The sequence below is a fragment of the Streptomyces sp. NPDC057136 genome (assembly GCF_042670885.1).
GTDB lineage: Bacteria > Actinomycetota > Actinomycetes > Streptomycetales > Streptomycetaceae > Streptomyces.
The window spans coordinates 170,846-286,188 of the sequence record NZ_JBHUUV010000006.1; the positions used below are offsets into that span (position 1 = coordinate 170,846).

The following is a 115,343-nucleotide window of genomic DNA, read 5'->3' on the forward strand; positions in this document are numbered from 1 at the left end:
GCGTACGCGTGGGCCAGCTCGTCGAGCTCGTCGAAATCGTACGGAATCTCCTCGTCCTCGTCCGTGAGGACCGTCAGCTTCTGCTCATCCACGTCGAGAGAGGTGACGACGCCGACCGTGCCGTTGAAGACGCCGTTCTCGCCCTTGTCGTAGTTGTTACGGATCTGGGTGACCTTGTCGCCGACCCGGAAGACCCGGCCGCCGAACCGCTTCTCGGGCAGGTCGGGGCGGCCCGGGGTGATGGCCTGCTGGAGCAGGCCGTTGAGATGGCCCGCACCCGCCGGGCCCCGGTGCATCGGGGCGAGAACCTGCACGTCACGGCGGGGATTCAGGCCGAACTTGGCGGGGATGCGCCGGGCCGCGACATCGACCGCGAGCACGCCGGCGTCCTCGGTCTCGTCCTCCACGAAGAGAAAGAAGTCGGACAGCCCCTGGGTCAGGGGCGGCAGCCCGGAGTTGATCCGGTGGGCGTTGGTGACGACTCCGGACTGCTGGGCCTGGCGGAAGATCGTGGTCAGCCGGACGGCGGGTACCGGGCTTCCCTCGGAGAGCAGATCGCGCAGCACCTCCCCCGCGCCGACGGAGGGAAGCTGGTCGACGTCGCCCACCAACAGGAGGTGGGCACCGGGTGCCACCGCCTTCACGAGCTTGTTGGCGAGCAGCAGATCGAGCATCGACGCCTCGTCGACGACGACCAGATCGGCGTCGAGCGGACGGTCCCTGTCGTACGCCGCGTCCCCGCCCGGCTTCAGTTCGAGCAGCCGGTGCACGGTGGACGCCTCGGCGCCGGTCAGCTCCGAGAGCCGTTTCGCCGCGCGCCCGGTGGGGGCCGCCAGCACCACCTTCGCCTTCCTGGCCCGGGCCAGCTCGACCACGGACCGGACGGTGAACGATTTGCCGCAGCCGGGGCCGCCGGTGAGGACCGCCACCTTGCGGCTGAGCGCCAGCCGGACCGCCGCCTCCTGCTCGGGCGCCAGAGTGGCCCCCGTCCGCTGCGCGAGCCAGGCCAGCGCCTTGTCCCAGTCCACGTCCTGGAAGGACGGCAGCCGGTCCTCCGGTGTCCGCAGCAGCCGCTGCACCTGGGCGGCGAGGGCGATCTCGGCGCGGTGGAAGGGCACCAGGTACACGGCGGTGACCGGTTGACCGTCCTCGGGCCCCGGCACCTTCTCCCGTACGACACCCTCCGGATCCTCGGCGAGCTCGGCGAGGCAGTCGATGACCAGTCCCGTGTCGACCTGGAGCAGCTTCACGGCGTCGGCGATGAGCCGCTCCTCGGGGAGGAAGCAGTGCCCCTGGTCGGTGGACTGCGACAGGGCGTACTGCAGGCCGGCCTTGACCCGCTCCGGGCTGTCGTGGGGTATGCCGACGGCCTGGGCGATCTTGTCGGCGGTGAGGAAGCCGATGCCCCAGACGTCGGCGGCCAGCCGGTAGGGCTGGTTCTTCACGACGGAGATCGAGGCGTCCTCGTACTTCTTGTAGATGCGGACGGCGATGGACGTCGAGACACCGACGGTCTGGAGGAAGACCATGACCTCCTTGATCGCCTTCTGTTCCTCCCAGGCCACGGCGATCATCTTCGTCCGCTTCGGGCCGAGCCCGGGGACCTCGACGAGCCGCTTCGGCTCCTGCTCGATGATGTCGAGGGTGTCGACGCCGAAGTGGGTGGTGATCCGGTCGGCCATGACGGGGCCGATGCCCTTGATCAGGCCGGAGCCGAGGTAGCGGCGGATGCCCTGGATGGTGGCGGGGAGGATCGTCGTGTAGTTCTCGACGGTGAACTGCTTGCCGAACTGCGGATGGGAGCCCCAACGGCCCTCCATCCGAAGGGACTCGCCGGGCTGCGCACCGAGCAGCGAGCCGACCACCGTGAGGAGATCGTTGGCGCCGCGCCCGGTGTCGACGCGGGCGACCGTGTACCCGTTCTCCTCGTTGGCGTACGTGATCCGCTCAAGCACGCCTTCGAGGACGGCCATGTTCGGCGTGGTGGACATGACCGTGACGCTACCGCTCGACGCTGACAACGCGAGCTCCGCGCCCACGAGCTTGCGCCGGCACGATGGGCGGAAGTCCGTACCGGAAAGCGGAATGGGGCCCGGCCTCTCGGCCGGACCCCCCTCGCTTTCCCCTCCCCGTCGGGAATTCCCGTCCCCCCGGACCCCTCCCCGGAAGTCCCGACGCTGAGTACGACCGGGCAAGGTACGTAAAGGTTGCACCCCTTGACGATCTCTTTACCTTTGATCGTTCCCAGGTCTCTCAGCAGGCATGTTCCAGGTACCGGGCGGCCACTTCGGCGAGGACCTCGGCGCCGTCGCGGGCCCATAGGGACTCGTTGAAGATCTCCACCTCGATCGGTCCGGCGAAGCCCGCCGCCTCGACCTGGTGCCTGAGTGCGCGGAAGTCCACGCTTCCCTCGCCCAGTTGGCCACGGCCCAGCAGGACACCCGCCGGAAGGGGAGTGATCCAGTCCGCGAGCTGGAAGGAATGGATGCGTCCGCCCGCACCGGCACGGGCGATCTGGGCGGGAGCCTGGTCGTCCCACCAGACGTGGTACGTGTCGACGACCACCCCGACCTGCTCGGCGGGGAAGCGTTCCGCGATGTCCAGGGCCTGGGACAGCGTGGAGACGACGCAGCGGTCCGATGCGAACATCGGGTGCAGCGGTTCGATGGCCAGGCGTACGCCGCGCTCGGCCGCGTACGGGGCCAGTTCGGCAAGGGCGTCCGCGATCCGCTCGCGGGCGCCGTACAGGTCGCGGCTGCCGGCCGGGAGCCCGCCGGAAACCAGGACCAGGGTGTCCGTGGACAAGCCGGCCGCCTCGTCCACCGCCGCCCGGTTGTCGTCCAGGGCGCGGGCCCGTTCGGCCGGGTCGAGTGCGGTGAAGAAGCCGCCGCGGCAGAGGCTGGTGACGGAGAGGCCCGCGTCGCCCAGCAGGCGGGCGGTGCGCTCGACTCCGTACTCCTGGACCGGCGCCCGCCACAGCCCGACCTTGTCGATGCCCGCCTTCACGCAGCCCTCGGCGAGCTCGGGCAGGGACCACTGCTTGATGGTCTCCTGGTTGATGCTCAGCCGTCCGAGATCGCTCATCGTGCTCCTCCGTGAACCGTCAGCAGCGCGCGCATCCGGGATTCGGCCAGCTCCGGATCGGGGAACAGACCCAGCCGGTCAGCGAGTTCGTACGCCTTCGCCAGATGCGGCAGCGAGCGTGCGGACTGCAGGCCGCCGACCATCGTGAAGTGCTCCTGGTGTCCGGCCAGCCAGGCCAGGAAGACGACACCCGTCTTGTAGAAGCGGGTGGGCGTCTGGAAGAGATGGCGGGACAACTCGACGGTGGGGTCGAGGAGCTCGCGGAAGCCCTTCGTGTCGCCCGTGTCCAGGACCCGTACCGCGTGCGCGGCCAGCGGGCCCAGGGGGTCGAAGATGCCGAGCAGCGCGTGACTGAAGCCCCGCTCGTCGCCCGCGATCAGTTCCGGGTAGTTGAAGTCGTCCCCGGTGTAGCAGCGCACCCCGCTGGGAAGACGGCGCCGGACATCGATCTCGCGCTCGGCGTCAAGGAGCGAGATCTTGATGCCGTCGACCTTGTCGGGGTGTTCCGCGATGACCTTCAGGAAGGTGTCGGTGGCGGCGTCGAGGTCCGTGCTGCCCCAGTAACCCTCCAGCGCGGGATCGAACATCGGGCCGAGCCAGTGCAGGACGACCGGTTCCGTGGCCTGCCGCAGGAGATGTGCGTACGTCTCCAGGTAGTCCTCCGGGCCCTTCGCCGCCGCGGCGAGCGCGCGGGAGGCCATCAGGATGGCCTGGGCGCCGCTCTCCTCGACGAGGGCGAGCTGCTCCTCGTACGCCGCGCGCACCTCGGAAAGGCTCGCGGGGCCGGTGAGCTGGTCGGTGCCCACGCCGCAGGCGATGCGGCCGCCGACCGCCTTCGCCTCGGCTGCCGAGCGGCGGATCAGCTCGGCCGCGCCCGCCCAGTCCAGGCCCATGCCGCGCTGCGCGGTGTCCATGGCCTCGGCGACTCCCAGGCCGTGCGACCAGAGGTGGCGGCGGAAGGCGAGGGTGGCGTCCCAGTCGACGGCCGCCGGGGCGTCCGGGCTGATGTCGGCGTACGGGTCGGCGACGACATGGGCGGCGGAGAAGACCGTACGGGAGGTGAGCGCGGCCTTGCCCGGCGCGAGGTCGAGCGGGGTGGCGCGGGGCTCGTACGGGCCCTGCGGAAGGTGGATCGTCACAGCGTCAGCTCCGGCACGTCGAAGCGCCGGCCCTCGGCGGAGGACTTCAGGCCGAGCTCGGCGAGCTGGACGCCGCGCGCACCGGCCATCAGGTCCCAGGCGTAGGGCTCGTCGAGCACGATGTGGCGCAGGAACAGCTCCCACTGGGCCTTGAAGCCGTTGTCGAAGACGGCGTTGTCGGGGACTTCCTGCCACTGGTCGCGGAACGACTCGGTGACCGGGAGGTCCGGGTTCCAGACCGGCTTGGGGGTGGCCGAGCGGTGCTGGACGCGGCAGTTGCGCAGTCCGGCGACGGCGGAGCCGTGGGTGCCGTCCACCTGGAACTCGACGAGCTCGTCGCGGTTGACGCGCACGGTCCAGGAGGAGTTGATCTGGGCGACCGCACCGCTCGCCAGCTGGAAGATGCCGTAGGCGGCGTCGTCGGCGGTGGCGGCGTACGGCTTGCCCTGCTCGTCCCAGCGCTGCGGGATGTGCGTGTGGACATGTGCCTGGACGGACTTGACCTGGCCGAACAGCTCGTGCAGGACGTACTCCCAGTGCGGGAACATGTCGACGACGATGCCGCCGCCGTCCTCGGCGCGGTAGTTCCAGGACGGGCGCTGGGCGTCCTGCCAGTCGCCTTCGAAGACCCAGTAGCCGAACTCGCCGCGTACGGACAGGATCTCGCCGAAGAAGCCGCCGTCGATGAGGCGCTTCAGCTTCAGCAGGCCCGGCAGGAAGATCTTGTCCTGGACCACGCCGTGCTTGATCCCGGCGTCACGGGCCAGCCGGGCCAGGTCAAGGGCGCCTTCGACGTCCGTGGCGGTGGGCTTCTCGGTGTAGATGTGCTTGCCGGCCGCGATGGCCTTCTTGATCGCTTCGACGCGGGCCGAGGTGACCTGGGCGTCGAAGTAGATGTCGATGCTGTCGTCGGCGAGCACCGCGTCCAGGTCGGTCGACCACTCGGTCAGACCGTGCTGTGCAGCCATCTCCTCCAGGGCGTGGGCCCGGCGGCCGACGAGCACCGGTTCGGGCCACAGCACCTCGCCACCGCCGAGGTCGAGGCCGCCCTGCTCGCGGATCGCGAGGATCGAGCGCACCAGGTGCTGCCGGTATCCCATGCGACCCGTGACGCCGTTCATGGCGATGCGCACTGTCCTGCGTGTCACGAAGTTTCCCTCCATACAGCCGTAGCAAGCGCTTTCTATACGGTATGACGCTAGCCTGCCGACAGCGACCCGGACAAGAGGGGGCGCCCTGATTACTCCTCGGAGGAAAGCGATGACAGTCACCCTGGCGGACGTGGCGGCTCGCGCCCGGGTGTCCCCGGCCACCGTCTCCCGTGTACTGAACGGCAACTACCCGGTCGCCGCTTCGACGCGCGAACGGGTCCTGCGCGCGGTGGACGACCTGGATTACGTGCTCAACGGGCCGGCCAGTTCGCTCGCCGCGGCCACATCGGACCTGGTGGGCATCCTGGTCAACGACATCGCCGACCCCTTCTTCGGGATCATGGCGGGGGCGGCCCAGTCCGAGATCGGCGGCCCGGGCGACGGTTCGGGCCGGGCGGGCGGCGAGAAGCTCGCCGTCGTCTGCAACACGGGCGGCTCCCCCGCACGCGAGCTGACCTATCTCACCCTGCTCCAGCGCCAGCGCGCGGCTGCCGTGGTCCTGACCGGCGGCGCGCTGGAGGACCCGGTCCACCAGGCCGCGATGTCCGCGAAGCTGGCCAAGCTCGCGGACGCGGGCACCCGGATCGTCTTCTGCGGGCGGCCCCCGCTCCCGGGCAACGACGCGGTCGCCGCCTCCCTGGCCTTCGACAACCGGGGCGGCGGCCGGCGCCTGACCGAACACCTCATCTCGCTCGGCCACCGGCGGATCGGTTACGTCGCCGGGCCCCGCGAGCGCACGACCACCCGCCACCGCCTGGAGGGCCACCGCGAGGCGATGCGGGCGGCGGGGCTGTACGGGGACGGGAGCGGCGCCGACAAGCACCCCGACATGGAGCGCCTCACCGTCCACGGTCCGTACGACCGCCGCTCCGGCTACGAGGCCACGCTCGAACTCCTGCGCCGGGAACCGGGTGTGACGGCGATCGTCGCCGCCAACGACACGGTGGCGCTGGGCGCCGGGGCCGCGATCCGTGACCAGGGGCTGCGCATTCCGCAGGACGTGTCGGTGGCCGGTTTCGACGATCTGCCGTTCTCGGTGGACGCGGTCCCCGCGCTGACGACCGTACGGCTGCCGCTGTTCGAGGCGGGGGCGCGGGCGGGCCGGCTCGCGATGGGCAAGGAGACTCCGCCGCCCGGTGGCATCGCGACGATCGCGGCCGAACTGATGGTGCGGGGCTCGACGGCGCCGCCTCGGGTGGGCTGAGGTCCGCCTCCGGCTCCCGCTGAGGTTTCCGCCTCCGGACGCCGGATACCCGTACACGCACCGACGGAAGGATCACGCACGTGAAGCTCGCTTTCTCGACCCTCGGAGTGCCGGGCATGCCCGTCGCCGACGTCGTCCGGCTCGCCGCCGACCAGGGCTACCAGGGGGTGGAGCTGCGCACCCACCCGGAGGAGCCCGTCCACCTGGGGCTCACGCCGGCCGAACGGGCCGAGGTCGTCGAGGAGTTCAGGCGGGGCGGCGTGGAGATCCTGACCCTCGCCGGCTACGTACGCGTGGCGGCCGATGGCCCCGACGAGCCGGCGATCGACGAGCTCGCCCACCTGGTCGAGCTGGCCCGGGATCTGGGCGCGCAGAACGTCCGGGTGTTCCCCGGCGGCGGCGACCAGGACCCCGCAACGGCCGACGCGACGGCCGCCCGCCGGCTCGGCGCCGCCGCTCCGCACGCCGCCGACATGGGCGTACGCATCCTGCTGGAGACCCATGACTCGCACCGGGCGGGTGTCGACACGGCCCGGGTGGTGGCGGCCGTCGGGCACAAGCACATCGGGGCGCTGTGGGACGTCATGCACACCTGGCTGGCGGGCGAGGACCCGGCCGCCAGCCACGCCGTCCTGGCCCCGCACCTGGGCTACGTACAGGTGAAGGACGTCGCATCGGCGGACGACATCGAGCCCCTGCCGCTGGGAGCGGGCGTGCTGCCGCTGGGCGCCTGCCTGGACACGCTGGACCCGGACAGCTGGGTCTGCTGGGAGTACGAGAAGCGCTGGCACCCCGAGGCGGCGGAGCTGCCGGGGCTGCTGGCCGAGGGGCGTGAGCACCTGCTGCGGCTGGGAGCGCCGAAGCAGTAAGTCAGAACAGTAGGTCGGAGCAGTAGGTCGGAGCAGTAGGTCGGAGCAGTAGGTCGGAGCAGTAGCTCAGACGCGCGCCACCGGTGTCTCCGACGGCACGGGCGGCGCCGTGCGGGCGCGGCGCACTCCCGCGAGGGAGGTCAGCGCCACCCCGCCGACCAGCAGCGCCGCCGCGCACCACCGCAGCGGGCTCACCGACTCGTCGAGCAGCAGCGCGGCCGACGACATCCCGAAGACCGGTACGAGCAGGGTGAACGGGGCGACGGACGAGGCCGGGTGGTGACGGAGCAGAAAGCCCCAGGCCCCGAAGCCGAAGACCGTCGAGATCCAGGCGACGTAGACGATGCTGCCGAAGCCGCTCCAGTCGAGGGCGGCCAGCGCCTCGGCGTCGCGGTCCCAGCCCTCGAAGAGCAGGGAGAGGCCCAGCAGCGGCAGTACGGGCACGGTCGAGACCCAGACCATGAAGTTGAGGGCGTCGGGCGGTGCGGCCTTGCGGGTCAGGACGTTCGACACGCCCCAGCAGGCCGCCGCCGCAACCACCAGGACGAACGCGAGCACGGGTCCGCCCGCCCCTTCGTCGACCGCGGCCACTCCGATACCGGCGAGTGCGACGGCCATGCCCAGCACCCGTACTCCGCCCGGCCGTTCGCCCAGCGCGAGGGCGGCGAAGAGCGCCGTGAAGACCGCCTGGACCTGGAGGACGAGGGAGGAGAGCCCGGCGGGCATCCCCTGGTCCATGCCGATGAAGAGCAGCCCGAACTTCGCCACCCCGAGGACCAGACCGACGCCGATGATCCACTTCCAGGCGACCTTGGGCCGTCCGACGAGGAACACGGCGGGCAGGGCCGCGACGAGGAAGCGCAGGGCGGAGAAGAGCAGCGGCGGGAAGTGGTCGAGACCGATCTCGATGACGACGAAGTTCACACCCCAGACGGCGGCGACCAGCGCGGCCAGGGCGATGTGGAGAGGACGCATGCACCGAGCATCACGTGCACGGACCATGTAGCACCAGCGCGGATTTCTTCATGATGCAATTGAGCGTTGCTAATGCTTTCCCTTCGGTCTGCGAGGTTCCGGTGCTCGATCTCTCCCGGCTGCGCGCCCTGCACGCGATCTCCGTCCACGGTTCCGTCGCGGGCGCCGCCGCCGCGCTCGGCTACACCCCGTCGGCCGTCTCGCAGCAGATCACCAAGTTGGAGCGGGAGACCCGCACGACACTGCTCGAACGGCGCGGGCGGGGCGTCGCACTGACCGAGGAGGCGCTCCATCTGGCCGCCACCGCCCAGCAGTTGCTGGCGATCGTGGAGCAGGCCGAGACGACACTGGAGGAGCGCAGGGGGCTGCCCACGGGGCGGCTGTCGATCGGGGCGTTCGCCTCGGCGGCGCGCGGCCTGCTGCCCGGCGTGCTGGCGGAACTGGACCGGGAGCATCCGGCGCTGGAGGCCCGGCTGACCGAGGTCGATCCGCATCTCTCGGTCGATCTGGTGGCCAGGGGTGTGATCGATCTGGCGGTCGCGCACGACTGGGACATCGCCCCGCTGCCCGCCCCTGAAGGGGTCGCGCAGGCCGTGATCGGGGACGACCAGTGCGATCTGCTGGTGCCGGAGGATCATCCGCTGGCCGGACGCGAGGCGGTGCGGCGCGCGGAGCTGGCCAAGGAGCGGTGGATCTGCCAGCCGCCGGGGACGGTCTGCCACGACTGGCTCGTACGGACGTTGCGCGCGGCGGGGTACGAGCCGGACATCAGGCACCAGGCCGAGGAGAACCACACCCAGCTGGCCCTGGTCGCCGCCGGGCTCGGGGTCGCGATGATCCCCCGGCTGGGACGGGGGCCGCTGCCGGCGGGCGTGGTGGCGGTGCGGCTCGATCCCGTACCGGTGCGGCGGCTGTACGCACTGTGGCGCACGGAGGCCGCGCGGCGGCCCGCGATCAGGGCGGCGGTGGACGCGTTGCGGGTGCGGGGCGCGGAGGTGGGGCTGGCCGGGTCCGGTTGCGTGGCCTCCGGCCACCCTGTGTCCTCAATCGCCGGACGGGCTTGATTTGCGGCCGTGCTCCTTATTCTGCGGCCATACCCTTGACTGGTAGTTACTTTCCCTATATCCGTACAGTCTTGGAAGTTTCTTTCAGTACCGGAAGGAGCTCACGTGCACCACCGCACCTCCCGACGCGCCCTCCTCACCGCCGCCGCGGTCACCGCCGCAGCAGCCGCGACAGGTGCCGTCGTCCCCGGCGCCGCAGCAGCCGAGGAGTCCGTCGGCGCCGCCACGCACGACCGCCTCAGACGGATCGTCTCCAGGATGAGTCTGGAGGAGAAAGTCGGCCAGCTCTTCGTGATGCGGGTGTACGGGCACTCCGCCACCGATCCCGACCAGGCCGACATCGACGCCAACCTCACCGAGATCGGGGTGCGCACGGCGGCCGAGCTGATCTCCACGTACCACGTCGGCGGGATCATCTACTTCACCTGGGCGCACAACACCCGCGACCCGCACCAGATCGCCGAGCTGTCCAACGGCATCCAGCGGGCCGGGCTCGCCGGCCGTACGCCCGTGCCGCTGCTCATCTCCACCGACCAGGAGCACGGCATCGTCTGCCGGGTCGGCGAACCCGCCACGCTGATGCCCGGCGCGATGGCGCTCGGTGCGGGCGGCTCGCTCTCGGACGCCCGGCTCGCGGGCCGGATCGCGGGCGCCGAACTGGCCGCCATCGGCATCCGGCAGAACTACGCGCCGGACGCCGACGTCAACGTCAACCCGGCCAACCCCGTGATCGGCGTACGCTCCTTCGGCTCCGACCCGCAGTCGGTGGCCGGCCTCGTCGCCGCCCAGGTGAAGGGGTATCAGAGCGGCGGAGTCGCGGCCACGGCCAAGCACTTCCCCGGCCACGGCGACACCAACACCGACAGCCACACCGGCATCCCGTACATCCACCACACCCGGGAGCAGTGGGCCGAGCTGGACGCCCCGCCGTTCCGGGCGGCGATCGCCGCGGGCATCGACTCGATCATGACCGCGCACATCGTGGTCCCCGCGCTCGACGCCTCGGAGGACCCGGCGACGCTCTCGCACCCGATCCTCACCGGGGTCCTGCGCGAGGAGCTGGGCTACGACGGTGTCGTGGTCACCGACGCGCTGAACATGGAGGGGGTGCGGACGAAGTACGGCGACGACCGCGTGCCCGTGCTCGCGCTCCAGGCGGGCGTCGACCAGCTGCTGAACCCGCCGAACCTCGCCGTCGCCTGGAATGCCGTCCTGGCGGCCGTGAAGAGCGGCGAGATCAGCGAGGCACGGATCGAGGAGTCGATCCTGCGCATCCTGCGGCTGAAGGCGAAACTCGGGCTGTTCCGCGACCCGTTCGTCAGCCGCCGGGGCGTGGACACGGTCGTCGGCATCCCGGCCCACCTCGCCGCCGCCGACCGGATCGCCGAGCACACCACCACGCTGCTCGCCAACTCCGGTTCACTGCTGCCCCTTTCGCGCCTCTCCCACAAGAACCTCCTCGTGGTCGGCGCCGATCCGGCCTCGCCGTCCGGCACGACGGGCCCGCCCACCGGCACGCTCACCGCGGCCTTCAACGAGCTCGGGTACTCGGCGACCGCCCTCTCCACCGGCACGGCCCCCACCCAGGCGAAGATCGCCGAGGCGGTGGCGGCGGCGCAGGGCAAGGACGCGGTGGTCGTGGGGACGTACAACGTCTCGATGACCAGCTCGCAGCGCACACTCGTCAGCGCGCTCGCGGCGACCGGCGTCCCGGTGATCGCCGTCGCCATCCGCAATCCGTACGACATCGCCAGGCTCGACGGGACCGGGTACGCGGCGAGCCTCGCCACGTACTCCTGGACCGATGTCGAACTACGGGCGGCGGTACGGGTCATCGCGGGCGTCGCCCGTCCCGAGGGCAAGCTGCCGGTGCCCGTCCAGCGCGCGGACGACCCCACCCAGGTGCTCCACCCGGTCGGCTACGGACTCTCGTACTAACCGGGACATACCGAGGGGCTGCGCCCGCCGAGTCCGAAATCCGGAACCCGGCGGGCGCAGCCCCCTTCGGTGTCAGGGCGTCACGGACGCAGCGTGCCCTGGCCCCGCTCGGTCTGCGCGTCCCGCTTGTCCAGGCGCGCGTCGTACGGTGCGAGCGGCTTCGCCTTCGCCGGGTCGGCCTGGACCGCCGCCGGGGCGACTCCGGCCCAGCGCAGGATGGCCGCGATGGCCTCGGCCTTCTCGTCGGCGACGAGACCGGACACCTTGGAGCCGTGGTTGCCGCCCGGCACGGTGTAGATGTGGCTGTCACGGGCGCCCACGCCGAGGCGGAAGGGCTCCGCACCCCACGGGTCGTTCTCGCCGTAGACATACATCATCCGGTTGGCGTTGTGCCGGACCCAGCTGTCCACGTCCCGCATCGCCGACGGCTGGAACGTCATCGGGATGTCCCTCGGCACGAAGTTGCGCGGCGGCTGGTAGCCGTACCGGCTCAGGTCGCCGAGCCACGGCTGCTTGATGTCCGGCGATCCGAGCTGCGTGCCCGCCTGGTAGTAGTACGGCGTGTAGGTGCCCAGACCCTGGTCGGCGTAGGCGGAGAAGCCGGAGATGCCGTCGATCGAGTCCCAGATCGCCTCGTCGGTGGCGTTGGCGGCGTCGGCCGGGATGGCCTCGCAGTCGGCGACGAGGCTGTACTGCCAGAACGCCCAGACGTAGTCCATGACCACGGCCTCGTACGCCTTGTCGAGCGAGCCGACGGTGTTGAAGGTGTAGCCGTTCTCGGCGGCGTACGCCTCGTACTTCTTCTCCAGCGGCTCGCGGCGGACGAGTGCCTCGCGCTGCACGCCGGTCAGCCGGTCGCGGCAGTCCTTGGTGCCGACGTTCTCGAAGAACCGGTCGTACGCCGAGTCCTCCTTGTTCACCACGTCGTTGGGCGCGACGTAGGCGACGACGCCGTCCATGTCCTTCGGGTAGAAGCGCTCGAAGTACGTGGCGGTCATGCCGCCCTTGGAGCCGCCCGTGGTCAGCCAGTTCTTGGTGTAGATCTTCTTCAGCGCCTTGAAGACCCGGTGCTGGTCGCTGGCGGCCTGCCAGATGTCCAGCTTGGACCAGTCGGCGGGCGCCGGGCGGGACGGGGTGAAGAAGCGGTACTCCAGCGAGACCTGGTTGCCGTCGATGATCTGCGTCGGCTCACTGCGGCTGGGGTTGGTGGAGACGTTGTAGCCACTGGTGAAGAAGACCGTCGGCCGGGTCGTGTCCTTGTGCAGCAGCGTGATGCGCTGCTGGAACGTGCCCTTGGACGGGTTCCGGTGATCCACCGGCTGGGTGTAGTTGAGGACGAAGTAGCGGTATCCCGTATACGGCTTCTCCTGGATCAGACTCATTCCCGGGATGGCCAGGATGCGGTCCTTGATGTCCTCGCTGCTTGCTTCGCTGCTGATCGTGCTGCTCTGCGTCGCGGTCGGTTCCGCGGCGGTGGCCGCACCGGCCGAGGCTCCCGTCGCACTGACAGTGCCTATGAGCACCGCGAGCGACAGAACCCCTCTGAGCGCCTTGCGCATGCACCCTCCCCTTGATTCACAACATTCGCCGTGAACCTAGCGGGGGCAACACGTGCCACGCCAGACCCGGTTGTCCGATCTTTCAACAGGGCATCAGCAGAGAATCCATCCGGTGGAGCCCGAACTGCCCGCGACGGCGCCCGTCGCGCGGACGCAGCGGTTGAGTGCGTAGACCGTGACCGGGCCCGCTCGCGTCGTGAATCGGCCCTTGTCGACGACCGGCCGGCCGCCGCGCGCCTGGAGCGAGACGCTCATCGCGCGGCGGGTGCCGGGCCTCTTGGCGACCGTGACCGCACAGACGTAGGCGCGGCTCTTGTAGACGCGCAACTCGCCCTTGGCGAAGGACACCGTCTTCGCCGGCCGTCCTGAGCAGGCGCCGGCGGCCTGGGCGGGTGTGCCGAGGGTGAGGGCTAGGGATGCCAGCAGCGGCAGGACGAGCAGATACGCCAGGGCGCGCTTGCCCTTGGGCCGCACAGAACCCACGGAGCCCACGACTCCTCCTGCTCCCTCTGCTCCCTCTGCTCCCGACGGTCTTGATGACCTCAGCGGTCTCACCATCCCCATCGAACACATTGGCCCTACCCGAGACATGCGCGTACATGCGTACGACGCGAGTGGCCGTCCGAAGGTTGCATGGAGATGGACCCAGTCCGCCTTACCGCCTCTTGTCCCCAATTGCCGGACGGGCTTGATTTTCTAGCCCGTCGAGGGGGTCCCCCATGCCTTAAGGCAATGGGGGAAGTTGAGGACAACGCGTCACACCGCCGCCGGTTCGTCCTCGCCGATGAACGTGCGCCATAGGCGAGCGTACGTCCCGCCCTCGGTCAGCAGTTCGTCATGGGTGCCGTCCTCGACGACCCGGCCGTGGGCCATCACGACGACCCGGTCGGCGCGGGCCGCCGTGGTCAGCCGGTGCGCCACGACCAGCGTGGTGCGGCGGCCTGTGAGCCGGTCGGTGGCCTGGTTGACCAGGGCCTCCGTGGCGAGGTCCAGGGAGGCGGTGGCCTCGTCGAGCAACAGGATGTCCGGGTCGACCAGTTCCGCGCGGGCGAGCGCGATCAGCTGGCGCTGGCCGGCCGAGAGGTTGCGGCCCCGCTCGGAGACCTCGTGCAGATAGCCGCCGTCCAGCGTGGCGATCATCTCGTGCGCGCCGACCGCCCGCGCCGCCGCTTCCACCTGCGCGTCGGTGGCGTCCGGCAGACCGTAGGCGATGGCGTCGCGGACCGTACCGGCGAAGAGGTACGCCTCCTGCGGTACGACTCCGAGCCGGTGCCGGTACGCGGTCATGTCGAGCTTTCGCAGATCGGTGCCGTCCGCCGTCACCCGGCCCGCCGTCGGGTCGTAGAACCGGGCTACGAGCTTGACGAGCGTGGACTTGCCCGCACCCGTCTCACCCACGAACGCCACCGTCTGACCCGCCGGAATGCGCAGGTCGATCCCGGTCAGCGCCTCTTCCTCTCCGTTGTACGCGAAGGACACGTCCTCGAAGGCGATCTCGCCGCGCAGCGACAGCACGTCCAGCGGCTCGTCGGGGTCGGACGTGGACGTCCGCTCCTGGAGGAGTTCCTGGATGCGGCCGAGCGAGACCGTGGCCTGCTGGTAGCCGTCGAAGACCTGGGAGAGCTGCTGCACGGGGGCGAAGAACAGCTCGATGTAGAGGAGGTAGGCGACCAGTGCACCGGTGGTCAGCGTCCCGTTGTCGACGCGGCCCGCACCGACGATCAGTACGGCGGCCGCGGCGACGGATGACAGGAGCTGGACGAACGGGAAGTACACCGAGATCAGCCACTGGCCGCGCACCCGGGCCTCGCGGTAGTGGTCGCTGCTCGCGGCGTACCGCTCGGAGCCGTCCCGCTCGCGGCGGAACGCCTGCACGATGCGCAGTCCGGAGACGGACTCCTGGAGGTCGGCGTTGACGGCGCTGATTCGCTCGCGGGCCAGCTCGTACGCCGCGACGCTCTTGCGGCGGAAGAAGAACGTCCCGATGACCAGGACGGGCAGGGTCGCGAAGACGACCAGTGCCAGCTCGACGTCGAGGACGAGCAGGGCGACCATGATGCCGAAGAAGGTGACGACGGAGACGAAGGCCGTGACCAGTCCGGTCTGGAGGAACGTGGACAGCGCGTCCACGTCCGTCGTCATCCGGGTCATGATCCGGCCGGTCAGCTCGCGCTCGTAGTAGTCGAGGCCGAGCCGCTGGAGCTGCGCGAAGATCTTGAGGCGGAGCGCGTACAGGACGCGCTCACCGGTGCGGCCCGTCATCCGGGTCTCGCCGATCTGCGCGAGCCACTGCACGAGCACGACGAACAGGGCGAGCCCGGAGGCGGCCCAGACCGCGCCGAGCGCCAGCTGGGTGACGCCCTCGTCGATGCCGTGCCTGATCAGTACGGGCAGGAGCAGGCCCATGCCCGCGTCAACGGCGACGAGTCCCAGGCTCACCAGCAGCGGCAGCCCGAAGCCGCGCAGCAGCCGGCGCAGGCCGTAGGACTCCTCGGCCCGTACGGCGCTCGCCTCGTCGATGTCCGGAGTGTCGGTGGCCGGCGGCAGCGCGTCGACCTGGGCCAGCAGCTCGGGGGTGGCGGGCATGCCGTCGGCCACCGGGCCGCGCGGCTCCTCCTTGCGGATCCACAGCTCGGGGGTGATGCCGTGCTCGGCGTCGAACTCGGCCTCCAGCTCCTCCTGGAGCGTCCGGTCGTCCTCGCGCACGTCCGCCCTGTCCGGCCGGTGGCCGGGCGAGGTGCCGCCCAGCTCGTCCGGGTCGGTGAGGAGACGGCGGTAGAGCGCGGAGCGCCGCTCCAGCTCCTCGTGCGTACCGATGTCGGCGAGCCGGCCCTTGTCGAGGACGGCGATCCGGTCGGCGAGGCCGAGCGTGGAGCGGCGGTGGGCGATCAGGAGCGTGGTGCGGCCCGCCATCACCTGCTTGAGCGCTTCGTGGATCTCGTGCTCGACGCGGGCGTCCACGGCGGAGGTGGCGTCGTCCAGGAGCAGCAGACGGGGGTCGGTGAGGATGGCGCGGGCGAGCGCGACGCGCTGGCGCTGGCCGCCGGAGAGGGTGAGCCCGTGCTCGCCGACCGTGGTGTCGTAACCCTTCGGCAGATCCGTGATGAAGCCGTGGGCCTGCGCGGAGCGGGCGGCTTCCTCGATCTGTTCCTTGGTGGCGTCCGGGAATCCGTACGCGATGTTTGCCCGGACGGTGTCGGAGAACAGGAAGCTGTCCTCCGGTACGAGCCCGATGGCGGCCCGCAGCGATTCCTGGGTGAGCTCGCGGACGTCGTGGCCGCCGACGAGGACGGCGCCGTGCGTCACGTCGTAGAAGCGGGGCAGCAGGAGCGAGACGGTGGACTTGCCGCTGCCGGACGCGCCGACGACGGCGACGGTCTCACCGGGCTCGATGGTGAGCGAGAACCCGTCGAGGACGGGTCTCCCCGAGGCTCCGCTTCCAAGGTCATCGTCTCGAGCGGAGGCGGAGCGAAGCGGAGCGTACCCGAACTGGACGTCGTCGAACTCGACCCTCGCCGGGGCGTCGGCCGGGAGTTCCTTCGTGCCGTCCTGCATGGTCGGCTCGGTGTCGATGAGCTCCAGGACGCGTTCCACACCGGCCCTGGCCTGCTGGCCGACGGTGAGGACCATGGCGAGCATCCGGACCGGGCCGACGAGCTGGGCGAGGTAGGTGGAGAAGGCGACGAACGTACCGAGAGTGATCTCCCCCCGGGTGGCGAGCCAGCCGCCGAGTGCCAGCATCGCGACCTGGCCGAGCGCGGGCACGGACTGGAGTGCGGGGGTGTAGCGCGAGTTCAGCTTGATGGTGCGCAGCCGGCCGGCGAAGAGCCTGCGTCCGACCTCGCGCAGTTTGCCGGTCTCCTGGTCCTCCTGCCCGAACCCCTTGACGACCCGGACGCCGGAGACGGCACCGTCGACGACTCCGGCGACGGCGGCGGCCTGGCTCTGGGCGTACCAGGTGGCGGGGAAGAGGCGCGTACGGGAGCGGCGGGCGATGAACCAGAGCGCGGGGGCCACGGCCAGGGCGACGAGGGTCAGGAGCGGCGAGAGCCACGCCATGATCACCAGAGAGATCACGAAGAGCAGGACGTTCCCGATGGTCATCGGGAGCATGAAGAGAAGCCCTTGGATCAGCTGGAGGTCGCTGGTGGCGCGCCCCACGACCTGCCCCGTGGACAGCTCGTCCTGCCGCTTCCCGTCGAGCCGGGTGATCGTCGTGTACATCTCGGTACGCAGGTCGTGCTGTACGTCGAGGGCGAGCCTGCCGCCGTAGTACCGCCTGATGTACGTGGCGATGTAGACGAGCACGGCCGCGACTACGAGCAGCCCGGTCCAGACGGCAAGAGAACGGGTGTGCCCGACGACCACGTCGTCGATGATCACCTTGGTGATCAGCGGGACGAGGGCCATCACGGCCATACCGGCGAGCGACGAACCCAGCGCCAGCACCACATTGCGCCGGTAGCGCCATGCGTATCCGGTCAGCCGCCGACCCCACCCCTGTTGCTCCGCGCCCTCCACCGATGCCTCCCGTTCGCCCCGCTGTCCATCTGAACTACCGGAAGTCACCAACGCGGCCGGCAGCGGATTTCATCCCGCCGCAACACAAACGGTCCCTTGGACCTAGGGCGGTCCTAGGACCGGGCAGGCCGGGACCGAGGCCGGAGAACGCCAGGTCTCTCACAGCGCCGTTTCTCTCACCGCGCAGGCGTTCACACGCGAGCCACGGGGTAGTCATGCTCAGCACCCCAGGATCGCGGAGGGAACATGTCGGGCGAACAACCGTCGGACGCCTATCGCAGCGGACAGCTCTACGCAGCGCTCGCGACGCTTCAGAAGCTCGGAGACATCGATTTCTGCGCACTGGGACGCCCGGAGTCACGGGCCAGGGCGGCGGCGAAGCCGCTCACCCATCTCCGCGAGCCCCTGTGGATGGTCGGCAAGTCCTACGACGCGGCCCGGCGGCGGGGGCGGGCCGCCGCCGCCGGCGCCGTGTTCCGGTCGATCCCGGACCTGATGCCCTCGGGGAGGGAACTGCCGGGCAGCCTCGGTCCCGAGCAGCAGCAGGAGTTCCTCCTCGGCTGGCAGGCCCAGGTGGACGCCATCGCCGAGGAGACCGGGTACCGCTGACCGCCTACAGGTGCGTCGGCTCGAACATCCTCAGCAGGGCCGGGAGCACCACCACGGAAGGTCCGGGTGCCGCCAGGGCCTTGGCGAGGTCGTCGGTGAGGGACTCCGGTGTCGTACGGACCGCGGGGACGCCGAAGGACTCGGCCAGGGCGACGAAGTCGGGGCGGGAGAGTTCCGTCCCGGTGGCCTCGCCGAAGGCGCCCGTCATGTATTCGCGCAGGATGCCGTAGCCGCCGTCGTCGACGATCAGCCAGGTGACGGGAAGGCCGTACTGCCTGGCCGTGGCCAGTTCCGCGATCGAGTACATCGCACCGCCGTCGCCGGAGACCGCGAGAACCGGCTTCGTGGGGTCGGCCGCCGCCGCGCCGATCGCCGCCGGGAAGCCGTAGCCGAGGCCGCCCGCACCCTGCGCCGAGTGCATCGTGTTCGGGTGGCGGGCGTCGAAGGCGGACCACGCCCAGTAGGCGAGGATCGTCATGTCCCAGAAGCTGGGCGCGGTGTCGGGCAGCGCCTCGCGCACCGAAGCGAGAACCTGCTGCTCCAGGGTGAGGTCCTGGGCGTCGATCCGGGCCCGTACCTTCTCCAGCACCGTACGCACCCGCTCGGCCGCGGTCTCGTCCTCGCGCGCCTCGACCGCGTCGAGGAGGTCGGCGAGTGCCTCGCGGGCGTCGGAGTGGATGCCGAGCGCGGGGTGGTTGGACTCCAGCTTCCCGGCGTCGGCCTCGATCTGGATGACCCGGCCGCGCGGACTGAACGTGTGGTAGTTCGAGGAGAGCTCGCCCAGGCCCGAGCCGACGACCAGCAGGACGTCCGCGGACTCCAGGAAGTCCGTGGTGTGCCGGTCCTCCAGCCAGGAACGCAGGGACAGCGGGTGCTCCCAGGGGAAGGCGCCCTTGCCGCCGAAGGTGGTGACGACCGGAGCGTTGATCTTCTCCGCGAGGGCGCGCAGCTTGCCCGTCGCGTCGGACCGTACGACTCCGCCGCCCGCGATGATCGCCGGCCGCTCGGCCTTCGACAGCAGATGGGCGGCCGCGACGGTCAGCTCGGGGCGCGGGTACAGCTCGCGCGGGGTGGCGTCCATCGCCGTGACGACCGGCAGGACGGTCTCCGCCAGGAGCACGTCCTGCGGGATCTCCACCCAGACCGGGCCGTGCGGAGCGGTGAGCGCGGACTCCCACGCGGCGGCGATCGCGGACGGGACCTGGGAAGCGGTACGCACGGTGTGCACCGACTTCACGATGTCGCGGAACGACGCCTTCTGGTCGCGGAGCTCGTGCAGATAGCCGTGCCGGCCACCGCCGAGACCCGCCGTCGGGATCTGGCTGGAGATCGCGAGCACCGGGGCGGAGGCGGCCGCCGCCTCCTGGAGCGCGGCGAGGGAGGTCAGCGCGCCCGGACCCGTGGAGAGCAGCAACGGGGCGACCTCACCGGTGATGCGGCCGTAGGCGTCGGCGGCGAAGCCCGCGTTGTTCTCGACGCGGAGGCCGATGTACGTGAGGGAGGAGCGGCGCAGCGCGTCGAACATGCCGAGCGCGTGCTGGCCGGGCAGCCCGAAGACGGTGGTGGCGCCGAGGCCCTGGAGCGTCTCGACGACGAGGTCGCCGCCGTTGCGGCCGGGCGGCAGGTTGAGAGCGGCCTCGGCCTGCGCGGGGGTGAGCTGCGGGCGGTCGTCGTGGTGGTCGTGGGTCACTTCGTACGCGCCTCTGCGATCTGGCGGGACATGATCGTGGTCAGTTCGTACGCCGCGTGGGAGGCGGCGACAGAGGTGATCTCCGCGTGGTCGTACGCGGGGGCGACCTCGACCAGGTCGGCGGAGACCAGGTTGCAGGAGGCGAGCCCGCGGAGGATCTCCAGCAGCTCGCGGGAAGTGAGACCGCCGGCCTCGGGGGTGCCGGTGCCGGGCGCGTGGGCCGGGTCCAGGACGTCGATGTCGATGGAGATGTAGAGCGGACGGTCACCGATCCGCTGACGCAGCTGGTCGGCGATCTCGTCCACGCCCCGGCGCATGACGTCGGCGGAGGTGACGATGCCGAAGCCCATCTTCGCGTCGTCGGTGAGGTCCTGCTTGCCGTACAGCGGGCCGCGCGTGCCGACGTGGGAAAGCGCCTCGGTGTCGAGGATGCCCTCCTCGACGGCCCGGCGGAACGGGGTGCCGTGGGTGTACGCGGCGCCGAAGTAGGTGTCCCAGGTGTCCAGGTGCGCGTCGAAGTGGAGCAGGGCGACGGGGCCGTGCTTCTTGGCGACGGAACGCAGCAGGGGCAGCGCGATGGTGTGGTCGCCGCCGAGCGTCATCAGCCGGGCACCGGTACCGAGCAGCTCGTCCGCCGCGGCCTCGACGGTCTCGACCGCCTCGTTGATGTTGAACGGGTTCGCGGCGATGTCACCGGCGTCGGCGACCTGCGCGAGCGCGAACGGGGAGGCGTCCTGGGCGGGGTTGTACGGGCGCAGGAGGCGGGAGGCCTCACGGATCGCGTTGCCGCCGAAGCGGGCGCCGGGGCGGTAGGAGACACCGCTGTCGAAGGGCACGCCGACGACTGCGACATCGGCGGTGCCGACCTCGTCGAGCCGGGGCAGCCGTGCGAAGGTCGCGGGTCCGGCGTACCGCGGGACACGGGACGAGTCGACGGGACCGCGCGGCGTTTCGTTGCTGCTCATGGGACGGAGTGCCTTTCCTTCGGGTTTCGTACGGTATTCAGTGTGCGGGATCCCCCGTGCGAGGGTTCCGTCCTCAACCGCCGGACGGGCTGGAACTGCCTGCCCCGGCCCGCAATACGAGCCGGGCAAAATCAAGCCCGTCCGGCGATTGAGGACGAAGGGTCAGGTGGTGACCGGCTCCCTCACGGGCTCACCGGCACCGGCCTCCACACCCCGCCCCGCCAGCCGCTCGCGCCAAGCGACAAGCACCGCCTCGTCCGTCGGCTTCGTGGCCAGCGACACGATCACGTACACCGCGAGCGAGGCCAGCAGACCGTAGTACACCGGCTCGTTGGCGAGGATTCCGTACGTCGCCATCAGGCCGATCACCGCGATGCCGCCGACCGACACCGCCGCCAGCGCCCCCGCCGCCGTCCCGCGGCGCCACAGCAGCCCGCCCAGGATCGGTACCAGCAGTCCGCCGACGAGCAGGTTGTACGCGACGGTCAGCGCCTCGACCACGTTGTTGAGCGCGATCGCGATGAGGATGACGGCGATGCCCATGATCAGGATGAAGATCCGGTTGCCCTTCACCTCGTCGCGTTCCTCGTCGCCGCCCCCGGCAACCGCCCCCCGCAGCTTCGACCAGATGTCGTTGTTGGCAACGGTGGCGCAGGCGATCAGCGCACCGGAGGACGTCGACATGACTGCGGCCAGCGCGGCGGCCAGCACAAGACCGCGCACGCCCACCGGCAGCTCGTCCTTGACGATGGTCGCGAACGCGGCGTCCGCGCTCGGCAGCGTCGGGTACATCACCTTGGCCGCCGTACCGATGACGGCTCCGGCGATGGCGTACACCAGACAGTACGTGCCGGCGACCGTGCCGCCCCAGCGTGCCGTCCGGTCGGTGCGCGCGGTGAACACGCGCTGCCAGATGTCCTGGCCGATCAGCATGCCGAAGGTGTAGATCAGGACGTACGTGAAGATCGTCTCGCCGCCGATGCCCAGCGGGTCGAAGTACTCGGTGGGCAGCTTGGCCTTCATCTCGCTGAAGCCACCGGCCTTGATGACCGCGATGGGGAGCAGGAGCAGCAGCACACCGATGGTCTTCACCACGAACTGCACCATGTCCGTGATCGTGATCGACCACATGCCGCCGAGCGTCGAGTACGCGACGACGATGGAGCCGCCGAGGATGATCGCGACGGTCCGGTTCATGTCGAAGAGGACGTCGAAGATGGTGGCGTACGCGATGGTCGAGGTGACCGCGAGCATCAGCGTGTAGGCCCACATGACGACACCGGAGATGAGTCCGGCCCGGCCGCCGTAGCGCAGGTCGAGCATTTCGGAGACGGTGTAGACCTTCAGCCGGGCGATGCGCGCCGAGAAGAAGACGGACAGGGCGAGCAGTCCGAGGCCGATGGCGAAGACCATCCACGCGCCGGAGAGTCCGTACTGGTAGCCGAGCCCGACGCCACCGATCGTGGAGGCGCCGCCGAGGACGATGGCGGCCATGGTGCCGGAGTACATCCAGGGGCCGAGCCGACGGCCCGCCACCAGGAACTCGCTCTTGGACTTGGCGCGGCGCATGCCCCACCAGCCCATGGCGAGCATGCCGGCCAGATAAACGACGATCACGGTGTAGTCGACAGCCATGGGCTTTCCCTCCGTCTCGCTCAACAGGTTGGTGAAGACGGTAGGTGGCCGATAAGCAACCATGAAGCGTACGTTTCATCCATCCTCCTCGCGCTGAATGGATGAACCGTCCATGCCGGACTCCCCCACCGCACCGCCCACCCCACCCGTCCCGCTGGCCGAGCTGCTGGCCAGGGAGGAGCTGGGGCTGCGCCGGATCGCCGGTCCCGACCACGCGAACCTGCTGTGGGTGCACACCTCGGAGATGGCCGACCCGTACCCGTACCTCCTCGGTGGTGAGCTGCTGCTGAGCGCCGGGGTGCTGCTCAAGGACCCGGACACCTATGTCGCCCGGCTCGTGGAGGCGGGGGCGGCCGCGCTCGGCTTCGGGGTGGCGCCGGTGCACGACACGGTGCCGCAGGCGCTGATCGAGGCGTGCGACCGGCATGGTCTGCCGCTCCTGGAGGTGCCGCCCGAGACCCCGTTCACCGCGATCGCGCGGGCGGTGTGGCGGCTGATGGCGGAGGCCAGGCACCGGGAGTTGCGCCGGGTGACCCGAGCCCAGCAGGCCCTGGCGTCGGCGGCGGCCAGGCCCGACCCGGTACCCGCGGTGCTGCACCAACTGGCCGTGCAACTGTCGGGGCGGGCGGCCCTGCTGACCGCCGAGGGCGAGGAGCTGCACGCGGCGGGCCGCCGCCCGGCCCCCGGGGCGCAGGAAGCCCTCGTCCGCCTGTCCCGGGTGGTCTCCCCCACCGCCCGACCCGACCCGGCCCCCGCATCCGCCACGGACACGGTCGGCGGCACCCAGCTGTCCGCGTACCCGCTCGGCGGCGGCCAGGGCCTGGTCCTCGCCCTGTCGGCGGACCGGCGCGAGCCGGGCGACCACACCGTGACCGGTATCGCGGTCGTCCTGCTGTCCCTGCTGACCGCCCCGCACCAGGGCGCCGACGCGGCGGGCCGTGCGGCGGCGCTCGTACGGATGCTGCTCGGCGCGGCCCCGGAGGACGTCACCCCGCTCCTGGGCTCCGCCGACCGGTGGACGCTGGTGCACGCGCGCCGCACCGGAGGCGCCCCCGCCGACCCCCTCACCGCCGGAGCGCTCGGTACGGCACTGGGCTCCGCCCTTGTCGACGCGGACCGCCACGCCGTACGCGTCCTGGTCACCGACACCGAGCGGATCACCCCGCAGCCAGGGTGGACGCTCGGCGTCTCGGCCCCCGCCCCGGTCGCGGCCCTGGCGGCGGCCGACGCCCAGGCGGCCCGGGCCCTGGGCCGTGCGGAGGCCACCCGCACCCCCCTCTCCGTACACCGCCCCACGACGGGCCTCGCGGAACTGATCCCCCGCGAACAGGCCGAAGCCCACGCCCGCGCCCTCCTCGCCCCGCTCACCGAACCGCTGGCCGAGACCCTGCGCTGCTGGCTGAGCCTGCACGGCAGCTGGGACCGCACGGCGGTCGCGCTCCAGGTCCACCGCAACACGGTCCGCCAGCGCATCGCCCGCTGCGCGACGCTGCTGGACGCGGACCTGGACGACATGGACGTACGCACGGAGCTGTGGTTCGCGCTGAGTCACTGCTGAACCGTGGCCCGAGCGGCGGGCGTGCCGAGCATCACCCTGGACAGGTGTGGTGACTGGCGGGTAACTTTTGACAAGGTCTGAGCAAGCGCTTAGACACCCCGCCGGAAGCTCACGCCGAGCTGACCGAAGCCGACAGAGGAGGCACCCCGTGCGCCGTACGGTATTCAACGAGGACCACGAGGCGTTCCGGGAGACCCTTCGCGCCTTCATCGAGGCCGAGGTCGTCCCCGTCTACGACGAGTGGTTCGCCGCAGGCCAGGCGCCGCGCGACTTCTATCACAAGCTCGGCGAGCTGGGTGTCTTCGGCATCTCGGTCGAGGAGGAGTTCGGCGGTGCGGGCGTCCACTCGCACAAGTACGAGGCCGTGCTCCAGGAGGAGTGCGCCCGTGCGGGCGTCTCCTTCGGCGGCTCCGGTGTGCACGTCCTGCTCGGCCTGCCGTACATCAAGATGCTCGCCACGGACGACCAGAAGAAGCGCTGGCTGCCGAAGTTCGTCAGCGGCGAGGAGATGTGGGCCCTCGCGATGACCGAGCCGGGCACCGGTTCCGACGTCGCGGGCATGAAGACCAACGCGAAGCTCTCCGAGGACGGCACGCACTACGTCCTCAACGGCTCGAAGACCTTCATCACCGGCGGTGTGCACGCCGACAAGGTGATCGTCTGCGCCCGTACCTCCGCCCCGCGCGAGGACGACCGCCGCTTCGGCATCTCGCTCTTCGCCGTCGACACGAAGTCCGAGGGCTACTCGATAGGCCGCAAGCTCGACAAGCTGGGCCTGAAGGTCTCCGACACCGCCGAGCTGGCGTTCGTCGACGTGAAGGTGCCGGTCGAGGACCTGCTCGGCGAGGAGAACAAGGGCTTCGGCTACCTGGGCACCAACCTGGCCTCCGAGCGCTGGGGCATCGCCTTCGGCGCGTACGCGCAGGCCGCCGCCGCCGTCCGCTTCGCGAAGGAGTACGTCCAGGACCGCACGGTCTTCGGCAAGACGGTCGCCTCCTTCCAGAACACCAAGTTCGAGCTGGCTGCCTGCCAGGCCGAGGTGGACGCGGCCCAGGCCGTCGCCGACCGCGCCCTGGAGGCACTGGACGCCGGTGAGCTGACCGCCGCCGAGGCCGCCTCCGCGAAGCTCTTCTGCACCGAGGTCGCGCACCGCGTCATCGACCGCTGCCTCCAGCTGCACGGCGGCTACGGCTTCATGAACGAGTACCCGATCGCCCGCCTCTACGCCGACAACCGGGTCAACCGGATCTACGGCGGCACCAGCGAAGTCATGAAGTCGATCATTGCCAAGTCGATGGGCCTGTAGAGCAGTTACGTTCTTCTCATGAGCGCAGCACTTGAATCCCTGCTCGATCTGCTCGACCTGGAGCAGATCGAGCGGGACATCTTCCGCGGCACGAGCCGTTCCGCGGTCGTGCCCCGGGTCTTCGGCGGCCAGGTCGCGGCCCAGGCGCTGGTCGCCGCGGGCCGGACCGTCCCCGCGGACCGGACAGCCCACTCCCTGCACTCCTACTTCCTGCGGATGGGCGATCCGGGCGCCCCGATCGTCTACACCGTCGACCGCATCCGCGACGGCCGGTCCTTCACCACCCGGCGGGTCGTCGCCGTCCAGCACGGGCAGCCGATCTTCCACCTCTCGGCGTCCTTCCAGACGCACGAGGAGGGGCTGGAGCACCAGGCGGCCATGCCGCACGCCCCGGACCCCGAGACGCTGCCCACCGCCGCGGAGATGCTGCCCGGGTACGCGGACCGGTTCATCGATCCGGGTGTCATGGACCGGCTCCTGGAGGCACGGGCTGCGGTCGACCTCCGGTACTGCGACGCCCCTCCGTTCGCCACGGTCGGCGATCCGCGCGAACCCCGCTCCCAGGTGTGGTTCCGGACGAACGGCAAGCTCGCGGACGACCCACTGCTCCATGTCTGCATGGCGACGTACGTCTCCGACATGACGCTGCTCGACTCGGTGCTGCTCGCCCACGGGCGCGGCGGCTGGGCGGTCGGTGACGTGGTGGGCGCGAGCCTGGACCACGCGATGTGGTTCCACCGGCCGTTCCGCGCGGACGAATGGCTGCTGTACGACCAGGAGTCACCGTCGGCGTCCGGTGGGCGCGGGCTCGGCCAGGCACGTATCTACACGCAGGACGGCCGGCTCGCGATCACGGTCATCCAGGAGGGCGTGATCCGCGCCCCGCGGAACTGAACGCCCACGGAACTGAACGCCCCGCGGGGCTGAACAGGCCACAGCCACCCGACTCGGACATACTCCCCACCATGGCCGATGCGAAAAGTGATGGTGGGGAGTCCACGTTCACCGTCGTCGTCGCGGCGACCGCCAATCTGGGCATCGCCGTGGCGAAGGCGGTCGCCGGACTGATCAGCGGATCGAGCGCGATGCTCTCGGAGGCCGCGCACTCGGTCGCCGACACCGTCACCGAGGTCATGCTCCTGACCGCGCTCAAGCGCAGCCAGAAGCCGGCCGACGAGGACCACCCGCTCGGCTACGGCCCCGAGCGCTACATCTGGGCGTTGCTCGCCTCCATCGCCACGTTCGTCGGCGGCGCCGTCTTCTCCGTCTACGACGGTGTCCACACCCTCGTCGCGGGCGAGGAGCTGGGCGATCCGCTCATCTCGTACCTCGTGCTGGGCGTCGCCTTCCTGCTGGAGGGCTACTCGCTGCGTACGGGCGTGAAACAGGTCCGCCGCGAGGCAGCCCGGCTGCACTCCCCCGCCGGTTACTACCTGCGCCACACCCCCGACACGGCCGTCAAGGCGGTCGTGATGGAGGACTCCGCCGCACTGATCGGGCTGCTGCTCGCCGCGGGCGGACTGCTCGGTGGCCAGCTCTCCGGCTCCGGCGTCTGGGACGGCGTCGCCTCGATCCTGATCGGCGTCCTGCTCGTGTACGTGGCCTGGGTGCTCGGCCGCTCCAACGCCCAGCTGCTGATCGGCCGTCCGCTGCCGAAGGCGATGCGCGACGGCGTGCGCGAGGAACTGCTCTCGGTCCCGCACATCACGGCCGTCCTGGAGCTCACCACGCTCATCCAGGGGCCGACGGAGTCCTGATCGCCGCGAAGATCGACTTCCGGGACGTGGCGAGCGCCGAGCAGATCGAGTGGGCCTGCGAGGAGGCGGAGGCGCAGCTGCGGGAACGCTTCCCGACGGTCCGCCGGGTCTATCTGGACCCCACACCGGGTCCGGGTCAGCGAAAGGACGGCCGGTCCGCGTCCAATCGTAGGTAATGCCGCCGAATTGTCGGGTCGGTACCCCGGAGCGTGAACCGCGGGAAATTAGGTTTCCCCTGAAACCATCCGGCTTCCCGGGAGATGCGCGCACATGCCGACGTTCGACAGCACACCGCAGTCACACCCGTCCGCCGGACCGGCGAGGAAGATCCCCCGCTGGGGTCTCTCCGCCGCCGCGCTGGCCTCCGTACTCGTCATGGGCACGGCGATGCAGAGCGCCGACGCGTTCTCACCGGACACGCTCGCTGTCGCGGACCACGCCGACGGCAGTGGCACCGGTACGAACATCCTGCTCATGGGCACGGACAGCCGGGACACGATCACCGAGCAGCAGAAGAAGAAATACCGGCTGGGCGGCCAGGGCTGCGACTGCTCGGACACGATGATGCTGGTCCACATCGCACAGGACCGTGAGCGGGTCAGTGTCGTCAGCATCCCGCGCGACTCGCTCGCCGAACTTCCCGCACACACCGACCGGCGTACGGGCGAGTCGCACGAAGCCCACCTCGCGAAGATCAACGCGGCGCACGCCGAGGGCGGCGGGGACCTCGCCATGCGTACGGTCGAGGCGAAGACCGGCCTGGACATCGACCGGTTCCTCGCAGTCGACTTCTCGCGCTTCATGAAGTCCGTCGACGAGCTCCGTGGGGTCGATGTCTGCACCGCGACCCCGCTCCGCGACCCGTCGACCGGCCTCGACCTGGCCGCGGGCACCCATCACCTGGGCGGCGGGGACTCCCTGCGCTACGCGAGGTCCCGCAAGGTCGACAACGCCGCCGACTTCGGCCGCATGCAGCGGCAGCAGAGATTCCTCGTCTCGTTCGTGAAGGAGATGCGGAACGACGGCACCCTGCACAGTGCGGCCCGGCTGAAGGAACTGGCCGGGGTCCTGCTGTCCGCCGACCGCACGGAGAAGGCGCTGACTCCGCTGGAACTGGTGTCGCTCGCCGGTGACCTGCGGCAGATCACGCTCTCGTCGCTCGAATTCGCCACGGTGCCCATCAGCGACTTCGACGCCGACGTCGAAGGGGTCGGATCGACACTCGTCTGGGACGAGACGAGGGCGGCGGTCGTCTTCGACACCCTGCGCCGGGACCGGCCGCTGACGGAGGCCACGGCGGCGCTCCCCTCCCGGCCGGCCGACGGCACCGCCCGCCAGGGGGAGTTCGTACCCGTCGAGGGGCCGGCGCTGGAGTGCCGCTGACCGGTCGGCGCCGGAAGGCCCGCCGGAAGACTTCTCCCCCGGTCAGAGCAGTCCCGCCGCGTCCAGCAGATAGTCGGTCATCGGGTCGTAGAAGCGCGGATCGGTGACGTGGTCGTCCAGCGGCACGGTCACCTGAAGCGTGCCTTCCGCCTCGCCGAGGAACAGCGCGGGGTCGTTGGAGTCCGCGTACCCGACCGCGTCGATGCCCCGCTGACCGGCGCAGCCGGCCCACCCGTGGTCGGCGACGACGAGATCGGGCCGCGGCCTGCCCTCGCGCTCGAACCCGTCCAGGATCGCCGCCATCGGGGCCGGTGAATGGGTGTGCCACAGCGTCGCCCCGTGCTCCAGGACGGCCACGTCCGCGAACTGGAAGACCATGCCCTCGTCCGTCATCAGCCCCGGCGGAATCCGTACGATCTCGCACCCGGCGGCCCGCAGCGCGTCCGCGGTCTGCCGGTGCACGTCCAGCAGGCCGCCCGGGTGGCCGGTCGCGAACAGCACCCGCTCCGAACCGGCCGCCGCCTTGCGCAGCCTCGCCGCCATCCGCTCCAGAGCGTCGACGGTCAGCTCCGGATCGATGGTGTCCTGCCCGAACCGGTGCTGGGGGTCGTCGCTGACCCCGCAGCGCTCCGCCATGACGGCGAGCACGTCCTGCTCATCGGCCCAGCGGTCGCCGAGCTCCAGGCCCAGCCAGTAGTGACGGTCACCGTTGGCGAGCTTGCGGTAGTGGGAGAGGTTGTTGTCGCGCGGGGTGGCGACGTCTCCGGCGATGCGCGTACGGACGAGGTGGTCGACGAGGGCGGCACGGCTGGGTATCGGCATGAACCCATTGTGCCGTCTGGCGTACGCGCTGTGCCTGGTGTCTTGACCGTCGGACCGCCGCCGTTACGCGGCCACCGCCGCGGCGAAAGCCCCGCGGGCCAGCCGGTGCAGCAGTGCGGCCGTCGCGTCGCGGTCCGGGAGGGCGCCGGTGAGGTGCGGGGTGGAGTTGAGCAGGCCGAAGACCGCGTGGACGGTCATCCGGGCCTCGTCCTCGGCCAGCTGCGGGTACAGGGCGCGGACCGCCTCGACCCAGACCTCGACGTACTGCCGCTGGAGCTGGCGCACCCGCTTGCGGTCGGCCTCCCGGAGGCGGTCCAGTTCGCGGTCGTGGAGGGTGATCAGGGGGCGGTCGTCGAGGGCGAAGTCGATGTGGCCCTCGATGAGCGCGTCGAGGAGCGACTCCGGCGAGCCGTCACCGGCGGCGTCCTGCGACACGCGCATCCGTCCGCCGTCGAGGAGGCGCTCGCTGATGCCCACCAGCAGCTCGGCGAGCATCGCGTCCTTCCCGGGGAAGTGCCGGTAGAGGCCGGGGCCGCTGATACCGACGGCAGCCCCTATCTCGTCGACGCCCACTCCGTGGAAGCCGCGCTCGGCGAAGAGGCGCGCCGCCTCCCGGAGGATCTGCTCGCGGCGGGTGGGAGCAGCGACTCGGGCGGTGGCATGGGTGCTCATGAGGATTCATTCTAGACAGGGCCGTTAGCGCTCGTTAACCTGGGCGCAATGCGTTAACGGTCATTAACCAGTGCGGTACGGGCAAGGGGGCTCGAACGATGCAGCAGGCACCGGTCCTGACGAGCGCGGCCGATCCCGCCTCGGAGGCCTGGCAGGCCAACGAGGCGGCGCATCACGCGCTCGCCGACGAGCTGCGGACGCGGCTCGCCACGGCACGTCTCGGCGGGGGTGAGAAGGCCCGCGCCCGGCATGTGGCGCGCGGCAAGCTGCTGCCCCGGGAGCGGGTGGACACCCTGCTCGACGCGGGCTCACCCTTCCTGGAGCTGGCACCGCTGGCGGCCGAGGGGCTGTACGGGGGCGCGGCCCCCGCGGCCGGTGTCATCGCAGGGATCGGCCGGGTCAGCGGCCGGGAGTGCGTGATCGTCGCCAATGACGCGACCGTCAAGGGCGGCACCTACTACCCGATGACCGTGAAGAAGCATCTGCGGGCCCAGGAGGTGGCGCTGGAGAACCGGCTGCCCTGCCTGTATCTCGTCGACTCGGGCGGCGCCTTCCTGCCCATGCAGGACGAGGTGTTCCCGGACCGGGAGCACTTCGGACGGATCTTCTACAACCAGGCCCGGATGTCGGGCGCCGGCATCCCCCAGATCGCCGCCGTGCTCGGTTCCTGCACGGCCGGCGGGGCGTACGTCCCCGCGATGAGCGACGAGGCCGTGATCGTCCGCAACCAGGGCACGATCTTCCTCGGCGGACCGCCGCTGGTGAAGGCCGCGACCGGCGAGGTCGTGACGGCCGAGGAGCTGGGCGGCGGCGAGGTGCACTCGCGGACCTCGGGCGTGACCGACCATCTCGCCGAGGACGATGCCCACGCCCTGCGGATCGTGCGGAACATCGTGGCCACCCTGCCGGAGCGCGCACCGCTTCCGTGGTCCGTACGGCCGGCCGAGGAGCCGAAGGTGGACCCGGCCGGGCTGTACGGCGCGGTGCCCGTCGATTCGCGGACGCCCTACGACGTACGGGAAGTGATCGCCCGGGTCGTGGACGGCTCCCGCTTCGCGGAGTTCAAGGCGGAGTACGGGACCACGCTCATCACCGGTTTCGCGCAGATCCACGGCCACCCCGTCGGCATCGTCGCGAACAACGGCATCCTGTTCTCGGAGTCCGCCCAGAAGGGCGCCCACTTCATCGAGCTGTGCGACCAGCGCGGCATCCCACTGGTGTTCCTCCAGAACATCTCCGGCTTCATGGTCGGCCGCGACTACGAGGCCGGCGGCATCGCCAAGCACGGCGCGAAGATGGTCACCGCCGTCGCCTGCACCCGGGTGCCCAAGCTGACCGTGGTGGTCGGCGGGTCCTACGGGGCTGGCAACTACTCGATGTGCGGGCGGGCCTACAGCCCCCGCTTCCTGTGGATGTGGCCCAACGCGAAGATCTCCGTCATGGGCGGCGAGCAGGCCGCTTCGGTGCTCGCCACCGTCAAGCGCGACCAGCTCGGCGACGACTGGAGCGCCGAGGACGAGGAGACCTTCAAGGCTCCGATCCGCGCCCAGTACGAGCAGCAGGGCAACGCGTACTACGCCACCGCCCGGCTGTGGGACGACGGTGTGATCGACCCGCTGGAGACCCGGCAGGTGCTGGGGCTCGCTCTGACCGCGTGTTCCAACGCCCCCCTGGGTGACCCCCAGTTCGGCGTCTTCCGGATGTGATGTGAGGACTTCCATGTTCAGCACTGTTCTGGTCGCCAACCGTGGCGAGATCGCGGTCCGGGTCATCCGGACCCTGCGCGAGCTCGGTGTGCGGTCGGTCGCCGTCTTCAGCGACGCGGACGCGGACGCCCGGCATGTACGGGAGGCCGATACGGCGGTACGGATCGGGCCCGCGCCCGCCGCCGAGAGCTATCTCTCCGTGGAACGGCTGCTGGACGCCGCCCGGCGCACCGGCGCCGAGGCCGTCCACCCCGGATACGGATTCCTCGCCGAGAACGCGGGCTTCGCTCAGGCGTGCGCGGAGGCCGGTCTCGTCTTCATCGGGCCGCCCGCCTCCGCCATCTCACTGATGGGCGACAAGATCCGGGCCAAGGAGACGGTCGCCGCTGCCGGTGTGCCGGTCGTGCCCGGCTCCTCGGGCAGCGGACTCACCGACGCCCAACTGGCCGCCGCCGCCCGCGAGATCGCCATGCCCGTCCTGCTGAAGCCCTCGGCGGGCGGCGGCGGCAAGGGCATGCGACTCGTGCGCGACGAGGCGCTGCTCGCCGAGGAGATCGCGGCGGCGCGACGCGAGGCCCGCGCCTCCTTCGGCGACGACACGCTGCTGGTGGAGCGGTGGATCGACCGGCCGCGCCACATCGAGATCCAGGTCCTGGCCGACGGCCACGGGAACGTGGTGCATCTCGGTGAGCGCGAGTGCTCGCTCCAGCGCCGCCATCAGAAGATCATCGAGGAGGCCCCCTCGGTCCTGCTCGACGAGGCGACCCGCGCGGCCATGGGCGAGGCGGCCGTCCAGGCGGCCCGCTCCTGCGGCTATGTCGGCGCGGGCACGGTGGAGTTCATCGTCCCGGGCGACGACCCCGCCGCGTACTGCTTCATGGAGATGAACACCCGCCTCCAGGTCGAGCACCCGGTGACGGAACTGATCACCGGACTCGACCTCGTCGAGTGGCAGCTGCGGATCGCCGCCGGTGAGCAACTGCCGTACAAGCAGGACGACATCACCCTCACCGGCCATGCGATCGAGGCCCGCATCTGCGCCGAGGACCCGTCCCGCGGCTTCCTGCCCTCCGGCGGTACGGTGCTGCGGCTGAGCGAGCCGCAGGGCGGCGGGGTGCGCACGGACTCCGGCCTCACCGAGGGTGTACCGGTCGGCAGTACGTACGACCCGATGCTGTCGAAGGTCATCGCGTACGGCCCCGACCGGGCGACGGCCCTGCGCCGGCTGCGCGCGGCCCTCGCCGACACGGTGGTGCTCGGCGTCCCGACCAACGCGGGCTTCCTGCGCCGGCTGCTCGCCCACCCGGCGGTGGCCGCGGGCGAGCTGGACACCGGGCTGGTGGAGCGCGAGGTGGCGGGGCTGGTCCCGGACGGCGTACCGGAGGAGGTGTACGGGGCAGCGGCGCTGCTGCGGCAGTCCTCCCCCGCCGCGCCGCCGGACACCTGGTCCGACCCGTTCTCCGTCCCGAACGGCTGGCGCCTCGGCGGCACACCGGCCCCGACCGTCCGCCACTTCCGCGTCCCCGGGCACGAGCCGGTGCGGACCGCTCTGCGCCCGTGGCCGACGGGGGCCGAGCTGACGCTCGGGCCCACCGTCGACAGCGGGAAGGCCGAGGACGTCCAGGTGGACGCCTGCGGGCCGGTCCCGCCGCAGCCCGGTGCGCAGACTGCCCGACTGGTCACCGCGTCCCGGAACCGCGTCACCATCGAGATCGACGGACTCACCCACACCTTCCACCACGCCGCATCCCCCGAGGGCAGCTGGCTGGGCCGGGACGGCGACACCTGGCACGTCCAGGACCACGACCCGGTGGAGGCGTCCCTCAGCGGCGCCGGCCGCGCCGGGGTCGACACACTCGCCGCACCCATGCCGGGCACCGTCACCGTGGTGAAGGTGGCCGTCGGGGACGAGGTGATCGCCGGGCAGAGTCTGCTCGTCGTCGAGGCGATGAAGATGGAACACGTCATCTCCGCGCCGCACGCCGGGACCGTGACCGAACTCGACGTCACGGCGGGCGCCACCGTCGCCATGGACCAGGTGCTGGCCGTCGTGACCCCCATGGAGGAATCATGACCGAGGGACTTCCCATGCGGGTCCCCGCCGAGGGCCTGCCGCCCCGGGTCCGTATCCACGAGGTCGGGGCCCGCGACGGACTGCAGAACGAGAAGGCGGTCGTCCCGACCGAGGTGAAGGCGGAGTTCATCCGCCGGCTGGCCGTCGCCGGGCTCACCACGATCGAGGCGACCAGCTTCGTCCACCCGAAGTGGGTGCCCCAACTGGCCGATGCGGAGCAGCTTTTCCCGATGCTCGGCGACATCGCGGACGTCGGGGACGTCGCGCTGCCCGTCCTCGTACCCAACGAACGCGGCCTCGACCGGGCCCTCACGCTCGGCGCGCGGCGGATCGCGGTGTTCGGGTCGGCGACCGAGACGTTCGCCGCCCGCAATCTCAACCGGACCGTCGACGAGTCGCTCGCCATGTTCGAGCCGGTCGTCGCCCGCGCCAAGGCCGACAAGGTGCACGTGCGCGGCTACCTCTCGATGTGCTTCGGCGACCCGTGGGAGGGGCCCGTCCCCGTCCACCAGGTCGTCCGCGTGGCCAAGGCACTGATGGACCTCGGCTGCGACGAACTCTCCCTCGGCGACACGATCGGCGTCGCCACGCCGGGCCATGTCCAGGCTCTGCTCTCCGCGCTCAACGAGGGGGGCATGGCCACCAGCACCATCGGCGTGCACTTCCACGACACGTACGGACAGGCCCTGTCCAACACCCTCGCCGCGCTCCAGCACGGGGTGACGACCGTGGACGCCTCCGCGGGCGGCCTCGGCGGCTGCCCGTACGCGAAGAGCGCGACCGGCAATCTCGCCACCGAAGACCTCGTGTGGATGCTCGAAGGTCTCGGTATCCACACCGGGGTCGACCTCGTCGAGCTCACCGCCACCAGCGTGTGGCTCGCCGAACGGCTGGGCCGCCCGAGCCCGTCCCGTACTGTCCGCGCACTCTCGGTGCAACAAACACAGTCCCACAAGGAGCAGTGATCCCTCCCATGTCCCTGGACCACCGGCTGACCGCCGAGCACGAGGAACTGCGACGCACCGTCGAGGCGTTCGCGCACGACGTGGTCGCACCGAAGATCGGCGACTTCTACGAGCGCCATGAATTCCCGTACGAGATCGTGCGTGAGATGGGGCGGATGGGCCTGTTCGGGCTGCCGTTCCCCGAGGAGTACGGCGGCATGGGCGGCGACTATCTCGCCCTCGGGATCGCCCTGGAGGAGCTGGCCCGGGTCGACTCGTCCGTGGCGATCACCCTGGAGGCCGGGGTCTCGCTCGGTGCGATGCCGGTCTACCGCTTCGGTACGGAGGAGCAGAAGCAGCAGTGGCTGCCGAGGCTCTGTTCGGGCGAGGCGCTCGGCGCGTTCGGCCTGACGGAGCCGGGAGCCGGGTCGGACGCAGGTGGTACGCGTACGACGGCGGTCCTCGACGAGGCGACCGACGAGTGGGTGATCAACGGTTCCAAGTGCTTCATCACCAACTCCGGTACGGACATCACTGAGTTGGTCACGGTCACGGCGGTGACCGGCCGCAAGGAGAACGGCGCCCCGCGCATCTCCGCGATCATCGTGCCGTCCGGCGCCCCCGGCTTCACGGTCGCCGCCCCGTACTCCAAGGTCGGCTGGAACGCCTCGGACACCCGCGAGCTGTCCTTCAGCGACGTCCGCGTGCCCGCGGCGAACCTGCTCGGCGAGGAGGGCCGCGGGTACGCGCAGTTCCTGCGCATCCTGGACGAGGGCCGGATCGCCATCTCGGCACTGTCGACGGGCCTGGCCCAGGGCTGCGTGGACGAGTCGGTGAAGTACGCGGCGGAACGGCACGCCTTCGGCAAGCCGATCGGTGCCAACCAGGCCATCCAGTTCAAGATCGCGGACATGGAGATGCGCGCGCACATGGCCCGCATCGGCTGGCGCGACGCGGCCTCGCGCCTGCTGGCGGGCGAGCCCTTCAAGAAGGAAGCGGCGATCGCGAAGCTGTACTCGTCGACGGTGGCGGTGGACAACGCCCGCGAGGCGACACAGATCCACGGCGGCTACGGCTTCATGAACGAGTACCCGGTGGCCCGGATGTGGCGCGACTCCAAGATCCTGGAAATCGGCGAGGGCACGAGCGAGGTCCAGCGGATGCTGATCGCGCGCGAACTGGGGCTGCCGGCCTGACGGTTGGAACCTACGGCTACAGGGCCGCCGTGCGCGTGCGGTGACGCAGCACACGGCGGCCTTCCGCGTTGGACGGATCAGCCGGTCACACCCTGCACGGGCTCACGCCTCGCGCTCCGGAGGCACGTAGTCCGGGCACAGCGAAGCCCCACCATGCGATGCACGATGGGGCCGCTTCGAACCGGTGCGGGTTGGCCGACTGGTCAGACGGTACCGAACTCTTCAGCCTTCACGCCCGCCACGAAGGAAGCGAACGAGCCTGCGGGGAAGTTCAGAACCGGGCCGCTCGGGTTCTTGGAGTCACGGACGGGGACCACACTGCGCGAGGCGACGAGGTTTGCGGCGACCTCGACGCAGTCGCCGCCGTTGTTGCTGTACGAGGACTTGAACCAACGGGGGGATTCGGTCGTCACGGAGTGCCCTTTCGCAACTGGCTGATCATGGCCACGGACGCCGCTTGGGACAGCGCTTCGGCCTGTAGTTGATGGTAAGCCGTCAACATGGGCATCACGGACGTACTCTCTCGGTCTAGGTGCCCCTGAGCCTGGGACTCGGCATAGCAGATCACGGACCGATCCGGCAGTGTCAAGAGATTGACGGGCAGGTCGAACGTGCGGCGCTCGCCTATCTCGTACGGTGCCACCTGTAGCAGCGTGTTCGGCAGCTCGGCGAACTCGACCAGACGTGCCAACTGTGCGTCCATGACGGCGGCCCCGCCAACGGGCCGACGGATGCAGCTTTCATCCATGGTCACAAACATCATCGGTGGCCGGGACCGCACCAACGCCGCCTGTCGCTCCGCCAGGAACGAGACCCGTTCATCCGCTTGTCCGGACGTGATTGCACCCCGCCGTACGGCGCTGTCCGCCAACACCCGCGCGTAGGCCGGCGTCTGTAACAAGCCGGGGACGATCCCAATGTTGTAGAGCCGGATCTCCACTGCTCGGCCCTCATGCCCGACGTACTGCGGGAAGCCTTCCAACAGCGAACCGTGGCGGATCTCGCGCCACTGGCGTTCGAATGTGTCGACTGTGTCGCCAGTCCCGAAAGCATGGTCTGCACTGCGCGAGAATCGAAGAGTTGGCATCTTGCGACCAGTTTCTACGGCCGAAATATGCGTGCTCGAGTATCCCGTCTGTTCGGCAAGTTCCTCCTGATTCCATCCGCAAGCCTCCCGCGCACTGCGGACACGTGCCCCGAAGGCAGCTTGCGGGCTGCTGTCAGGCTCCAAGTCCTTCCGATTCAAGGGGGTACCACCAACCTTTCGTTCCGGACTGACACGTTGAAGGGATTTCGACTGTAGGTCACGCTGGGCCGCCCGAGTAGCGAAAGCACTACGGAGAGGAGCGGTAGGTGTGCGGTGAGAACGTTTGTCCGAACGCACAGGAACCTCCGAACCCCCCGGCACGCTCATGGTGGACACGAGCCGTAAAGACCTTGTTGGGGAGTTCCGGGGGGCGTCGGCCCGTACTGGTTCCTGCGTCCGGTCTGCGGCGGGACCGAGTGGGAAGCAGAGCCCGAGCATGTCCGCCCCGCGGACCCCATAGAGCGGCCTCGGGCAGAGAACGCCCGACAGAACGCCCGAAGTCGGGGGACACGCTGTGACCCGCACACTCGCCCTTGTTCAGTGGACGCTCAAGCCCGACCAGGACGACGACGCTCCGCCGCTCACGCACCGCTTCCGGTGCCTCACGCTCAAGGAGGACGACTCGGAGTGTGGTGCCGTGTCGGAACCCCATGCCGACCCGATCGATCGAACGCCCGTGGGTCATGTGGCGTGGTGGTCGGCATGAACGGCCGAACGGAGCCGGTGGGCTACCGGTGTGAAGCGCGCGCCGAGGGACTTGTGTGGAGCGTCCCTTTGGGTGGCGAATCGGGCCGTCTCGTCCGACGTAAGAGACCCCCGCGACCATGCAGGGTCCGGGGGCGTGGCCAACGCTTTGAAGGAGCGTCGACATGTTGAACCTTGTCGCCCGGTTCTTCGAATCAGTGTTTCGATTCTTAGGTCCCCCGCTCAAGGCCCCCGTGGGCAGGAAGTCGGGCACGGTCCCGACTTCTACCCTCGTCGCAGCTCGCAGGCGCCGCCTGCTGGTGTGCCGTTCCGCGCTGCCAGTCACGATCGTTCCGCGTCCAGCTGATGGCCCGTACTCCCAGGCGGCGTACGAGCGGTGGGAGCGTGCCGAGAACCGGCTGAGGCGGGAGCGGCGGTGGTCGCTCTGGCTGGCGGTGCATGGCATCGACACCGGGCCGCGTCTGATCCACGGCATGGTGGTGCGCTGATGAGTAGCGGAGACGGCGCGGTGATCCGGCGCTGGAGTCGGCACCCGCGTTGCGTGGGGCAGGCGCGTAGCGAATTGCGTACCGCCTTGGGCAGTTGGGGGCTGGCCCTGCTGTCGGACGCTGCGGTGCTCGTTCTCTCGGAGTTGATGACCAATGCCGGACAGCACGCCAGGGTGTCGCCCGGGCGGGAGATCGAAACCCGCTTCCTCGTGGTGAACGGCAACCTGCGCATCGAGGTGCATGACGCCTCGTCGGCGCTGCCCCAGGAGTCCGAACCGGACCTGGAAGCGTGCGGCGCAAGGGGGCTGCTCCTTGTGGCTGCCGCGGCCGACACGTGGGGGTTCGGCGACCGGGTCGGCCCGGGGAAGGTCGTATGGGCGCAGCTGGGGTTCGGCGCCACTACAGACGACGGGGTGCGCCATGGCTGAGACCCAGAGGTGTGCCGTGCTGGTGCGGCGGGGCGACCGAGTTGGCCTCCGTGGGCAGTGGCTTGAAGTGAAGCGGGCGCACATGGACCGATTCGCGACTGGCGGGGCCGTCGTCGTCCTCACCTTGGAGGCAGGGCGTCCGTTGCGGGTGCGTGGTGAATCCCCCGTCGGTCGTTCAGCGGAGGGACTGGGCGTTGAGCGAGGACACCTCTGGTACCCCGCTGATCTTTGAGGCGGAGTGCACGACATGCCACGCGGCGTGTGAGGCGTCCCATGATCCGGAGTCTGTGGAGCGGACCCGGTGGTGTATCGAGCACACGCAGGGGACCGGCCACACCGGGTACAGGGAGATTCGCACCAGGTTCCTGCGGGCTACGCCGTTGCCCGCTGAGGGAGGGGCGAGTGATGGGGTGGCGTAACCGCCTGGTCCTCGCGCTTCTGGCACTCGACGCGGGCCGTTGGTGGGCTGCGGACTCCGCACGCGATCGCCTGCGGGCCGCGCTGGGCGCGGTTGATGAACGCCTGTACGAGTTCTTCCAATCCGCACTGGAGCGCCTCGAACCCAGTCGGCCGATACCCAAGCCCATGGACCGAATCAGGGAGCGCGACAGGGCGGAGATCGAATGGGCTTTCCTGGTCGCACGGCTGCGCACTGACAGCGGCGGGAGCGGCTCACCTGCCCCCTAGGTCTCGCGCCCAGCCGCTGTGCGCGCGGTAGTTGTGCGCCACGCGCCCCGAACCGGCCCCGATCGTCCGCCTTCCTCCTGGCGGACGGTCGGGGCCTCGTGCTGTCGCGTGCTACTGGGGCAGCGTCGGTTCAGCTGGAACCAGATGCCTTGATGGCGGCCACAGCGTCTCGGGTGGTCAGTTGGCCGATGACTGCGCGGGTCGCGCTGGGTCCGGTGCGTAGCTTCACTGTGTTGGTCGGGTAGTACCCACAGCTATTGAAATCCCTGGTGACGGCCGTGGAAGTGGTGGCGGGCGCGGCATTCGCAGGCTGGTGGCGGCGGTTGGCAGAGCGGCATCCGGCCTGTACGGGCGGTTCTCAGGCCGGAAGTCCGGAAGCCTCCAATCAGGTGGTGTACTCCAGCTCCGTCATGGCGGCCTGGCGGACGGACAAGGCCACGTCGGTCACGTCGAGTCTGGCCAGGTACTGAACCAGGGCGTCACGAGTGTCGAGGAGCTGCCTACCCAGCTCGACCTCTCCCAGTTGTCCAGGACGGATGACGCGACGGAACTCGCCCTGCGCGATGACACCGGCCACCAGCTTTTCGGCCAGCCACAGTGGCGTGCGCTCCCTGAGGGCGAAGGTCAGGTGGACGCTGGTCTCGTCGGAGTCGGCGACATGAGGGTTGTGGACCCAACCCCGTGGGAGCAAGAGCGACTGGCCGGCCTTGAGGTCGACCTCGATGTCAGGGCCCTGTGCTTCCCACGTCGGAATGTAGTCATCCCGCCAGACCCGCCAGCTCTCGTTGAATTCGCGTATGGGGGCCTCTACAGGAGGCCGCCACAGCTGCCACCGCTTGACGCCTGCGGTCTGCACGATCACGGCCATCTGCTGATCCCAGTGGTGACGCAAGCCCTGATTGCCGGGAGGAGTCAGGAAGGCGTGCACGTAGTTCGAGTAGCCCGTCTCCTCCTGGATGCGCTTGGAGACGTGCGCCATGTACGGCAGCACCCTCTGGAGGTTGCCCAGACGGATGGTGTGCCCGCTGTCGTGCAGTCGCCGCAGCTTGGCGGCATCGCTCCGGCCGTTCGTCATGAACGCACCTTTGTTCAAGGAGGGGTTGGGAGCCTTGACGACCGCGATCTCATCCGCGGGGGCGCAGCCGGTGAAGAGGTAGTCCTTCAGGAAGTCCGGGGTGATCGTCTCGTCCAGTGCCGTTGTACCTCGCTCGTACACGCGGGGCTCGTCCGGCCAGGTGAGGAGAAGATCGGTCACGCCTTCCTCGGGCAGTAAGAGACGCAGCGACATGCCGGGTCTCCTCTCGGATTACGAGGGTGGGAGGGGGCAGGAGATCTCAGGGTGGAACCGGTTCGGGCAGCACACGGCGGAGAACGAGATCAGGCTCTTCGACGACGTGTAGTACACCCAGCTCACATCGACACCGCGGGGCAGCACGTCAGTGGCGTACTCCAGCTTGCTGTCGAGACTGCTATACGCCTGGAGGCCATCCGAGCGTACGAACGGAGGGTTCGTCTCGTACTGCTTCGTCAGCCAGGCCAGTGCGATACCCATGTCGGCCCAGGTCCGGTCATCCCAGACCTGGCTCTTCTTGAGCAGCCAGTAGCCGGTCATGGTGGGCGGCACATTGCCCGTCTGGAACTCCGCAGCGGCTTCGCGGTACCGATCGAGGACCTGTTGTTGCTTCTTGTCCTCGGGGTTCGTCGGTACGGGAGGGCCGTTGGAGTGCGGAGGCCGGCGGCCTCCTTCTCGCGCGTACACGGACGATGGCCCGTTCCATGGTCCGTAGCCATGCCAGTGCCCTGACCAGCTCATCTGTACCTTTCTGAGACGTGCAAGGCCGCCCCGCCTGAGCAGGGCGGCCCGTTGCGCGGTGATGAGGGAGGAGCCAGATCAGAGCGCCAGCCCCTGCTTCTTGACCCAGCCGAGGGCGAAGTCGTTGAGTTCGGCCTCGGTGAACCTCAGTTCGAGGCCAGCCCCCTGGGGCTTGTTGTCGCGGAGCGCGAACGCGGTCGCTGAGCCGGGGATCGCTCCGACCTCGACGCACGACTCGTGCTCGCCGCCGAGGTTGCCGCCACAGAAGTTCTCGAACTCCGTGCCGTCGGTCGGGAGGGTGTAGAGGTCCTTCATGGAATAGTCCTCCTGGTGCTGGACTCAGCGGAGATTCGTTCTCCGCGCCGTCGTGCACTTGCGACCCGCCCCCGGACGGTCTTGCCGGACATTCACCGGGGGCGGGGTCCTTGCCCGTCCCCACCACCAGTACGGGGGGCCTGCTGGCAGGGACGGAGTCTGTGAGTCAGCTGCGGCTGTAGACGATCTCTCCGAACGTGACTGTGTAGGCCACCGGCCGGTAGACCGTCGTAGGCCCCTCGACCAGGAGCGGTTCGCGGTCCTTGAAGTGCAGGATCTTGGCGCCGTTGCGAGCAGAGACCATGTCTGCCACCGCGAAGTACACGTGGTCGTGAAGGATCATGTCGCTAACCCGGATGGTGGCCGGCGTCTCGACGCTGCCGCGGTATCCGACCGGCCCTTTGGGGGCGTGTTCGTCAGCCATGCTGACGAGCCGAGGTCAGCTGAGCCTCGTCCCGCGAGGCCCGAGTACGCACCCAGCGCGCGAACTCGTAGGCGTCACCCGAGCGGAGGGTGATGAGCACGGTTCCGTGGCCGTCCTTCACATCCCCGACCAACACCGGACCCTGGAGCTTCATCAGCTCAAGCGCCTCGTTGACGTCCGGAACCGCGTTCTTTGCGATGCGTCGGGCCGTGTCTTCCGGGGTCCTCTTCTCGGGAGCCATAGTCATAGATGACCTTCCATCACTTATCCCTGTTGCCTGCGGGCTTGGTACGAAGCTAGACGTGCTTCGAGCCAACCCCCAAGCAGATTGCGCGAGTTTGCAGAAAGACAATTGACGGCGCCGAACAGGAGGTCGACCATCGGCGTGTCGTGCAATCTCGTGCAAGGTCGACGACAGGAGAACGACCATGAAGCTAAGGTTCCTTGGTAAGAACTCCAAGCAGGGGGACTGCCCCACGCTCTACGCAACGGACCGGGACACGTACCTCGTCCAGGGCTGGAAGATCTTCGCGAACGACCTACTGACCCAGCTCGACATCCCCGTGGGGCAGACGGCTGTGGAGGTACCGACAGAGCTGTTCGAGTTCCTGACCGAGGACGGCTTGCCGATCGGGGAGATCAGGCGACTGGAGGACCCGATCATGGTCCTGACTCCGAGCGGTACGTTCGTCGTCCAGGGCCTGGAGGTCACTGATTCCGAGGCTCTGGCGGAGATGGAGATCCCGGATTACGAAACCGTGGTCGAGGTCCCCAAGGCCGCGATCACCGCCCTACTGGAGGAACCGCGTGAAGCTGATCTCCAGCGCCGAGCGCAACCAGCTCTTTGAGAGCTTCGCGCACGACGCTTTCCACTTGGAGCTAAGGGACGACTACTCAGTCCCGAATGAGGTGGGCCCGTTTGAGAGCTGGCTCAACGGGACAGTCGATGACTCCTCGTTCATGGCACCGTGGACACAGCTCATGAAGCGGGTCACCGACGCAGGGAAGACTGTGCGTAGGGTGCGGGTCGTCACTGAGCCGCACAGCTCTTACATCCGGTGGGAGCACGCCACCTCGGGCGTCAATGAAGAGGCCGGCGAGTCCATCCGGTGGCTGCCGAGGCACAAGCTGCCCGAGGGGCTTGTGTTTCCGGTGGAGGCAAACGACTGGTGGCTGTTTGATGACAAGCTCTTGGCAGTGGGGCACTTCGACGAAGACGGGCGTGTCCTGGGCTCTGACCTGATCGAAACTCCCTCGGTCGTAGCTGAGTGCGTCGGTATCCGCGATCTGCTCTGGGGCATCGCTACACCGCACGACACGTACAAGCCCTGACGTACGCGTGAGTACCCAGGCACAGGAATCACGGGAGGCACTTGGTGCCCGGCTGCGAGGCTTCCGCAAGGACGCAGGCTTCACCAGCGGCCGGGCCCTTGCCCGCGCGTTGAACTGGCAGGAATCCAAGGTCTCTCGTATCGAAAACGGCAAGCAGACCGCGAGCGAGGACGACATCCGCGTCTGGTGCCAGACAACCGAGCACGAGGCTGACATCGGCGACCTGGTCGCCACAATCCGCCACATCGACGAGATGTGGATGGAGTGGCGCCGACAGATTCAGGACGGGACCGAGAACCGACAGAAGAAGTCCCTGCCGATCTACCGGAAGACCAAGGTCTTCCGGGTCTGGGAGCCCAGCATCATCTGGGGCACCATTCAGACTGCCGACTACGCCGAGAACGTCTTTGAGCAAGTATCGAACTTCCACGAGACGCCGGCCGACACGGAAGCCGCCGTGGCGAAGCGCCTTGAACGGCAGAAGTACCTCTACGAGGGGAACCGGATCTTCAACGTACTCCTCGGCGAGCAGGCCCTCTACTCGAATCACGGCGGCTCGGAGGTCATGAGAGCGCAACTCGACCGCCTTCTGGCCGTATTGGCACTTCCGCGGCTTAGCCTGGGCATCGTTCCACGGTCCGCCCCCCTTGCCCTCTGGATCGGGCACGGCTTTGCGATGTTCGACGACAGACTCGTCATGGTGGAGACGTACTCTGCGGAAATGTCTGTGACGCAGCCGAGGGAAATCGAGCTTTACCGCAAGGCGTTCGAGATTCATCGACAGGCTGCCGTCTATGGGCAGCCCGCAAGAGACCTTATCTTGGCCGCTATCGCATATTTCGATCGCATAGGAAGGGAAAACCGTGAGTGAAACACCGAACTGGCACACGAGTACATACACGAAGAGTGATTCCTGTGTGGAGGTCGCAGATAACCAGGAAGCTGCGGTCATGGTCCGGGACAGTAAGGCCCGTGCCAGGGCCACCTTGTCTGTACAGCCGGGGGCCTGGTCGGCCTTCGTGGCATTCAGCAAGGTGCAGAGCATCTGAGGTTTTCTGCTCGGTGGCCCCCTTCCCCGGGAGGGGGCCTTCGCCATACCCTTCCATGGCCCCTTGGCCAGGTGGCGCCCCTGCCAGATGTTGCAACCATTTCAGGCCGCCCCGACCTCGATCCATTCCGAGCCGTCACCGGGCCGGATACGGGCCATCCCGGCCAGCCCCAGTCGGCTGAGCACGCCCAGGACGCGGTCCACGGCCTCGTCCCGCTCTGCCTCGGGGTCGATGTCGACGTCGAGATGCGCCCCGAATGCTCCGGAACCCGCGCCGCTCACCTCTCCGATACCGGTCAGCGCCTCGTTCAGCGCGTCCTCGATGTCGTCGCGGTCGACCGGCAGCGCACCGGTCAGCCGGATCTCGATGAAGTCCGTCACCGACTTCGTCAGCCTGATCAGTACCAGCCAGGTGTGCTCGTCCGGTTCCACGTACGCGGACTCGACCCGGTAGCGCCCCGGAGCCAGGTCCAGGCGCAGGGAGTCGGTCAGGTCCGCGGCGGCGTAGGCGGCGTCGAAGAGGAGCACGGGACCCGGTACGTTCCAGGCGGGCTGTTCCGCCCATGCCGCCTCCATCAGCGCCCGGTCCACCGCCGCGAGTGCCGCCTCCGCGCTGTCCGCTGCCGAGCGGCGTACGAGGAGCGAGCATTGCGGGAGGAAGGTGGTCGGGGCCGGGTCGTCGCCGAGGACCAGGGCCGGGGTGCCGGCGACATCGATCGGGGCGGCGTACTCGTCGACCGCGCAGGCCCGGCCGTAGTCGCCGGCATCCTCGTCGCCCTCGTCGTCCGCCCCCTGCCAGGCGCCGAGTACGGCCTCGGGCACGGCGATCAGGGGGCCGCCGCCCGTCGTGATCCACTCCATGGGGTGTCCCGGCTTCCTTCCGGTCGGCGGAGATGCGGCGGGCCCCGGGGACCGTGATCCCCGGGGCCCGCCGTGTCGTGCTGGGTCAACCCTCGTCGTGGACGTGCTCGGCCACGAATCGGGTCATGGGCACTCAGGCGTTCACGCCGCGGTGGGACCGCCCACAACAGCACCGATGAACAGCGGCGCCCATCGCCCTTCCGCTGCGGGTTTCACAGCCGCAGTCGGCCCACGTGCCTCAGCACGTCCGCCCATGGGTCGTCGGGCCCGGTGGCGGAGAGCCTGATGTAATCCGGGCCCGCCATCCACTGCAGGAAGAACGTCGTGAAATCCTCCGCTGCCTTCTCGAACGCGGACGACATCCACCATTCGACCCCGGTGTCCGGGAAGTACCAGACCGCGCCCGTCGACCGGTTGACGAAGAACGGCTCGTCGGAGACGACGCCGGGGCAGAACCATTCCTCACGGCCGAGGGTGACCGGGGCCCCCTCGACCGGGTCGGCGTGGAACTGCATCCCGTCGACCGTGGCGGCACCGAAGACGGTGACGTCACCGCAGGTCGCACCGTCCGCCGCCGTGAGGAACTCCCGGACCCGCCCCGGCAGTCCGGCCCCGATTCGCTCGGGGCCGGCTCCGGCAGGCAGCGAGTTCATCATGCGCCACTCCTCCTGGGTGGAGATCGCAGCGCGCAACTCCTCCACCACCCGCCGAAGCTCGCCGTTCACCGTGTCACACCTACCATTCGACCTTGATCTTGATCGGGGTGAAATCGTCCAGGTTCTTGATCTGCGGCCAGATCTGCTGGGTGCCGATGTGCCAGTTGGTGAACCGGTCCAGCATCTTGAGGTTACTGGCCGCGTCGGCACCGCCGAGTTGCAGCTCGTGGACGTGGTCGGGGTCCATCCGGTTGAGAATCCGGTCCTTGAGCTTGTCGGCGAAGGCCGGGTTCGTCGACCCGTACTGGTCGTAGACCCGCTTGATCAGGTCGCCCTTGTAGTTCTTGGTGATTTGCTTGTTGCGCTTGACCGGGTTGGGTGCCTTGAAGAGCTTCCCCTGGTCGCTCAGCTTCTGCAGGGCCGCCGCCTTCTTGGCGAACTCGACCTTCGACATCCCCTGCTCGTACTTGACCGTGACTTCGGCCGGTCCGCAGTTCGCGTTGTGTACGAGGAGGCTCTGCCCGGCCACGGCCACGTAGTACGTGTGGACGCCGTCGACGGTCAGATTGTGGACGCGTGCGGTGCGGTGCTGGTGATCGACCGCGGTGACCTGGACCCAGGTGCCACTGGAGGTACGCAGCCAGGCGCCGGGTTCGAGGTCGACGGCCTCCACCCAACGGCCCGCGTCGGGCAGCCAGTAGGTGTGCGCCTCGGTCGACGTGATGTTGGCGGTCTTCTTCCCGTCCCGGCCGTCCACGTCGACGGTCAGCGTGACAAGGTCCTTTCCGCCCTTGCTGCTGAGGGTGTCGGTCACCTCCCGACTGCGGGTGTCACTGGACTCGACATCGGTGGAGAGGACATGGTCGCCCTCGCGCAGCTCCTCGATGGCCTTGGTGGAGCCGTCGGCCATCACCACCCGGGTTCCGGGAACGAAGCTGTTGGTGCACTTGGGGGCTTCGGGCTCCTTCTTCGGAGCGCCGGGCGTATCACCGTCGGCCTTGCGGGCCGTGCTGCTCGCGTCGGCAACGTCGTCGACCTTGTCCGCGCTCTTGCGAACGTCGTTGGCCGTGTCGGCCGCGTCGAGGCCCTTCTTGGCGTACTTACCGGCCTTGACCGCCGTGGCCCCGTAACCCACGAGCGGGATCGCCGAGGCCATGGACAGTGCGGCGTCGACGTAGTTGCCCTCGGCCGCGTACCAGATGCCGTTGGCCACGTCCGCGACCTCGCCGACCACCGGGATCAGGCCGACGACATCGAGTGCGGCATGACCGATGTCGGACAGCGACATGCCGAACAGATGCCCGTCGAGCTCCACGAAACTGACCGGGTTGCCGCCTGCGAAGGCGTAGCGGTTACCGGTGAACGGGTCCGTGGCCAGCGACATGTCGGCGAGCGCACCGCCATAGGAGTCGCGGGTCGTGAAGCGGTTCAGGCCCGGGTCGTAGTTGCGGAAGCCCATGTCGTACGTGCCGGAGCCCTTGTCCCAGCGGGACGAGTTGAACCGGAAGGCGTTGTACGACTCCTTGCCGGGGTTGCCGGAATCCGGCTTGTCCGCGCCGGTGAACTGCGACGCGTCGTCCTTGCCGTACGCGGTGTATCCGTACGTCGAGCGGGTCTTTCCGTCCTCCTTGGTGATCGCCTCGATGTCACCGCGCGGGCTGGTCGTGTACTGCGAGTACTCCTTGGTGCCGTCGTCCTTGTGCTTGATCTGTGTGGCCTGCTGGCCGGACGGCAGGTACTGGTAGGACTTGTCGGCCTTGCCGTCCAGCTCCTCGCGCAGGACCTGGTTGTCCAGACCGAGGTAGGTGAACGCCGTGGTCTTGGACTCGGCGCCGGAGGTGACCTGGGAGACGGTCCGGTCGAACGGGTCGTAGGTGTAGGACGTGCTCACCGATGCTGCGCCGGAGCCCGCGCGGGCCTTCACCTGGCGGTCGAAGCCGTCGTAGGTGTACTTCTGCGCGGTCTGGCCGCCGATGCTGACGGTGTCGAGCCGGCCGAGCGGGTCGTAGTTGTAGGTGGAGGAGACGCCTTCGGCGCTCGCGCTCAGCAGCCGGTTGCGGTCGTAGCGCTGGGTCGTGGTGGTGTCGTCGACCGTCTGCTCGATGACGTTGCTGTTGCGGTCGTAGGTGTAGGACTCGGTGGCCGGCGAGTCACCGGTCTTGTCGACACTGGTGACCCGGTCCTGGGGGTCGTAGCCGAAGGTGTACGTGTTGTTGATGTACGCCGTGTTGTTGTCGGCGTTCATCAGCTTCAGTACGTCCTTGGAGCGGTGCCCGTTGGACGAGTACTCCAGGTCGTGCTGGGAGACGACGGTCCCGCCCGAGGTCTTCTCGACGGACTGCTTGACCGAGCCGTCGAGGTAGTAGGACATGCCGAGCGTGTTGCCGTTGGGCCGGGTCTGCTTGAGCAGCTGCCCGCGGGCGGTGTACTCCAGAGTAGTGACCTGCTGGTTGCCCGCCGTCGCCGAGTCCGCATTGGTGACCTTGGATACCAGCTCGCGTGCGTCGTACTCGATCTTCGACCAGGTCAGATCGTGCGTGGAGGTGACGGGGTTGCCGTTGGCGTCGTAGGTCAGCGCGGTGGTGTTCTTGACCGTTCCGCCCGCGACCTCCTCGACCTTGGAGATGCGGTTTCCGCCGTCGTACGCGATCTTGTACGTGTCGACCTTGGCACCGGAAGAGTTGTCCTTGACCTCCACCATGCCGCCGTTGGCGTCGTACTTGTAGGTGAAGTCCTTCTTCTCGGTGTCGGTCTCACCGGTGTTGGCGCGGACCAGCTTCACCGTGTCGGCGAGAACCGTTCCGTTGGCCTGGTCGGTGACGCTGACCTTCTGCGGTCCGTCCTCGACGAACGCGTAGCTGCCGAGCGAGACCCAGGTGCCGGTGTTCTGGGTCTGGTTGACGGTCTTGGTGACGCTGCCGCCGTTGTGATCGATCGTGAACTTGGCGTCACTCGCGGCCCCCGTCATCTTCGGGTGCCGTACGAGGACCTCGTAGGTGCCGTTCTGCGGGATGTTCAGCTGCCACACGAACCGGTCCGCGCCAGAACCGGCAGGGTGCGAGTAGGTGTCGTAGCCGTACTGCTGCTCGGCCTGGGTACGCGCCCAGTTGCCCTGGTTCGCCGTGTTGTTGAAGTCCGAGCTGTCGACCAGTACCACCTGCTTGCCGACGGGCACGCCGTCGTCCGAGCGGGCCCGCTGGTTACCGGAGTCGAAGAAGTCCCAGGTCATGGTGCGCTGCTGGGACCCGCCGGCCGAGGTCATGGTGTTCTTCGTCTGTTGGCCCAGGTCGTTGTACTCATAGGACGTGGTGATGTCCCACGGGTCCTTCGCGGTCCGGGTCCAGCCGTTGTCGAAGTAGCTGTACTCGGTGATGTTGCGGACGCTCTGACCGTCCGACGGCGGGGCGGAGACGGAGCTCAGATTGCCGACGGAGTCGTAGAAGTAGAACGTCGAGTCGGGCGTGTTGTAGCGGGTCACATCCTTGTCGAAGGGTGACCGCTCCTCCTTGACCCGGTTCAGCTCGTCGTAGACGGTCTCCGCCGTGAAGTCGGTCGCGTCGTCGGTGGTCTCGACCCCGCGCGGAGTGATGGTCTGCGTGCGGTTGCCCACCTGGTCGTACGCGTACCTGGTGGTGCGATGGGTGACGCCCCCTGAGCCGTCCTTGGCGAACGGCACCTTCGACTCGGCGAGCGCGCCGCGCTCGTCGTACGTGGCGAGCGCCTCGTTGCCCTCGGAGTCCGTCTTGCCGACGGTGAGGCCATCGAGGTCGTACGCGACGGTGGTGAAGTTGCCGATGGCGTCCGTGGTCTTCACGACACGGTGGTTCAGGTCGTTGGTGAAGGAGGTGGTGTAGTCGTCCGGGTCGGCGCTGGCGTTCTTCTTCGGGTCCGACACCTTGACGATGTTTCCGACGCTGTCGTACGCCGTGGTGACCTTGCCGCCGTCCGAATCCAGCATTTCGACCGGCTGGTACACCGCGTCGTATCTGGTCGTCGAGGTGTGATCCCCGACGGTCGGGGTCTCATTTCCCCGGGGGTCGGTGATCGTGACGACGTTGCCGACCTTGTCGTAGGTGGCGGTCGTCCTGCGAGCCGGAGCGGCTGCCTCGTCTCCGGCCATGGTCGAGTCGGTGAGCTGGTCGGCCTTGTCGTACACGGAGTCGGACAGGGAACCGTTCGGCGAAACCGTCCGCGTGATGTTGTCGTTCGCGTCGTAGACGGGCGCCGGTGTCGTGATGAAGTCCCCGGACGCCTGGTCCTTCGGCTCCTTCTTCTCCAGCGGGCGGGCGAAGGTGTCGTAGGTCTGTGTGACCACGGCGCCCTTGGCGTTGGTGACCTTGGTGACGTTGCCGCGCTCGTCGTACACGAAGGTGGACAGGGCGTTCGTGGCGTCGGTGATCGTCGCCGGGAAGCCGACGGGCTGGAAATCACTGTTGACGGTCGCGTGGCCGTTGGCGTCGATCGACTTCGTCAGCTGGCCGTACGCGTCGTACTCGGACTTCGAGGTGTAGTCGTCCAGGGCCGCCGTCGCGAGGCCCTTGGGGTCGGTGACCGAGGTCACGTTGCCACGGGGGTCGTAGCCGAACCGCCAGGTGCGGCCCTCGGGAGACCGCTTCTCGAAGAGATCGGCGATGTGGCCGTTCAGCCCGGTGGAGTAGGTGTAGGTACGAGCCGGGGTGTTGTTCTTGTTGGCCTCGGCGTCCTTCTGCTCCAGCGGGTAGCCGGTCTTCTGGTCGTAGACCCAGGTGGTGTAGGCCCCGTTGGCCTCCTCCAGTCTGGTGACGTTGTTGTCCGGGTCCCAGTTGAGCTTGCTCGTCTCCGACTTGGCGTTCGTGATCTCCGTGGCGCGCCCGTACCCGTCGAGCACCTGCGTCGTGACGTGGTTCTCCGCGTCCGTCACCTTGGTCTGGATCACCGAGCCCGCCGAGCCGTCCGGGTCGGTGTACACGAAGCCCGTGTTACCGCCGAGCCGGTCGGTGATCTGCTGGGTGTGCCAGTGGAACTTCGGGTCGTCGCCCTCGTTCGGGTAGTAGTAGGCGAGCGAGGTGGCGTTGCCGCGCGGGTCGGTCGTCTTGACCAGCTTGACGTTCTTGTTGCCCTGCGTGGCGTCGTACTCGAAGAGGAACACCTTCGGCTGGGAGGAGCCCGCACCGTCGGTGAGCTTGGTGAGCAGCCCCTTGTCCGAGTACTCGAAGGTCAGCTTGCGCTGCGCGATGTCGGTCATCGACTTGACGTGGTCGATGATCTTCGGGTTGCTGCTGTCGGCCTTGGAGTAGTAGTCGAGGGTGAGCGACTGCCGGCCGGCCGGGTCGGTGATGTACCGGAGGAACTTGACCGGCTTGTTGTTGGACTTGCGCTCCTCGTAGGTGAACAGCTGCGTGTTGCCGTTCTTGTCCACCGTCGAGGTCACATAGCCGTCGCAGTCGAAGAAGAACCGCGTACGGTCCGGGCGGGTCAGCGACCACGCCTGCGGGTCACCGTCCTTGTCCGGTGTGCAGTCCACGCCGGAACCCTGCTCCAGCAGGTAGTGCACGCCCGCGGGCGCCTTCCACGACCCGTCGTCCTGCTTGCGGAAGATGTGCGAGGTGCCGTCGCCGTCCGGCAGGGTCACCTCGCGCGGGTTCGGGTTGGGGTGGAAGTCGAGCGCCGCGCCCAGGCGCAGCGGCGAGGCGGCCTGCGCCGACCAGCCGTGGCCGAGGACGGTGTCCGAGGTGTCGAGCGAGTTGTACGCGAAGCGCGCGAAGGTCGACAGACCGCGGCCCGGGTTGCTCAGGGCGTTGTACTGCCAGACCGTGTTGCCCGCGTACAGGTTGTTCATGAGCGTGCCGCCGCCGCCGGTGTTCTTCCCGCTGTACGAGAAGAACTTCTCCATGCCCAGCTGGTCGGAGGTGGGGTCCTCCACGCGCACGTTCTGCGCGAGCGGCGGGATGGACTCGGTGGCCGAGAGCCAGGTGCCCGTGGTGTTGTTGCGCAGGTCCCACTTGAGGACGTAGTCGAGGCGCTTGTTGCCGGAGTCCGAGTTGATCGGGGTCTTCAGCTGCGCCTTGACGGTGACGGTCTCACCGGGCAGGACGTTCTTCGGCAACGCGGTCTGCAACTGGTTGCCGCCGGTGGTGGCGTCCGTGCCGTCGGGCAGCGACCAGGTGTACGAGAGGGCCTGGTCGGCCGACTTCCACTCCGTGGTGGTGGTGTTGGTGAGGGTGACGTCGATGCCGTACTGGTCGCCCGGAATCATCCGCGACGGGGTGTCGGGGGCGAAGTACGTGGAGCCCGTGGACTTGTCGATGTACGTGACGACGAGCTGGGGCCGCAGTTGCGGCTCCTCGGCCTCGGAGGACAGGAACACGGTGCGTTCCTGTGGCCCGCTCAGCGACTCGTCCTGGAGCTTGATCGCCACGCCCTTGTTACTCGTGGGCTGGGAGACCCACTGCTGGGCCAGCGAGGTGAGCGTCCAGCTCTGCCGGGCGGGGTCGTTGGTGACCGCACCCACGGTGTCGGCGACAGCCGTTCCCGCGTCGCCGCCCGGTGTGGTCCACGGGGTGGTGGCGGTGGCGTTGTTCCAACTCGCCGTGGTCTCGTCGAAGTCCTTGGTGAGCCCGCGGAGTTCGTAGACCGCGCCGTCGGTGCCGGTGGTGGTCGTCGTGCCCCACAGGTCGAGCTGCGCCTCAAGGACACGCGCACCTGCGGGCACCTCGCTCAGCGAGGGGAATTTCAGGAGCGCCCGCGTCTTGCCGTACGTCGTGGAGTTGTTGCCGACCGTCATCCACGGGTGCCCGATCCCCGACTCGGATATCGCGTCGTGGCCGGTGGTGGGCTGGGCGCCGGCGAGAGTGGTGTCCGCCGCGTCGCCCTGGAGGACGACGGTGGTCCGGCCCGCGGTGGGCAGCTTGACGATCTCGGTGGGAGCCGGGATCACCTGCCCGTCGCGGGTCTTCACCGCGACCATGTAGTAGAAGACGTTCCCGAAGGCGTCCGCCGAGTCCGCCGGGGTCGGGGTGGCGGTGGAGTCCGTGAAGGACCTGCTGGTGGGCGCCACGGGCGCGAGCAGGGTCTGCGAGGACGGCGTGAAGGTCTGGAACACGCTGCGGTGTACCTGGTACTCCACGATGTCGTCGGCCGTCGAGGCCGCGGACGGGTCGGCGTACGCGGACCAGTTCAGCTCGGCGCCGGTGGAGTGGATGACCCGGGGTGCGTCGAGGGTGACTCCGGGGCGGCCCCAGGTCAGCACGAGGCGCGGGAAGTTGGCGCCCTCTCCCTTGTACGCGAATTCGGCGGCCTCGTAGCGCGGTCCGCCCAGGGGCGCGGCCGCGGACTCGTCGGCGGCCTTGACCACGAAGCCGTTGTTGGCGTTGGTGCCGTTGATCCAGGACTGCACGGTGTCGGTGACACCGAAGGAGTGCCAGGTGTTGACGACCCCGGCCCGCTTGGTGACGGTGCCGCCCCTGGTCAGCCGTACGGCGTCGGCGATGACCCCGGTGGAGGCGGACGCCGGACCGTCACCGAGGACGACCTTGCCGACGTTGCCCGCCTTGAAGGGGTGGCTGCCGAGTGTCTTCCACACGCCGCCCGTACCGGCGCTCTGGTCGACGGTGTACGCCTTCGTGCCGCCGTCGAACGTCACGGTGTACGGGGCGTTGGTGGCCCGGTCGGACGCCGGGACGCTGTGGACGTCGACCCGGTAGGTGCCGTCCGAGGGGATCTGCGGCTGCCAGGTGTACGTGTCTCCGGCGACCGTGTCCTTGTTGTACAGGTAGTCCTTGTTGACCGCGTACTGCGTGAACGCGGTGTTCCCGGACGCGGGCCAGGCACCCTTGGCCGCGGTGGTCCCGGTGTCGCCGTCGTCCACGACGACCGAGGAGCCGGAGAGCTCACCGGTGATGTTGTTGCTGCCGGCCCACGTGGCGGTGGTCTCGTCCCAGGCCGTGGTGGCGCGGTGAGCCTCCAGGGGGACGTCCGTGTCGCCCGCACCGTGCGTCTGGTCGTAGTACAGCTTCAGGTCGGCGGAGTCCAGCTTCACGCCGGCCGGGACGCCGGTCAGAGGGAACCTCACCAGGGCGCGGGAGGCACCCCCGAGGCTCGTGGCGCCGACGGACAGCCGCCAGTTGCCGTCGTAGTTCGCTGACGGGTCGTCCGAGGAGATCATCACGTCCTGGGACTGGGTGGACGTCGGCGCGATCGAGATCGTCGGGTCGATCACCACCGGGTACTGCCGCTCCGGGGCCGCCAGCCACTTCGCGTCCGGGCGCAGGACGAGCTCGTACGAGCCCTTCGCGCCCGTCAGCTTCTGCTGGACGGCGTCGCTGGAGGACGTCCCGTACGCGGAAGCCGCGTCCTTGTTCGCGTCCGTCATGAACGGCGCGGGGATGACCAGCTCGGGGCGCTCGGGGCCGCCGCTCTCGCTGTAGAGGGCGATGGCGCCGTTGTCCAGCTGCTGTGCCGACAGGCCCTTGGTGTCGAGGGTGAAGGTGTACGCGGCGCTCCCGGCGGGCGGGGCGGCTAGGACGATGTCCTCCTTCACCGACCCGTGGCCCACGGTGTAGCGGAGGTCCGCCCCGGCGCCCAGGGCACCGGGGTAGGTGACGGCGTTGCCGGACACCTTCGGGGTGAGCTTCGGCTCCGCCGGCTTCTTGAGCCCGACGGTCACCCAGTGCCCGGATTCGGTGCTGAAACGGACGAGCCGGTCCGGGTCGGAGCCGAACCATGTCCCGGCGACATTCGTCGTGTTGGCGTGGCTGAAGCCGTCACGGGCGGTGGGGCGCACCGCCGTGTCGATGGCCTTCCAGTCCTTGCCCGACTCGTAGTGCGTCGGGGTGCCGGAGACCTCGGCCTGGACCCTGCCGTCGGAGAGCTTCCAGTAGCGGGCACTGGGCGTGCGCCGGTCCTCGAGCTCCGCCGTCCGCTTGGGCTTGGGCGCTTCGCGCCCTTCGGGGAGACGTTCGTTGTCCGGCACCCCCTCGTCGGGGAGTTCGGGTGGCCGGGGTCTCTCCCCGTTGTCACCGTCGTCGTCCGCCCCGAACCAGCTCCGTACCCCGTCGACGAGTGCCTTGCCTTCGACCTGGGCGGCGAACGCCGGTTGTGGCAGACCCGCTAAGAGCAGCACCACGATCGTGCTGGTCGTCAGATTTCTGCGTGTGCGTGGACCCAACATCTCGTGTGTCACCCTCAGTGCCTTCGGACCGCACCGGACCAGGCTCTTCGCAGGGGTGCACGAAACGACTGGGCGGTGACGGTCGGTACCGGACCGGCTCCCCAGCGTTCGTCACCGGCGCAAGAGTTGTACTGCGTCTGGAGGGGTTCATGTCAACTGTTGGCACGGAAGGGGCATTTGCGCACTTAAGGTGCCTTCGCCTCCAGACCCACTGATAGCCGGGCCCCACGCCGCGCACGTACAACCCTCGGCGCCCGACAGCGGTCTCTGCTGTGCCGTGTCCGGACTCAGACCGCAGGAGAAGCAACCTTCCATGCCGCAACGTCCACGTTCACCCCGTATGCGTACGACCGTCGCCCTCGCCGCCATGCTCGCGGCCGGGCTGACGCCGCTCACGCTCGCCTCCCCCGCGTCGGCCGCCGCCGCCAAGCACTACGACGACTTCAACGGGGACGGCTACCGCGACTTGGCGGCGCCGTACATGTACAGCGGCGTCAGCGACGGCACGCTCAACTTCAAGGGTGGCGCCGTCCTCGTTACGTTCGGTGGGCCCGCCGGGCTGACCACACGTACCCAGCTCATCCACCAGGGCTCGGCCGGGGTGCCCGGCGCCGGTGAGGAGAACGACCAGTTCGGCGAGTCGCTGGCGAGCGCCGATCTGAACAGCGACGGTTACGCGGACCTCGTCGTCGGCAACTCCTCCGAGGAGTCCGGCACCACCCCAGTCGGCTCGGTCACCCTGCTCTGGGGTTCATCCAAGGGGCTGAGCGGCGGGACCGCGCTGCCCCGAAAGGGCGGTGGCTCGTGGGGCGCCTTCGGCCGCGACGTGGCGACCGGAGACTTCAACGGTGACGGCAAGGCCGACATCGCGACGGTCAACGCAGGCGACATCTACCTCTACCGTGGCGGCTTCACGAAGTCCGGCGGTCTCGGCACGGTCAGCAAGTACGACCGGGAAGGCGTGGGCTGGAGCAGCTACACCCTGGCGGCCGGCCGGGTCACCGGCGACGGCAAGACCGACCTGGCCGTCATCGGGATACGCATACTCGGCACCGTCATCCGCACCGAGGCATGGTTCCTCAAGGGCACGTCGGGCGGCCTGACCTCCGGGACCGCCAAGGTCATCGACCCGATCCAGCGGGAGAACCTGGACGCTTCTATCGGTGACTTCGACAAGAACGGCTACGGGGACATCGCCATCGGCAATCCGTTCGAGAGCAACGGCCGAGGCTCGGTGACCCTCTGGTACGGCACCTCCACCGGCCCCGGCTCGAAGAGCGCCAAGCTCAGCCAGGCGACCTCCGGGGTGGTGGGTGCGGCAGAGCCGTACGACTCGTTCGGTACGTCGGTGTCCGCCGGTGACACCGATGCCGATGGCTACGCCGACCTCGCCGTCGGCGTTCCCAACGAGGCGGCCGGCACCAAGGAGTACGCGGGCGGGGCGCACCTGTTCCGCGGCGGCTCCGGCGGGCTGAGCGGCTCGCGTTCCGCGACGATCGACAAGACGCTCACTGGAGTGGCCGGCGGCACGGTGGCCTACGACGCGTTCGGCTCCGACGTGCGCGTCCGCGACCTGAACCGGGACGGGAAGGCCGAGTTGACCGTCCTGGTGCCCGGAGAGAACACGGCACGGGTACTGCCCGGAGCGAAGGGCGGGGTGACAGGCCTCGGCTCGTACATCGTCCAGGGGGTCAACGGACTGCCCGAATAAAGCAAGGGTAGGCTAACCTTCCTTCGAGCCGCCGTCGCCGGGTCGCCGCACCAGCGGGACCCGGCCCCGTTCCGGAGGAGTTCTCGCATGACGACCGCCACCGAACCCGCCACAGCCCCCTTCCGGTTCTTCGGGCTGACGGTTCTGCGGACCAGACGGCTGGGGCCGTCCATGCTCCGGATCACCTTCGGCGGTCCCGGCCTCGACGGCTTCGCGGCCGGCGGCCGGGACCAGAGCCTCTCGCTCTTCCTGCCACATCCCGGACAGCCCGAGCCCCTCGTCCCGGTCGACGAGAACGGCGAGTGGTTCGCCGCCTGGCGGGCGCTCCCCGAGGACGAGCGGGCGGTGCTGCGCTCGTACACGGTGCGCGCCCAGCGCCGCGCCGCCGACGGTTCGAACGAGGTCGACATCGACTTCGCCCTGCACGAGGACGGCGGACCAGCCTGCCGCTGGGCGACCGCCGCCGCTCCTGGGCAGCTCATCAAGGCGCTCGGCCCGGCCGTCGAGGACAACACGGCCGTCCGCTTCCGTCCCCCGCAGGACACCGACTGGGTGCTGATCTGGGCCGACGAGACGGCACTGCCCGCCGCTTCGGCCGCCCTGGAGTGGCTGCCGGCCGGAATGCGCGCCCTGGTCTGGCTGGAGGTCCAGCACACCGAGGACCGCCAGGCCCTCAACACCGCCGCGCGCGCCAAGATCAACTGGCTGGTACGCGACGAGCGCGCGCCCTCCGCGGTGGACGCCGTCCGGGCCGCGGAACTGCCCGCCGGGACCCCGTACGTCTGGATCGCGGGCGAGTCGTCCGAGGTACGCGCACTGCGCCGACACCTCGTGCGGGAGCGGGAGTTCGACCGTAAGCGGGTCACCTTCGTCGGGTACTGGCGCCGCGGGCTCAGCGAGGAGCAGCTGCGCGCCGAAGCGGCCGGCGAAAACTCATAAACCAGTCAACTTCCGAGCCCCGTGGGGGCGGGGGACACGCGTGTCGAAACTTAGGTTAGGCTAACCTTACTTCTACATCGCGCCCTCGTACCCTTTCTCCTGCCCGGAGGGTTTCGATGAAGTTCCCTTCATCCGGGAGGACCCCCCTCATGCGTTCGCACCTGCTCAACGACTCGACCGCAGAGCACTACCGTCGCTCCGTCACCGCAGGAGTCGAACGGGTCGCTGCCAAACTCGCCGCCACCGAGCGGCCGTTCAGCGGAATCGGCGTCGACGAGCTGGCACCCGTCGTCGACGCGATCGACCTGGACCGGCCCCTGGGCGACGCCTCGGCCGCTCTCGACGAACTCGAGGACGTCTACCTCCGCGACGCCGTCTACTTCCACCACCCGCGCTACCTGGGCCACCTCAACTGCCCGGTCGTCATCCCCGCCGTCCTCGGCGAGGCCGTACTGTCGGCCGTCAACTCCTCCCTGGACACCTGGGACCAGAGCGTGGGCGGCACGCTCATAGAGCGCAAGCTGATCGACTGGACCACCGAGCGGATCGGCCTCGGGCCCGCCGCCGACGGCATCTTCACCAGCGGCGGTACGCAGTCGAATCTGCAGGCCCTGCTGCTGGCCCGCGAGGAGGCCAAGTCCCGTCCGGAGCACTTCAGCCGACTGCGGATCTTCGCCTCCGAGTGCAGCCACTTCAGCGTCCAGAAGTCCGCGAAACTCCTCGGCCTCGGGCCCGACGCCGTCGTGCCCGTACCCGTCGACAGCAACAAGCGCATGCAGACCGTGGCCCTGGCCCGCGCCCTGGAGCAGTGCGTCGCGGAGGGCGCCGTGCCGATGGCGGTCGTCGCCACCGCCGGAACCACCGACTTCGGCTCCATCGACCCGCTCCCCGAGATCGCCGCACTCTGCGAGCGCTTCTCCACCTGGATGCACGTGGACGCCGCCTACGGCTGCGGGCTGCTGGCCTCACGCACCCGCCGCGGTCTCATCGACGGCATCGAGCTCGCCGACTCGGTCACCGTGGACTACCACAAGTCCTTCTTCCAGCCGGTCAGTTCCTCGGCCGTGCTGGTCCGCGACCGGGCCACCCTGCGCCACGCCACGTACCACGCGGAGTACCTCAACCCGCAGCGGATGGCCCACGAACGCATCCCCAACCAGGTGGACAAGTCCCTCCAGACCACCCGCAGATTCGACGCGCTGAAGCTCTGGATGACGCTGCGCGTCATGGGAGCCGACGGCGTGGGCGAGCTCTTCGACGAGGTCTGCGGCCTGGCCACCGAGGGCTGGCGGCTCCTCGCCGCCGACCCGCGCTTCGATGTCGTCGTCGAGCCGCAGCTCTCCACCCTGGTGTTCCGCTACATCCCGGCCGCCGTCACCGCGCCCACCGAGATCGACCGGGCCAACCTCTACGCCCGCAAGGCCCTGTTCGCCTCCGGCGAGGCCGTCGTCGCCGGCACGAAGGTCGGCGACCGCCAGTACCTGAAGTTCACCCTCCTCAACCCTGAAACGACCGCGCAGGACATCACCGCGGTCCTCGACCTGATCTCGGGCCACGCCGAGCAGTACCTGGGAGAATCCCTTGACCGCGCTTCCTGACCCCCACGACTTCATCGGGATCGGACTCGGCCCGTTCAACCTCGGGCTCGCGTGCCTGACCGAGCCGATCGGCGAACTGAACGGCGTCTTCCTGGAGTCCAAGCCGGACTTCGAATGGCACGCCGGTATGTTTCTCGAAGGGGCCCACCTCCAGACGCCGTTCATGTCGGACCTCGTGACGATGGCCGACCCGACATCGCCGTACTCCTTCCTGAACTACCTCAAGGAACGGGGCCGGCTGTACTCCTTCTACATCCGGGAGAACTTCTATCCCCTGCGGACCGAGTACAACGACTACTGCCGCTGGGCCGCCGCGAAACTGAGCAGCGTCCGCTTCAACCAGACCGTCCAGTCGGTTACGTACGAGGAGAGCGACGCGCTCTACACCGTCCGCACCGCCGACAGTGTCTTCCGCACCCGCCACCTGGTCCTGGGCACCGGCACCCCGCCGTACATCCCGGAGGCCTGCCAGGGCCTGGGCGGCGATCTGCTGCACAACTCCCGTTACCTGGAAGGGAAAGCGGCGCTCCAGGCGAAGGAGTCCATCACCCTCGTCGGCAGCGGCCAGAGCGCGGCGGAGATCTACTACGACCTGCTCTCCGAGATCGAGGTGCACGGCTACCGGCTCAACTGGGTGACGCGCTCCCCGCGGTTCTTCCCGCTGGAGTACACGAAGCTGACGCTGGAGATGACCTCGCCGGAGTACGTGGACTACTTCCACGCCCTGCCCGAGGAGGCGCGCTACCGGCTGGAGTCCGGCCAGAAGGGCCTCTTCAAGGGGATCGACGGCGAACTGGTCGACTCCATCTTCGACCTGCTCTACCAGAAGAACCTGCCGGGCCCCGTCCCCACCCGCCTGCTCACCAACTCGGCCCTGAACAGCGCGAGTTACGACGAGGGAACGGGCACGTACACCCTGGGGCTGCGCCAGGAGGAGCAGGGCAAGGACTACTCCCTGACCACACAGGGACTGATCCTCGCCACCGGCTACAAGTACACCCCTCCGGCCTTCCTGGAGCCGATCGGCGACCGGCTGAGACACGACAGCCGGGGCCGCTTCGACGTGGCCCGCAACTACAGCATCGACACCACCGGACGCGGCGTGTTCCTCCAGAACGCGGGCACGCACACCCACTCGATCACCTCGCCCGACCTGGGCATGGGTGCGTACCGCAACGCGTACATCATCGGCGAACTGCTCGGCCGTGAGTACTACCCGGTCGAGAAGTCCATCGCCTTCCAGGAGTTCGCGATATGAGCCAGACCATCGGCACCTTCACCATCCGCCCGCTGGACCCCCTGTCCGACGCCGAGCTGGTGCACAGCTGGGTCACCCACCCCAAGGCGTCGTTCTGGATGATGGGCGACGCCCGGCTCCAGGACGTCGAGCGCGAGTACATGGCGATCGCCTCCCACGCGCACCACGACGCCTTCATCGGGCTGCACGACGGGGAACCCGCCTTCCTCATGGAGCGCTACGACCCGGCCGAGGTCGAGCTCAAGGGGCTGTACGAGGCCGAACCGGGCGACATCGGGATGCACTTCCTGGTCGCCCCCACCGACGCCCCGCTGCACGGCTTCACGCTCGCCGTGATCACGGCTGTGATGAAGGAACTGTTCACCGACCCCTCGGCCCTCCGCGTCGTCGTCGAGCCCGATGTCCGCAACGGCGCGGTACACGCCCTGAACAAGGCCGTCGGCTTCGAGATCCTCCGGGAGATCACCAAGCCGGAGAAGACCGCGCTGCTCAGCGCATGCACCCGCGAACAGTTCCAGACCACGACCGGAGGTCTCTCCTGATGCCGGCTCTCACCGAAAGCGTCGCCCACCTCTCCCCCGAGCGCTGGGCCACCGCCAACCGGCTGCTGATCCGCAAGGGTCTCGCCGAGTTCGCCCACGAACGCCTGCTGGCACCCGCCCCGCTCGGCGACGACCACTACTCGGTCCGCAGCGACGACGCGGAGACCGAGTACCGCTTCGCCGCCCGGCGCTTCGCCCTCGACCACTGGCAGGTCGACGCGGACTCCATCACGCGTCACCGGCACGGCGGTGAACTCCCGCTGGACGCCCTCGACTTCTTCATCGAGCTGCGCTCGACCCTGGGGCTCTCCGAGGAGATCCTGCCGGTCTACCTGGAGGAGATCTCCTCCACCCTGGCCGGAACCGCGTACAAACTCACCAAGGAACCGGCCACCTCCGCCCAGCTCGTCGCCGCCGGTTTCCAGGCGATCGAGACCGGGATGACCGAGGGCCACCCCTGCTTCGTCGCCAACAACGGGCGCCTCGGCTTCGGCGTGGACGAGTACCGCGCGTACGCCCCCGAGACGGCGGCGGAGATCCGGCTGGTCTGGCTCGCCGCCCGCCGCGACCGCGCCACGTTCACCGCGGGCGCCGGGCTCGACTACGGGACGCTGATCGCCGGGGAACTGAGCGAGGAGACCCGCAGCCGGTTCGCCGGCACGATGACCGGTCTGGGCCTCGACCTCGACGACTACCTCCTCATCCCGGTGCACCCCTGGCAGTGGTGGAACAAGCTGTCCGTCACCTTCGCCGGTGAGCTCGCCCAGCGCCACCTGGTCTGCCTGGGCGAGGGCGACGACGCCTATCTCGCGCAGCAGTCGATCCGTACGTTCTTCAACGCCGACCACCCCGAGAAGCACTACGTGAAGACGGCACTCTCCGTCCTCAACATGGGCTTCATGCGCGGGCTCTCGGCGGCGTACATGGAGGCGACGCCCGCGATCAACGACTGGCTCGCGGGAGTCGTCGAGCGCGACGAACTGCTCCGCCGGGCCCGGTTCTCGATCATCCGGGAGCGGGCGGCCATCGGCTACCACCACCGGGCCTACGAGACAGCGACCGCCAAGGGCTCCCCGTATCTGAAGATGCTCGCCGCCCTCTGGCGCGAGAGCCCCGTCCCGGACCTGGCGCCCGGCGAGCGGGTCGCCACGATGGCCTCGCTGCTCCACACCGACCACGAGGGCGCGTCGGTCGCGGGCGTGCTGATCGCCGAGTCGGGCCTGACGCCCGCGCAGTGGCTGCGCGGCTACCTGGACGCGTACCTCGTCCCGGTCCTGCACAGCTTCTACGCGTATGACCTGGTGTTCATGCCGCACGGCGAGAACGTCATCCTGGTCATCGAGGACGGAGCCGTACGCCGCACGATCTTCAAGGACATCGCCGAGGAGATCGCGGTCATGGACCCGGACGCGGTGCTGCCGCCCCAGGTCGAACGCATCCGGGCCGAGGTCCCCGAAGACATGAAGCTCCTCTCCGTCCTCACCGACGTCTTCGACTGCTTCTTCCGCTTCCTGGGCGCCGGGCTGGCCACGGAGGGAATCCTCGACGAGGACACGTTCTGGCGGACGGTCGCGGAGTGCGTGAGCGGCTACCAGGAGTCGGTGCCGTACCTCGCGGACAAGTTCAAGCAGTACGACATGTTCACGGAGGAGTTCGCGCTGTCCTGCCTGAACCGTCTGCAGCTGCGCAACAACAAGCAGATGGTCGACCTGACGGACCCGTCGGGCGCGCTGCAGCTGATCGGCACGCTGAAGAACCCGATAGCGGGGCGGTAGGGAGCACCGCGACCTCCGCCGCGCCAGGGAAGCGTTCTGCGCTGTCTCTAAGCGGAACCTGACCAAGGAGTCGTCGTCGCGGATTGCCGGTGCGATCACGAAGGCGACGCATGCTCAGTGGGCGCTCGCCCGGCGCTGCCAGGCCGCACACATCCGGTCGCTTGATGCCGGGATCAGGACGCTCAGGCACCGGTTGTCGCTCCCGATCGGGCAGAAGGGTACGAAACGGGCGGCGGGTGGCTACCGGTCCCAGGGAACGGTCCCTTCGTCGGGTTCACGCCTGTGGTTCTCCGAGCAACCGAACAGTCACCATGCGTACCGTGCGCCTCACTGATGGTCAAGGGACTAGACCACCTCGGCCGCATCCACAGCCACCCGCGCCACCACCAAATGCAGTTTCCCACTCCCTCCTGCCCGATATCGGGCAGATTTCTTGCACAATACGTCCCCGGCACGCAATATCGACGAGTGCTCGAACGCCGCTCGTCGCATGACGACCTCATCGACCACCTGGTGCGCAGCACCGCGCTCCAGCGCGGCGAAGCGACCCGGGTGATCCTTGACGTGCTGGCGTACTTCGATGAGACGACCGATGACTTCGTCCGCCGCCGCCACCGCGAACTGCAGTCCGGCGGCCTGGTGAACACGGAGATCTTCGAACGGATCGCGGCTGAGCTGCCGCACCGCGCGGTCGCACCGCCGGAGCTCTCGCTCCGCCAGTTGCGCCGCATCGTCTACGGCTGAGCATTCACTAGGTACGTCGATGGAGGGGCAGGGACTTTATGTGCGGAATCGTCGGTTATATCGGCAAGCGTGATGTGGCACCGCTGCTGCTGGAAGGTCTGCAGCGGCTGGAGTACCGGGGTTACGACTCGGCAGGCCTCGTGGTCACCAGCAAGGCGGCGGCCGGCAAGCCCGGCACCCTGAAGATGGTCAAGGCCAAGGGCCGGGTCCGCGAGCTGGAGTCCCGCGTCCCCAAGCGCTTCGCCGGCACCACCGGCATCGCCCACACCCGCTGGGCCACCCACGGCGCCCCGAGCGACGAGAACGCCCACCCCCACATGGACGCCGACAACAAGGTCGCCGTCGTCCACAACGGCATCATCGACAACGCCACCGAGCTCCGTGCGAAGCTCGTCGCCGACGGCGTCGTCTTCCTCTCCGAGACCGACACCGAGGTGCTGGTCCACATGGTCGCCCGCTCGCAGGCGGACACCCTGGAGGAGAAGGTCCGCGAGGCCCTGCGTTCGGTCGAGGGCACGTACGGCATCGCCGTCATGCACGCCGACTTCAACGACCGCATCGTCGTCGCGCGCAACGGCTCCCCGGTCGTCCTCGGCATCGGCGAGAAGGAGATGTTCGTCGCCTCCGACGTGGCGGCCCTCGTCGCGCACACCCGCCAGATCGTCACCCTCGACGACGGCGAGATGGCCACCCTCAAGGCCGACGACTTCCGTACGTACACCACGGAGGGCTCGACCACGACGGCCACGCCCACGACTGTGGAGTGGGAGCCCGAGTCGTACGACATGGGCGGCCACGACACGTACATGCACAAGGAGATCTCCGAGCAGGCCGACGCCGTGGACCGCGTGCTGCGCGGCCGCATCGACGACCGCTTCTCCACCGTGCACCTGGGCGGTCTCAACCTGGACGCCCGCGAGGCCCGCGGAGTCCGCCGGATCAAGATCCTGGGCTGCGGAACCTCGTACCACGCGGGCCTGATCGGCGCCGGCCTCATCGAGGAGCTGGCCCGCATCCCCGCGGACGCCGAGCCGGCCTCCGAGTTCCGCTACCGCAACCCGGTCGTCGACCCCGACACCCTGTACGTCGCCGTCTCGCAGTCCGGTGAGACGTACGACGTGCTGGCCGCCGTCCAGGAGCTCAAGCGCAAGGGCGCACGCGTTCTCGGCGTCGTGAACGTGGTCGGCTCGGCGATCGCCCGCGAGGCCGACGGCGGTATGTACGTCCACGCGGGCCCCGAGGTCTGCGTCGTCTCCACCAAGTGCTTCACCAACACGGTCGTCGCCTTCGCGCTGCTCGCCCTGCACCTCGGGCGCATCCGCGACCTCTCGGTCGCCGACGGGAAGCGCATCATCGAGGGACTGCGCAAGCTTCCCGAGCAGATCGGTCAGATCCTCGAGACCGAGGGCGAGATCAAGAAGCTGGCGGAGGTGTACGCGGGCGCCCAGTCGATGATGTTCATCGGCCGGGTGCGGGGCTACCCCGTGGCGCTCGAGGCCTCCCTGAAGCTCAAGGAGATCTCGTACATCCACGCCGAGGCCTATCCGGCGTCCGAGCTGAAGCACGGCCCGCTCGCGCTCATCGAGCCGGCGCTCCCCACGGTCGCGATCGTCCCGGACGACGATCTGCTGGAGAAGAACCGCGCCGCCCTGGAAGAGATCAAGGCTCGCAGCGGCCGGATCCTCGCCATCGCGCACCGCGAGCAGGAGCGGGCCGACCACACCATCGTCGTCCCGAAGAACGAGAACGAGCTGGACCCGATCCTGATGGGCATCCCGCTCCAGCTCTTCGCGTATCACACGGCGCTGGCCATGGGCCGCGACATCGACAAGCCGCGCAACCTGGCGAAGTCCGTCACGGTCGAGTAGTCGTACGGAGCACGGAGAGCAGAGAGCAGAGAGCAGCAAGCGGCCCCGCACCACGTCACCGTGGGCGCGGGGCCGCTTGCTGTCTACAAGTTGCTGTCTACGAGGCGTCAAGAACCCTGCGTACGCGGGCGTCAGGGGATGACGATGACCGGGCGCTTCGCCCGGCGCGCCAGCCGGCCCGCCACCGAACCGAAGATCCGGCCGACGATGCCGTGCGTCGAGCCGACGACGATGGCGTCAGCCGAATACTCGCGGCCGACCTCCTCCAGCTCGTGGCAGATGTCCCCGCCGCGCTCGACGAGCACCCACGGCACCTCGGAGAGATACTCCGCGCAGGCCAGCTCCAGACCGAGGACCTCGGTCCGGTGATCGGGCACGTCGACGAAGACGGGGGGCTCGCAGCCCGCCCAGACGGTGGTCGGCAGCCGGTTGGCGACATGGACGATGATCAGGCCGGAACCGGAGCGCGAGGCCATACCGATGGCATACGCGAGGGCCCGTTCACTGGACATGGAGCCGTCAAAACCGACCACGACTCCATGCCGGAAGGCTGGATCGCAGGAATGACGTGTTTCTTCGACCGTCAGCGGGTCCGAGTATGGGTCGGCAACCTGCTTGCGGTCTGCGGGTTCAGGGATTTCGTGACCGGCCATCGGTGTCTCGGCGAAGAGAGTCCTCATGTGGAGGGAGCGGCTTCGGGCGGTGTTTCAAGGAGATAAAGGTGTGTCCGGGAATCATCTTCCCAACCCCATACCCCCAAGGGTACGGCGCCACTCCTCCACAGCCCAGACCCCCGCAAAGCGCGTGCGACGTTGCAGGGAGCATGCCCGAGGCGGCAGCGTATGGCAATGCCGGTTGTGCCGTACACCGAGCCTCGCCCGACCGGACGGCACCCTTCCCCTTTGTTTTCCCGCCCCCTCCCCCCTTCTGCGGGGTCCCCGGCGGTGCCCCTCGGGACGAGCAGTGACCAGGCGCGGCACTCCGGCGTTAGCCCGACCGTCACACTGAGCCACCACACCCCTCCAGGGAGCAGAAACCGTGCCCGTAGCCGTGTCCGCACCCCCGGCCGCCCCGACCGACCCGACCACCCGCACCCCCCTCGCCGAGCCCGCCGGGACCGCCGGCACCGCCGCGTCACCGGACGCGGTCCGCTGGGGGCTGTTCTGCTGTCTGCTCGTCCCCGCCGCCTTCGCGGTGTACGGCACCCGGTTCGGCAGCGCCGCGTCCTGCGCCCTCGGGCTCGCCGCCGTCACCGCGGCCTGCCGGCTGCTGCTGCGCCGATCCGCATACGACACCACCGGGGCGGCCACCCCGGCCCACCTCCCCTCGCCCGCCCGCGAGGCCGAAGGGGCGCACCGGGGCGGCCGGTGATCGAGGGGTGGTGCGCCGGGGTGTGACTGGATTCCGTGCACGCAACCGCTGATTTTCAGCCAACTTCGCGCCGACGTCCAACTCTTGGTGTTCTGCCCGGCCAACCCGCGTGCCACCAGGCAGGAATAGACCGCGCGGTACGCTTTCACCCAACGGGGACGGGCCAAGATCGCGAGGCGCACTTCCCTGCGCGCCTCGCGAGTGGAACGCTTCGTGATCGACAGCTTCGCGCCAAGTTGTCTTGTCGACATAGCGCCGGTGGGGGAACGTGTCACTACGGCACCACGGGACGCAGTAGATTCGATCATGGGACGAAGTCTGCGGACTCGTGCGAGACCGAGGGGAAACGTGCAGGAACGACAGGCCCGTAAGGACCAGGGAGACGCGAACACCGAGGGGGGCTTAGCGTCATGAGCCAGGACTCCGCCACCGCAACGGAGGCCGCACGGAAGCTGACCGGGCGGCGACGCCGGGAAGTCGTAGCCGTACTGCTTTTCAGCGGCGGCCCGATCTTCGAGAGCTCCATCCCGCTCTCCGTTTTCGGAATCGACCGGCAGGACGCGGGAGTTCCCCGCTACCGGCTGCTCGTCTGCGGAGGCGAAGAGGGGCCACTGCGCACCACGGGTGGACTCGAACTCAGCACGCCGTACGGCCTGGAGGCGATCAGCAGGGCAGGCACTGTCGTGGTGCCCGCCTGGCGGTCCATCACATCACCACCGCCCGCAGAGGCGTTGGACGCGCTGCGCCGTGCACACGAAGAGGGCGCGCGCATCGTCGGTCTGTGCACCGGGGCCTTCGTCCTCGCCGCAGCCGGCCTGCTGGACGGCCGCCCGGCGACAACACACTGGATGTACGCACCGACGCTGGCCAAGCGCTATCCGTCGGTGCACGTCGATCCGCGTGAGCTCTTCGTCGACGACGGCGATGTACTCACCTCCGCCGGCACGGCCGCCGGAATCGACCTCTGTCTGCACATCGTCCGCACGGACCACGGCACGGAGGCCGCCGGGGCACTCGCCCGCCGGCTCGTGGTGCCGCCGCGTCGCAGTGGCGGTCAGGAACGCTACCTCGACAGGTCGCTGCCGGAAGAGATCGGCTCCGACCCGCTCGCCGAGGTGGTGGCCTGGGCGCTGGAGCATCTCCACGAGCAGTTCGACGTGGAGACGCTGGCCGCGCGGGCCTATATGAGCAGGCGGACCTTCGACCGGAGGTTCCGCTCGCTCACCGGCAGCGCGCCGCTCCAGTGGCTCATCACCCAGCGGGTGCTGCAGGCGCAGCGGCTGCTGGAGACCTCCGACTACTCGGTCGACGAGGTCGCGGGCCGCTGCGGCTTCCGCTCGCCGGTCGCGCTGCGCGGGCACTTCCGCCGCCAGCTGGGCTCGTCCCCGGCCGCCTACCGGGCCGCCTACCGGGCCCGCCGTCCGCAGGGCGGGGGCCTGGAGAGCATCACTACAGCGATCGACCCGGTCGTGCCCGCCCAGGGGACGGTCGCGGGCCGGCGCCCCGCACAGACCGCACCGCCCGGGCCCGCCCCGGTCACCGCGGTCTCCGGCGGCTCGACGGAGCACCTGAAACCGGGCCCGGACGCGTATGCCCCGGGACGCCCGGCCCTGCCGGGGCAGCGCAACGCCCCGTAGGGTGGGGCACATGAACGACCGTATGGTGTGGATCGACTGCGAGATGACCGGGCTCTCGCTGACGGACGACGCACTTATCGAGGTGGCCGCACTGGTCACCGACTCGGAGCTGAACGTGCTCGGCGAAGGGGTGGACATCGTGATCCGCCCGCCGGACGCGGCCCTGGTGACCATGCCCGAGGTGGTGCGGCAGATGCACACCGCCTCGGGGCTCCTCGACGAGCTGGCAGGGGGCACAACCCTGGAAGCCGCCGAGGAGCAGGTCATGGCCTATGTGCGCGAACACGTGAAGGAGCCCGGCAAGGCCCCGCTCTGCGGAAACTCGGTCGGTACCGACCGGGGCTTCCTCCTGCGGGACATGCCGTTGCTGGAGGGTTACCTCCACTACCGGATCGTCGATGTGTCCTCGGTCAAGGAACTGGCACGCCGCTGGTACCCGAGGGCGTACTTCAACAGTCCGGACAAGAACGGCAACCACCGGGCACTGGCGGACATCCGCGACTCCATCACGGAGCTCCGCTACTACCGGGAGGCGGTCTTCGTACCGCAGCCCGGTCCCGACTCGGTACACGCCAAGGAGATCGCGACGCGCGTCGCGGCCCCCACGGAGTAGTACGACGACCCTGGTCACGGGCCTTTCGGGGCCCGTGGACGGGCCGGAAACAACCGGGGCGCGAGCACCCTCCCGGACCCTGTACACTTTTTCTCGGCCGGTCGGAAAAGCGACCGGGCGACATGGTGGGTATAGCTCAGCTGGCAGAGCACCTGGTTGTGGTCCAGGATGTCGCGGGTTCAAGTCCCGTTACTCACCCTGAAAGAAGGGCCCCGGTCTTCGGACCGGGGCCCTTCTCGTTGTGCCGACGCCCCTCGCTGCCGTGACCTGGGTCACAGGAAGCGAGGGGCGTTCCCGCGTCCGGTCAGGACGAGTCCCGTACCACCAGTTCGGTGGGGAGCACGATTCTCGGGCGGTCGTCGGAGGGGCCCGCGATCTCCTGGAGCAGTACGCGGGTCATCGTGCGGCCCATTTCCTCGGTGGGCTGCCGGACGCTCGTGAGCGGCGGGTCCATGTGGCGGGCCACCGCCGAGTCGTCGAAGCCGACCATGGCGATGTCGTCGGGAACGCGACGACCGGCCTCGCGCAGGACCTGGCGGGCGCCCGCCGCCATCACGTCGGACGCGGCGAAGACCGCGTCGACCTCGGGACAGCGGGTGAGGAGCTCCCGCATGGCGCGGGCACCGCCCTCCTCGGTGAAGTCGGCGGGGGCGATCAGACGCTCGTCGGGGGCCATGCCCGCCGCGGCGACGGCCTCGCGGTAGCCGTCGAGGCGGCGCTGGGCGCCGTACACGTCGAGGCGGCCCGTGATGGTGGCGATGGAGCGGCGGCCGCGGGATACGAGGTGGCCGACGGCCATGCGCGCGCCCTCGAAGTTGTCGGAGTCGACCGACGCCAGGGGTTCGGCGGCATGCCTGCGACCGCTGATCACACAGGGCATACCCAGCTGCTCCAGCAGGTCGGGCAGCGGATCGTCGGCGTGTACGGAGACCAGCAGCACGCCGTCCACGCGGTGCGCGGTCAGATACTGGGCCAGCCTGCGGCGCTCGCGGTCGTTGCCCGCGAGGGTGAGCAGCAGCTGCATCTCGGTGTCGGCGAGCGCCGCGCCGACACCGCGCACGATGTCGGAGAAGTACGGCTCGGCGAAGAACCGGGTCTCCGGCTCGGGCACGACGAGGGCGATGGCGTCCGTGCGGTTGCCCGCCAGGGCGCGGGCGGCACGGTTGGGCACGTAACCCAGTTCGTTGACCGCCGCCTCGACCGTGGCCCGGGTGGTGTCGCTCACGCGCGGTGAGCCGTTGATCACTCGGGATACCGTGCCGCGGCCGACGCCTGCCTTCGCCGCGACCTCCTCGAGTGTGGGCCGCCGCCCCTGCCTTCCACGAACAGTCATGGCTGCCCCTCCCAGTCGTCGAAAATTTCTCACAAGCCGATAACCGAAACAAGTCTCGCCGTCCGGTCTCTTGACACCCTCCCGGCGAGCCGCAACCCTTCAACACATCACGTATGGGAGCGCTCCCACCGTACCTGACTCATAAATATCCCGCACGTCCCTCACCTGGGCCACAGCGCGAAACAACGTACGGACGCGTTCGCGCAGTTGGGCCGGGGAGGGCACGTACAGGGCACTAGGAGGCCGCAATGCGCACTTCTGTCTTCACCCGGGGAACGACCGCACCACCGCCCCGCCGTACGTTCCGCAGAGCTGTGGTCCTCGCAGCCGTCGCCGCCCTCGGCGCCGGGCTGCTGGCCGGCTGCGCGGAGGACTCGAAGGACCCGTCGGCCGGCTCGTCCTCGGACGGCAACGGCAAGGGCAAGACGACGATCACCGTCGGTGTCTTCGGTGCCTTCGGTCTCAAGGAGGCGGGGCTGTACGACGCGTACATGAAGCTCCACCCCGAGATCAACATCGAGCAGACGTCGATCGAGCGGAACGAGAACTACTACCCGCAGCTGCTCACGCACCTCGCCTCGGGCAGTGGTCTCGCCGACGTCCAGGCGATCGAGGTCAACAACATCGCCGAGATCGCCCAGACGCAGTCCTCCAAGCTGGTGGACCTGGGCAGCACCGCCGGGGTGAAGAAGGAGAACTTCCTGGAGTGGAAGTGGTCGCAGGGCACGGACAAGAGCGGTAAGACGGTCGCGCTCGGTACCGACATCGGCCCCCAGGGCATCTGCTACCGCAAGGACCTCTTCGAGAAGGCCGGGCTTCCCACCGACCGCGAGGAAGTCGGCGCGCTGTGGGCCGGTGACTGGCAGAAGTTCCTCGAAGCGGGCGAGAAGTACAAGGCGAAGGCGCCCAAGGGCACCGCGTTCGTCGACTCCGCCTCCGGGCTGATGAACGCCGTACAGGGCGGCTCGGCCAAGCGCTTCTACGACAAGGACGGGAAGGTCATCTACAAGACCAACCCGGCGGTCAAGGACGCCTGGGATGTCGCCGCGAAGGCGGCGGACCTCGGCCTGACGGCCAAGCTCCAGCAGTTCCAGCCCTCCTGGAACCAGGCCATCGTGAACGGCACCTTCGCCACCATCTCCTGCCCGCCGTGGATGATCGGCTACATCAAGGACAAGGGCGCCGAGAAGACCGAAGGCAAGTGGGACGTCGCCGCCGCGCCCAAGAGCAGCAACTGGGGCGGTTCCTTCCTGACCGTGCCCGAGGCCGGCAAGAACAAGGAGGAGGCCGCCAAGCTCGTCGCCTGGCTGACCGCCCCTGAGCAGCAGGCCACGTTCTTCGCCAAGCGGGGCAGCTTCCCGAGCGCGCAGGCCGCGTTCAAGCTGCCCGAAGTCGCCGACGCCAAGGACCCGTACGTCAACGACGCCCCGATCGGCAAGATCTTCTCCGACGCCGCCAAGAACATCCCGGTGACCATCGTCGGCCCGAAGGACCTGATCATCGCCCAGAACCTGGCCGACGTCGGCATGCTCCAGGTCGACCAGAAGGGCGTCTCGTCCGAGGACGGCTGGGACGCCGCGGTGAAGGCGATCGACAACGCCCTGGAGAAGTGACCTCCGGTGAGCGGAACGACAAGTAAGTCCCGTACGGCCGCGCCCCTCTCCGAGGGGGGCGCGGCCCCGCGCCGCGTGGGCGACGGCGGCTCATCGGGTCCCGTGCGCAGCAAGCGGCGCAGCCGGCTGTACCGGTGGGATCTGAAGTGGAGTCCGTACGCCTTCGTGGCCCCGTTCTTCGTCTTCTTCCTGGCCTTCGGCCTGTTCCCGCTGCTCTACACGGGATGGGCCTCGCTCCACCAGGTGGAGCTGACCGCCCCGAACGACATGGAATGGATCGGGCTGCGCAACTTCTCCAGGCTGATGGAGGACGAGTTCTTCTGGAACGCGTTGCGCAACACCCTGACCATCGGGGTCCTTTCCACGGTTCCGCAGCTGCTGATCGCTCTCGGCATCGCGCATCTGCTCAACTACAAGCTGCGCGGCTCGATGTTCTTCCGGGTCGCGATCCTCACTCCGTACGCGACGAGTGTGGCCGCGGCGACGCTCGTGTTCGTGATGCTGTTCGGGCGTGACATCGGGATGATCAACTGGGCGCTGGGTCAGGTCGGTTTCGGCCCGGTGGACTGGGAGAACGGCGAGTGGACCTCTCAGCTCGCGGTGTCGACGATCGTCGTCTGGCGGTGGACCGGCTACAACGCGCTGATCTATCTGGCGGCGATGCAGGCGATCCCGAACGATCTCTACGAGTCGGCGGCGCTGGACGGTGCCACGCGCTGGCAGCAGTTCGTCCATGTGACGATCCCGTCGCTGCGGCCGACGATCCTCTTCACCTGTGTGGTGTCGACGATCGGCGCGACCCAGCTGTTCGGTGAGCCGCTCCTGTTCAACCGGGGCGCGGGTGCCACCGGCGGGGCCAACCACCAGTTCCAGACGCTCGGTCTCTATCTGTACGAGCAGGGCTGGGTCAATCTCCACCTCGGCCGGGCCTCGGCCATCGCCTGGGCGATGTTCCTGATCCTTCTGCTGATCGGCGCCGTCAACTGGCTGGTCGGCCGTCGTCTGCGCAAGAGCTCATGAGGGGCGACACGATGACAACCCTGACTCCGGCCGACCGGGTGATCCCTCCGAAGGCACCGCCGGGCAAGCGGAATGGGCTGCGCGGCACGGCGCGCGCCGGCAAGCACCTGCACGGCGGCAAGTTCACCTACGCGGTACTGATCGTCTTCACGGTGATCTCGCTCTTCCCCCTGGTGTGGACGGCGATCGCGGCATCCCGCAACAACCACCGGCTGGCGCAGAATCCGCCGCCGTTCTGGTTCGGCGGCAATCTCTTCAAGAACCTGGAGATCGCCTGGACCGACGCCAATATGGGGTCGGCCCTGCTCAACACGGCCATCGTGGCCGGTTCCATCACCATCGGCACGGTCGTCTTCTCCACGCTGGCGGGCTTCGCCTTCGCCAAGCTCCGCTTCCGCTTCAAGAACGTCCTGCTGCTGCTGGTCATCGGCACGATGATGGTGCCGCCGCAGCTCAGCGTCGTACCGCTGTACATGATGGTCGCCAAGCTCCAGTGGACCGATCAGCTCCAGGCGGTCATCCTGCCGACGCTGGTGAGCGCCTTCGGGGTGTTCTTCATGCGGCAGTACCTGATCGGGGCGCTGCCCACCGAACTGATCGAGGCGGCCCGGGTCGACGGGGCGAGCAGTCTGCGCATCGTGTGGCATGTGGTCTTCCCCGCCGCGCGGCCCGCGATGGCGGTGCTCGGGATGCTCACGTTCGTCATGGCCTGGAACGACTTCTTCTGGCCGATCATCGCGCTGACCCAGAACGGCAGCCCCACCGTGCAGGTGGCGCTGACCGGGCTCGGCCGCGGTTACATCCCCGACCAGTCGGTGATCATGGCGGGCGCGCTGCTCGGCACGCTGCCCCTGCTGGCCGTCTTCGTGCTCTTCGGCAAGCAGATCGTCGGCGGCATCATGCAGGGCGCCGTCAAGGGCTGACCCCCGCGCCCTCTTTCTCCTTCTCCCAGGACGCTCTCCTTTCCCAGGACGACGCCCAGGACACTCAGGACACTCACGGAGGCTCTTCATGTCCGCACACTTTCCGCCCGGTTTCCTCTGGGGCACCGCGACCTCCGCCCATCAGATCGAGGGCGCGGTACGGGAGGACGGCCGTACCCCCTCCATCTGGGACACCTTCAGCCACACACCGGGCAAGACGGAGGGTGGCGACCACGCCGACGTCGCCACCGACCACTACCACCGCCGCACCGAGGACGTGCAGCTGATCGCGGACCTCGGCGTGAACGCGTACCGCTTCTCCGTCTCCTGGTCCCGGGTGCAGCCCACCGGGCGCGGTCCCGCGGTCCAGCGCGGTCTGGACTTCTACCGGCTCCTGGTCGACGAGCTCCTGGAGCGGGGCGTGAAGCCGATGCTCACGCTCTACCACTGGGACCTCCCGCAGGAGCTGGAGAACGCCGGCGGCTGGACGGCGCGGGAGACCTCCCACCGCTTCGCCGAGTACGCGGGTATCGTCGCGGAGGCGCTCGGCGACCGGGTGGAGCTGTGGACCACGCTCAACGAGCCCTGGTGCAGCGCGTTTCTCGGATACGGCTCCGGGGTGCACGCCCCGGGGCGTACGGAGCCGGTCGCCGCGCTGCGCGCCGCCCACCACCTGAATCTGGCGCACGGTCTGGGCACGCAGGCGCTGCGTGCGGCGCTGCCCGCCCGCGCGCAGGTCTCACTGAGCCTCAACCCGAGTGCGGTGCGGGCGCGGACGCAGTCCCCGCAGGACCTGGATGCCGCGCGCCGGATCGACGCGCTGGCGAACCGGGTCTTCTCGGACCCGGTGCTCAAGGGCTCGTACCCGCGGGACCTGTTCGAGGACACGGCACGGCTGACCGACTGGTCGTTCGTGGAGCCTGGCGACCTGGCGGCGATCAACCAGCCGCTGGACTCGCTGGGCATCAACTACTACACGCCGACGGTCGTCTCCGACGGCAGTGACCTGGAGGGCCCGCGCCGCGACGGACACGGGGCGAGCGACCACTCGCCGTGGCCCGGTTCGGAGCATGTCGCCTTCCACCAGCCGCCCGGCGAGCTGACCGAGATGGGCTGGTCGATCGACCCGTCGGGGCTGCACGACCTGCTCATGCGTTACACGAAGGAGGCGCCGGGCATGCCTCTGATGATCACGGAGAACGGCGCGGCGTATCCCGACAAGGCGGGTGACGACGGTGTGGTGCGGGACCTGGACCGCATCCGCTATCTGCACGGGCATCTGTCGGCGGTCCACCGCGCGATCGCGGACGGGGCCGATGTGCGCGGCTACTTCCTCTGGTCGCTGATGGACAACTTCGAGTGGGCGTACGGCTACGGCAAGCGCTTCGGCATCGTCCACGTCGACTACCCCACCCAGACGCGTACGCCCAAGGCCAGCGCCCACTGGTACGGCGAGCTGGCGAGGACGGGGGTCCTGCCGAAGCCGCCGACCGGCTGAGGACGCCACGAACCGGGGTACGGCGGAACGAGGGTGCCGCCGTACCCCACTCCTGTTAATTTCACCGTTATGTCCCTATTCTCAACCACACAACTGCATGGGAGCGGACACCACCATGCCCAAGACCACCCTCAGCCGTGAAGAGATCCGGTCCTTCGCCCGGCTCAGCCCGTTCGAGCTGAAGGACAAGTTCATCCAGATCGCCCAGGCCGCGCAGCGCGACAAGCCCGGCCAGAAGGGCAAGACCACCCGGGCCATGCTCAACGCGGGCCGCGGCAACCCGAACTGGGTCGCCACCGGGCCCCGCGAGGCGTACCACGCCCTCGGCTACTTCGCGCTCGCCGAGTCCCGCCGGGTGTGGACGGCGGACAACCTGGGGGGCATGCCGGAGGAGGCGGGGTGCGGCGACCGCTTCGACTTCTTCATCCGGACGCATCCGGAGCTGCCCGGCATCGACCTGCTGAAGGCGAGCTTCGATCTGGCGGTCAAGCGGTTCGGCTTCGACCGGGACGCCTTCGTGCACGAGATGGCGGACTCCTCGATCGGCGACAACTACCCCGTACCGGACCGGATTCTGCACCACACGGAGGAGATCGTGCGTGGCTATGTCGCGGACGAGATGTTCGACCACCGGCCGCCGGAGAAGCAGACGCTGAGCCTGTTCGCCACCGAGGGCGGCACAGCGGCGATGTGCTACATCTTCGACTCGCTGATGAAGAACGGCATCCTGAAGAAGGGCGACCGGATCGCCCTGATGGTGCCGGTGTTCACCCCGTACCTGGAGATCCCCGAGCAGGCCACGTACGACTTCGACGTGGTGCATGTCGAGGCGAACCTGTTCACCGAGACCGGGGTGCGCCAGTGGCGCTACCCGCCGGAGGAGATCGCCAAGCTCGCCGACCCGACGGTGAAACTGGTCTGCTGCGTCAACCCGAGCAACCCGCCCTCCCTGGCGCTGGCCCCGCACGTCGCCGAGCAGATCGTCTCGATCGTGGCGAAGGAGAACCCGAACCTGATCGTGATCACCGACGACGTGTACGGGACCTTCGTGGAGGACTTCCGCTCACTCGCCGCCGAGCTCCCGCGCAACACCCTGCTCGTGTACTCGTACTCCAAGCACTACGGCGCCACGGGCTGGCGGCTCGGTGTGATCGGGCTCCACGACGACAACGTGATCGACGCGATGCTGGCGGCGCAGGGCCCGGAGGAGAAGGCCCGGCTGAGCAAGCGGTACGGCACGCTCTCCCTGGAACCGGAGAAGATCAGGTTCATCGACCGGCTGGTCGCGGACTCCCGGCAGGTCGCGCTCAACCACACCGCGGGGCTCTCCCTCCCCCAGCAGGTGATGATGTCGCTGTTCTCGCTCTTCGACATGCTCGACGAGGGACAGGAGTACAAGCACCGCATCCGCGCCATCGTGCGGCAGCGCCTCGAACTCCTGCTGGAGGGCGTCCACATGAAGGTCTCCGAGGACCCCAAGCGGGCGGCCTACTACATCGAGCTGGACCTGCTCGCCGAGGCCGAGCGCGTGCACGGGAAGCCGTTCGCCGACTTCCTGGAGAAGAACTACGAGCCGGTCGACCCGCTGTTCCGGCTGGCTGAGCAGACCTCCGTCGTCCTGCTGAACGGCGGCGGCTTCGACGGCCCCGAGTGGTCGGTCCGGGTCTCACTGGCCAACCTGGACGACCTCGATTACCTGAAGATCGGCCACCACCTGCGCGCGATCTTCAACGAGTACGCGGAGGAGTGGCAGGGCGGCGCCATCTAGAAATCAAGCCCGTCCGGCGATTGAGGACATCTTTAAAGCGCGGGGGGAAATGGGGCGCGCACCCCGGCCGGGTGTGGGGGGACGTGGGGCCCGGCCGGGGCACGCGGGGGGTGGCGGTCCGGAGGACTACTCGTACGCGCCGAACGCCTTCGTGAAGGCGAGCGGCTCCTGCACGATGGAACTGCAACTGGCATCCGCACTCGGCTGCGCCCCACCCGCACACGCCTTGTCCCGCGTGCCGGACCACATCGCCAGCCGGCCGATGCCCTTCTCCTGGGCGAACTTCACCAGCTGCGTGGCATCGTCGACCTTGAAGATCTCGGTGACGACATCGTTGACGCCGATCATCGGGGTGACCGCGACGGCCTTCCACGCGGCGGCGTCGGAGAGCCCGAGCACCCCCTTGATCTGCGCCTGGGTCGCGGTGGCCGCCTGGATCGCGTACGTGCCCATGTCGCCGCTGTACGCGGGGCCGTAGTCCATGGCCATGATGTTGACCGCGTCGACCCGGACACCGTTCTTCTTCGCGTCGGCGATCAGGTCCACACCCGGCTGGGTCAGCCCCTCGGGCATCACCGGCAGGGTGAAGGAGACATCCAGGCCGGGGTGCGACTTCTGGAGCAGGGCGATGGCCTGCGAGCGGCGGGAGTTGGCCGCCGTGTCCGGCAGCGCACCGCCCTCGATGTCGAAGTCGACCTTGGTGAGCTCGTAGGCGTCGATGACCTTGCCGTACGCGGCGGCGAGGTCGGCGGCCGACGAGCAGTGCAGGGCCAGTTCGGCTCCGGCCGCGCCGCCGAAGGAGACCCGGACGTCACCGCCCTTCGCCCGCAGGGCGCCGATCTGGGAGGCGACCTTGTCGTCACCGAGGCCGGTGACGCCGCCCCAGAGGGGGGCGCAGCTGCCGCCGGAGGTGATGAAGGCGAGGTGGAACTCCTTCACCCCGGTTTTGGTGACGGTGTCCAGGAGGTCGTACGAGGGATAGAGCGAGGTGTCGATGTACGGGGCGAAGCGGGCCGGGTCCGTGGTGCCGCCGGTCTCGGACGGTGTGGGCACGGGCGTCGTGCTCGGGGTCGTACTCGGCGTCGCGGTCGGCGTCGCCGTCGCGGTCTCGGAGACCGTGGGGGTCGGCTTCGGGGCGGGGGACGCGGTGCCGGTGGGACGGCCGCTCGGCTCCGGTGTCGTGCCCGGGTCGGCCGAGCAGGCCGCCTCGTCTATGAGGCAGCCTGTCGGGTCTGCCGCGGTGCCGGCCGAGGTGGTGACGAAGCCGACCGTGACGGACTTCCCGGGGGCCAGCCCGGTGTCCCAGCTCGCGGGCTTCACCGTGACGTGATTGCCGCTGACCGTGTGCTCGGCGTTCCAGAGGGAGCCGATCTTCGTGCCCGTGGGCAGGTCGAATTCGAGTGTCCAGTCCGACCGGGCTTCGGTGCTGTCGTTGGTGACGACGTACTGCCCGGTGTAGCCACCGGTCCAGCCGCTGGTCCTGGTGTACGTCGCTCCGACCGCCGCGGCCTGAGCGGTGCCGGTCAGTGCGAAGACCGTGCCGCCGATCACCGCCGCGGCGACGACAGCGCCGACTGCCTTGGTGCGGGTGCTCGCCGTCCGGCGGTGCGTGCTGGTGCCCATCGCGTGCCTGCCTCTGTCGTGCGGGGGGTGGGGGTTCGCGGCAGACGCTAGCGGCACCTAAAACGGCAATTAGGGCTCTTCGGGCCCCGGTCGGTGTTCTTAGGGTTGGCTTAAGGGGCACATGGGCGCCGGTTAATGCTGGGCGCCCGCACCGGAGCCACCCCGGAACCCTGTGTTCCGGCGCAGCACTCCGCGTCGCTGCCGCCCGACCCGGTGTCCGCGCCTGCCCCGCTCGGGCCGGCCGCCGTCGAGCCCGATCCAGATCCGTACCTCCGTGCCGCCGAGCACCGACCGGCCGATCCGCAGATCGCCTCCGGTGGACTCCGCGACCCTGCGGACGATATCGAGCCCGAGTCCGGTCGAGCCCACGGCGCCCGCCGCGCCGCCCCGGCCGCTGGAGCCGCGGGTCAGCGCCGCCCGGGGGTCGGCGATGCCGGGGCCCGCGTCGGACACCAGCACGATGACCGCGTCGCCGCTGTGGTGCACATCGACGGAGAAGGCGGTGCCTTCAGTAGTGTGCCGGAAGACGTTGCCGAGCAACGCATCGAGTGCCGCGGCCAGTTCGGGCCGGGCGACCGGAATCCGTACCGTACGGTCCACTCCCGCCAGGCGCACCGTGCGCCCCTCGTCCTCGGCGAGCGCCGACCAGAATCCCATCCGCTCCCGGATCACCTCCGACGCGTCGCAGCCCGCGGCCGCAGCCGACTGCGGGCCCTGCGTCTGGGGGCGCTGTTCGCGTGCGGTGCGGATGATCGTGTCGACCTCGTGCTCCAGCTGCTCGACGGCGGCCCGGGTCTGTTCGGCGGCCGGACCCTCGCCCAGCGAGGCCGCGTTGAGGCGCAGGACGGTGAGCGGGGTGCGCAGCCGGTGCGAGAGGTCGGCAGCCAGTTCCCGTTCGTTGGCGAGGAGTTGGACCACCTGGTCGGCCATCGAGTTGAACGCGACGGCGGCCGAGCGCAGTTCGGTCGGTCCCTCTTCCGGGACCCGGGTGCCGAGCCTGCCCTCGCCCAGGTCCTGGGCGGCGCCCGCGAGCCGCTGCGCGGGCTCCACCATGCGTACGCCGAGCCGGTCGGCCACCGCGACCGAGCCGACGATCAGCGCGATGCCGACCCCCGCCAGCACGAGCCATGCGGTGGCGACCCCGTTGGAGACCTCGCCCTCGGGCACGAACACCTCGACCACGGCGATGTCCCCGGAACCCAGCGCCGTCGGCTGGAGCAGCACGGAACCGCCGGTGACCTCGGCGATGGCGGCGCGCCCCGACTTCCGTACGGTCTCAAGGTCCTTGCGGGTGGCCCGCCGGCTGCCGATCTCCAGCGCCTGCCGGTCCGGCTCCACGGCTGCGGGGACATGGACGGCGAGCCGCCCCTCATCGCCCGGTTCGGTGGACAGGACGGCCCGGGTCAGTTCCTTGCGGTCGGTGGTGATGGAGAGGGTCGGCCCGATGGTGGCCGCCTGCCGCTCGGCGTCGGAGAAGGCCCGGTCGCGGGCCATTTCCTTGATGACGAGTCCGAGCGGCACCGCGAAGGCGATGACGACCATGGCCGTGACGGCCAGACAGACCTTGACGAGCGCCCATCTCATGCGGGCGGCTCCAGCTTCACGCCGACACCGCGCAGGGTGTGCAGATAGCGCGGCCGGGCGGCGGTCTCGCCCAGTTTGCGGCGCAGCCAGGACAGATGGACGTCGATGGTCTGGTCGTCGCCGTAGGACTGCTGCCAGACCTCCGCGAGCAGTTCCTTGCGGGCGACGACGACGCCGGGGCGGCCGGCGAGGAAGGTCAGGAGGTCGAATTCGCGGCGGGTCAGATCGAGCATGGCCCCGTCCAGTTCGGCCTGGCGGCGCAGCGGGTCTATGGAGAGCCCGCCTACCTGGATGACGCGCGGCGGCGGTGCCTCGCTGCCGGCCGCGCGCGAACGGCGCAGCACGGCGGACATCCGCGCCGAGAGGTGCTCGACGGAGAACGGTTTGGTCAGATAGTCGTCGGCGCCGTCGTTGAGGAGCCGCACGATCTCGGCCTCGTCGTCCCGCGCCGTCGCGATGATCACGGGTACGTCGGTGATGGACCGGAGCATCTTCAGTGCCTCGGCGCCGTCGAGGTCGGGCAGTCCGAGGTCGAGAATGACCACGTCGAAACCGAAATGCGCGACCTCGCGCAGCGCTTCGAGCGCGGTGCCGACACTCCGTACGGTGTGGGAGGCCTCGCTCAGGTGCCGGATGAGGGCGGAACGTACGAACTGGTCGTCCTCGACCACGAGCACACTTGCCATGGGCGGCACCGTAGCCCATTGGGCCGCGCCGGGTGCCGGGCCGGCGCTCTCCGGGACAGTGGAGGCCCGAGTGGTGCAGGATGTCCCGGATGCAACGAGGACTCGTACACGCGATCGCGTGGTCGCTCGCCACAGGGGCGGCGGTCACGTTGTCCTGGTGGGGTGTGCACACGGTGATGGCAGGGACCGCCTACGACCCGCCGCGCGCGGTGCCGCTCACCGTGGGCGCCCGTACCGGACAGGGCACACAGGAACCGGTGTCGTCGTCCACGCACCGCGCGGCGCCGTCCCCCTCCTCGCCCGCGACGACCCCCCGCACGACGCCTCCGGCCTCCCGCGTCCCGTCCCGGCCGCCTTCGCGTACGCCGTCGAGCAGCCCGGCACCCGCGCAGTCCCCGGGCGCCTCGAGTGCCTCGGGCGAGGTGAAGAGCTACCGCACGGACGGCGGGCGGGCCGTGTTCGAGCTGGGCAGCAGCTCGGCGAAGCTGGTGTCGGCGACGCCGGAGCAGGACTGGTCGATGCAGGTGTGGACGAACACCACCTGGATCAGGGTCAATTTCAGCGACGAGACCGGGGCGACGTACTCGCTGTTCTGCACCTGGAACGACCATCCGCCGCAGGTGCAGATCGTCGGCCCGTAGCGGCTACGGCTTTACGTTTGGATCAGGCGAGCGAAGCCGAGAGCTTGGGGGAGCTCGTGCCAGACCCCGCGAGCCCGGCATGATCCAAACGAGAGGCCCTAGGTGAACGTGGAGGGTGGCGGCGCAGGGGACGGCTTGGCGCCCTCGTCCGTGACGGCGGCGGCGCCTCCGGTGAAGTCCGCGAGCGCCCGGCCGTGCTCCACCCGGCCGGGGTGCGGATCGGTCGCGACGCGGCGGGTGAGTTCGGCGACGGCGAGCGGCAGGTCCGAGGCGAGCAGCACGGCGTTGCCGAAACGCCGACCGCGCCACACGGTCGGATCGGCAGCGAGCGCCAACTCGGGGAAGAGGGTGGCGGCGGTGGCGATCTGGCCGCGGAGATGGGTCAGCGGCGGCCCGTCGGCGAGGTTGGCGACGTACTGTCCGCCGGGCTTCAGGACGCGGCGCACCTCGGCGAGGAATTCGGTGGAGGTGAGATGCGCGGGGGTACGGGCTCCGCTGAAGACATCCGCGATGACGAGGTCGGCCCAGCCGTCCTGGATCTTGCCGAGTCCGGCGCGGGCATCGGTGGATCGGACGCGTATCCGGGCCTGTGGGTCCAACGGCAGCTCACGACGCACCAGTTGGACGAGTGCGGCGTCGACCTCGACGATCTGCTGGGTGGAGCGGGGACGGGTCGCCGCGACGTAACGGGCGAGGGTGAATGCCCCGCCGCCCAGGTGCACCACCTGGAGGGGCTGCTGCGCGGGCGCGGCGAGATCGATCATGTGGCCGATCCTGCGCTGGTACTCGAAGGACAGGTACGAGGGATCGTCCAGGTCCACATGCGACTGCGGGGCGTCGTCCAGCAGCAGCGTCCAGCCGCGCGGCCGCTCGCGGTCGGGTACGAGCTCGGCGCGACCGCCGTCCACCTCCGCGACGAGGGGCTCCCGCTTGCGGTCGGACCGCTTCCGGGCGCTCGCGCCCCCTGCCGACGCTCCTCGACGTGCCACGCTTGCTCGCCCTTGCTCATACGTTCCGGGGCCGGCGCTTCACCGGCGGCGCCGGGAGATCCGGCCGTCCGGCCATTATGGGCTCACTGGCAGTTGTCGACCGCCTCGATCAGCCGGGCGGCCTGACCCAGGGCCTCCCGGAGCACGGCCGGGTCGGTGACCGGCGCGTCGGGGGCGGGCGGCAGGAGCCAGCCGCTGCCGAAAACGGGGGGCTCGGCGGGGATACGGAGCCCGCGGCCGTTCGTCCGCGTACAGGCGCTACCGGGTACGTCCCAGGCGTCGGCAGTTCCCGGCGGCACCAGGAAGCCGAGGGTGTCGCAGGCGCCGTCGTGGAGGACCGGGCCAACGGCCTCCTGGTCGGCGCCGCGACGCAGGATGTCGACGGCCTCCAGGCCCTGGCGGGCCGGGACCGTGACGAGGTCGCACGGTTCGCCGACGGGTGCGGGCTGTGCGTGTACGGGTGCGGGCGCATGTGCGGATTCGGGTGCGGGCGCGTGTGCGGGTTCGGGTGCAGGTGCGGCGGGCGGTGCGGTCATGGGGTGCGCCGCTGTCGTCCGTGAGCCGGTCTCCGTGCCGAGATGCAGCAAGGGAACCCCTCCTCTCATCGCCGAACGGAGCCAGACTCCGTCTCCACATGGACCAACGCGCCCACTGCGTCAAGGGCTACGGCACCACGCCGCCGCAAAGGATGGCAGTTCATGGCGGATCACGGGCGAGATATCCGTTTTGTACACAAACACTCTGTGTGCGTCCCGTCACAGCAGGTACGTTCTTGCTCCGCCGGGACAACAGAACCAGCGCCCGGCTGCACCGGAGAGGGCCCCGCCATGGTGTCGACACGGCCAGTTCCCAACCTCGTCTTCCGCCGGCTGCGCGGACAGCGCTCCGCCGGGGAGTTCGCGGCGGCGGTCCGCCGGGCCGCGCGGGAGATCGGCGAACAGGTCGCCTGCGACGCCCGGTACATCGGCCGCGTGGAGTCCGGCGAGATCCGCTGCCCCAACTACGCGTACGAACGGGTCTTCCTGCATATGTTCCCCGGGGCCGGCCTGGCGGACCTCGGCTTCTCGGCCCGCGAGACCGTGCGCGGCCGGGGGGCGCGTACCTCGAACGCGGGCTCCCCCGCACGCCCCACCACTCCACCGCCCCCTACGCTCCACAGCGACACCGACGAGGAGAGCGACGTGCTGCGTCGCATGTTCATGACCAGCGGCACCGCCACGGTGGCGGCCGCGTCCCTGGGCCTCGGCGGCGCGTCCGCCGCTGCCGCCCTGACCAGCCTGCCCGCACAGCGCCGGGTGGGCGAGGCCGAAGTGAACGCCGTCGAGAAGGCGGTGCGGCAGATCCGGCTGCTGGACGACCGGCACGGGGGCGACGGCCTCTACCGGCGGGCCTCACAGCCGCTCCGGGCGGCGTACGCCCTGCTCGACGCGGGGACGACCACGCGCCGTGCCACGGCGGACCGGCTGCACGCGGGCGCGGGTGAGCTGGCCATCTCGGTGGGCTGGCTGGCCCATGACTCGGGCCGCTTCGAGGACGCCCGCTCCCACTACGCGGAGGCGCTGGCGACGGCGCGGGTGGCGGGGGACTCGGCGCTTGAGGCCCACGCCTTCTGCAACGCGTCGTTCCTGGCCAGGGATACGGGGCGGCCGCGCGAGGCGGTACGCGCGGCGGAGGCCGGCCAGCGGGCCGCCCGGCCGCTCGGCTCGGCCCGGCTGCTGGCGCTGCTGGCCCTGCGGGAGGCGGGGGGCCGGGCTGGGCTCGGTGACCGCACCGGGTGCGACCGGGCGATCGGCCGGGCGCACGCGGCGTTCGAGCGGGGGGCGTCGTCGGCGGACCCGGAGTGGATGTCCTTCTTCCGGGAGGCGGAACTGGAGATGCTCCAGGCCCAGTGCTGGTCGGCGCTGGGCGACTGGCCGCGGGCGGCGCGGCACGCGCGGCGGGCAACGCAGCTCCAGGACCCGCACTTCACGCGGAACCTGGCGCTGTACCGGGCCCAGCTGACCGGAGATCTGGCCCGGGCCGGGATCGCGGACGAGGCAGCCACGGCGGGCCACGGGGTGCTGGACCTGCTGGACCGGGTCCAGTCCTCCCGCATCCGCGCGATGCTGGCGAGTGCGGTGGGGGTACTGCGGGCGCAGAACGCGTCGCCGGCGGTCGGAGACTTCGTGGCCCGCCACGGGGAGGCGGTGCGGGCGGCAACCGGGCCGACGGTTCCGCCGCTTCCGTCCTCAAACGCCGGACGCGCTTGAATGGGTCGCCGGACGGGTTTGAATGGGCACCCCCAGCCAGTCCGGCACACCTCAGCCCGTCCGGCGTTTGAGGACGGAACCGGGGAGCACGACCGGGACGCCCACACGACCGGGCAAACCGAGCCCGTCCGGCGTTTGAGGACGGAACCGGCGCGCACGGGGCGGCGCACAAAGCACAGGGCCTCCCACACAGCCCCGTAACAACTCCTACCGGTCCAAGTGACCCGTGTCGTTCCAGCGTTCCACCGCCGGCAGGCCATACGCCCAGCCCAGCACCGACAGCGACGTCGGGTCCAGCCGGATGCGGGCGCCGAACGACACGTCCTCCCCCAGCCACCGCGCCCCCAGCGCCCGCAGAATGTGGCCATGGGCGAAGACCAGGACGTCGCGGTCCGCCGACCTCGCCCAGTCCACGATCTCGTCCGCACGGGCAGACAGCTCCGCAGTCGTCTCGCCCTCCGGCACCCCGTCCCGCCAAATGAGCCAGTCCGGCCGGTCCGCCCGGATCTGGGCCGGCGTCAGCCCCTCGTACGCCCCGTAGTCCCACTCCATCAGCGCGTCCCACGGCTCCGCACGGTCCCCGAACCCCGCGATCGCGCAGGTCTCGGCCGCCCGGACGAGCGGGCTGGTCCTGACCTCGACCCCCGGCAGGCCCGCCCACGGCTCCCGGTGCAGGCGGTCGCCGAGCAGCTTGGCGCCCTCGCGGCCGGTGTCCAGCAGCGGAATGTCCGTCCTGCCGGTGTGATTGCCCTGCACCGACCACTGGGTCTGGCCGTGCCGGGCGAGCAGGATGCGCGGTGCCATGAAGGCTCTCCCTGGAACTGAGATCTCACGATCTGATAGGTCCCGGACGGCGGTGTCCGATACAGCGACGAGGGGCGGAAACCGACGCCGGGCCCCGTCGGGGCGTGGCCGATTCCCCCCGCTCCATCATCTCTCACGTGCCCGGGAGGCAACCTCCGGGGCCGTAACGGCGTCCCTTCCAGCGCGGTCCCGGCCTCGGCCACGGAACCGGGACCCCTCGGAGAATCCCGGCCGACGACCGCCGTACGGTTGAATGCCATTCGACGGCAGCATGAACATGGGGAGAGCTACCGGATGCAGCACGCCACCGCCGCGCCAGCACCCGGCCACCGCCCCCGCTGGTGGACGGAGCTGCCACTGATAGCGGTGGTGTACGCGCTGTACTCGGCAGGACGGCTGCTGGTCCGCGGCGACGTGTCGACCGCCGTCGACCACGGGCTCGCCATCCTCCGCCTGGAACAGTCGCTCTTCCTCAACGCCGAGCACCCCCTGAACCGCCTGCTGACCGCCAACCCGGCACTCGGGATACCCGCCGACTTCGCGTACGCCTCGCTGCACTACCTCGTCACCCCGGCCGTCCTCATATGGATGTTCCGGCGCCGGAAGGCCGCCTACCGGGCGGCCCGCACCTGGCTCATGACCTCCACGCTCCTCGGTCTGATCGGCTTCACGCTGATGCCGACCTGCCCGCCCCGCCTCCTCGACGCCCGGTACGGCTTCGTCGACACGATGGCCCAGTACAGCTCGTACGGCTGGTGGGGCACCGAGGCGAGCGCCCCGCGCGGACTCGGCGGGATGACCAACCAGTACGCGGCGATGCCGAGCCTGCACGTCGGCTGGTCGGTGTGGTGCGGCATCCTCCTGTGGCGGCACGGCCGCCATCCCCTCGTACGCGCCCTCGGCGTCGCCTACCCCCTGCTGACCACGCTCGTGGTGATGGGCACCGCGAACCACTACTTCCTCGACGCCGCGGCAGGCGTCGCCGTGATGGCGGGCGGAGCTCTTCTGGCGAAGCCGGTGATCCGCCTCGCGGACCGTGTGAAGGACCGGTTCCGGGCCGGTCTCACCACCGTGCGCACGGCCGCGAACACCGGTAAGGCCCCAGATGTCAGTGCCGGATGCAAGACTTCCGCGGGTGAGCGAATACCCGGCCAGCGGACCTCCTCCGCAGATTCCACCGACACCGGCGCGCCAACCAGCGACGACGCTGCGGCAGCGGCTCGCTGAGCTGCGCGGCCCCTCCGTCGCCCCGCACCCGCTCGACGCACGCGCGCTGGCCGCCCTCGCCGCCAACCCCGGCTGCAAGCGGCGCTCTCTGCTCGACGCCGCGGGGGTGAACAAGGCCGTGCTGGCCACCGCGCTCGGCTCCCCCGCCGCTTTCGGCCAGTCGCAGTTCGCGTTCATGCGGGGCAACGCGTTCGAGGCGAAGGTGAAGGCCGACGGCGGCACGGAGCTGCTCCGCCTGCTGTACGAGCGGCTCGGCGGCGGCTGCGAGGCACCGCACGAGGCGCAGGTGCCGGATCTGACGGCCGCCGGACCCGAGGGCCGTGCGGCGAGGACGGCGCTGGCACTGCGGGAGGCGACTGCGGCGGGCGGCTGGGCCCTGCTCGACCATCCGATGCTGGCCCTGGAGGTGGCGGGCTCGCCCGCCTATCTGGAACCGGACGCCGTGGTGGTGCACCCCGACGGCACCTGGACGGTCGTCGAGATCAAATCCTTCCCCATGATCGACAGTTCGGCCGACGCGGCCAAGGTCGGCGCCGCGGCCCGCCAGTCCGCCGTCTACGTCCTGGCGCTGGAGCGGATCGCCGCGGTGACCAAGGGCGCCGAGGTCGGGCACCGGGTGCTGCTGGTCTGCCCGAAGGACTTCTCCAACCTGCCGACCGCCTCGGTCGTCGACGTCCGCAAGCAGCGGGCCGTCACCCGGCGCCAGCTGACCAGGCTGACGCGCGTCGAGGACATCGCCGCCACCCTGCCCGAGGGCACCACCTTCGACCCGGGATGCTCGCCGCAGGAGCTCGGTCAGGCCGTCGACGCGGTCGGCGCCGCCTACGCCCCGGAGTGTCTGGCTGCATGCGAACTGGCCTTCCACTGCCGGGAGAAGTCCCGGGCCCACGGGGCGGTGGAGGCACTGGGGCGGAGCGTCAGGGGCGAGCTCGGCGGCCTCACGACGGTCGGCGCGGTGCTGGCCGCCGCCGCGGGCAAGGAGGGCGACCCCGCGGACCCGACGGTCGCCGCGCTGCGCCGTGCCGCGGCCCTGCGCGCGGAAGCCCTGGAGGGCCGAGCGGAATGTCACTGATCAACACGCTGGCCCGGCTGGAGGCGGTGGAGAGCGGGCGTGCGCAGCCCATGGCCACCGTCCGCCACCGCCATCTCACCGGCCGGCCGCTCGTCCTGGTGCCGCTCACCACCGCCGGTGAGGCGGGCGCCCCGCTCGGGGCCCTGGTGGGTACGGACCGGGAGGCGCCCCGGCTGCTGGCCGTGGCCCAGCCGCGCGACCGCGATCTGCGGTTCGCGTTCCTCGCCGAGCTGGCCGAGGCGGTGCTGCCGCACATCGAGTCGTACGCCGACGTGGTCGAGCCGGCCGAGCGCAAAGAGACCGATCCCGAGACCGGCAAGAAGGTCAAGGTCGAGGTCGAACTGTGCACGGACGCCGCCCAGTTGATCGTGCCGAGCCGGGCGGGCATCGACTTCGTACGCCTCCTGGGCCGCTCGATGCGCTTCCGGCGGACCGCGGAGGACGACCCGGACACTCCCTATCCGGCGCCCGCTCGGGTCCCCCTGCTGGGCCGCTGGCTGACGCACTACGCGGAGCGGGCCAGGGTGCCGGGCTCGTCCCTGCTGCTCGCCACGACCGATCTGCTGAACCGGCACTGGGCGACCGGCCAGAGCAGCCTGGAGGACCAGCATCTCGGCGCGCTGCTGGCCTGGATCGCCCCTCCGGACGGCGGCTCGGGCGCCGATGCCGCCCTGCGCGCGGAGCTGGAGCGGGACCGGGAGGGCCAGTTGCTCTGCCCGCCGGCCGGACCGGCCACGGACCCGGCGTTCGACAACCGGCTGCTGGCCCCCGCCATCGAGGCGTACGACCGGGCGCGTACGGCGCTGGCGGCGGCGGAGGACGGGCTCGCGGCCGACGCCCGCCTGGCCGAACTGACGTGCGCCGAGCGGGAGATCAGGTCCTTGCTGGCGAAGGTCATGCTGCCCACCTGGGACGCCGTGTGGCGGGGGCTCGACCTGCTGGGCGAGATGCCCGAGGGAGCCAGGGCCGAGGACCGCTGGACGCGGGACCGCTGGTCGTTCACGGGCCACCGGGACCGGGTGCGGGCCGGGGAGCCCCCGCAGCCGCGCCGGGACGACGCGGTGACGGCCGCACAGAAGCTGGCCTCCCGGGAGTCGGCCCAGGCCCGGCTCGACGCACAGGAGGCGCTGGACGACCCGCTGGTGCTCGCGGGACGCCGGCTGTCCGGCGAGGCGTTCGTCGGGGAGGTGACGGAGGTGGAGATGGCGTACAGCGAGTCGAAGCGCCCCTCGCCGCGCCCCCTGGTCACGGTCCGTACGGACGAGCACCCGCATCTCGGTGAGCGCACGAAGGTGTACCGCTCGCTGGACGGCAAACCACAGACCGCGGAGTTCGTCCGGGAGGCGGAAGCGTCTGCCGAGGAGGACGGCCTCCTGCTGGTGCTGCGGATCACGGACCGGATGGGGCGGAGCAAGGAACCCGCGCCGGGTTCGGTCCCCGAGCCCGGCGACCGGATCGTCTGGACGCTGTTCGAGCACGATCCTCGCGGTGGTCCGAAGCTGCCGGACCCGGAGGAGACCCCCTGGACCCACGGCGGCCCGCCCGGCGCCGCCGCCGAACGGGCCGAACGGCCCGACCCCGTGACCGCGGAGGACCTGCTGTGACCTCGGAGAAGGCCACGTTCGACCCGGGCGCCGAGGCGACGCGGGCGACCGACGCGATCCTCCACGACACCTTGCGCGGCACCTCGCGCGGCATCGTGGTGGACTCGCCGCCGGGCGCCGGTAAATCGACCCTGGTGGTGCGCGCAGCCCTCGAACTGGCGGCTGCGGGGCGGCCGTTGATGGTGATCGCGCAGACCAACACCCAGGTCGACGACCTGGTCGTCCGGCTGGCCGAGAAGGCACCCGGCCTGCCGGTGGGCCGCCTGCACAGCAACGACTCCGACCCGTACGACACGGTGCTGGACGGTCTGGACAACGTACGGAAGTCGGCGAAGGCGGCGGATCTCGCCGGCCTCGACATCGTCATCTCGACGGCCGCCAAGTGGGCCCATGTGAAGAACGTGGAGCCGTGGGGGCACGCCATCGTCGACGAGGCGTACCAGATGCGTTCGGATGCGCTGCTGGCCGTCGCGGGGCTCTTCGAGCGGGCGCTGTTCGTCGGTGACCCGGGCCAGTTGGACCCGTTCTCGATCGTCGGCGCCGACCAGTGGGCGGGACTGTCGTACGACCCGTCCGCGAGCGCGGTGACCACGCTGCTCGCCCACAACCCGGAGCTGCCGCAGCACCGTCTGCCCGTGTCCTGGCGGCTGCCGGCGTCGGCGGCACCGCTCGTCTCGGACGCGTTCTACCCGTACACACCGTTCCGCAGCGGTACGGACCGCGGGGAGCGGCGCCTGGCGTTCGGGGTGCCGTCGGACGGGTCGGCTCCCGACCGGGTGCTGGACGAGGCGGCGGAGTCCGGCTGGGGTCTGCTCGAACTCCCGGCAAGGCACACTCCGCGCACCGACCCGGAAGCGGTCCGGGCGGTGGCCCTGACCGTCCGCCGGCTGCTGGACCGGGGCGGCGCCGCGACGAGCGAGCGTTCCCCCGACCCGGTCCCGGTGACGGCGGACCGGGTGGCGGTCGGCACGGCCCACCGCGACCAGGCCGCGGCGGTCCGGGCCGCGCTGGCCGAGCTGGGGGTCACGGGCGTGGCCGTGGACACGGCGAACCGGCTGCAGGGCCGCGAGTTCGACGTGACGGTGGTCCTGCACCCGCTGTCGGGCCGCCCGGACGCCACGGCCTTCCATCTGGAGACGGGCCGCCTGTGCGTCCTGGCCTCCCGCCATCGCCATGCCTGCGTCGTGGTGTGCCGGGAGGGTGTCGCGGACCTGCTGGACGAGCACCCGTCGACGGAACCGGTCCAGTTGGGCGTCACGGTCAAATTCCCGGACGGATGGGACGCGAATCACTCGGTGCTGGCTCATCTCGCGGAACACCGGGTGCGCTGGCGGCCTTGATCCGGACAGGGACCAGCCCTCTTGCGCCGGGTTGGACAATGGAGGGTGGCACCTGGCCGCCCGAAGGAGGAGCACCCATGGCACAACCCGAGCGGAACGAGCGGCAGCGGATGCGTCCCGCTCCGCTGCTCTTCGAGCCGTCGGAGGCCGCAGCCGACCCCGAGCACTTCTTCGATCTCGATGCGATGGAGGACCCGAAGGAGCTGCTGGCCCGTGCGACGGAGCTGACGCACGCCTTCCGGGCGGCGGCCGACCGGGCCGTCGAATTCCAGGCAGTGGCCGCCGCCCAGCTCGCCGATCCGCGCCGCTTCGACCGGCTGACGACGGCCGATGTCGCGGAGCGCGCGGAGTGGACCGAGGACTATGCCAAGAAGATGATCGAGTTCGGCCGGTCACTGCTCAGGAACGCCGGACCCTGACCTGGCCACCGGGTTTGCCCTGAATCCGGGTACCGCCGCTGGCATATGCCCGCGCAAGATACTCCTCCATGCCCCGCCCTGTCCCCGTTTCCGGCAACTCTCGGAATCGGTACCGTCACTCCCTGTAGACCTGTCTGCATGAGCGCTTGGCTGAAAGACGAAACGACCCTCCCCGCAGCAGCAGGGGCCTCCCACCGCGACGTCGACATCTTCGCTCTGCTGCGGGACGAGCCCCGGCACCAGGCCGCCCAGGTGACCGCCGCGGGGGCCGCCTGGCTCGCCGGCGCCTCGGCCCATCCGCGCAGCACGCTCTCTCAGTGGCAGGCGCGTCCGAGTGCTCCCGGCGTTCTGCCGTCCGGGTCCGTCTTCGACGTGGTGAATGTGCCCGCGCTGTTCGGGCGGCGGATGCTGGAGCAGCTCTGGTCCGAGGGGCCCGGCTCCGGTCCGGTCGCCACGCACCGGGGCCGGATGCTCCTGTTCGCCGCCCCCGGTACGGCCCAGCGGCTGCCGTCCCTGCTCGAATGGGAGGAGTGGGGCACCGGCGGTCCCGGGCAGTCCGGGGCGCACCGGGGCTCCGTGCCCCCGCTGCTCTGCCACGGCGCCGGCGACGCGGTGACCGTGCCGCCTCTGGCCGGCGGTTCCGAGGGCGCAGGACCCCGCTGGGTGGTCGCCCCCGACACCCGTAACCCGTGGCTCCCCGGCCCCGACGTGCTGCTGTGGGCCTGCGTACGGGTTGGCAGGTCACAGCCTTCCCCGGCCTCCGGGTATTCGATTTTTCCTCCTGCCGATCCGGGTGCTAATGTCTACGACGTCACCAGGCGCCGTTAGCTCAGTTGGTTAGAGCAGCTGACTCTTAATCAGCGGGTCCGGGGTTCGAGTCCCTGACGGCGCACAGACACGAAGAAGCCCCCTCGCTTTCGCGAGGGGGCTTCTTCGTGTTCGAGAGAACTCTTACGTACCTGTCGTGATCCGGACCGTCCACGCCCCCGAAGGCGTCCGCCCCGCGACCTCGATCCTGGTGCGCTCGCCGGGCACGGTGTACGTCTCGCCCTCGTCCAGCGGGGCGTCCGCGAGCGGCGGGTAGACCGACCGGTCCCAGCAGGCGTCGGTGTCGGGATGGGTGTCGACGACCTCGACGGGACCGCCGCCGGACGCGGTCCCGTTGCGGATCCGGTAGATCAGTACGCCTTCGGTACAGGTCGCCCGGTCGTTTCCGGTGGCACTGCGGGCCTCGATGGCCAGGGCGCCGCCCTCGCCGGTCCTGATCACCGCGAGCCGTGTCCCGATGGACCCGCCGGGCATGGGCGCGGCGGCGACGGGTTCCAGGGTGAGGTCGGCCCTGCCCTGCACACATCTGACCTGGCGGTGGTCGAGCCAGCCGAGCTTCCACTTGTGCCAGCCGAACAGCTCGGGCGCGAGCCCGAACTGGCTGCCCATGACGTCCCAGTCACCGACATGGGTGTCCCAGTCGCCCTTGCCGTCCGTCGGGCGGTGGTAGAGGTCCGCCAGGTCGAAGACGTGCCCGGTCTCGTGCGCGAGGACGTTCCGGTCCGGCGGGTGCTGTTCGAAGACGGTGACGACGCGCCTGATGTCCGTACCGTCGGCCCGCAGCGGGTGGTCGAAGTTGACGACCTTGGTGGCGTCGGAGTCGACACCGGGCGCGTCCGGGTCGGCGACCAGATAGATGATGTCGTACGCCGAGAAGTCGACCGCCCCGTCGGCCGCGTCGATCGCGTCGCGGAGATACGCGCTGCGCCGCCCCGAGTCCCAGTCGCGCTCTATCCCGTACCAGGCGGAGGGGCGCGGCATCTCGGCCCACTGCCGCTGGGGGTGCGGGCGCAGGGTGAACTTCCCGTACGAGGCGCGCTGGAAGAAGCGGGTGGTGGAAGGGAAGTAGTCGGCGGCGAGTACGGCGGGGGTGACCGCGGGCTCGGAGTCGGGGAACGAGAGGAAGATCATGACCGCGTCGAGGCTGTGATCGGGGCGGGGGTAGGCGCCGTTCCAGGTGTCGAGGCCGAGGGAGTGGTGGGCCCCGGTCCTGGGCAGGGCGCACGGGCCCGCGTCGCCGGTGGCGGCCACGGCGGGTCCCGCGACGAGGGAGGTGGCGGCGAGCGCCATGAGAGAGGTCAGAGCGGCCGCCACGCCGCGCAGACTCGGTCTCTCCACTCCCCCGGGGCTGCGCAGTCGCGGCACATCAACCTCCGGGTGGGAAACACGGGACAGCCCACCCACCCTGTGCCGATCCGGGGTCGTACGTCCTGTTGGACTGCCCCACTCGGGTCAGGAGGACCGCGGACCGCATCCCCGGTTCACGGACAGTCACAATCAATCAATCCAGCGAAGCGACATAACAGGACCGCACAGAAACGATCAGTAACGGGCAAACCGGATTGGAGCCCGGAGCAGGGGCCAGGCGGGTACAGAGAGCCGCCGCCGGCCGGCGAGCTGGAACGGCCGACTCACCACCCTCTATGCTTCACCACGCTTTCCCGCGTGGATACCGTCCCTGACAACGGGACTCCACCCGGTGGCCTGTCCGACCACACCTGTTCACGACGATCTGCACAGCGGGAGCAAGCGGTGAGCGGAACCTCCGAAGGGCCGGAGCCCCAGGCAGGCAGAACCCTCGGCGCCGTACGGCCACCGGTCACGGAGCGTCATACGGCGGGAGCGAGCCCGTCCGAACTGCGCGACTACCGCGCCGCCTTCCGGGTCTCCGTTCTCGCCATGGCCGTCCTCGACCACGAGGGCCAGATCGTCAACGCGAACGACGCCCTGGCCGGACTGCTCGGCACCGATGCCGCCGCCCTGGCCGCCCAGCCGGCCGCCGATCTCGTCGACCTCGCGTCGGACGACCGCACCTGGCACGCGTACCACGAGGTGCTGCACGGCCGGCGCTCCCGCTTCCGCTGCACCCGCAGGCTGAAACACGCCGACGGGCGCTCCCTGTGGGCGGAGATCACCGTCGTACCGATGGAGGCCTCGTCCACCGACACCGCGACCGGCGGCGTGCTGCTGTCGGTCGCGGACATCAGCGACCGGCGCGAGCTCCAGAAGCGGCTGCGGCACCTCCAGATGCACGACCCGGTGACCCGGCTGCCCAACCGGACCCTGTTCTTCGAACGGCTCTCGGCGGCCCTGGACACACCGCCGTTCCAGGACGACTCACTGCCCGCGCACGGCCGGATCGGCCTCTGCTACCTGGACCTCGACGGCTTCAAAGCGGTCAACGACACCATGGGGCACCGCATGGGCGACCGGCTCCTGGCCGCCGTCGCCGGCCGGCTCACCGACTGCGCCGAACGCGACGGCTCCGACCGCAGCGGCAGCCATCTCGTGGCGCGGCTCGGCGGTGACGAATTCGCCATCCTGGTCGAGGACTCCACCGGCACACCCCAGCTCACCGAGCTCGCGAACGCGGTGCTCGTCTCGCTCCAGCAGCCCTTCGACCTCGCCGGCCAGCGGCTCTCCGTCTCGGCGTCGATCGGGGTGGTCGAGCGGGCCTCGGCGGGCACCTCGCCCACCGGCCTGATGCAGGCCGCGGACACCACGCTGTACTGGGCGAAGGAGGACGGCAAGGCCCGCTGGACGCTCTTCGACCCCGAGCGCAACGCCCACCGCATGACCCGCCAGGCGCTCTCCTCCACGCTCCGGCCCGCCGTCGAGCGCGGCGAGTTCACCCTGGAGTACCAGCCGCTGGTGTGCATGGCCGACGGGGCCGTACGCGGCGTGGAAGCCCTGGTGCGGTGGAATCACCCGCAGTTCGGCCGGCTGGCGCCGAATCGGTTCGTCGCGATCGCCGAGGAGGACGGCACGATCGTCCAGCTCGGCCGGTGGGTGCTGCGCACCGCGTGCCGCCAGGCCCGGCGCTGGCAGCTCGACCATCCGGACGAGCCGCCGCTGTTCATCAGCGTCAATGTGGCCGTACGCCAGGTCTGGGACTCCGACCTGGTCGCCGACGTGGCGGAGATCCTCACCGAGACGGGGCTCGACGCCGGGCTGCTGCAACTGGAGCTGACGGAGTCCGCCGTGATGGGCTCCGCCGGCCGTCCACTGCGGGCGCTCCAGGCGCTCAGCGACATGGGCGTCCGGATCGCCATCGACGACTTCGGCACCGGCTACTCCAACCTCGCCTATCTGAGCCGGCTGCCCGTCTCCGTACTGAAGCTGGACGGTTCCTTCGTACGCGGTTTCCGCTACGACGACGGTGCACACCCCAGCCCCGCCGACGAAACGATCGTGGAGGCGATGGTGCAGCTGGCGCACCGGCTGGGCCTCACCGTCACCGCGGAGTGCGTGGAGACGGCGGGCCAGGCCGAGCGGCTGCGGAGGATCGGCTGCGACACGGGGCAGGGGTGGCTGTACTCCCGTGCCGTGGCCCCGGAACGTATCGCTGAACTGATCGGCGCGGGGGCGAAATCAAGCCCGTCGTCGAGCCCGTCCGGAGTGTGAGGACGGAAGCGTTCTGAGGACGGGAGCGTTCCGAGGACGGGAGCGTTCCGAGGACGGGAGCGTTCCGAGGACGGGAGCGTTCCGAGGACGGGAGCGTTCAGGAAGGCAGACCGTACGCGTCCGCGATCAGCTCGTAGCTGCGCAGCCTCGCGTCCCCGCCATGCGCGTTCGCCGTGATCATCAGCTCGTCCGCCCCCGTCCGCTTGGCCAGGTCGTCGAGACCCGTACGGACCTCGTCCGCGGTGCCGTGGATGACGTTGGAGAGCCAGCCGTCGACGAACTCCCGCTCCATGGGACTGAAGGTGTACGCGGCCGCCTCCTCCGGGCTCGGGATCAGCCCCGGGCGTCCGGTGCGCAGCCGGACCATCGACAGGGCGCCGGTCAGCACCTGGCGGCGGGCCTCGCGCTCCTCGTCGGCGGCGAGGGCCGACACGCCGATCACGGCGTACGGGGCGTCCAGCACCGGGGACGGCCTGAACGACTCCCGGTAGAGGTCGAGCGCCGGAACGGTGTTCTGCGCCGAGAAGTGGTGCGCGAACGCGAACGGCAGGCCGAGGACACCGGCCAGCCGGGCGCTGAAGCCGGAGGAGCCGAGCAGCCAGACCGGCGGACGGGCCGCGGACTGCACACCGCCGGGCGCGGTCGCCTGCACGGGGCCGGGTACGGCGTGGATCCTGGCGTACGGATGGCCGTCCGGGAAGTCGTCGTCCAGGAACCGGACCAGCTCGGCCAGCTGCTCCGGGAAGTCTTCGGCCCCCTCGTTCAGCCGGTCCGTACGACGCAGGGCAGCGGCGGTCGCGCCGTCGGTGCCGGGCGCGCGGCCGAGTCCCAGGTCGACGCGTCCGGGAGCCAGGGCCTCCAGCGTGCCGAACTGCTCGGCGATCACGAGCGGCGCATGGTTGGGCAGCATCACTCCGCCGGAGCCGAGCCGGATGCGCTCGGTGTGCGCGGCGAGGTGGGCGAGGATCACGGCCGGGGACGAGGAGGCGACGCCCGGCATGGAGTGGTGCTCGGCGACCCAGAAGCGGTGGAAGCCGCGGCGCTCGGTGAGCTTGGCGATGTCGACGCTGGTGCGCAGCGCCTGGGTCGCGGTGCGGCCCTGTCCCACGGTCACCAGGTCGAGCACGGACAGCGGCACGGAGGCCGTTCCGGCTGCGGTGCCGCGAATCTGGTCGCCTCGGATCTCGTCCACGTTTCGGCCTCTCCCGGTGATGCGTACGTAACGGAAGAAGCCAACAGGAGGATGGCTCCGTTTATTCCCGCACCACGATGCCCCGGGTCTCGGTGACGCCGGGGGGCGGCTCGCGGGTGGCGAAAAGGGCGCCCAGCGCCGGTTCCCAGAGGCGGCGGTCGACCAGTCGCAGGCCCTCCCAGACCGTCACCTGGTTCGCCGTGAGGACCGGCTTGCCGAGCAGTTCTTCCAGTTCGGGGATGTACGCCGCGGTGTGCAGGGCCGTGTGCGGCAGCAGCACCGCATCCGCGTCCGGGTGGTCCCCGGCGACGGCCAGCTCCTTCACGAGCCGTGCGTCCCAGCCGCCCACCTCGGCGGCGGTGATGATGCCGCTGCCCCGGGTGGCGACCACCTCGATGCCCGCGGCCTCCAGGAAGCGGGCGAAGAGCACGGCGATGTCCTCCGGGTAGGTCGCGGCGATCGCTACCCGGGTCGCCCCCACCTCCCGTACCGCGTGCGCGAAGCCGAAGGAGGTGCTGGACGCCGGCAGGCCCGCCGCCCTGGCCAGGGTCGCGATCTGCTCGTGCGCACCCTCCCGGCCGTACACGAAACTTCCGCCGGTGCAGGCCCAGACGAGCGCCTCGGCGCCCGCCAGGCGCAGATCCTCCACGCCCGCCGCGAGCCGCTCGGCCGAGCCCATCTCGCGCAGGGCCTCGACGGTGTGGGTGTCCTCGCCGATGCCGGTGTGGAAGAGGGGCAGTCTGATGTCGCTGTCGAGCATGATCTCGATCCGCGGGAAGTCGCCCTCCGCGGAGTGGCCCGGGTAGAGAAGTCCGATGGTCGTCATGTCCACCTTTCTGTACGTCCGGAGCGACGAGCGCGTGACTCCGTCACCGCTGCCCTCACCCATGTCAAGTATTCCGTTGCTTTGATCAACATGCGATCTCAGCCAACCCGGCGTTTCCGCTGGGATGGTCCGTAACGGTGTCACCAGGGTGCGAGTTGCGCTCTGGTGGCCTGTTGACGGTCTCCCGTTTCTGTCCCGGCCCGGGGGCTGGGGATTGTGCCACCTGCCCGCCCCGTCCCGGCCTTGCGGCGCGGGCGGGTGGTGCGGGTCTTGCGGTCGGCTCCACGGGGCTTCGACTCCGCCCTGGCGGGGTCCAGGTCTCCGGCCACTCCGGTACCTGTGGTGCGGGCCGCTAGGGCGACCAGGTTGTGTCCTGCGTTGGCGTCCCTGTCCAGGACGAGGCCGCAGTTGTCGCACTCGAAGACACGCACGCTGAGGGGCAGCTTGGCTTTCACCACACCGCAGCGCGAGCAGGTCTTCGAGGAGGGGAACCATGGGTCGGCGACGACGAGTCGTGTGCCGCGCCGACCGGTCTTGTAGGTGAGTTGGCGTCGGATCTCGCCGAACGCGGCATCCGCGACGTGGCGGGCCAGGCTCCAGTTACGGCCCATCCCGGCAACGTTGAGGTCTTCTACAACGATCGTGCCGTACTGGGATGCGAGGCGGGTCGTCATCTTATGGAGGGTGTCCTCGCGGAGGTTCGCGACCCGGTGATGGATCTCGTTCCGCGCCCGGTTGGCTTTCTCCCAGCGACGGGAGGGTCCTTGTCCAGTGCGCCGGTCGGGGCCCTGGACCCGGGAGACCACCCGGCTGGCGCGGCGCAGCTGCTTCTGCGCCCGGTCGAGGTGACGCGGGTTCGGCTCCTCACTCACCACACCGTCGCTGTCCGCGAGAACCGCGAGGGTCTTGATCCCGAGGTCAATACCGACCGCCGCATCCGGACGGGACACCCTCCCCAGCTCGTGCCGCTGCTCAACCTGAAACGCGACGAACCAACGGCCCCTGTCCAGACGGACCGTCGCGGACAAGATCCGCATGTTGCCCGCGTCGATCAGGGCCCGCAGGTCGGTCCTGTTCTCGTGGAGGCGGATTGTGCCGATTCGGGGCAGGGTGACGTGCCTGCCGTCGGGCTCGATGCGGATCGTGCCGGTGGTGAACCGGCAGGTCAGCCGTGCCTTCCGCTTCGACTTGAAGCGGGGAATTCCCATCTTTGGGCCCTTGCGCTTGCCGCTCTTCGATTTCACGTAGTTGTCGAACGCCGCCGACGCGCCTGCCAGGCCGGTGTTGTATGCCTCCTTGGAGTTCTCCTCCCACCAGTCGGCGAAGCGCGGGTTGGTGCGCTTGTCCTCGTTGAACGCCTTCCGTAGCGAGGGCAGCGACCACGAACGCCACTCAGTCAGCTGATCGTCAGGAATGCCGTAGGACTGCTCGGCCTTCCGCTGCCACCACACAGCAGTGACGTAGCCGACCGGCCCAGTTGTACGCGGCCCGCGCGGCCCCTCCGTGCGAGTACAGGCGGCGGTCGGCCGCGGCGTTCGGGTCCAGGGCCAGCTTGTGCGCGAGGACGGTGAAGCCCGGCTGCGGCCTGAACTTCTTCACACACCCACCTCCGGGCCGGTGGCTACTGCGATAGCCCGGGAAGCGCGGTCCTTTGCGAAGCGGCGACCGTGCAGACGGGCACACAGGGAGGTGAGCACCTCGGTGATGTCCCGCACGAGGTCGTCGGCGGTCTCTGCCGTGTCGAGGACGACCAGGCGCCGTCCCGTGGCCGAGAGAGCTGCATCAAGGTGATCGAGGCCGTTCCGGGCGACGCGGTCGTATTGCTCGACCACGATCGTCTCCACGCCCGGGTCGGCGAGCAGACGGTTCAGTTCGGGGCGGCTCCCGTCCACACCGGAGCAGACCTCCGTCACCACGTCAGTGACAGCGAACCCCCGGGCCGTTGCACCTCGCACGGTACGGGCGACCTGGCGCTCCAGGTCTGCTTGATGGTCATCGGACGAGACGCGGCAGTACGCCACGACCCGCCCCGCAGCCTGCGGGGCGGGCTCGGTCACGAGCCATGTACCCGACGGCGTCTGGACGACCGGGACCGGCATACGACCCTCTTTCGCCCAGGTCCACGCGGTCTGGTAGTGCACGCCATTGCGCGCCGCCCACTCGGAAAGCTTCACAACATCAGGCTATTCACTGAGAACACTGGATATCCACCGAAAGGAATAGGAACTGTTGTTCACACCCGATGACCGCACCACGGAGGCCGCACGGAGCGTGACCGGGTGGCTCCGTTGACGCGGTGGGGTTCCGGTGCGAGCGTGGTGAGTGATGTCAGAGCCCACCCTCCTCGTCCTGGACACCGAGCCGTCACCGCGCCTCGGCCGGCTGACCGGCCGCGTCCGTGTCCAGTACACCGACGAGCGGGGTCTGGCCGCGCATCTCCCCTCCGCGGACGCCCTGCTGGTGTGGGACTTCAGCTCCGACGCGGTACGCGGCGCCTGGCCGGGTGACGGGCCGCGCCCGCGCTGGGTGCATACGGCGAGCGCGGGGGTGGACCGGCTGCTCTGCCCCGCACTGGCCGCCTCCGACACGGTGGTGACCAACGCGCGGGGCATCTTCGAACTGCCCATCGCCGAGTACGTCGCGGGCCTGGTGCTCGCCTTCTCCAAGGACCTGCCGGGGACGCTGGAGCTCCAGCGGCTGCACCACTGGCGCCACCGCGAGGTCCGGCAGCTCTCCGGCACCCGTGCGGTCGTCGTCGGTGCGGGCCCTATCGGCCGGGAGATCACCCGGCTGCTGCACGGCCTCGGTGTGCGGGTGGCCCTGGTGGCGCGGACGGCCCGGCGCACCATTCACGGCATCGAGGACCTGGACCGGCTGGCCGCCCGCGCGGACTGGGTGATCTGCGCGGCGCCGCTGACGGAGTCGACGCGCGGGATGTTCGACGCCCGGTTCTTCGGTCTGCTCCAGCCCTCGGCCGTGTTCGTCAACGTGGGGCGCGGCCCCATGGTCGTCGAGACCGATCTCGCGGACGCCCTGCACAAGCGGTGGATCGCGGGGGCCGCGCTCGACGTGTTCCAGGAGGAGCCGCTCGGACCGGAGAGTCCGCTGTGGGACGTGCCGGGTCTGGTGGTCTCGCCGCACATGAGCGGCGACACGGCCGGCTGGCGCGACCGGCTGGGTGAGCAGTTCGTGGAGATGTACGAGCAGTGGGCGGCCGGCCTGCCGCTGCCGAACGTGGTTGACAAGGAGCTGGGCTATGTCCCCTCCCCCGACCACACCGCCTGAGTCCGGCACACTCCCGCAAACCCCCGCACTCCTGACAGCCCGTCACCACATCGGGCCCGTCGAGGAATACGCCCCGCGCATCCCTCGTCGCACTCCGCCCGCCACAGGGCACGAAAAGGTCACTCTCCGGCCACTTTTGGGTTACATGCCGCCTCGTCCTGCATAGACGTACGGGATCGGGCAGGCGCTCACCTTGTCCGGACTGTTCGACCCTCCAGGAGATTGCGAACCATGGCTGACTTCCCGAACCTGTCCCGCCGGGGTTTCCTCAACCGATCGGCAGCCGTGGGGGGATTGCTCGTCGTTCCCGGCCTGCTCTCCGCGTGCAGCAAGACCGACGCCGGATCGGTGGAAGGCGAAGGCGCCCTCGACAAGCTCCGTAAGCAGGGCTTCGTACGGGTCGCGTACGCCAACGAGGCCCCGTACGGCTATCTGGAGGGCAAGGAGCTCAAGGGCGAGGCGCCCACGCTGCACCGCGAGATCTTCAAGGCGCTCGGTGTCGACGAGCTGAAGCCCACGCTCTCCGAGTGGGACGGCCTCATCCCCGGACTCCAGGCCGGCAAGTACGACGTGGTCAGCGCGGGCATGGCGATCACCCCGGAGCGCTGCGCCAACGCCATTTTCTCCGAGCCGGAGTTCATCTCCCCCACAGCGCTGATGGTGAAGAAGGGCAACCCGAAGAAGATCACCGACCTGGCCTCCGCCAAGGCCGCCGGAATCACCGTCGGCGTGATGTCGGGCGCCGTCGAGGGCTCGTACGCCAAGGGCGCGGGCATCGCCGAGGACAAGATCAAGACGCTGCAGAAGCCGCAGGACGGCGCCGACGCCGTCAAGGGCGGGCGCATCGACGCCTTCCTGCTCACCGGCATCTCGCTGCGCTGGCTCGCCAAGACCAACCCGGCCACCGAGGTCACCGAGGCCTTCCTGCCGGAGCTGGAAGGGAAGAAGCAGTACTCCCCCGGCGGCGCGGTGTTCCGCCAGGGCAACGAGGACCTGCGGGACGCCTTCGACCGCGAGCTGAAGAAGATCGTCTCGGACCGTTCGCGCTATGTGAGCCTGCTGGAGCCGTACGGCTTCGGGGCCACGGAAATCCCGCCCGCCACGCTGAAGACCGCCGATCTGTGCAAGGGCTGACGGGGGCGAACCACACCGTATGAGTGACTTCTTCTCCACTCTCCTCGATGAACTGCCCCAGGTCCGCGCCGGTCTGTGGGTGACGCTCCAGGCCACCGTTCTGGGGTCCCTGCTGGCCCTGGCCCTGTCCTTCGCCCTCGGCCTGATGGCCGGCAGCCGGCTGCTCCTGGTCCGCGGGGCCTCGCGGACCGTCGTCGAGTTCTTCCGCGGCACCTCGCTCTACATCCAGCTGTTCTGGCTGTACTACGCGATGCCGCCCCTGACCGGCTACGAACTGACACCGCTGCTCTGCGGTGTCGTCGCCTTCGGCCTCAACTACGGGGCGTACGGCTCCGAAGTGGTGCGCGGCGCCATCAACTCCGTACCGCGCGGGCAGTACGAGGCGGCCCTCGCGCTCAACCTCACCCCGTCCCGGCGGCTGCGCAAGGTCATCCTTCCGCAGGCCTGGGTGCAGATGATCCCCTCGTTCACCAACCTGCTGATCCAGCTGCTGAAGTGCACCCCGCTGCTGTGGCTGATCTCCGCCGCCGACCTGATGACGGTGATCCAGCAAGTGCGCGACCGCACCGGTGAGACCCTCACCGCGTATCTGACGCTGCTGGCCGCCTACTTCGTGCTGGCCTACGCGCTGACGCTGCTGATGAATCTGCTGGAACGGACCGCCAAACGGCGGCTCGGCCTGGAGACCGGCGCCGGCAGCCTGCTGAAGAGCCGCAGCGCCGCGGCCACCACCGTCGGAGGTGCCCGGTGAACGGCTTCGACTGGAACGCCGCAGGGGACGCCCTGCCCCTGCTGCTCGAAGGATTCAGGGTCACCCTCCTCGCGACGGTGCTCGGCACCCTCGTGGCCGCCGTCCTGGGGCTGGCCATCGCGATCGCGGGACGGGCTCCCAGCAGACTCGTCACCGTGCCGGTGCGGGCCGTGATGGAGTTCGTCCGCTCCACCCCGCTCCTGGTCCAACTGGTGGGCGCGGCAGCTGTCTTCAGCTCCGTGGAGCCGCTGACCATCGGCATCGTGGTGCTGGGCATCCACTACGCCACGTACACCTCCGAGGTGTACCGCGCCGGGATCGACGGCGTACCGAAGGGCCAGTGGGAGGCCGCCCGGGCGCTCTCGCTGCCGACCCGGCGGACCTGGCAGGCCGTGATCCTGCCGCAGGCGGTACGCAATGTGCTGCCCGCGCTCGGCAACTACGCGATCTCGATGTTCAAGGAGACGCCTTTCCTCGCCGTGATCACGGTGCAGGAAATGGTCTTCGAGGCCCGGAAGTACGGGGCCGAGCACTTCGCGTACACCGAGGCATTCACGCTCGCCGGCCTGGTCTTCCTGGTCGCGAGCTACCCCACCTCGCTACTGATGAGAAAGCTGGAGAAGCGCCTTGGCCACTGAATCTGCCCCCCTGAAGGAGCCCGCGGACGTGGCCCCGGGCCGGGTGTCGACCGGCGTCGAGCCGCTGGTCCGCTTCGACCGGGTCGTGAAGCGGTACGGCGACCATGTGGTCCTGGACGAGCTGGACTTCACCGTGCGGCGCGGTGAGCACGTCACCCTGATCGGTCCGAGCGGCTCCGGCAAGACGACCATCCTGCGGCTGCTGATGACGCTGGAGAAGGTCAGCGACGGGGTGATCTGGGTCGACGGCTCACCGCTGTCGCACGTCCGCGCCGCGGACGGCTCACTGAAGCCGGCGGGGGAGAAGCAGCTGCGGGAGTCCCGGAAGAAGATCGGGATGGTCTTCCAGCAGTTCAATCTCTTCCCGAACATGAAGGTGCTCCAGAACATCACCGAGGCACCGATCAGTGTGCTGGGCATGGACCGCGACGAGGCGGAGAGCCGGGCCCGCGAACTGCTCGACCTGGTGGGGCTCTCGGGGAAGACCGACGCGCATCCCTCCCAGCTCTCCGGCGGTCAGCAGCAGCGGGTGGCGATCGCACGGGCGCTCGCGATGCGGCCGGAGATCCTGCTGCTCGACGAGGTGACGTCGGCGCTGGACCCGGAGTTGGTGGCGGGCGTGCTGGATCTGCTGTCGGACATCGCCAGGACCACCGACATCACCATGCTCTGTGTGACCCACGAGATGAACTTCGCCCGGGACGTCTCGGAGAAGGTGCTGATGTTCGACGCCGGACGGGTCGTGGAGTCCGGATCTCCGGAAAAAATCTTCACCGACCCGGAGCACGAACGTACGCGCGAGTTCCTCAACGCGGTGCTGTGACCACGCTGTTGATACACCGCCAATGACATGGGCATATGCCAGACGGGTGCGCCCCAGCTGACAGGGCCGGGGCGCCCCCATCAAGTCGTCAACAGCACCCCCTTTCGGGGGTCTTGGCGGCTATCGTGGGTCGAAAGCTGACGGTCACAACCTGGTGGGGGACACCGTGGCGTTGAAGCCCGAACCGACCGCGCCGTTCCACTCGGTGCAGTACGCCCTACGCGTGCTCGAAACGGTCTCCAAGCACGGCAACGGTGTGCCCGACGTACAGATCTCCCGCGAGACGGGCCTGCCCACCGGCCACCTCGCCTCCCTGCTGCTGACCCTGCGCCGCGAGGGCTATGTCGAGCAGGTCACCGACGGGGCGTACGTCATCGGTTCCTCGCTCCTCCTGCTCGGCTCCGGCGCGGCCCGCCGGCAGGCCCTGGAGGACAAGCTCCAGCAGACCCTGGTGCAGCTGCGCGACTCCGTCGGCGCCGCGGTCTACCTCAGCCGGTACGTCGACGGCGAGATCCGGGTCACACAGATGGCGGCCGGGCCCCGCACGCCCGCGGTCAACGAGTGGGTGGACTTCCGGTCGGCGGCGCACGCCAGCGCGATCGGGAAGTGCCTGCTGACGCAGCTCGACCAGAACGGGCGGCGCGACCACATCTCCCGGCACAAGACCGCCCGGCTCACCTCGCGGACGATCACCAGCGAGAAGGTCCTCTTCTCCAAGCTGGACAGTCAGCCCGCGACGGTCCCGATGCTGGACCTCCAGGAGTACGCGCTGGGCACGGTCTGCGCGGCGGTGCCGCTGACCGCGGGGGCGTCGGCGGGATGCCTGGCGCTCTCGCTGCCGATCGAGGACGCGCACCGGCTGCGGTCGGCGGCGGACACCCTGAACCGGCAGGCGGCGCCCGTACTCCTGTCGCTGGCGCTCTGAGGGCCCGGACCCGCCTGGACCTGCCCGGACCTGCCCGGACCTGCCCGGACCTGCCCGAGGATTGCGGGCAAAACGGTCACGGGTCCAGGGGTGGCCGACGCATGTCGTCAGCACTACCGAGGAGCAGGTATTATTTTCGAGTCACCAGGCGCCGTTAGCTCAGTTGGTTAGAGCAGCTGACTCTTAATCAGCGGGTCCGGGGTTCGAGTCCCTGACGGCGCACAGACAACGCAGTGGGCGGTTTCCGATCAGTCGGAAACCGCCCACTGCGTTTTTTGCTGCCCACGCATCCATACGCACGTTTTATACAGTCGTCATAGACAAGCGTTCTAGACACTCGTATATTCGCTGTCATGACGAACGCGACACGCACCACCGCCGAGCGCGGCGAGCTTGCCGGCCGCCGGGAATGGACGGCCTTCGTGGCCCTCCTCCTCCCTCTTCTCCTGGTCTCCATGGACGTCTCCGTCCTCTTCTTCGCGATCCCGTCCATCGACCGGGACCTCGCCCCCAGCGCCACCCAGCAGCTCTGGATCTTCGATGTGTACGCCTTCGCGCTGGCCGGCCTGCTCATCACCATGGGTTCGCTCGGCGACCGGATCGGCCGCCGCAGGCTGCTGATGTTCGGCGCGGTCGCATTCAGTGCCGCGTCCGTGGCCGCCGCGTACGCCACCAGCCCGGAGATGCTCATCGGCGCCAGGGCGCTGCTCGGGATCGGTGGTGCGACGCTGATGCCGTCGACCATGGGCCTGGTCCGGAACATGTTCCGTGACGAGCGTCAGCGCGGCCGGGCCATCGGCATCTGGTCGGGAGCCATGGCGGGCGGCATCGCGCTCGGGTCGGTGCTCAGCGGGGTCATGCTGGAGCACTTCTGGTGGGGCTCGGTCTTCCTGATCAACGTGCCGGCGATGGTGCTGCTGCTGATCCTGACGCCGGTGCTGGTGCCGGAGTTCAAGGACCCGGCGCCCGGCCGGTTCGACCTGCTGAGCGTGCCGCTGTCGATGGGAGCCGTCCTGCCGGTCGTCTACGGGATCAAGGAGATCGCCGCCCACGGGGCCACGCTGCGCGACGCACTGTTCGTCGCCGTCGGGCTGCTCGTCGGCTGGGCCTTCGTGCACCGCCAGCGTCGGCGCGGTGACGCGATGATCAGCCGGGAGCTGTTCCGCGGCCGGGGCTTCGCCGCAGGTATCGGGCTCAACTCGCTGGCCTCGTTCGCCATGATGGGCTCCGCCTTCTTCACCACCCAGTACCTGCAGTCGGTCCTCGGCATGGGCACACTGGAAGCCGCCCTGTGGAGCCTTGCCCCGTCACTGGCGGTCGGCGTCGCCGCTCCCCTGGCCACCACGATCGCCCAGCGCGCCGGGCGGCCCCCGGTCATCTGCGCGGGATTCGTCATCGCCGCCGCCGGGTTCGGTGTGCTCACCCTGTCCGGTACGGATTCGCTGTGGCTGCTGCTCGGCGGGGCTGCCGTACTGAGCAGCGGGATCGTCACCGTGATGGCACTGGTCTCGGACCTGGCGCTGGCCACCGCACCGCCGGAGAAGGCGGGTTCGGCGGCCTCGCTGCTGGAGACCGGCCAGGAGTTCGGCGGCGCGACGGGGATGGCGCTGCTGGGGGCGGTCGCCACGGCGGTCTACGCGGCGGACATGCCGGGCTCGGCACCGGAGGCCGCCCGCAAGACGCTGCCGGGGGCCGTGGCCACCGGGGACGCGTCGCTGATCTCGGTGGGCCGGGAGGCGTTCGTGCACAGCATGCAGTACGCGTCGGTGGCGGGGGCGGCGCTGTTGCTGGCCGGGGCTGTACTGGCCGCGGCGCTGCTGCGGCGCGGCGAGCGGGCAGGTGCGGTGGGGGAAACGGCGGCCCCCGCCCGGGCCGCCGCCTCACAATTGCGCTGACCGAACGTCAGAACTGCACGTCCGAGCACGCGTAGAACGCGTTGCCGGTGTCCGCGACGGTCCAGACGGCGAGGATGATGTGCTTACCGGTCTTCTGGGTGGGGATGGTGCCCTGATGGGTCAGGGTCGACGGGGGCTGCTGGTTCCCGTACGGCACCGTCATGAACGGCTGGGACTCCAGAGCGGCCCGGGTGAGCGGCTGGGTGGTGTTCCAGCCGTTCTTGGTGATGTAGTACCGGAAGTCGGTGGTGGAGTGGCGGGCGGTAAACTGCCAGCGGAAGCTGTAGCCCTGGCCGCCGGTGACGTTGGTCGCGGGCCAGTTGCCGCCGCGCGGGTCGTCGAGCGCCGCGAACTGACTGAGTCCCGCGGAACAGATCTTGCCGTCCGCCGGGCCGGCCGCCGGGAAGCCCTTGGGGCCCTCGACGCTCTGCGGCTCCCACTGGATGGCTCCGCAGCCGGTCACCGTGCCGTTGGCACAGAGTTTCTGACGGCTGATCGGGGAGTCGGTGTAGCCGTGGCTGCTTGCGCTGCTGGTCGCGAACATGGACGCGCCCGCTATCGCCAGGCCGATCACGGCCGCGCTTGCCCTTTTCCGCATGCTTGTGCTCCTCAAGAACGTGGGGGATGTTCCATGAGCTCTGCTCTGCGCGCGTGTTGTGCGGTCTAGACCAAGTCACAGGTTATTGACGCGACATGAACATGTCCAGACCAATGAGCGTCCGATTCCGGCTCACCGGTGGCTGCTGCGGGGTCGCTCTCAGGAGCCTTCCGTGACGCTGCGACCGGTGTAGAAGGCCACCGTCAGGTCCTTCACCAGCGCCTTTCGCTCGTAGTCGTCGAGCTCCACGATGCCGCGCGAGGTGAGGCGGTGCACAGTGTCGTCGACGGCGTCGACCACGGAAGTCAGCACACTGTCCCGGTGCCTGGCGTCGATCGCGGCGATCCGGCGCCGCTGCATCGCGGCGGCGACCTCGGGGGCGTACTCGATACCGGTCGGCTGCGCCGAGTACACCTCGATGCCCACGGGTTCGCAGTCCGCCTTCAGCATCCGGGTCAGCGCGTCACCGACGGCCTCGGCGTTGCGCAGCGTGTGGGCGTCCTCGTTGAAGGCGTCGGCCGGCAGCTGCGAGAACACCCGCGCCATCGCGGCCTCGACCTGCTCGCGCAGATACTCCTCGTGGTCGGCGACGCCGAGCGTGGCCCGCACGGTGTCCTTGATCCGCCAGACGACGAGGACTACCACGCGCAGTGCGGTGCCGTTCGCGTCCACGGAGGGCAGGGGTTCGCTGCGCCAGTGCCGCAGCCGTACGTCGACGCGGCGGCGCAGCAGGAGCGGGGAGACCCAGACCAGGCCGGTGCGGCGCACACTCCCCCGGTAGTCGCCGAAGAGGGTCAGCACCCAGGCGTGCCCGACCCGGCCCCGACCGAGACCGCCGAGCGCGAACAGGACCACCGCCACCAGGAGCGCGAGGAGCGCCCAGGCCCCGATACCGATGCCGTCGTACGGGCTGGAGCCGAGCCCGATGCTGTCGAGCGCGGCGGCGGGCAGCGCCCCGGACCACCACAGGGTGGCGAGACCGGCCGCGGTCCCGACCGCCCCCGTGACCAGCGCGGCCCAGCCGGGCAGGGCGGGCCCGGGCCGCTCGTACAGCCGGGGGTCGCCGAGCGGTCCCGACCTGGTCGGCGCCTGCCCCTGCATCTGCGGTGAACGCGGCAGAGGTGGCCGCCGGGCGGGCTGGGGACGCGGGGCCACGAAGGCGGGCAGCGCACCCGAATCGCCGCGCTCCGGGCCCGTAACGGGGTCACTTGCGTCGCGTGCATCGAGTGCGTCGCGTGCGACATGTAGGACATGTGCGTCACGTGCGCCGTGTGCATCGCGGTCGTCGCGGAAGAGCAGGTGTACAGGGATGGAGGCCGTGGACTCGTTGGCGATGACGGAGTGCCGTCGCCCGGTGCCCCGCCAGCTGTCGGCCTCGGCGGTCCCGACACCGTCGCCCGCCACGGACGCACCGTCGGACCCCCGGACCGGCACCGAAACGGACGCCCCGACGACGGCGTCCGCCGGGACGAGGTCAAGCACCAGATCCACCACGGTGTCGGCCCCGCGCCCGCCCCGCCCGTCCACATCGGGCTCCGGCGACGGGCCGCCCTCGTCCTGGCCGCCCTCGTCCGGGGCGGCCCCGGCCGGGCGGCCGGGTGCCGGTTCCCCCGACGGGGCGCCCGGAGCCCGGGCGGCCCCCGCCGGGGTACTCGTGGCGGGAACCTCGATCGCTTCCTCGTGTCCGTTCACCGGTTGCCCTGCCTTTCCGTTCTCCGGGGATCCGGAGCTGTCCGACACCATGGGTCGCATTGCCGCCTCCGTCATGTCCGTACCGTCACGCGAAGAGTCGCCGCCAGGTCTCCGGGCCCGGGTAGCCGTCGGCCGCGCTGCCGCGCCAGCCCAGGGATCGCTGGAATGCCTCGACATTGCGGCGGTCCGCCTCGGTCCACCGGGGACCCGGGCCCGACAGGTAGCGCTTGCCGTAACCCCTCTTCACCAACTGTTTGCCGAGCCGTGCGACATGGCTGTTGGACTGGCCCGGCTTGAAATAGCCGCGGCCCGGGAAGGCCGGGGCCGTACTCGGACTACTGCCCGTACCGGCGGCCGGGATGCTGCGCCCCGTGCCGGTGACCAGATAGCGCCAGGTGTGCGGGCCGGGGATGCCGTCGGCCTCCTTGCCCTTCCAGCCCTGGGCCTTCTGGAACGCCTGGGTCGCGCGCCTGTCCGCTTCGCCCCACCTCGGTCCCGGCCCCTGCGCGTAGGACCGCTTGCCGCCCCGCGACACGAGCATCTTGCCGAGCTGGGTGACGTACTTGTTGTTGGCTCCGGGCCCGAACTTCCCCGCCCCGGGGAAGGACGTCGCGGAGCCGCTGCCTGCCGCCCCGCCGGTGAGGCCCCGGTAGCGGTACGCCACGTACCGGTCGGAGTTGTTCCAGTACGCCATGGGCGTCGCCTGCTTGCGCGTGCGCGGGCGTGCCTGCTCGTAGGCGGTGTAGTGGGTGTGCCGGTAATCGGTCCAGCCGCCGAAGATCGTGACGTGCGAGCCCTTGGACGGGTCCGCCGGATTGTGGAAGAGCAGGATGTCGCCGGGTTGCAGCTTCTCGCGGGAGATCCGCGTCCCGTACTGGTCGAGGCTGCCCGTCCACTCGTTGCGCGGCAGGTTCCACGCCATCGAGACGAAGCCCGAGCAGTCCTGGCGGTAGCCGTCCGACCAGTACTTCTTCATGCTGTACGGGACCTGCGCAGAGACCCAGACCTTGGCCCGGTTGATGATGTCGGCCCGCGTGGCGCCCCGGAGCGTCAGCGCCGAGGACGGTGGGTCCGAGGACCCCGCCCCGTTCAGCGGACCCTTCTCGCCCTGCGGGGTGGCCGGTTCGGGATCGGGCGGCGCGTCCGTCCGGGCGGGTCCCGCGGCGTGTCCCGCGGCGCGTCCCGTCGCGGTCGCCGCCTCGGCGGCCCCGCTGGACAGGACCACTCCGGCGGCCGTCACCAGCACCAGTGCTCGGCGTGCGCCGTGCGCCGCCGGATGTCCGCCGTGCCGCGTCGACAGGGCCCTGGCCGCGGTACGCCGCTGCGCGGCACACCCCGCACAGGTGCAGTCGACAGCGGGTTCGTACTCCTCGAAGACCGGCACAGTCATGCGATTCCCCTCCGCACTCGTCAAGATCTTTGGGCGCATCTGCAAACGGGCGTCAATGTCTCAACTCTCCCGACATATAGTATTTTGACGGATCAAAGAGAAAAAACGACCATCCCACAGGACACGGCGCGGCGGAATTGGTCAGGGGCACGGCCTCTCATCGGGTAGAGTTCTCCAGGTCAGCAGGCGCCGTTAGCTCAGTTGGTTAGAGCAGCTGACTCTTAATCAGCGGGTCCGGGGTTCGAGTCCCTGACGGCGCACGCAAAGTCAAGGCCCCCTCACCGAGCGTGAGGGGGCCTTGTTCGTGCGCGCGGTGGTTCACGAGCGCCCACGGGCACCCCCGCACGCCCCTCCCCCTCACTCCCGCACATCGGCCAAACCGTGCGTATGCCCGGTAAACACCGTTTTTCACCCTTGCAATCACACGACAAGTCGGACAACCTGTCCTGGAGCCGTCGAACTCCAAGGGGGCCGCTGCACCCGGGCAGTTGGGCAGCGGAGAGTGATGTACCGGTTGCGTGTACCGCGGGATGGGGGTCCCGCTCATGGACGAATGCCGAGGGGGCATCATGCAACCGGAAGGCCTCCTTTCCGTGTCTGTGGAAGGGTGGCCCGCCACTGTGTGCGTGTGCGGTGATCCAGGGGGCTCCACCGCACACGACTGACCGACCAATCGCGCACTGACCATGCGTGCGGGGGGATGATCCATGACGTCGACGCCGCCAGGCGCCCGGCAGGACAACGACGCGTCCCGGACCACTCAGCTACGGATACCCCCGCAGCTGCGGACCGGGCAGCGACGGCGCCAGACGAACAAGGCGCTGCCGCGCTACGACTACGAGCACTACAGCCGGCTCGCCGGACCCCTGACGCAGCCCGACCCCGGCCGGCCCTACACGGTCCGCTACCGCTCCCTGCTCTCACAGGAACCGCACCGCTTCCGGGCCGCGCTGCTCCTCGGCGCGGCTCCTCTCGTTTCGCTCGGCCTCTTCGCCTGGCTGATGCAGCCGGCGCACTGGACGGAACGCGATCCGAACCTCAAGAACGACACGCTGCTGATCCTCGACATCGTCATGCTGGTCTCGATCGGTCTGATCGAGCTCTTCCGCACGATGAACGTCCTCTCCAACGCGCACGCGACGCTGGTGGCCCGTGACCCGGTCCCGGTGGTGCCGGAGACGGGCACCAAGGTCGCCTTCCTCACCTCCTTCGTACCGGGCAAGGAGCCCCTGGCGATGGTGACGAAGACGCTGGAGGCGGCAGTACGCATCCGGCACCGCGGACTCATGCACGTCTGGCTGCTCGACGAGGGCGACGATCCCGCGGTGAAGGAGGTGTGCGCCCGGCTCGGTGTGCACCACTTCTCCCGCAAGGGCGTCGCGCACTGGAACCAGGCCAAGGGCCCGCACCGCGCGAAGACGAAGCACGGCAACTACAACGCCTGGCTCGACGCCCACGGCGGGGACTACGACTTCTTCGCCTCGGTCGACACCGACCACGTACCGCTGCCCAACTATCTGGAGCGGATGCTCGGCTACTTCCGCGACCCGGACATCGGCTTCGTCATCGGTCCGCAGGTCTACGGCAACTACGACTCGTTCGTCACGAAGGCCGCCGAGTCGCAGCAGTTCCTCTTCCACGCGCTGATCCAGCGCGCCGGTAACCGCTACGGCGCCCCGATGTTCGTCGGCACCAGCAACGCCGTGCGGATCTCGACCCTCAAGCAGATCGGCGGTCTTTACGACTCGATCACCGAGGACATGGCCACCGGCTTCGAGATCCACCGCGCCCGCAACCCCCTGACGGGCAAGAAGTGGCGCTCGGTCTACACCCCGGACGTCCTGGCCGTCGGCGAGGGCCCCACCGCCTGGACGGACTTCTTCACGCAGCAGCTGCGCTGGTCGCGCGGGACGTACGAGACGATCCTCAAGCAGTACTGGAAGGGCTGGTTCTCGCTGCCCGCGGGCAAGCTCTTCAACTACACGATGATGATCATCTTCTACCCGATGTCGGCGATGAACTGGATTCTCGCCGCGCTGAGTTGTGCGCTGTTCCTCGGCATGGGCGCCTCCGGTGTGCAGATCGACCCGACGATCTGGATGATGCTCTACGGAAACGCCTCCGCGCTCCAGATCGGTCTCTACATCTGGAACCGCCGCCACAACGTCTCGCCCCACGAGCCCGAGGGCTCCGGCGGACTCGCCGGGATGATGATGTCGGCGCTCTCCGCACCCATCTACGCACGCTCCCTGATGGATGCCGTCCTGCGCCGCAAGAGCTCCTTCGTCGTGACGCCCAAGGGCGACTCGTCGAGCCCTGACACCCTCTTCGGCACCTTCCGCATCCACCTCTTCTTCCTGCTCGTCTTCGGTGGCTCCATCGCCGCGTCCTTCTTCCTGGGCCACAGCCATCCCGCGATGCTGACCTGGGCCTGCCTCGCCCTGCTGATCACGGCGGCGCCGATCTTCGGCTGGCGGCACACCGTCCGCGCCGAGAAGAAGAAGCGCCGCGCGGGACCGCCGGAGGGCGGGGCCCCGGCAGCGCGGCCGGGACCCCTGCCGCAGGAGCGGCCCGGCCCCGCCGACAACGAACAGACCATGCAGATCGCCCTTGGGGGACGTAAAAAATGAAGTACCGTCCGAGCCGCCGTACCCGCCGACTGGCGATCAGTACGGCGGTGGTTCTCGCGCTCGCGGGCGCGAACGGACCGTGGCTGTACCGCTTCGGCACCGAGCGCTATCACACGTACGAGATCAACACCGCGGAGTACAAGGCCGCGAACGGTCACTGGGACTACCTCGACGTCCCCGCCGAATTCCGGATCAACACGATCCACGCGGCGCTGCTGCACACCGGCAAGGTGCTGCTCGTCGCGGGCTCGGGCAACAACCAGAAGAACTTCGACGCGAAGAGCTTCCGGTCGGTGCTGTGGGACCCGAAGACGAACGCGTTCAAGAACATACCCACGCCCAAGGACATGTTCTGCTCCGGTCACACCCAACTGCCCGACGGCAAGCTCCTGATAGCCGGCGGCACCAAGCGGTACGAGAAGCTTGAGGGCGACGTCACCAAGGCCGGCGGCCTGATGATCGTCCACAACGAGGACCCGGACAAGCCCGTCACCCTGCCGGCCGGCACACGGTTCACCGGCAAGGAGAACGGCAAGACGTTCGTCTCCAAGGACCCCGTGCTTGTCGAGAAGGCCACCAAGGTCTTCGACAAGCGGACCGGGGCCTTCGTGCGCAACGAACCCGGTCGCGGCCGGATCTACGTCGAGGCCCGGAAGTCCGGCATGACGTACGAGACGGGCACCGAGGACAACTACCGGATCGCCGGTCTCTCCGGCTCCGACACCCGCAACGTATACGGGATCGCGCAGAAACTCGCCCTGGACAAGAAGGACTTCCAGGGCATCAGGGAAGCCTATGAATTCGACCCGGTCGCGGAGAAGTACATCACCGTCGACCCGATGAACGAGGCCCGCTGGTACCCCACGCTCACCACGCTCAAGGACGGCAAGGTCCTCGCACTCTCCGGTCTGGACGAGATCGGGCAGATCGTGCCCGGCAAGGACGAGATCTACGACCCCGAGACCAAGAAGTGGGAGTACACCGGCGTCATCCGGAAGTTCCCCACCTATCCGGCGGTCTTCCTCCTCAACGACGGCAAGCTCTTCTACTCCGGCTCCAACGCCGGGTACGGGCCCGCGAGCACGGGCCGAGCCCCCGGCGTCTGGGACCTGGGGACGAACACGTTCAAGAAGATTCCCGGGCTCAGCGACCCGGACAAGATGGAGACCTCGGCGACCGTACGGCTGCCTCCCGCCCAGGACGAGAAGTTCATGGTCATCGGCGGGGGCGGGGTCGGCGAGTCCGAGAAGTCCAGCGAGAAGTCCCGGCTGGTGGATCTCGGGGCCGAGAAGCCGCGGTTCGTGGACGGTGCGGCGCTGTCGGACGGCACCCGTTATCCGAGCGCCTCACTGCTGCCCGACGACTCCCTGCTCGTCACCGGCGGCTCCGAGGACTACCGCGGGCGCGGCGGCTCGGACGTGCTCCAGGCGCGGCTGTACGACGCGAAGTCGGACACGTACAAGCGGGTGGCGGACCCTGCGGTGGGCCGCAACTACCACTCGGGGTCGGTGCTGCTGCCGGACGGCCGGGTCATGATCTTCGGCTCCGACTCGCTCTACTCGGACCGGGACAACACGCGGCCGGGCACGTTCGAGCAGCGCATCGAGATCTACACGCCGCCGTACCTGTACCGCGAGGCCAGGCCGGAGCTGACGGCTGGGCCGAAGCGGATCGCGCGCGGCGGTACGGGGACGTTCGCGACGCGGCAGGCGTCGTCCCTGAAGTCGGCGAAGCTGATGCGGCCGAGTGCGGTCACGCATGTCACGGACACGGATCAGCGGACGGTCGCGCTGGATCTGAAGATGTCGGCGGACGGGGTCACGGTGACGGTGCCGAAGAACCGGGCGCTG

At 69.6% G+C, this 115,343-nt stretch carries 94 protein-coding genes, 4 tRNA genes and 3 pseudogenes (2 of these 101 running past the window's edge); 61 read left to right on the plus strand and 40 right to left on the minus strand.

Going from position 1 to position 115,343, the window contains the following annotated elements; all coding sequences use genetic code 11:
* The 4 genes from ACFT7S_RS10470 to ACFT7S_RS10485 form a co-directional block, all read right to left on the minus strand.
* Nucleotides 1–1,991, minus strand: the 5' portion of a protein-coding gene (locus tag ACFT7S_RS10470; RefSeq protein WP_382729507.1) for an ATP-dependent RecD-like DNA helicase. The gene continues 250 nt to the left of window position 1, outside the view; the window shows 1,991 of its 2,241 coding nt (coding positions 1–1,991); its start codon is at nt 1,989–1,991; its stop codon lies off the left edge, out of view.
* Nucleotides 1,992–2,253: 262 nt separating this feature from the next.
* Complete coding sequence (locus tag ACFT7S_RS10475; protein ID WP_382729509.1) at nt 2,254–3,084, minus strand: sugar phosphate isomerase/epimerase family protein; 831 nt, start codon at nt 3,082–3,084, stop codon at nt 2,254–2,256.
* Nucleotides 3,081–4,223, minus strand: a complete 1,143-nt coding sequence (locus ACFT7S_RS10480; RefSeq protein ID WP_382729511.1) for a dihydrodipicolinate synthase family protein — start codon at nt 4,221–4,223, stop codon at nt 3,081–3,083. The genes ACFT7S_RS10475 and ACFT7S_RS10480 overlap by 4 nt, the downstream gene beginning before the upstream one ends.
* Complete coding sequence (locus tag ACFT7S_RS10485; protein ID WP_382729513.1) at nt 4,220–5,371, minus strand: Gfo/Idh/MocA family protein; 1,152 nt, start codon at nt 5,369–5,371, stop codon at nt 4,220–4,222. The genes ACFT7S_RS10480 and ACFT7S_RS10485 overlap by 4 nt, the downstream gene beginning before the upstream one ends.
* Nucleotides 5,372–5,483: 112 nt before the next feature.
* On the opposite strand from ACFT7S_RS10485, the gene ACFT7S_RS10490 reads away from it, so the two are divergent.
* Together ACFT7S_RS10490 and ACFT7S_RS10495 are read left to right on the plus strand one after the other, a co-directional pair.
* Entirely contained in the window at nt 5,484–6,578 is a 1,095-nt protein-coding gene (locus ACFT7S_RS10490; protein WP_382729515.1) for a LacI family DNA-binding transcriptional regulator, read from the plus strand.
* 80 nt (nt 6,579–6,658) lie between these two features.
* A complete protein-coding gene (locus tag ACFT7S_RS10495) occupies nt 6,659–7,447 on the plus strand; it encodes a sugar phosphate isomerase/epimerase family protein (RefSeq protein WP_382729516.1) in 789 nt (262 codons plus the stop codon).
* A gap of 66 nt (nt 7,448–7,513) precedes the next feature.
* On the opposite strand, the gene ACFT7S_RS10500 is transcribed toward ACFT7S_RS10495, so the two are convergent.
* On the minus strand, nt 7,514–8,422 hold the full coding sequence (locus ACFT7S_RS10500; protein ID WP_382729518.1) for an EamA family transporter: 909 nt from the start codon (nt 8,420–8,422) through the stop codon (nt 7,514–7,516).
* Between the two features lie 101 nt (nt 8,423–8,523).
* Here ACFT7S_RS10500 and ACFT7S_RS10505 point away from each other — a divergent pair, with 101 nt between their 5' ends.
* Nucleotides 8,524–9,486, plus strand: coding sequence for a LysR family transcriptional regulator (locus ACFT7S_RS10505; RefSeq protein ID WP_382729520.1), 963 nt, complete (start codon nt 8,524–8,526; stop codon nt 9,484–9,486).
* A gap of 105 nt (nt 9,487–9,591) precedes the next feature.
* Nucleotides 9,592–11,424, plus strand: a complete 1,833-nt coding sequence (locus tag ACFT7S_RS10510) for a glycoside hydrolase family 3 protein (RefSeq protein ID WP_382729522.1) — start codon at nt 9,592–9,594, stop codon at nt 11,422–11,424.
* An 80-nt stretch (nt 11,425–11,504) separates the two neighbouring features.
* On the opposite strand, the gene ACFT7S_RS10515 is transcribed toward ACFT7S_RS10510, so the two are convergent.
* The 3 genes from ACFT7S_RS10515 to ACFT7S_RS10525 form a co-directional block, all read right to left on the minus strand.
* On the minus strand, nt 11,505–12,983 hold the full coding sequence (locus ACFT7S_RS10515) for a S28 family serine protease (protein WP_382729524.1): 1,479 nt from the start codon (nt 12,981–12,983) through the stop codon (nt 11,505–11,507).
* Between the two features lie 93 nt (nt 12,984–13,076).
* Nucleotides 13,077–13,466: a hypothetical protein gene (locus tag ACFT7S_RS10520; protein WP_382729526.1), complete on the minus strand. Its 390-nt coding sequence runs from the start codon at nt 13,464–13,466 to the stop codon at nt 13,077–13,079.
* 273 nt (nt 13,467–13,739) lie between these two features.
* Nucleotides 13,740–17,504 (minus strand): ABC transporter ATP-binding protein, encoded by a 3,765-nt coding sequence (locus ACFT7S_RS10525; protein ID WP_382729528.1) that lies wholly within the window; start codon nt 17,502–17,504, stop codon nt 13,740–13,742.
* Nucleotides 17,505–17,750: 246 nt separating this feature from the next.
* On the opposite strand from ACFT7S_RS10525, the gene ACFT7S_RS10530 reads away from it, so the two are divergent.
* Nucleotides 17,751–18,113, plus strand: a complete 363-nt coding sequence (locus ACFT7S_RS10530) for a hypothetical protein (protein WP_382729530.1) — start codon at nt 17,751–17,753, stop codon at nt 18,111–18,113.
* 4 nt (nt 18,114–18,117) lie between these two features.
* On the opposite strand, the gene ACFT7S_RS10535 is transcribed toward ACFT7S_RS10530, so the two are convergent.
* The 3 genes from ACFT7S_RS10535 to ACFT7S_RS10545 all read right to left on the minus strand — a co-directional run bounded on the left by ACFT7S_RS10535 (nt 18,118) and on the right by ACFT7S_RS10545 (nt 22,403).
* A complete protein-coding gene (locus ACFT7S_RS10535) occupies nt 18,118–19,803 on the minus strand; it encodes a thiamine pyrophosphate-binding protein (protein ID WP_382729532.1) in 1,686 nt (561 codons plus the stop codon).
* Nucleotides 19,800–20,768 carry an agmatinase gene (speB, locus tag ACFT7S_RS10540; RefSeq protein ID WP_382729534.1) on the minus strand — a complete coding sequence of 323 codons (969 nt, stop codon included), beginning with the start codon at nt 20,766–20,768 and terminating at the stop codon, nt 19,800–19,802. Before speB ends, ACFT7S_RS10535 begins: the two co-directional genes overlap by 4 nt.
* A gap of 162 nt (nt 20,769–20,930) precedes the next feature.
* Nucleotides 20,931–22,403 (minus strand): sodium:solute symporter, encoded by a 1,473-nt coding sequence (locus ACFT7S_RS10545; protein ID WP_382729536.1) that lies wholly within the window; start codon nt 22,401–22,403, stop codon nt 20,931–20,933.
* Nucleotides 22,404–22,515: 112 nt separating this feature from the next.
* Here ACFT7S_RS10545 and ACFT7S_RS10550 point away from each other — a divergent pair, with 112 nt between their 5' ends.
* The 5 genes and pseudogenes from ACFT7S_RS10550 (at nt 22,516) to ACFT7S_RS10570 (ending at nt 28,407) form a co-directional block, all read left to right on the plus strand.
* On the plus strand, nt 22,516–23,961 hold the full coding sequence (locus ACFT7S_RS10550) for a PucR family transcriptional regulator ligand-binding domain-containing protein (protein WP_382729538.1): 1,446 nt from the start codon (nt 22,516–22,518) through the stop codon (nt 23,959–23,961).
* Between the two features lie 148 nt (nt 23,962–24,109).
* Nucleotides 24,110–25,267, plus strand: coding sequence for an acyl-CoA dehydrogenase family protein (locus ACFT7S_RS10555; RefSeq protein ID WP_382729540.1), 1,158 nt, complete (start codon nt 24,110–24,112; stop codon nt 25,265–25,267).
* Between the two features lie 18 nt (nt 25,268–25,285).
* The gene (locus ACFT7S_RS10560) at nt 25,286–26,161 is read left to right on the plus strand and encodes an acyl-CoA thioesterase (RefSeq protein WP_382729542.1); all 876 of its coding nucleotides are present in this window, start codon (nt 25,286–25,288) and stop codon (nt 26,159–26,161) included.
* Between the two features lie 71 nt (nt 26,162–26,232).
* A pseudogene (locus tag ACFT7S_RS10565) lies at nt 26,233–27,200 on the plus strand (cation diffusion facilitator family transporter).
* A 94-nt stretch (nt 27,201–27,294) separates the two neighbouring features.
* Entirely contained in the window at nt 27,295–28,407 is a 1,113-nt protein-coding gene (locus tag ACFT7S_RS10570) for an LCP family protein (protein WP_382729544.1), read from the plus strand.
* Nucleotides 28,408–28,449: 42 nt separating this feature from the next.
* Here ACFT7S_RS10570 and ACFT7S_RS10575 read toward each other — a convergent pair whose 3' ends face one another.
* Nucleotides 28,450–29,229, minus strand: a complete 780-nt coding sequence (locus ACFT7S_RS10575) for a phosphatase (protein WP_382729546.1) — start codon at nt 29,227–29,229, stop codon at nt 28,450–28,452.
* 63 nt (nt 29,230–29,292) lie between these two features.
* Nucleotides 29,293–29,901 carry a TetR/AcrR family transcriptional regulator gene (locus ACFT7S_RS10580; RefSeq protein WP_382729548.1) on the minus strand — a complete coding sequence of 203 codons (609 nt, stop codon included), beginning with the start codon at nt 29,899–29,901 and terminating at the stop codon, nt 29,293–29,295.
* A gap of 98 nt (nt 29,902–29,999) precedes the next feature.
* Between ACFT7S_RS10580 and ACFT7S_RS10585 the strand changes: the two genes are divergently transcribed.
* From ACFT7S_RS10585 to ACFT7S_RS10600, 4 genes are read left to right on the plus strand one after another with little or no spacing between them, the layout of a single operon-like run.
* Nucleotides 30,000–31,607, plus strand: a complete 1,608-nt coding sequence (locus ACFT7S_RS10585) for a carboxyl transferase domain-containing protein (RefSeq protein WP_382729550.1) — start codon at nt 30,000–30,002, stop codon at nt 31,605–31,607.
* Nucleotides 31,608–31,620: 13 nt separating this feature from the next.
* A complete protein-coding gene (locus tag ACFT7S_RS10590; RefSeq protein ID WP_382729552.1) occupies nt 31,621–33,681 on the plus strand; it encodes an acetyl-CoA carboxylase biotin carboxylase subunit in 2,061 nt (686 codons plus the stop codon).
* The gene (locus ACFT7S_RS10595) at nt 33,678–34,646 is read left to right on the plus strand and encodes a hydroxymethylglutaryl-CoA lyase (protein WP_382729554.1); all 969 of its coding nucleotides are present in this window, start codon (nt 33,678–33,680) and stop codon (nt 34,644–34,646) included. The genes ACFT7S_RS10590 and ACFT7S_RS10595 overlap by 4 nt, the downstream gene beginning before the upstream one ends.
* 8 nt (nt 34,647–34,654) lie before the next feature.
* Nucleotides 34,655–35,821 (plus strand): acyl-CoA dehydrogenase family protein, encoded by a 1,167-nt coding sequence (locus ACFT7S_RS10600; protein WP_382729556.1) that lies wholly within the window; start codon nt 34,655–34,657, stop codon nt 35,819–35,821.
* A gap of 203 nt (nt 35,822–36,024) precedes the next feature.
* Here the strand turns inward: ACFT7S_RS10600 and ACFT7S_RS10605 are convergent, their stop codons facing one another.
* Together ACFT7S_RS10605 and ACFT7S_RS10610 are read right to left on the minus strand one after the other, a co-directional pair.
* A complete protein-coding gene (locus ACFT7S_RS10605; protein WP_382729558.1) occupies nt 36,025–36,234 on the minus strand; it encodes a DUF397 domain-containing protein in 210 nt (69 codons plus the stop codon).
* Nucleotides 36,231–37,067 (minus strand): helix-turn-helix domain-containing protein, encoded by an 837-nt coding sequence (locus ACFT7S_RS10610; RefSeq protein WP_382729560.1) that lies wholly within the window; start codon nt 37,065–37,067, stop codon nt 36,231–36,233. The genes ACFT7S_RS10605 and ACFT7S_RS10610 overlap by 4 nt, the downstream gene beginning before the upstream one ends.
* Nucleotides 37,068–37,174: 107 nt before the next feature.
* Between ACFT7S_RS10610 and ACFT7S_RS10615 the strand changes: the two are divergent.
* The 4 genes and pseudogenes from ACFT7S_RS10615 to ACFT7S_RS10630 all read left to right on the plus strand — a co-directional run.
* Nucleotides 37,175–37,415, plus strand: a pseudogene (locus tag ACFT7S_RS10615) (hypothetical protein); the annotation flags it as partial.
* Between the two features lie 362 nt (nt 37,416–37,777).
* Complete coding sequence (locus ACFT7S_RS10620) at nt 37,778–38,101, plus strand: hypothetical protein (protein ID WP_382729562.1); 324 nt, start codon at nt 37,778–37,780, stop codon at nt 38,099–38,101.
* Nucleotides 38,101–38,529, plus strand: a complete 429-nt coding sequence (locus tag ACFT7S_RS10625; RefSeq protein WP_382729564.1) for an ATP-binding protein — start codon at nt 38,101–38,103, stop codon at nt 38,527–38,529. The genes ACFT7S_RS10620 and ACFT7S_RS10625 overlap by 1 nt, the downstream gene beginning before the upstream one ends.
* Nucleotides 38,530–38,934: 405 nt before the next feature.
* Nucleotides 38,935–39,216: a hypothetical protein gene (locus ACFT7S_RS10630; protein ID WP_382729565.1), complete on the plus strand. Its 282-nt coding sequence runs from the start codon at nt 38,935–38,937 to the stop codon at nt 39,214–39,216.
* A gap of 385 nt (nt 39,217–39,601) precedes the next feature.
* Here ACFT7S_RS10630 and ACFT7S_RS10635 read toward each other — a convergent pair whose 3' ends face one another.
* The 5 genes from ACFT7S_RS10635 to ACFT7S_RS10655 all read right to left on the minus strand — a co-directional run bounded on the left by ACFT7S_RS10635 (nt 39,602) and on the right by ACFT7S_RS10655 (nt 42,015).
* Entirely contained in the window at nt 39,602–40,504 is a 903-nt protein-coding gene (locus tag ACFT7S_RS10635) for a JmjC domain-containing protein (RefSeq protein WP_382729567.1), read from the minus strand.
* 18 nt (nt 40,505–40,522) lie between these two features.
* Nucleotides 40,523–40,975 (minus strand): hypothetical protein, encoded by a 453-nt coding sequence (locus tag ACFT7S_RS10640; RefSeq protein ID WP_382729568.1) that lies wholly within the window; start codon nt 40,973–40,975, stop codon nt 40,523–40,525.
* A 132-nt stretch (nt 40,976–41,107) separates the two neighbouring features.
* Nucleotides 41,108–41,344, minus strand: coding sequence for a DUF397 domain-containing protein (locus ACFT7S_RS10645; RefSeq protein WP_382729570.1), 237 nt, complete (start codon nt 41,342–41,344; stop codon nt 41,108–41,110).
* 166 nt (nt 41,345–41,510) lie between these two features.
* The gene (locus ACFT7S_RS10650; RefSeq protein ID WP_382729572.1) at nt 41,511–41,768 is read right to left on the minus strand and encodes a hypothetical protein; all 258 of its coding nucleotides are present in this window, start codon (nt 41,766–41,768) and stop codon (nt 41,511–41,513) included.
* On the minus strand, nt 41,761–42,015 hold the full coding sequence (locus ACFT7S_RS10655; RefSeq protein ID WP_382729573.1) for a hypothetical protein: 255 nt from the start codon (nt 42,013–42,015) through the stop codon (nt 41,761–41,763). Before ACFT7S_RS10655 ends, ACFT7S_RS10650 begins: the two co-directional genes overlap by 8 nt.
* 181 nt (nt 42,016–42,196) lie before the next feature.
* Between ACFT7S_RS10655 and ACFT7S_RS10660 the strand changes: the two genes are divergently transcribed.
* The 4 genes from ACFT7S_RS10660 to ACFT7S_RS10675 are packed head-to-tail and all read left to right on the plus strand — an operon-like array spanning nt 42,197 to nt 44,149.
* Nucleotides 42,197–42,616 carry a hypothetical protein gene (locus ACFT7S_RS10660; RefSeq protein WP_382729574.1) on the plus strand — a complete coding sequence of 140 codons (420 nt, stop codon included), beginning with the start codon at nt 42,197–42,199 and terminating at the stop codon, nt 42,614–42,616.
* Complete coding sequence (locus ACFT7S_RS10665; RefSeq protein ID WP_382729576.1) at nt 42,576–43,100, plus strand: DUF6879 family protein; 525 nt, start codon at nt 42,576–42,578, stop codon at nt 43,098–43,100. The genes ACFT7S_RS10660 and ACFT7S_RS10665 overlap by 41 nt, the downstream gene beginning before the upstream one ends.
* A 7-nt stretch (nt 43,101–43,107) precedes the next feature.
* Entirely contained in the window at nt 43,108–43,971 is an 864-nt protein-coding gene (locus ACFT7S_RS10670) for a helix-turn-helix domain-containing protein (protein WP_382729578.1), read from the plus strand.
* Nucleotides 43,964–44,149 (plus strand): DUF397 domain-containing protein, encoded by a 186-nt coding sequence (locus tag ACFT7S_RS10675; protein WP_382729580.1) that lies wholly within the window; start codon nt 43,964–43,966, stop codon nt 44,147–44,149. The genes ACFT7S_RS10670 and ACFT7S_RS10675 overlap by 8 nt, the downstream gene beginning before the upstream one ends.
* Before the next feature lie 101 nt (nt 44,150–44,250).
* On the opposite strand, the gene ACFT7S_RS10680 is transcribed toward ACFT7S_RS10675, so the two are convergent.
* The 3 genes from ACFT7S_RS10680 to ACFT7S_RS10690 all read right to left on the minus strand — a co-directional run bounded on the left by ACFT7S_RS10680 (nt 44,251) and on the right by ACFT7S_RS10690 (nt 54,768).
* A complete protein-coding gene (locus tag ACFT7S_RS10680) occupies nt 44,251–45,009 on the minus strand; it encodes an Imm21 family immunity protein (RefSeq protein WP_382729581.1) in 759 nt (252 codons plus the stop codon).
* Nucleotides 45,010–45,221: 212 nt separating this feature from the next.
* Nucleotides 45,222–45,734, minus strand: coding sequence for a hypothetical protein (locus ACFT7S_RS10685; protein ID WP_382729583.1), 513 nt, complete (start codon nt 45,732–45,734; stop codon nt 45,222–45,224).
* A 10-nt stretch (nt 45,735–45,744) separates the two neighbouring features.
* Entirely contained in the window at nt 45,745–54,768 is a 9,024-nt protein-coding gene (locus tag ACFT7S_RS10690; protein ID WP_382729585.1) for a DNRLRE domain-containing protein, read from the minus strand.
* A gap of 385 nt (nt 54,769–55,153) precedes the next feature.
* On the opposite strand from ACFT7S_RS10690, the gene ACFT7S_RS10695 reads away from it, so the two are divergent.
* From ACFT7S_RS10695 to glmS, 9 genes and pseudogenes are all read left to right on the plus strand, one after another.
* On the plus strand, nt 55,154–56,524 hold the full coding sequence (locus tag ACFT7S_RS10695; RefSeq protein WP_382729587.1) for an FG-GAP and VCBS repeat-containing protein: 1,371 nt from the start codon (nt 55,154–55,156) through the stop codon (nt 56,522–56,524).
* 87 nt (nt 56,525–56,611) lie between these two features.
* Nucleotides 56,612–57,463 carry a siderophore-interacting protein gene (locus ACFT7S_RS10700; RefSeq protein ID WP_382729589.1) on the plus strand — a complete coding sequence of 284 codons (852 nt, stop codon included), beginning with the start codon at nt 56,612–56,614 and terminating at the stop codon, nt 57,461–57,463.
* A 149-nt stretch (nt 57,464–57,612) separates the two neighbouring features.
* Nucleotides 57,613–59,061, plus strand: a complete 1,449-nt coding sequence (locus ACFT7S_RS10705; protein ID WP_382729591.1) for a pyridoxal phosphate-dependent decarboxylase family protein — start codon at nt 57,613–57,615, stop codon at nt 59,059–59,061.
* The gene (locus ACFT7S_RS10710; protein WP_382729593.1) at nt 59,045–60,319 is read left to right on the plus strand and encodes a lysine N(6)-hydroxylase/L-ornithine N(5)-oxygenase family protein; all 1,275 of its coding nucleotides are present in this window, start codon (nt 59,045–59,047) and stop codon (nt 60,317–60,319) included. Before ACFT7S_RS10705 ends, ACFT7S_RS10710 begins: the two co-directional genes overlap by 17 nt.
* The gene (locus tag ACFT7S_RS10715; RefSeq protein WP_382729594.1) at nt 60,316–60,861 is read left to right on the plus strand and encodes a GNAT family N-acetyltransferase; all 546 of its coding nucleotides are present in this window, start codon (nt 60,316–60,318) and stop codon (nt 60,859–60,861) included. The genes ACFT7S_RS10710 and ACFT7S_RS10715 overlap by 4 nt, the downstream gene beginning before the upstream one ends.
* Nucleotides 60,861–62,636, plus strand: a complete 1,776-nt coding sequence (locus ACFT7S_RS10720) for an IucA/IucC family protein (RefSeq protein ID WP_382729596.1) — start codon at nt 60,861–60,863, stop codon at nt 62,634–62,636. Before ACFT7S_RS10715 ends, ACFT7S_RS10720 begins: the two co-directional genes overlap by 1 nt.
* A gap of 7 nt (nt 62,637–62,643) precedes the next feature.
* Nucleotides 62,644–62,919 (plus strand): annotated as a pseudogene (locus tag ACFT7S_RS10725) (IS200/IS605 family accessory protein TnpB-related protein); the annotation flags it as partial.
* Between the two features lie 185 nt (nt 62,920–63,104).
* Nucleotides 63,105–63,380 (plus strand): hypothetical protein, encoded by a 276-nt coding sequence (locus ACFT7S_RS10730; protein WP_382729598.1) that lies wholly within the window; start codon nt 63,105–63,107, stop codon nt 63,378–63,380.
* A 38-nt stretch (nt 63,381–63,418) separates the two neighbouring features.
* Entirely contained in the window at nt 63,419–65,248 is a 1,830-nt protein-coding gene (glmS, locus tag ACFT7S_RS10735) for a glutamine--fructose-6-phosphate transaminase (isomerizing) (RefSeq protein WP_382729600.1), read from the plus strand.
* A gap of 131 nt (nt 65,249–65,379) precedes the next feature.
* On the opposite strand, the gene ACFT7S_RS10740 is transcribed toward glmS, so the two are convergent.
* Nucleotides 65,380–65,901: a universal stress protein gene (locus ACFT7S_RS10740; protein ID WP_382729711.1), complete on the minus strand. Its 522-nt coding sequence runs from the start codon at nt 65,899–65,901 to the stop codon at nt 65,380–65,382.
* Nucleotides 65,902–66,286: 385 nt separating this feature from the next.
* Here ACFT7S_RS10740 and ACFT7S_RS10745 point away from each other — a divergent pair, with 385 nt between their 5' ends.
* The 4 genes from ACFT7S_RS10745 (at nt 66,287) to ACFT7S_RS10760 (ending at nt 69,067) form a co-directional block, all read left to right on the plus strand.
* On the plus strand, nt 66,287–66,619 hold the full coding sequence (locus ACFT7S_RS10745) for a hypothetical protein (protein WP_382729603.1): 333 nt from the start codon (nt 66,287–66,289) through the stop codon (nt 66,617–66,619).
* 410 nt (nt 66,620–67,029) lie between these two features.
* Nucleotides 67,030–68,256, plus strand: a complete 1,227-nt coding sequence (locus ACFT7S_RS10750; protein WP_382729605.1) for a helix-turn-helix domain-containing protein — start codon at nt 67,030–67,032, stop codon at nt 68,254–68,256.
* 10 nt (nt 68,257–68,266) lie between these two features.
* On the plus strand, nt 68,267–68,869 hold the full coding sequence (gene orn, locus ACFT7S_RS10755) for an oligoribonuclease (RefSeq protein ID WP_382729607.1): 603 nt from the start codon (nt 68,267–68,269) through the stop codon (nt 68,867–68,869).
* A gap of 125 nt (nt 68,870–68,994) precedes the next feature.
* Nucleotides 68,995–69,067 (plus strand) — tRNA-His (locus ACFT7S_RS10760).
* A gap of 106 nt (nt 69,068–69,173) precedes the next feature.
* Here ACFT7S_RS10760 and ACFT7S_RS10765 read toward each other — a convergent pair.
* On the minus strand, nt 69,174–70,202 hold the full coding sequence (locus ACFT7S_RS10765; RefSeq protein ID WP_382729609.1) for a LacI family DNA-binding transcriptional regulator: 1,029 nt from the start codon (nt 70,200–70,202) through the stop codon (nt 69,174–69,176).
* A 248-nt stretch (nt 70,203–70,450) separates the two neighbouring features.
* Here ACFT7S_RS10765 and ACFT7S_RS10770 point away from each other — a divergent pair, with 248 nt between their 5' ends.
* From ACFT7S_RS10770 to ACFT7S_RS10790, 5 genes are all read left to right on the plus strand, one after another.
* Complete coding sequence (locus tag ACFT7S_RS10770) at nt 70,451–71,815, plus strand: ABC transporter substrate-binding protein (RefSeq protein ID WP_382729611.1); 1,365 nt, start codon at nt 70,451–70,453, stop codon at nt 71,813–71,815.
* Between the two features lie 75 nt (nt 71,816–71,890).
* Nucleotides 71,891–72,835, plus strand: coding sequence for a carbohydrate ABC transporter permease (locus tag ACFT7S_RS10775; protein WP_382729713.1), 945 nt, complete (start codon nt 71,891–71,893; stop codon nt 72,833–72,835).
* A gap of 11 nt (nt 72,836–72,846) precedes the next feature.
* Nucleotides 72,847–73,758 (plus strand): carbohydrate ABC transporter permease, encoded by a 912-nt coding sequence (locus ACFT7S_RS10780; protein WP_382729613.1) that lies wholly within the window; start codon nt 72,847–72,849, stop codon nt 73,756–73,758.
* Between the two features lie 88 nt (nt 73,759–73,846).
* Complete coding sequence (locus ACFT7S_RS10785; protein ID WP_382729615.1) at nt 73,847–75,256, plus strand: GH1 family beta-glucosidase; 1,410 nt, start codon at nt 73,847–73,849, stop codon at nt 75,254–75,256.
* A 115-nt stretch (nt 75,257–75,371) separates the two neighbouring features.
* Nucleotides 75,372–77,024, plus strand: a complete 1,653-nt coding sequence (locus ACFT7S_RS10790; RefSeq protein WP_382729617.1) for a bifunctional aspartate transaminase/aspartate 4-decarboxylase — start codon at nt 75,372–75,374, stop codon at nt 77,022–77,024.
* Nucleotides 77,025–77,150: 126 nt separating this feature from the next.
* On the opposite strand, the gene ACFT7S_RS10795 is transcribed toward ACFT7S_RS10790, so the two are convergent.
* From ACFT7S_RS10795 to ACFT7S_RS10805, 3 genes are all read right to left on the minus strand, one after another.
* Nucleotides 77,151–78,647: a cellulose binding domain-containing protein gene (locus ACFT7S_RS10795; RefSeq protein WP_382729618.1), complete on the minus strand. Its 1,497-nt coding sequence runs from the start codon at nt 78,645–78,647 to the stop codon at nt 77,151–77,153.
* A gap of 132 nt (nt 78,648–78,779) precedes the next feature.
* Entirely contained in the window at nt 78,780–80,231 is a 1,452-nt protein-coding gene (locus ACFT7S_RS10800; RefSeq protein WP_382729620.1) for a sensor histidine kinase, read from the minus strand.
* Entirely contained in the window at nt 80,228–80,917 is a 690-nt protein-coding gene (locus ACFT7S_RS10805; protein ID WP_382729623.1) for a response regulator transcription factor, read from the minus strand. Before ACFT7S_RS10805 ends, ACFT7S_RS10800 begins: the two co-directional genes overlap by 4 nt.
* An 89-nt stretch (nt 80,918–81,006) precedes the next feature.
* On the opposite strand from ACFT7S_RS10805, the gene ACFT7S_RS10810 reads away from it, so the two are divergent.
* Nucleotides 81,007–81,558, plus strand: coding sequence for a hypothetical protein (locus tag ACFT7S_RS10810; RefSeq protein ID WP_382729625.1), 552 nt, complete (start codon nt 81,007–81,009; stop codon nt 81,556–81,558).
* Nucleotides 81,559–81,656: 98 nt separating this feature from the next.
* Here ACFT7S_RS10810 and ACFT7S_RS10815 read toward each other — a convergent pair whose 3' ends face one another.
* Both ACFT7S_RS10815 and ACFT7S_RS10820 read right to left on the minus strand, forming a co-directional pair.
* Complete coding sequence (locus tag ACFT7S_RS10815) at nt 81,657–82,547, minus strand: spermidine synthase (protein WP_382729627.1); 891 nt, start codon at nt 82,545–82,547, stop codon at nt 81,657–81,659.
* Nucleotides 82,548–82,630: 83 nt separating this feature from the next.
* Nucleotides 82,631–82,939 carry a hypothetical protein gene (locus ACFT7S_RS10820; RefSeq protein ID WP_382729715.1) on the minus strand — a complete coding sequence of 103 codons (309 nt, stop codon included), beginning with the start codon at nt 82,937–82,939 and terminating at the stop codon, nt 82,631–82,633.
* Between the two features lie 435 nt (nt 82,940–83,374).
* Here ACFT7S_RS10820 and ACFT7S_RS10825 point away from each other — a divergent pair, with 435 nt between their 5' ends.
* The gene (locus tag ACFT7S_RS10825) at nt 83,375–84,796 is read left to right on the plus strand and encodes a tetratricopeptide repeat protein (RefSeq protein ID WP_382729629.1); all 1,422 of its coding nucleotides are present in this window, start codon (nt 83,375–83,377) and stop codon (nt 84,794–84,796) included.
* A 207-nt stretch (nt 84,797–85,003) separates the two neighbouring features.
* Here the strand turns inward: ACFT7S_RS10825 and ACFT7S_RS10830 are convergent, their stop codons facing one another.
* A complete protein-coding gene (locus tag ACFT7S_RS10830; protein WP_382729630.1) occupies nt 85,004–85,600 on the minus strand; it encodes a histidine phosphatase family protein in 597 nt (198 codons plus the stop codon).
* A gap of 294 nt (nt 85,601–85,894) precedes the next feature.
* Between ACFT7S_RS10830 and ACFT7S_RS10835 the strand changes: the two genes are divergently transcribed.
* The 7 genes from ACFT7S_RS10835 to ACFT7S_RS10865 all read left to right on the plus strand — a co-directional run bounded on the left by ACFT7S_RS10835 (nt 85,895) and on the right by ACFT7S_RS10865 (nt 92,154).
* Nucleotides 85,895–86,827 carry a phosphatase PAP2 family protein gene (locus ACFT7S_RS10835; protein WP_382729632.1) on the plus strand — a complete coding sequence of 311 codons (933 nt, stop codon included), beginning with the start codon at nt 85,895–85,897 and terminating at the stop codon, nt 86,825–86,827.
* Entirely contained in the window at nt 86,736–87,899 is a 1,164-nt protein-coding gene (locus ACFT7S_RS10840; protein WP_382729634.1) for a hypothetical protein, read from the plus strand. Before ACFT7S_RS10835 ends, ACFT7S_RS10840 begins: the two co-directional genes overlap by 92 nt.
* On the plus strand, nt 87,890–89,503 hold the full coding sequence (locus ACFT7S_RS10845) for a hypothetical protein (RefSeq protein ID WP_382729636.1): 1,614 nt from the start codon (nt 87,890–87,892) through the stop codon (nt 89,501–89,503). The genes ACFT7S_RS10840 and ACFT7S_RS10845 overlap by 10 nt, the downstream gene beginning before the upstream one ends.
* On the plus strand, nt 89,500–90,843 hold the full coding sequence (locus ACFT7S_RS10850; protein ID WP_382729638.1) for an AAA domain-containing protein: 1,344 nt from the start codon (nt 89,500–89,502) through the stop codon (nt 90,841–90,843). The genes ACFT7S_RS10845 and ACFT7S_RS10850 overlap by 4 nt, the downstream gene beginning before the upstream one ends.
* 77 nt (nt 90,844–90,920) lie before the next feature.
* Entirely contained in the window at nt 90,921–91,262 is a 342-nt protein-coding gene (locus ACFT7S_RS10855; RefSeq protein WP_382729640.1) for a hypothetical protein, read from the plus strand.
* A 138-nt stretch (nt 91,263–91,400) separates the two neighbouring features.
* Nucleotides 91,401–92,090 (plus strand): hypothetical protein, encoded by a 690-nt coding sequence (locus ACFT7S_RS10860; RefSeq protein ID WP_382729642.1) that lies wholly within the window; start codon nt 91,401–91,403, stop codon nt 92,088–92,090.
* Nucleotides 92,081–92,154, plus strand: a tRNA-Lys gene (locus ACFT7S_RS10865). Before ACFT7S_RS10860 ends, ACFT7S_RS10865 begins: the two co-directional genes overlap by 10 nt.
* A gap of 59 nt (nt 92,155–92,213) precedes the next feature.
* Here ACFT7S_RS10865 and ACFT7S_RS10870 read toward each other — a convergent pair.
* Nucleotides 92,214–93,455 (minus strand): M6 family metalloprotease domain-containing protein, encoded by a 1,242-nt coding sequence (locus ACFT7S_RS10870; protein ID WP_382729644.1) that lies wholly within the window; start codon nt 93,453–93,455, stop codon nt 92,214–92,216.
* A 387-nt stretch (nt 93,456–93,842) separates the two neighbouring features.
* Between ACFT7S_RS10870 and ACFT7S_RS10875 the strand changes: the two genes are divergently transcribed.
* Complete coding sequence (locus ACFT7S_RS10875) at nt 93,843–95,714, plus strand: putative bifunctional diguanylate cyclase/phosphodiesterase (protein ID WP_382729646.1); 1,872 nt, start codon at nt 93,843–93,845, stop codon at nt 95,712–95,714.
* 97 nt (nt 95,715–95,811) lie between these two features.
* Here ACFT7S_RS10875 and ACFT7S_RS10880 read toward each other — a convergent pair whose 3' ends face one another.
* The 5 genes from ACFT7S_RS10880 to ACFT7S_RS10900 all read right to left on the minus strand — a co-directional run bounded on the left by ACFT7S_RS10880 (nt 95,812) and on the right by ACFT7S_RS10900 (nt 99,906).
* The gene (locus tag ACFT7S_RS10880; protein ID WP_382729648.1) at nt 95,812–96,906 is read right to left on the minus strand and encodes an LLM class flavin-dependent oxidoreductase; all 1,095 of its coding nucleotides are present in this window, start codon (nt 96,904–96,906) and stop codon (nt 95,812–95,814) included.
* A gap of 61 nt (nt 96,907–96,967) precedes the next feature.
* Nucleotides 96,968–97,732: a decarboxylase gene (locus ACFT7S_RS10885; RefSeq protein ID WP_382729649.1), complete on the minus strand. Its 765-nt coding sequence runs from the start codon at nt 97,730–97,732 to the stop codon at nt 96,968–96,970.
* A gap of 140 nt (nt 97,733–97,872) precedes the next feature.
* Nucleotides 97,873–99,183, minus strand: coding sequence for an IS607 family element RNA-guided endonuclease TnpB (gene tnpB, locus ACFT7S_RS10890; protein ID WP_382729651.1), 1,311 nt, complete (start codon nt 99,181–99,183; stop codon nt 97,873–97,875).
* Nucleotides 99,140–99,331, minus strand: a complete 192-nt coding sequence (locus tag ACFT7S_RS10895) for a helix-turn-helix domain-containing protein (protein WP_382729653.1) — start codon at nt 99,329–99,331, stop codon at nt 99,140–99,142. The genes tnpB and ACFT7S_RS10895 overlap by 44 nt, the downstream gene beginning before the upstream one ends.
* Nucleotides 99,328–99,906 (minus strand): IS607 family transposase, encoded by a 579-nt coding sequence (locus ACFT7S_RS10900; RefSeq protein ID WP_382729655.1) that lies wholly within the window; start codon nt 99,904–99,906, stop codon nt 99,328–99,330. Before ACFT7S_RS10900 ends, ACFT7S_RS10895 begins: the two co-directional genes overlap by 4 nt.
* 151 nt (nt 99,907–100,057) lie before the next feature.
* Between ACFT7S_RS10900 and ACFT7S_RS10905 the strand changes: the two genes are divergently transcribed.
* The 8 genes from ACFT7S_RS10905 (at nt 100,058) to ACFT7S_RS10940 (ending at nt 107,183) form a co-directional block, all read left to right on the plus strand.
* Nucleotides 100,058–101,017, plus strand: coding sequence for a D-2-hydroxyacid dehydrogenase (locus ACFT7S_RS10905; protein ID WP_382729657.1), 960 nt, complete (start codon nt 100,058–100,060; stop codon nt 101,015–101,017).
* Between the two features lie 231 nt (nt 101,018–101,248).
* Entirely contained in the window at nt 101,249–102,151 is a 903-nt protein-coding gene (gene ehuB / locus ACFT7S_RS10910) for an ectoine/hydroxyectoine ABC transporter substrate-binding protein EhuB (protein ID WP_382729658.1), read from the plus strand.
* Between the two features lie 19 nt (nt 102,152–102,170).
* A complete protein-coding gene (gene ehuC, locus ACFT7S_RS10915) occupies nt 102,171–102,902 on the plus strand; it encodes an ectoine/hydroxyectoine ABC transporter permease subunit EhuC (RefSeq protein ID WP_382729660.1) in 732 nt (243 codons plus the stop codon).
* The gene (gene ehuD / locus ACFT7S_RS10920; protein ID WP_382729662.1) at nt 102,899–103,540 is read left to right on the plus strand and encodes an ectoine/hydroxyectoine ABC transporter permease subunit EhuD; all 642 of its coding nucleotides are present in this window, start codon (nt 102,899–102,901) and stop codon (nt 103,538–103,540) included. The genes ehuC and ehuD overlap by 4 nt, the downstream gene beginning before the upstream one ends.
* A complete protein-coding gene (ehuA, locus tag ACFT7S_RS10925; RefSeq protein ID WP_382729664.1) occupies nt 103,530–104,363 on the plus strand; it encodes an ectoine/hydroxyectoine ABC transporter ATP-binding protein EhuA in 834 nt (277 codons plus the stop codon). Before ehuD ends, ehuA begins: the two co-directional genes overlap by 11 nt.
* A 166-nt stretch (nt 104,364–104,529) precedes the next feature.
* Nucleotides 104,530–105,288, plus strand: coding sequence for an IclR family transcriptional regulator (locus ACFT7S_RS10930; protein WP_382729717.1), 759 nt, complete (start codon nt 104,530–104,532; stop codon nt 105,286–105,288).
* A 148-nt stretch (nt 105,289–105,436) separates the two neighbouring features.
* Nucleotides 105,437–105,510: transfer RNA gene (locus tag ACFT7S_RS10935), tRNA-Lys, on the plus strand.
* Nucleotides 105,511–105,641: 131 nt separating this feature from the next.
* Nucleotides 105,642–107,183, plus strand: coding sequence for an MFS transporter (locus ACFT7S_RS10940; protein ID WP_382729666.1), 1,542 nt, complete (start codon nt 105,642–105,644; stop codon nt 107,181–107,183).
* Nucleotides 107,184–107,190: 7 nt separating this feature from the next.
* On the opposite strand, the gene ACFT7S_RS10945 is transcribed toward ACFT7S_RS10940, so the two are convergent.
* The 3 genes from ACFT7S_RS10945 to ACFT7S_RS10955 all read right to left on the minus strand — a co-directional run bounded on the left by ACFT7S_RS10945 (nt 107,191) and on the right by ACFT7S_RS10955 (nt 110,863).
* Nucleotides 107,191–107,781 carry a lytic polysaccharide monooxygenase gene (locus ACFT7S_RS10945; RefSeq protein ID WP_382729668.1) on the minus strand — a complete coding sequence of 197 codons (591 nt, stop codon included), beginning with the start codon at nt 107,779–107,781 and terminating at the stop codon, nt 107,191–107,193.
* A 159-nt stretch (nt 107,782–107,940) separates the two neighbouring features.
* A complete protein-coding gene (locus ACFT7S_RS10950) occupies nt 107,941–109,473 on the minus strand; it encodes an SPFH domain-containing protein (RefSeq protein ID WP_382729670.1) in 1,533 nt (510 codons plus the stop codon).
* An 85-nt stretch (nt 109,474–109,558) separates the two neighbouring features.
* On the minus strand, nt 109,559–110,863 hold the full coding sequence (locus ACFT7S_RS10955) for a peptidoglycan-binding protein (RefSeq protein WP_382729672.1): 1,305 nt from the start codon (nt 110,861–110,863) through the stop codon (nt 109,559–109,561).
* Nucleotides 110,864–111,049: 186 nt separating this feature from the next.
* Here ACFT7S_RS10955 and ACFT7S_RS10960 point away from each other — a divergent pair.
* The 3 genes from ACFT7S_RS10960 to ACFT7S_RS10970 form a co-directional block, all read left to right on the plus strand.
* Nucleotides 111,050–111,123: transfer RNA gene (locus tag ACFT7S_RS10960), tRNA-Lys, on the plus strand.
* Nucleotides 111,124–111,570: 447 nt separating this feature from the next.
* Entirely contained in the window at nt 111,571–113,493 is a 1,923-nt protein-coding gene (locus ACFT7S_RS10965) for a glycosyltransferase family 2 protein (protein ID WP_382729673.1), read from the plus strand.
* On the plus strand, nt 113,490–115,343 hold the 5' portion of the coding sequence (locus ACFT7S_RS10970) for a galactose oxidase-like domain-containing protein (protein WP_382729675.1). It continues 81 nt past the right edge of the window; 1,854 of the gene's 1,935 nt are visible here — the first part of the coding sequence; its start codon is at nt 113,490–113,492; its stop codon lies off the right edge, out of view. Before ACFT7S_RS10965 ends, ACFT7S_RS10970 begins: the two co-directional genes overlap by 4 nt.

Bases quoted from the DNA above. Each gene is read 5' to 3' on its own strand.
- ACFT7S_RS10475 (WP_382729509.1), bottom strand. From the start codon at position 3,084: ATGAGCGATCTCGGACGGCTGAGCATCAACCAGGAGACCATCAAGCAG.
- ACFT7S_RS10490 (WP_382729515.1), top strand. From the start codon at position 5,484: ATGACAGTCACCCTGGCGGACGTGGCGGCTCGCGCCCGGGTGTCCCCG.
- ACFT7S_RS10500 (WP_382729518.1), bottom strand. From the start codon at position 8,422: ATGCGTCCTCTCCACATCGCCCTGGCCGCGCTGGTCGCCGCCGTCTGG.
- ACFT7S_RS10515 (WP_382729524.1), bottom strand. From the start codon at position 12,983: ATGCGCAAGGCGCTCAGAGGGGTTCTGTCGCTCGCGGTGCTCATAGGC.
- ACFT7S_RS10530 (WP_382729530.1), top strand. From the start codon at position 17,751: ATGTCGGGCGAACAACCGTCGGACGCCTATCGCAGCGGACAGCTCTAC.
- speB (WP_382729534.1), bottom strand. From the start codon at position 20,768: ATGAGCAGCAACGAAACGCCGCGCGGTCCCGTCGACTCGTCCCGTGTC.
- ACFT7S_RS10545 (WP_382729536.1), bottom strand. From the start codon at position 22,403: ATGGCTGTCGACTACACCGTGATCGTCGTTTATCTGGCCGGCATGCTC.
- ACFT7S_RS10550 (WP_382729538.1), top strand. From the start codon at position 22,516: ATGCCGGACTCCCCCACCGCACCGCCCACCCCACCCGTCCCGCTGGCC.
- ACFT7S_RS10560 (WP_382729542.1), top strand. From the start codon at position 25,286: ATGAGCGCAGCACTTGAATCCCTGCTCGATCTGCTCGACCTGGAGCAG.
- ACFT7S_RS10570 (WP_382729544.1), top strand. From the start codon at position 27,295: ATGCCGACGTTCGACAGCACACCGCAGTCACACCCGTCCGCCGGACCG.
- ACFT7S_RS10575 (WP_382729546.1), bottom strand. From the start codon at position 29,229: ATGCCGATACCCAGCCGTGCCGCCCTCGTCGACCACCTCGTCCGTACG.
- ACFT7S_RS10580 (WP_382729548.1), bottom strand. From the start codon at position 29,901: ATGAGCACCCATGCCACCGCCCGAGTCGCTGCTCCCACCCGCCGCGAG.
- ACFT7S_RS10585 (WP_382729550.1), top strand. From the start codon at position 30,000: ATGCAGCAGGCACCGGTCCTGACGAGCGCGGCCGATCCCGCCTCGGAG.
- ACFT7S_RS10590 (WP_382729552.1), top strand. From the start codon at position 31,621: ATGTTCAGCACTGTTCTGGTCGCCAACCGTGGCGAGATCGCGGTCCGG.
- ACFT7S_RS10595 (WP_382729554.1), top strand. From the start codon at position 33,678: ATGACCGAGGGACTTCCCATGCGGGTCCCCGCCGAGGGCCTGCCGCCC.
- ACFT7S_RS10600 (WP_382729556.1), top strand. From the start codon at position 34,655: ATGTCCCTGGACCACCGGCTGACCGCCGAGCACGAGGAACTGCGACGC.
- ACFT7S_RS10620 (WP_382729562.1), top strand. From the start codon at position 37,778: ATGTTGAACCTTGTCGCCCGGTTCTTCGAATCAGTGTTTCGATTCTTA.
- ACFT7S_RS10625 (WP_382729564.1), top strand. From the start codon at position 38,101: ATGAGTAGCGGAGACGGCGCGGTGATCCGGCGCTGGAGTCGGCACCCG.
- ACFT7S_RS10630 (WP_382729565.1), top strand. From the start codon at position 38,935: ATGGGGTGGCGTAACCGCCTGGTCCTCGCGCTTCTGGCACTCGACGCG.
- ACFT7S_RS10635 (WP_382729567.1), bottom strand. From the start codon at position 40,504: ATGTCGCTGCGTCTCTTACTGCCCGAGGAAGGCGTGACCGATCTTCTC.
- ACFT7S_RS10645 (WP_382729570.1), bottom strand. From the start codon at position 41,344: ATGAAGGACCTCTACACCCTCCCGACCGACGGCACGGAGTTCGAGAAC.
- ACFT7S_RS10650 (WP_382729572.1), bottom strand. From the start codon at position 41,768: ATGGCTGACGAACACGCCCCCAAAGGGCCGGTCGGATACCGCGGCAGC.
- ACFT7S_RS10655 (WP_382729573.1), bottom strand. From the start codon at position 42,015: ATGACTATGGCTCCCGAGAAGAGGACCCCGGAAGACACGGCCCGACGC.
- ACFT7S_RS10660 (WP_382729574.1), top strand. From the start codon at position 42,197: ATGAAGCTAAGGTTCCTTGGTAAGAACTCCAAGCAGGGGGACTGCCCC.
- ACFT7S_RS10680 (WP_382729581.1), bottom strand. From the start codon at position 45,009: ATGGAGTGGATCACGACGGGCGGCGGCCCCCTGATCGCCGTGCCCGAG.
- ACFT7S_RS10695 (WP_382729587.1), top strand. From the start codon at position 55,154: ATGCGTACGACCGTCGCCCTCGCCGCCATGCTCGCGGCCGGGCTGACG.
- ACFT7S_RS10700 (WP_382729589.1), top strand. From the start codon at position 56,612: ATGACGACCGCCACCGAACCCGCCACAGCCCCCTTCCGGTTCTTCGGG.
- ACFT7S_RS10705 (WP_382729591.1), top strand. From the start codon at position 57,613: ATGCGTTCGCACCTGCTCAACGACTCGACCGCAGAGCACTACCGTCGC.
- ACFT7S_RS10715 (WP_382729594.1), top strand. From the start codon at position 60,316: ATGAGCCAGACCATCGGCACCTTCACCATCCGCCCGCTGGACCCCCTG.
- ACFT7S_RS10720 (WP_382729596.1), top strand. From the start codon at position 60,861: ATGCCGGCTCTCACCGAAAGCGTCGCCCACCTCTCCCCCGAGCGCTGG.
- glmS (WP_382729600.1), top strand. From the start codon at position 63,419: ATGTGCGGAATCGTCGGTTATATCGGCAAGCGTGATGTGGCACCGCTG.
- ACFT7S_RS10740 (WP_382729711.1), bottom strand. From the start codon at position 65,901: ATGGCCGGTCACGAAATCCCTGAACCCGCAGACCGCAAGCAGGTTGCC.
- ACFT7S_RS10750 (WP_382729605.1), top strand. From the start codon at position 67,030: ATGAGCCAGGACTCCGCCACCGCAACGGAGGCCGCACGGAAGCTGACC.
- orn (WP_382729607.1), top strand. From the start codon at position 68,267: ATGAACGACCGTATGGTGTGGATCGACTGCGAGATGACCGGGCTCTCG.
- ACFT7S_RS10765 (WP_382729609.1), bottom strand. From the start codon at position 70,202: ATGACTGTTCGTGGAAGGCAGGGGCGGCGGCCCACACTCGAGGAGGTC.
- ACFT7S_RS10770 (WP_382729611.1), top strand. From the start codon at position 70,451: ATGCGCACTTCTGTCTTCACCCGGGGAACGACCGCACCACCGCCCCGC.
- ACFT7S_RS10780 (WP_382729613.1), top strand. From the start codon at position 72,847: ATGACAACCCTGACTCCGGCCGACCGGGTGATCCCTCCGAAGGCACCG.
- ACFT7S_RS10785 (WP_382729615.1), top strand. From the start codon at position 73,847: ATGTCCGCACACTTTCCGCCCGGTTTCCTCTGGGGCACCGCGACCTCC.
- ACFT7S_RS10790 (WP_382729617.1), top strand. From the start codon at position 75,372: ATGCCCAAGACCACCCTCAGCCGTGAAGAGATCCGGTCCTTCGCCCGG.
- ACFT7S_RS10795 (WP_382729618.1), bottom strand. From the start codon at position 78,647: ATGGGCACCAGCACGCACCGCCGGACGGCGAGCACCCGCACCAAGGCA.
- ACFT7S_RS10800 (WP_382729620.1), bottom strand. From the start codon at position 80,231: ATGAGATGGGCGCTCGTCAAGGTCTGTCTGGCCGTCACGGCCATGGTC.
- ACFT7S_RS10805 (WP_382729623.1), bottom strand. From the start codon at position 80,917: ATGGCAAGTGTGCTCGTGGTCGAGGACGACCAGTTCGTACGTTCCGCC.
- ACFT7S_RS10810 (WP_382729625.1), top strand. From the start codon at position 81,007: ATGCAACGAGGACTCGTACACGCGATCGCGTGGTCGCTCGCCACAGGG.
- ACFT7S_RS10825 (WP_382729629.1), top strand. From the start codon at position 83,375: ATGGTGTCGACACGGCCAGTTCCCAACCTCGTCTTCCGCCGGCTGCGC.
- ACFT7S_RS10830 (WP_382729630.1), bottom strand. From the start codon at position 85,600: ATGGCACCGCGCATCCTGCTCGCCCGGCACGGCCAGACCCAGTGGTCG.
- ACFT7S_RS10835 (WP_382729632.1), top strand. From the start codon at position 85,895: ATGCAGCACGCCACCGCCGCGCCAGCACCCGGCCACCGCCCCCGCTGG.
- ACFT7S_RS10845 (WP_382729636.1), top strand. From the start codon at position 87,890: ATGTCACTGATCAACACGCTGGCCCGGCTGGAGGCGGTGGAGAGCGGG.
- ACFT7S_RS10855 (WP_382729640.1), top strand. From the start codon at position 90,921: ATGGCACAACCCGAGCGGAACGAGCGGCAGCGGATGCGTCCCGCTCCG.
- ACFT7S_RS10860 (WP_382729642.1), top strand. From the start codon at position 91,401: ATGAGCGCTTGGCTGAAAGACGAAACGACCCTCCCCGCAGCAGCAGGG.
- ACFT7S_RS10885 (WP_382729649.1), bottom strand. From the start codon at position 97,732: ATGACGACCATCGGACTTCTCTACCCGGGCCACTCCGCGGAGGGCGAC.
- ACFT7S_RS10905 (WP_382729657.1), top strand. From the start codon at position 100,058: ATGTCAGAGCCCACCCTCCTCGTCCTGGACACCGAGCCGTCACCGCGC.
- ehuB (WP_382729658.1), top strand. From the start codon at position 101,249: ATGGCTGACTTCCCGAACCTGTCCCGCCGGGGTTTCCTCAACCGATCG.
- ehuC (WP_382729660.1), top strand. From the start codon at position 102,171: ATGAGTGACTTCTTCTCCACTCTCCTCGATGAACTGCCCCAGGTCCGC.
- ACFT7S_RS10940 (WP_382729666.1), top strand. From the start codon at position 105,642: ATGACGAACGCGACACGCACCACCGCCGAGCGCGGCGAGCTTGCCGGC.
- ACFT7S_RS10945 (WP_382729668.1), bottom strand. From the start codon at position 107,781: ATGCGGAAAAGGGCAAGCGCGGCCGTGATCGGCCTGGCGATAGCGGGC.
- ACFT7S_RS10955 (WP_382729672.1), bottom strand. From the start codon at position 110,863: ATGACTGTGCCGGTCTTCGAGGAGTACGAACCCGCTGTCGACTGCACC.
- ACFT7S_RS10965 (WP_382729673.1), top strand. From the start codon at position 111,571: ATGACGTCGACGCCGCCAGGCGCCCGGCAGGACAACGACGCGTCCCGG.